At 70.6% G+C, this 95,685-nt stretch carries 55 protein-coding genes; 32 read left to right on the forward strand and 23 right to left on the reverse strand.

Features of this window, described 5'->3' with window-relative positions; translation table 11 throughout:
- Positions 1-54: 54 nt before the first annotated feature.
- The 11 genes from Aple_RS35195 to Aple_RS35245 are packed head-to-tail and all read left to right on the forward strand — an operon-like array spanning position 55 to position 37,863.
- Positions 55-7,422: a type I polyketide synthase gene (locus Aple_RS35195; protein WP_218038659.1), complete on the forward strand. Its 7,368-nt coding sequence runs from the start codon at positions 55-57 to the stop codon at positions 7,420-7,422.
- Positions 7,412-12,763: a type I polyketide synthase gene (locus Aple_RS35200; RefSeq protein WP_155349070.1), complete on the forward strand. Its 5,352-nt coding sequence runs from the start codon at positions 7,412-7,414 to the stop codon at positions 12,761-12,763. The genes Aple_RS35195 and Aple_RS35200 overlap by 11 nt, the downstream gene beginning before the upstream one ends.
- Before the next feature lie 33 nt (positions 12,764-12,796).
- Entirely contained in the window at positions 12,797-18,169 is a 5,373-nt protein-coding gene (locus tag Aple_RS35205) for a type I polyketide synthase (RefSeq protein WP_155349071.1), read from the forward strand.
- Positions 18,170-18,211: 42 nt separating this feature from the next.
- The gene (locus Aple_RS35210; protein ID WP_155349072.1) at positions 18,212-23,491 is read left to right on the forward strand and encodes a type I polyketide synthase; all 5,280 of its coding nucleotides are present in this window, start codon (positions 18,212-18,214) and stop codon (positions 23,489-23,491) included.
- A gap of 56 nt (positions 23,492-23,547) precedes the next feature.
- Entirely contained in the window at positions 23,548-33,111 is a 9,564-nt protein-coding gene (locus Aple_RS35215; RefSeq protein ID WP_155349073.1) for a type I polyketide synthase, read from the forward strand.
- 28 nt (positions 33,112-33,139) lie between these two features.
- Complete coding sequence (locus Aple_RS35220) at positions 33,140-33,985, forward strand: 3-hydroxyacyl-CoA dehydrogenase family protein (protein ID WP_155349074.1); 846 nt, start codon at positions 33,140-33,142, stop codon at positions 33,983-33,985.
- Positions 33,986-34,008: 23 nt separating this feature from the next.
- The gene (locus Aple_RS35225) at positions 34,009-34,257 is read left to right on the forward strand and encodes an acyl carrier protein (RefSeq protein WP_155349075.1); all 249 of its coding nucleotides are present in this window, start codon (positions 34,009-34,011) and stop codon (positions 34,255-34,257) included.
- 1 nt (position 34,258) lies between these two features.
- Complete coding sequence (locus Aple_RS35230) at positions 34,259-35,407, forward strand: acyl-CoA dehydrogenase family protein (protein ID WP_155349076.1); 1,149 nt, start codon at positions 34,259-34,261, stop codon at positions 35,405-35,407.
- A complete protein-coding gene (locus Aple_RS35235; RefSeq protein WP_155349077.1) occupies positions 35,407-36,483 on the forward strand; it encodes an HAD-IIIC family phosphatase in 1,077 nt (358 codons plus the stop codon). The genes Aple_RS35230 and Aple_RS35235 overlap by 1 nt, the downstream gene beginning before the upstream one ends.
- Entirely contained in the window at positions 36,476-37,252 is a 777-nt protein-coding gene (locus Aple_RS35240) for a thioesterase II family protein (RefSeq protein WP_155349078.1), read from the forward strand. Before Aple_RS35235 ends, Aple_RS35240 begins: the two co-directional genes overlap by 8 nt.
- Before the next feature lie 11 nt (positions 37,253-37,263).
- Entirely contained in the window at positions 37,264-37,863 is a 600-nt protein-coding gene (locus tag Aple_RS35245; RefSeq protein ID WP_170321810.1) for a 4'-phosphopantetheinyl transferase family protein, read from the forward strand.
- Here the strand turns inward: Aple_RS35245 and Aple_RS35250 are convergent.
- The 5 genes from Aple_RS35250 to Aple_RS35270 are packed head-to-tail and all read right to left on the reverse strand — an operon-like array spanning position 37,850 to position 49,192.
- A complete protein-coding gene (locus Aple_RS35250) occupies positions 37,850-39,010 on the reverse strand; it encodes an acyl-CoA dehydrogenase family protein (RefSeq protein WP_155349080.1) in 1,161 nt (386 codons plus the stop codon). The genes Aple_RS35245 and Aple_RS35250 overlap by 14 nt on opposite strands.
- Positions 39,007-42,810, reverse strand: a complete 3,804-nt coding sequence (locus Aple_RS35255; RefSeq protein WP_155349081.1) for an SDR family NAD(P)-dependent oxidoreductase — start codon at positions 42,808-42,810, stop codon at positions 39,007-39,009. Before Aple_RS35255 ends, Aple_RS35250 begins: the two co-directional genes overlap by 4 nt.
- Positions 42,807-47,534, reverse strand: a complete 4,728-nt coding sequence (locus Aple_RS35260) for a type I polyketide synthase (RefSeq protein WP_170321811.1) — start codon at positions 47,532-47,534, stop codon at positions 42,807-42,809. The genes Aple_RS35255 and Aple_RS35260 overlap by 4 nt, the downstream gene beginning before the upstream one ends.
- A 37-nt stretch (positions 47,535-47,571) precedes the next feature.
- Positions 47,572-48,366 carry an ABC transporter permease gene (locus tag Aple_RS35265; protein WP_155349083.1) on the reverse strand — a complete coding sequence of 265 codons (795 nt, stop codon included), beginning with the start codon at positions 48,364-48,366 and terminating at the stop codon, positions 47,572-47,574.
- On the reverse strand, positions 48,356-49,192 hold the full coding sequence (locus Aple_RS35270) for an ABC transporter ATP-binding protein (protein ID WP_155349084.1): 837 nt from the start codon (positions 49,190-49,192) through the stop codon (positions 48,356-48,358). The genes Aple_RS35265 and Aple_RS35270 overlap by 11 nt, the downstream gene beginning before the upstream one ends.
- A 370-nt stretch (positions 49,193-49,562) precedes the next feature.
- Between Aple_RS35270 and Aple_RS35275 the strand changes: the two genes are divergently transcribed.
- The 3 genes from Aple_RS35275 to Aple_RS35285 all read left to right on the forward strand — a co-directional run bounded on the left by Aple_RS35275 (position 49,563) and on the right by Aple_RS35285 (position 52,279).
- On the forward strand, positions 49,563-51,074 hold the full coding sequence (locus Aple_RS35275; protein ID WP_218038660.1) for a glycosyltransferase family 39 protein: 1,512 nt from the start codon (positions 49,563-49,565) through the stop codon (positions 51,072-51,074).
- A 75-nt stretch (positions 51,075-51,149) separates the two neighbouring features.
- A complete protein-coding gene (locus Aple_RS35280; RefSeq protein ID WP_155349085.1) occupies positions 51,150-51,821 on the forward strand; it encodes a phosphotransferase in 672 nt (223 codons plus the stop codon).
- Between the two features lie 14 nt (positions 51,822-51,835).
- Entirely contained in the window at positions 51,836-52,279 is a 444-nt protein-coding gene (locus tag Aple_RS35285; protein ID WP_155349086.1) for a DUF1707 SHOCT-like domain-containing protein, read from the forward strand.
- On the opposite strand, the gene Aple_RS35290 is transcribed toward Aple_RS35285, so the two are convergent.
- Positions 52,274-53,503 carry an ROK family transcriptional regulator gene (locus Aple_RS35290; RefSeq protein ID WP_218038661.1) on the reverse strand — a complete coding sequence of 410 codons (1,230 nt, stop codon included), beginning with the start codon at positions 53,501-53,503 and terminating at the stop codon, positions 52,274-52,276. The genes Aple_RS35285 and Aple_RS35290 overlap by 6 nt on opposite strands.
- Before the next feature lie 95 nt (positions 53,504-53,598).
- Here Aple_RS35290 and Aple_RS35295 point away from each other — a divergent pair, with 95 nt between their 5' ends.
- The 6 genes from Aple_RS35295 to Aple_RS52385 all read left to right on the forward strand — a co-directional run bounded on the left by Aple_RS35295 (position 53,599) and on the right by Aple_RS52385 (position 66,852).
- Complete coding sequence (locus Aple_RS35295; RefSeq protein WP_218038662.1) at positions 53,599-54,438, forward strand: LacI family DNA-binding transcriptional regulator; 840 nt, start codon at positions 53,599-53,601, stop codon at positions 54,436-54,438.
- Positions 54,439-54,588: 150 nt separating this feature from the next.
- Positions 54,589-55,911: an ABC transporter substrate-binding protein gene (locus Aple_RS35300; RefSeq protein ID WP_155349087.1), complete on the forward strand. Its 1,323-nt coding sequence runs from the start codon at positions 54,589-54,591 to the stop codon at positions 55,909-55,911.
- A gap of 63 nt (positions 55,912-55,974) precedes the next feature.
- The gene (locus Aple_RS35305; protein WP_155349088.1) at positions 55,975-56,850 is read left to right on the forward strand and encodes a carbohydrate ABC transporter permease; all 876 of its coding nucleotides are present in this window, start codon (positions 55,975-55,977) and stop codon (positions 56,848-56,850) included.
- Positions 56,847-57,659, forward strand: a complete 813-nt coding sequence (locus Aple_RS35310) for a carbohydrate ABC transporter permease (protein WP_155349089.1) — start codon at positions 56,847-56,849, stop codon at positions 57,657-57,659. The genes Aple_RS35305 and Aple_RS35310 overlap by 4 nt, the downstream gene beginning before the upstream one ends.
- Positions 57,656-60,226 (forward strand): glycosyl hydrolase 2 galactose-binding domain-containing protein, encoded by a 2,571-nt coding sequence (locus Aple_RS35315; RefSeq protein WP_155349090.1) that lies wholly within the window; start codon positions 57,656-57,658, stop codon positions 60,224-60,226. Before Aple_RS35310 ends, Aple_RS35315 begins: the two co-directional genes overlap by 4 nt.
- Positions 60,223-66,852, forward strand: a complete 6,630-nt coding sequence (locus Aple_RS52385) for a discoidin domain-containing protein (protein WP_170321812.1) — start codon at positions 60,223-60,225, stop codon at positions 66,850-66,852. The genes Aple_RS35315 and Aple_RS52385 overlap by 4 nt, the downstream gene beginning before the upstream one ends.
- A gap of 80 nt (positions 66,853-66,932) precedes the next feature.
- Here Aple_RS52385 and Aple_RS35330 read toward each other — a convergent pair whose 3' ends face one another.
- From Aple_RS35330 to Aple_RS35370, 9 genes are all read right to left on the reverse strand, one after another.
- A complete protein-coding gene (locus Aple_RS35330) occupies positions 66,933-67,958 on the reverse strand; it encodes an RDD family protein (RefSeq protein WP_155349091.1) in 1,026 nt (341 codons plus the stop codon).
- 98 nt (positions 67,959-68,056) lie between these two features.
- Positions 68,057-68,974 carry an aldo/keto reductase gene (locus Aple_RS35335; RefSeq protein ID WP_308805533.1) on the reverse strand — a complete coding sequence of 306 codons (918 nt, stop codon included), beginning with the start codon at positions 68,972-68,974 and terminating at the stop codon, positions 68,057-68,059.
- A gap of 84 nt (positions 68,975-69,058) precedes the next feature.
- A complete protein-coding gene (locus Aple_RS35340; protein WP_155349093.1) occupies positions 69,059-70,483 on the reverse strand; it encodes an aldehyde dehydrogenase family protein in 1,425 nt (474 codons plus the stop codon).
- A 31-nt stretch (positions 70,484-70,514) separates the two neighbouring features.
- Positions 70,515-71,123 carry a cysteine hydrolase family protein gene (locus tag Aple_RS35345; protein WP_155349094.1) on the reverse strand — a complete coding sequence of 203 codons (609 nt, stop codon included), beginning with the start codon at positions 71,121-71,123 and terminating at the stop codon, positions 70,515-70,517.
- Positions 71,124-71,158: 35 nt separating this feature from the next.
- Positions 71,159-72,760: an ABC transporter substrate-binding protein gene (locus Aple_RS35350; protein ID WP_155349095.1), complete on the reverse strand. Its 1,602-nt coding sequence runs from the start codon at positions 72,758-72,760 to the stop codon at positions 71,159-71,161.
- Positions 72,757-73,527 (reverse strand): ABC transporter ATP-binding protein, encoded by a 771-nt coding sequence (locus Aple_RS35355; RefSeq protein ID WP_155349096.1) that lies wholly within the window; start codon positions 73,525-73,527, stop codon positions 72,757-72,759. The genes Aple_RS35350 and Aple_RS35355 overlap by 4 nt, the downstream gene beginning before the upstream one ends.
- Entirely contained in the window at positions 73,524-74,429 is a 906-nt protein-coding gene (locus Aple_RS35360; protein ID WP_155349097.1) for an ABC transporter ATP-binding protein, read from the reverse strand. The genes Aple_RS35355 and Aple_RS35360 overlap by 4 nt, the downstream gene beginning before the upstream one ends.
- Complete coding sequence (locus tag Aple_RS35365) at positions 74,426-75,274, reverse strand: ABC transporter permease (RefSeq protein WP_155349098.1); 849 nt, start codon at positions 75,272-75,274, stop codon at positions 74,426-74,428. The genes Aple_RS35360 and Aple_RS35365 overlap by 4 nt, the downstream gene beginning before the upstream one ends.
- Complete coding sequence (locus Aple_RS35370; RefSeq protein ID WP_155349099.1) at positions 75,271-76,215, reverse strand: ABC transporter permease; 945 nt, start codon at positions 76,213-76,215, stop codon at positions 75,271-75,273. The genes Aple_RS35365 and Aple_RS35370 overlap by 4 nt, the downstream gene beginning before the upstream one ends.
- A 242-nt stretch (positions 76,216-76,457) precedes the next feature.
- On the opposite strand from Aple_RS35370, the gene Aple_RS35375 reads away from it, so the two are divergent.
- Positions 76,458-76,991 carry a PadR family transcriptional regulator gene (locus Aple_RS35375; protein ID WP_170321814.1) on the forward strand — a complete coding sequence of 178 codons (534 nt, stop codon included), beginning with the start codon at positions 76,458-76,460 and terminating at the stop codon, positions 76,989-76,991.
- 28 nt (positions 76,992-77,019) lie between these two features.
- Here Aple_RS35375 and Aple_RS35380 read toward each other — a convergent pair whose 3' ends face one another.
- From Aple_RS35380 to Aple_RS35390, 3 genes are read right to left on the reverse strand one after another with little or no spacing between them, the layout of a single operon-like run.
- Entirely contained in the window at positions 77,020-77,427 is a 408-nt protein-coding gene (locus Aple_RS35380) for a carboxymuconolactone decarboxylase family protein (RefSeq protein ID WP_218038663.1), read from the reverse strand.
- A gap of 8 nt (positions 77,428-77,435) precedes the next feature.
- Positions 77,436-78,332 carry a ribokinase gene (locus Aple_RS35385; protein ID WP_155349101.1) on the reverse strand — a complete coding sequence of 299 codons (897 nt, stop codon included), beginning with the start codon at positions 78,330-78,332 and terminating at the stop codon, positions 77,436-77,438.
- Positions 78,329-79,351 (reverse strand): LacI family DNA-binding transcriptional regulator, encoded by a 1,023-nt coding sequence (locus tag Aple_RS35390; protein WP_155349102.1) that lies wholly within the window; start codon positions 79,349-79,351, stop codon positions 78,329-78,331. The genes Aple_RS35385 and Aple_RS35390 overlap by 4 nt, the downstream gene beginning before the upstream one ends.
- 218 nt (positions 79,352-79,569) lie before the next feature.
- On the opposite strand from Aple_RS35390, the gene Aple_RS35395 reads away from it, so the two are divergent.
- From Aple_RS35395 to Aple_RS35445, 11 genes are all read left to right on the forward strand, one after another.
- The gene (locus Aple_RS35395) at positions 79,570-81,234 is read left to right on the forward strand and encodes an amidohydrolase (protein ID WP_170321815.1); all 1,665 of its coding nucleotides are present in this window, start codon (positions 79,570-79,572) and stop codon (positions 81,232-81,234) included.
- 17 nt (positions 81,235-81,251) lie between these two features.
- A complete protein-coding gene (locus Aple_RS35400; RefSeq protein ID WP_155349104.1) occupies positions 81,252-81,860 on the forward strand; it encodes an amino acid synthesis family protein in 609 nt (202 codons plus the stop codon).
- A complete protein-coding gene (locus Aple_RS35405) occupies positions 81,857-82,414 on the forward strand; it encodes an amino acid synthesis family protein (RefSeq protein ID WP_155349105.1) in 558 nt (185 codons plus the stop codon). The genes Aple_RS35400 and Aple_RS35405 overlap by 4 nt, the downstream gene beginning before the upstream one ends.
- Positions 82,411-83,547 (forward strand): FAD-dependent oxidoreductase, encoded by a 1,137-nt coding sequence (locus Aple_RS35410; RefSeq protein WP_155349106.1) that lies wholly within the window; start codon positions 82,411-82,413, stop codon positions 83,545-83,547. Before Aple_RS35405 ends, Aple_RS35410 begins: the two co-directional genes overlap by 4 nt.
- Positions 83,548-83,552: 5 nt before the next feature.
- Positions 83,553-84,338, forward strand: coding sequence for an ABC transporter ATP-binding protein (locus tag Aple_RS35415; protein WP_155349107.1), 786 nt, complete (start codon positions 83,553-83,555; stop codon positions 84,336-84,338).
- Entirely contained in the window at positions 84,338-85,102 is a 765-nt protein-coding gene (locus Aple_RS35420) for an ABC transporter permease (RefSeq protein WP_155349108.1), read from the forward strand. The genes Aple_RS35415 and Aple_RS35420 overlap by 1 nt, the downstream gene beginning before the upstream one ends.
- A complete protein-coding gene (locus Aple_RS35425) occupies positions 85,102-85,872 on the forward strand; it encodes an ABC transporter permease (protein WP_155349109.1) in 771 nt (256 codons plus the stop codon). The genes Aple_RS35420 and Aple_RS35425 overlap by 1 nt, the downstream gene beginning before the upstream one ends.
- A gap of 100 nt (positions 85,873-85,972) precedes the next feature.
- Positions 85,973-86,953 (forward strand): ABC transporter substrate-binding protein, encoded by a 981-nt coding sequence (locus Aple_RS35430; protein ID WP_170321816.1) that lies wholly within the window; start codon positions 85,973-85,975, stop codon positions 86,951-86,953.
- Positions 86,954-87,012: 59 nt separating this feature from the next.
- Positions 87,013-87,765, forward strand: a complete 753-nt coding sequence (locus Aple_RS35435) for a glutamine amidotransferase (RefSeq protein ID WP_155349111.1) — start codon at positions 87,013-87,015, stop codon at positions 87,763-87,765.
- A 25-nt stretch (positions 87,766-87,790) separates the two neighbouring features.
- Positions 87,791-88,531 carry an isochorismatase family protein gene (locus Aple_RS35440; RefSeq protein ID WP_170321817.1) on the forward strand — a complete coding sequence of 247 codons (741 nt, stop codon included), beginning with the start codon at positions 87,791-87,793 and terminating at the stop codon, positions 88,529-88,531.
- On the forward strand, positions 88,528-89,556 hold the full coding sequence (locus Aple_RS35445; protein ID WP_155349113.1) for a hypothetical protein: 1,029 nt from the start codon (positions 88,528-88,530) through the stop codon (positions 89,554-89,556). The genes Aple_RS35440 and Aple_RS35445 overlap by 4 nt, the downstream gene beginning before the upstream one ends.
- A gap of 200 nt (positions 89,557-89,756) precedes the next feature.
- Here the strand turns inward: Aple_RS35445 and Aple_RS35450 are convergent, their stop codons facing one another.
- The 5 genes from Aple_RS35450 to Aple_RS35470 form a co-directional block, all read right to left on the reverse strand.
- Positions 89,757-90,086: a helix-turn-helix domain-containing protein gene (locus tag Aple_RS35450; protein ID WP_155349114.1), complete on the reverse strand. Its 330-nt coding sequence runs from the start codon at positions 90,084-90,086 to the stop codon at positions 89,757-89,759.
- Between the two features lie 256 nt (positions 90,087-90,342).
- Positions 90,343-91,833, reverse strand: coding sequence for a group II intron reverse transcriptase/maturase (ltrA, locus tag Aple_RS35455; RefSeq protein WP_155349115.1), 1,491 nt, complete (start codon positions 91,831-91,833; stop codon positions 90,343-90,345).
- Between the two features lie 499 nt (positions 91,834-92,332).
- Positions 92,333-92,662, reverse strand: coding sequence for a type II toxin-antitoxin system RelE/ParE family toxin (locus Aple_RS35460; protein ID WP_246264986.1), 330 nt, complete (start codon positions 92,660-92,662; stop codon positions 92,333-92,335).
- A gap of 670 nt (positions 92,663-93,332) precedes the next feature.
- Positions 93,333-93,923, reverse strand: a complete 591-nt coding sequence (locus Aple_RS35465; RefSeq protein ID WP_170321818.1) for a S1 RNA-binding domain-containing protein — start codon at positions 93,921-93,923, stop codon at positions 93,333-93,335.
- 169 nt (positions 93,924-94,092) lie between these two features.
- Positions 94,093-95,016: a hypothetical protein gene (locus tag Aple_RS35470; protein ID WP_155349117.1), complete on the reverse strand. Its 924-nt coding sequence runs from the start codon at positions 95,014-95,016 to the stop codon at positions 94,093-94,095.
- Between the last annotated feature and the right edge of the window lie 669 nt (positions 95,017-95,685).

Genomic DNA, 95,685 nt, shown 5'->3' on the forward strand with positions numbered 1-95,685 from the left:
CGCCCATGGCCCGCCCCCGCCCGCCGCCTGATCGCCGGCATCAGCTCATTCGGCATGGGCGGCACCAACTGCCACCTGATCCTCGCCGAACCCCCCGCCTCCGCCGAAGTCCTCGCCTCCGCCGGATTCCTCGCGACCGCTGAACCTTCCGCGTCCGCCGGATCTCTCGCGTCCGCCGGAACCCTCGCGACCCCCGAAGCCTCCGCGTCCGCCGGACCTTCCACGTCCGCCGGAACCCTCGCGTCCGCCGAAGCCTCCGCGTCCGCCGAAGCCTCCGCGACCGCCGAAATCTCCGCGTCCGCCGAAGCCCCCGCGACCGCCGAAACTCCTCGAACTGGGCGTTCCGACACGGGACCGCCCTGGGTGCTCTCCGCGCGGTCGGTCGAGGCGCTTCGGGCGCAGGCCGGACGGCTCCGCGACCGGGTCGCCGGCGAGCCGGCGGTCGGTGTCGCCGATGTGGCCCTCTCGCTGGTACGGACCCGGGCGAGCTTCGAGCATCGGGCGGTCGTCCTGGGGGAGCGTCGCCGGGAAGGGCTTGACGCGTTCGCCGGTGGGCGGCCTGATGACCGTTGGCGGGAAGGGCTTGACGCGCTTGCTGGTGGGCGGCCCGACGACCGCCGCTGGGAAGCGCTCGACGCCTTCGCTGGTGGGCGGCCCGACGACTCGGTGGTGAGCGGGTCTGTCATCGCCGGTCGGCGGGCGTTCGTCTTTCCCGGGCAGGGGTCGCAGTGGGCGGGGATGGCCGCCGAGTTGCTCGACGGGTCGCTGGAGTTCGCCGCGCTGATCGGGTCATGCGACGCGGCGCTCGCACCGTTCGTCGATTACTCCGTCCTCGATGTTCTGCGTGGTGCGCCAGGCGCGCCCGGGTTGGACCGGGTCGATGTGGTGCAGCCGGCGCTTTGGGCGGTCATGGTGTCGCTCGCCGGGCTGTGGCGGGCGCGCGGGGTCGAACCCGACCTGGTCCTCGGGCACTCGCAGGGCGAGATCGCCGCGGCCACCGTCGCAGGGGCGCTGAGCCTGGCGGACGGCGCGCGGGTGGTGGCCCTGCGCAGCCGGGCCATCGCGGGGATCGCCGGACGCGGTGGCATGATGTCGATCGCCGCACCGCTCGATGTCGTCGAAGCGGCAGTCCGGCCGCTGGCGCCGCAGGTGGGCGTGGCCGCGTTCAACGGCCCGCGCTCAGCGGTGGTGTCGGGACCCCGCGCGGCGCTCGCCGAGCTGGGGGAGCGGCTCGTCGCCGACGGGCACCGGGTCAAGCTGCTGCCGGTCGACTACGCGTCCCATTCGGCTGAGGTCGAGGGCATTCGCGATGAGGTCATCGCCGCGCTGGAGCCGATCCGGCCGGTTAGCGTTCCGACGCCGTTCGTCTCCACTCTCACCGGCGAGCCGCTGGACACGGCCGGGCTCGACGCCGAGTACTGGTATCGCAGCCTGCGGCAGCCGGTCCGGTTCGCGCAGGCCACCCGGCGGGCGCTGGACCTGGGCACCGGCCTGTTCATCGAATGCAGCCCGCATCCCGTGCTCGGCACCGGCGTCGCCGAGACGGCCGAGGCCGCGGAACTGGACGTCGCGGTCGTCGGGACGCTGCGGCGCGGCGACGGCGGGCCGGAGCGTTTCACGCGGTCGCTGGCGGAGGCGTACACGTTCGGGGCGCCCGTCGACTGGGACATCCCGGCCGCACGGCTGATCGACCTGCCGACCTATCCGTTCCAGCGCCGCCAGTTCGGCCAGGCCGCGCTCGTGTCCCGTTCCCCCTCGACGCCGGTCCCGGCGGGCACCGGTGACGCGCCGACCGGTCTGTCCCGGAGGGAGATCCGCGAGCTGGTCCTCGGCACCGCCGCTAGTGTGCTCGGGCATCAGGACGGTGCGGGCGTCGAGCCGTACCGGACATTCAAGGATCTTGGATTTGAGTCGGCGGCGGCGGAGGATCTGCGGGCCAGGTTGCGAGCCGCGACCGGGCTGCGGCTGCCCACCGGGCTGCTGTTCGATCACCCGACGCCGGATCGGCTCGCCGATCACCTGTACACGCTGACCAGCGGCGGCCCGGCCGAGGCGGCTCCGGTGGAGCGGACCCAGGTCGACGGCGACCCCATCGTGGTCGTCGCGATGGGCTGCCGCTACCCCGGCGGCGTGACGACTCCCGAGGAGCTGTGGCAGCTCGTCCGGACCGGCACCGACGCCATCGGGGAGTTTCCCGAGGATCGCGGCTGGGACCTCGACGCGCTGTCGGGCACCAGCGACACCCGGTACGGCGGGTTCCTCACCGGCGCGGACCGGTTCGATGCCGGATTCTTCGGGATCAGCCCCCGCGAAGCGGCCGCCATGGACCCCCAGCAGCGGCTGCTGATGGAGATCGCCTGGGAGACCGTCGAACGCGCCGGCCTGGACCCGGTCACGCTCAGCGGCACCCCCACTGGCGTGTTCGTCGGCGCGATGGCCTCCGACTACGGCCCGCGCCTGCACCAGCCCACCGGCGTCGCCGACGGCCACCTGCTGACCGGCACCGCGCTCAGCGTCGCGTCCGGCCGGATCGCGTACGCGCTGGGACTGCGCGGCCCGGCGATCACCGTCGACACGGCGTGCTCGTCCTCGCTGGTCGCGATCGTGCTGGCCATGCAGGCGCTGCGGCGCGGCGAGTGCTCGCTGGCGCTGGCCGGGGGAGCCACCGTGATGTCCAGCCCTGGGCTGTTCGTCGAGTTCAGCCGGCAGAGCGGGCTCGCCGCCGACGGCCGCTGCAAGGCGTTCTCGGCTCAGGCGGACGGCACCGGCTGGGGCGAGGGAGCGGGCCTGCTCCTGCTCGAACGGCAGTCCGACGCGGTCCGGCACGGGCACCCGATCCTGGCCGTCCTGCGCGGCGGCGCGGTCAACCAGGACGGCGCGAGCAACGGCCTCACCGCCCCGAGCGGCCAGGCCCAGCAGGACGTGATCCGCCAGGCCCTCGCCGACGCTCAGGTGCCCGCCACCGAGGTCGACGTGGTCGAGGCCCACGGCACCGGGACCCGCCTCGGCGACCCGATCGAAGCCGAATCGATCATCGCCGCGTACGGCGCCGGCCGCGATCCCGAGCGCCCGGTCTGGCTCGGCTCCCTGAAATCCAACGTCGGCCACACCCAGGCCGCCGCCGGAGTCGGCGGCGTGATCAAAATGATCAAGTCGCTGGAGCACCGCACGCTCCCGCCAACCATGCACGCCGACGAGCCCAGCGCTCAGGTCGACTGGTCCGCCGGTCAGGTTCGCCTCCTCACCGAACCTGTCGACCTCCCCCCGGACCGCCCGCTCCGAGCGGCCGTCTCCAGCTTCGGCATCAGCGGCACCAACGCCCACGTCATCCTGGAACGCCCGGTCGCCACAAGCGGGGAGCAGCCGAACGGTTCCGGCTCCGCGCTGGTCTGGGTGCTGTCGGCGAAGACCGAGGCGGCGCTCCGGGATCACGCTGTGCGGCTCGGTGCGTTCGCCGAGGGTGCGGCTGAGGGGGATCTCCCAGCCGCCGGGCGGATGTTGTCGCGGCGGGCGAGCTTCGCGAACCGGGCTGTCGTGGTCGCGCGGGATCGGGCGGAACTGCTCGCCGGGCTGGCCGCAGTCGCCGCCGGAGCGCCGCACGGAGCCGTGGTGACGGGGGCCGCCGGTGCCGAGGTGCGGCCGGTGTTCGTGTTCCCCGGGCAAGGGTCGCAGTGGGCCGGGATGGCCGTCGAGCTGCTTGAATCCAGTGACGTGTTCCGCACACACCTGACCCGATGCGCGGACGCGCTCGCGCCGTACGTCGGCTGGTCGGTGGCGGACGTGCTGCGGGAAGCCGAAGGGGCGCCGAAGCTCGAAGGGTCCGACGTCATCCAGCCGGTGCTGTTCGCGGTCATGGTGTCGCTGGCCGAGTTGTGGCGGTCGGTGGGGGTCGATCCCACGGCCGTGGTCGGGCATTCGCAGGGGGAGATCACCGCGGCGTGCGTCGCGGGGGCGCTGTCGCTGGCGGACGCGGCGAAGATCGTGGCGCTGCGGAGCAAGGCGCTGATGAAGCTGGGCGGCACCGGCGGGATGCTCGCCGTGTCACTGCCGGCCGAGCGGATCGACCTGGCGCGCTGGGAAGGCCGGCTGTGGCCTGCCGTGTACAGCGGCCCGGCCGACACGGTCATCGCCGGTGATCTGGACGCGCTGGCCGAGTACGCGGCGGCCTGCGGAGAGGGCGTGCGGACCCGGCCGGTCGCGATCGACTACGCCGCGCACACCCCGCACATCGAGGCGCTGCGCGATGAGCTGCTCGCCACGCTCGGCGACATCACGCCGCGCCAGACCGGGGTCGCGTTCTGCTCGGCCCGCGACGGCGCGTTCCTCGACCCCGCCGAGCTCACCGCCGACTACTGGTTCACCAGCCTCCGCACCCCGGTCCGCTTCCAGCAGGCCATCGAGGCGTTCGACGGCACCCCGGTCTTCATCGAGGCCAGCCCGCATCCCGTGCTGACCGGGCATGTCCAGGACACCCTGGCGGCCACGGGCAGGCCGGGCGGTGCCACCGGCACGCTCCGGCGCGGTCAGGGCGGCAGCCTGCGGTTCCTGATGGCCGTCGCCCAGGCGTACGTGCTGGGCGCGGGCATCGACTGGGCCGCCGCGCTCGCCGACGGGCCGGGCCACCACGTCGACCTGCCCACGTATCCGTTCGAGCGCAGCCGCTACTGGATCGACGGCGACGCTCCGGCGGGCCTGCTCGGTGCGGTCATCCCGCTGGCCGGAGAGGACGGATTCCTGCTCAGCGGGCGGCTGTCGCGCGGTGGCCAGCCCTGGCTGGGCGATCACGTCGTCGACGGCGAGGCGATCCTGCCGGGCACGGCGTTCGTGGAGTTCGCGCTGGCGGCCGCCACCGCGGCGGGCTGCGACGAGGTCGAGGAGCTGACCCTCGAAGCGCCGCTGCCGCTGCGCGGCGCGTGGTCGGTCGACGTCCAGGTCGCCGTCGCCCGTGCCGATGAGCAGGGTCGTCGCGCGTTCACCGTGCACGCCCGCCCGGCAGGCGACATCTCGTGGACCCGGCACGCGGCGGGCACGCTCGCGATCTCGGCTCCCGTCGCCGAAGACCGGCTGGCCTGGCCGCCCGGCGAGCCCGTCGACATCGCCGACGCCTACCAGCGGCTGGCCGACCACGGCTACCAGTACGGCCCCGCCTTCCAGGGACTGCGCGCCGCCTGGCGCTCCGGCGAGGACACCTACGTAGAGGTGTCGCTGCCCGAGCCGCTGCGCGCGGACCGGTTCACGCTGCACCCGGCGCTGCTGGACGCGGCACTCCACCTCCTCGTCCTGGACGCCGCCGACGCGGCGCGCGACCCCGGCACGCTGCTGCTGCCCTTCTCCTGGAGCGGCGTACGGGCGTCCGCCCAGGGCGCGGACTCCCTCCGGGTGCACCTGTCCGGTGACTCGCTGGCGATCTACGACGGCGCCGGGTTCAAGATCGCCGAAGCCGACGCGCTGCACCTGCGCGGGGTGGCGCGCGGCGCGGCGCGGCCTGCCGCGGAGGCGTACGGGCTCGACTGGATCGACCTGGCGCTGCCGCCCGCCGACCTGACCGGTCAGCGCTGGGCCCTCGTCGGGTATGACGAGTTCACCGATGAGATCGGCGCGGCGCTGGACAGGACCGGGGTGACCGCCCCGCGCTACTACGACCTCGCATCCCTGGTCGAGATGTCCACCGGCGACGTGCCGGCCACCGTGCTGGTGCCGTGCCTGCCGGCTGACGACGACCTCCCGTACGACGCGCACGACGGCATGTACCAGGCGCTCAACCTCATCCAGGCCTGGGTGGGCGACGAGCGGTTCGCCGGGTCGCGGCTGGTGTTCGTCACCCGGGCGGCGCGGAGCTCACCGGCGGGCGGCGCGGTCTGGGGCCTCGTGCGCTCCGCGCAGTCCGAACATCCGGGGCGATTTGTCCTACTTGATGTGGATGAAGGGTCCAACGCGTGGGGCGTGGCCGCAGCGGCGGTGGGGGCGGGCGAAACGCAGCTCGAGATGCGCGACGGCGCGGTCCTGGCAGCGCGCCTGACCCGTCAGACCATCGCGAAGCAGGGTGACCTGGGCGCGGGCACCGTGCTTGTCACCGGCGGCACCGGCGGGCTTGGCATGCTGGTTGCCCGGCGGCTGGTCGAGCGGCACGGCGTACAGGACCTGCTGCTGGTCTCCCGGAGCGGTCCCGGCGCTCCCGGCGCGGCGGAACTACGCGCTGACCTGGAAGCCCAGGGAGCGCGCGTGACCATCGCCGCCTGCGACGTGTCCGACCGCACCCAGTTGGCCGCCCTCCTCGCCGGCCACCCGGTCACCGCCGTCATCCACACCGCCGCCGTCCTGGACGACGCCACCGTCGAAGGCATGTCGGCCGAGCGCCTGGACACCGTGTTCGCGCCGAAGGCCGACGCCGCCTGGCACCTGCACGAACTAACGGACGCGACCACGTTCCTGATGTTCTCCTCGGTCGCGGGCGTGCTCGGCAACCCCGGCCAGGGCAACTACGCCGCCGCGAACGCCTTCCTGGACTCGCTCGCCGCGCACCGCCACGCCATGAACCTCCCGGCGGTCTCCGTCGCCTGGGGCCTCTGGGACAGCGAATCGGGCATGTCCGGCGCGCTGTCGGACGCCGACACGGCCCGCCTGGCCCGCACCGGCATCGCCCCGATGAGCGCCGAGCAAGGTCTGGAGCTCTTCGACGCGGCCCTGACCACCCAGGCCCCCCTCCTGGTGGCGGCGACCTGGGACACCGCCGGGCTCCGCGCCAGGGCGGCGGCCGGCGAGCTGCCCCCGCCCCTGCGCGGCCTGGTCCGCGCCCCGCGCCGGACAGCCGAGAAGGCCGGCGCGAAAGCGACCGCGATGGCCGGCCTGGCCGAGCGCCTCGCCCACCTCGCCCCGGCCGACGCCCAAGCCCACCTGCTCGACGTCGTCCGCTCGCACGTCGGCGCCGTCCTGGCGCACGGCAGCGCGAGCAGCATCGGCGTCGATCGCGCCTTCAACGAACTCGGCTTCGACTCCCTCACGGGGGTCGAGCTGCGCAACCGGCTCAACGCCGACACGGGGCTGCGGCTCCCGGCCACGCTGGTGTTCGACCACCCCACCATCGCGACCCTCACCGACCACCTGTTCCGCGCCCTGGCGCCCGCCGCGCCCTCCGCGGAAGACACCCTGCGCGGCGCGCTGGAGCAGGTCGAATCCATGGTCGCCGCCGCCAACGGCGACGGGGACGCCCTTCGCGGCAAGCTCGTCGCGATTCTGCAGAGCGGTCTGGAAACCTTCGGGGCCGCCACGATCACCAGGTTCCGCGCGAGCCCGAGCGGCACCACGGACGCGGCGGAGAAACTCAGCTCCGCCTCGGACGAGGAGATCTTCGCCTTGCTCGACGACCGAACCAAGGCGTCACCCCTGAGGTCCTCACTGGAAAGGTCCGGTCATGGCGACTGAGGACAAACTGCGCGAATATCTCAAGCGCGCGATCGTCGAGTTGGCGGAGACCCGGCAGCGGCTCAGCGACAGCGACGACCGCCGGCACGAACCTATCGCGATCGTCGGCATGGGCTGCCGCTATCCGGGCGGGGTGACCAGCCCGGAAGAGCTGTGGGACCTGGTCGCCGCGGGCCGTGACGCCATCGGCGACATGCCCGCCGACCGGGGCTGGGACATCGAGGGCATCTACGACCCCGACCCGGAGGCGATGGGCAAGTCGTACGCCAAGCACGGCGGTTTCCTGTACGACGCGGGTGACTTCGACGCGGCGTTCTTCGGGATGAGCCCGCGCAGCGCGCTGGCCACCGACCCGCAGCACCGGCTCGTGCTGGAAGCCTCCTGGGAGGCGTTCGAGCGGGCCGGGATCGACCCGGGCACGCTGCGCGGCAGCGGCACCGGGGTCTACGTCGGGAACATGTACAGCGACTACTCCACCCGGTTCACCGACGGCGCGGTGCCCGAAGGGGTCGAGGGCACGCTGCTGGTGTCGAGCGCGCCGAGCGTGCTGCCGGGGCGGGTGTCGTACACGTTCGGGCTTGAAGGCCCGTCCATCTCGGTGGACACGGCCTGCTCGTCCTCGCTGGTGGCGTTGCATCTGGCGGTGCAGGCGCTGCGGCGCGGCGAGTGCGCGATGGCGCTCGCGGGGGGCGTCACCGTGATGGCCACCCCCGACTCGTTCGTCGAGTTCTCCCGGCAGCGCGCGCTGTCGCCGGACGGGCGGTGCAAGTCGTTCTCGACCACCGCGGACGGCGTGGCCTGGGCCGAGGGCGTCGGCATCCTGCTGCTGGAGCGGCTGTCGGACGCGCGCCGCAACGGCCGCCGCGTGCTGGCCCTCATCCGCGGCTCGGCCGTCAACCAGGACGGCGCCAGCAACGGGCTCACCGCCCCGAACGGCCCCGCCCAGGAGCGGGTCGTGGAGCAGGCGCTCGCCGACTCCCGGCTGGACGCCCGCGACATCGACGCCGTCGAGGCGCACGGCACCGGCACCCGGCTAGGCGACCCGATCGAGGCGGGCGCGCTGCTCGCCACCTACGGGCAGGGCCGTCCCAAGGACCGCCCGCTCTGGCTGGGCTCGGTGAAGTCGAACATCGGCCACTCCCAGGCCGCCGCCGGGGTGGCCGGCGTGATCAAGATGGTGCAGGCGATGCGGCACGGCGTGCTGCCCCGCACGCTGCACGTGGACGACGCCACCGCCCAGGTGGACTGGCCGGCCGGCGGAGTCCGGCTGCTGACCGGCGCGCGCCGCTGGACCCGCGATGGCCACCCGCGCCGGGCCGGCGTCTCCTCCTTCGGCATCGGCGGCACGAACGCGCACGTCATCCTCGAAGAGGCCGCCGAGCAGCCGGAATCGCCGAGTCACGCCCCGGTGGTCGCGGGCGCCCCGCACGCCTGGCTGCTCACCGCCCGCACCGCCGCGTCGCTGCGCGAGCAGGCGGCCCGGCTGCACCGGCTGGTCAGCGCCGACCCGACGCTGGCCCCCGCCGACGTCGCCCGCGCCCTCGCGACCGAGCGGGCCAGGTTCGAGCACCGCGCCGTCGTCCTCGGCCACGACCGGGAAGCCCTGCTGGCGGGCCTGGCCGGGCCCGAGCAGATCACCGGCACCGCGCCGGACCGGCCCCGGCTGGCGTTCCTGTTCACCGGGCAGGGCGGGCAGCGGGCCGGCATGGGCCGCGAGCTGGCCGCCGCCTCGCCGGTGTTCGCCGCCGCGCTCGAGGAGGTCTGCGCCGCTCTGGACCGCTACCTGGACCGGCCGCTCCGCGAGGTCATGTGGGCCGAGCCCGGCACCCCGGACGCGGCCCTGCTGAACAAGACCCGCTACACCCAGCCCGCCCTGTTCGCGTACGAGGTGGCCGCCTACCGGCTGCTGGAGTCGCTCGGCGTCACCCCCGACGTCGTGGCCGGCCACTCGGTCGGCGAGTTCGCCGCCGCGCACGTGTCCGGCATCTGGTCGCTGGCCGACGCGGCCCGGCTGATCGCCGCCAGGGGGCGGCTCATGCAGGCGCTGGACGTGCCCGGCGCGATGGTCGCCATCGAGGCGAGCGTCGAGGAGGTACGGCCCGGGTTGACCGGCCAGGTCGGCTTCGCGGCCGTCAACGGGCCCAACGCCGTCGTCGTGTCCGGCGCCGAGGAGGCGACGCTCGCGGTCGGGGCGCGCTGGCGCGAGCTCGGCCGCCGCACCCGCAGGCTGCCGGTCAGCCACGCCTTCCACTCGCCGCTGATGGAGCCGATGCTCGCCGCGTTCGAGGCCGAACTGCGCACCGTGCTGTTCACCGAGCCGCACATCCCGGCTGCCACCAACTTGGGGGGCGACGCCACCTGGACGGAGCCGTCGTACTGGCTGGACCAGATCCGGCACGCGGTGCTGTTCCAGCCGATGATCGCCCGGCTGGAGGCGGACGGCGTCCGCGCCTTCCTGGAGGTCGGGCCCGACGCGGTGCTGGCCGGGATGGCGCACGACTGCGTCACCGGTCCGGACTCGGTGATCGTCTCGTTGCACCGGCGGCAGCGCTCCGAGCCCGACTCGCTCGCCGACTGCCTCGCGCGGGTGTCCGTGGCCGGCGTCCCGGTCGACTGGGCGGCGCTGTCCGGCGGCGGCGCGCACGTGGAGCTGCCCACCTACGCGTTCGACCGCGAGCGGTTCTGGCTCACCTCGCGGATCGACACCGGCGATGTCGCCGTGGCCGGGCTGCGCGGCGTCGGCCACCCCCTGCTGGGCGCGGCCGTGGACCTCGCCGACGACGGCACCACGATCCTCACCGGGCGGCTCACCGCCGCGTCCGCGCCCTGGCTGGGCGAGCACGTGATGCTCGGCTCGGCCGTGCTGCCCGGCGCGGCGCTGGTCGACCTGGTGCTGGACGCGGGCGCCCGGCTCGGCTGCGACCGGGTCGAGGAGATCACGTTCGAGGCCCCGCTGGTGCTGCGCGGCGCGGTCGACGTGCAGGTCGTCATCCAGCACGCCGAGGGGCCCCGCCCGGTCCGGGTCTACTCCCGGCCCGCAGGCGACGCGGAAGCCGCCTGGACCCGGCACGTCTCCGGCCTCGTCACCGCAGCCGACACCCCCGCCTGGGACTCGGCCGGCGCCTGGCCTCCGGCCGACGCCATCCCGGTCGCCATCGACGGCGGCTACGAGCGGCTGGCCGACCTCGGCTACGAGTACGGCCCCGCCTTCCAGGGCGTCCGCGCCCTCTGGCGGCAGGGCGACGACCTGCTCGCCGAGGTCGCCATCGACGACGACCTGGACGTCACCGGCTACGGCATCCACCCGGCCCTCTTCGACGCGATGTTCCACCCCATGCTGCTGGCCGGCGTCGAGTCCACCGGTGAGCTCCGCCTCCCGTTCGAGTTCCGCGGGGTGCGACTGCTCGCCGCCGGGGCCCGGCTGCTGCGGGTACGGCTCACGTCCATCGGCGCCGACGGGTGCGCCATCCAGGCGGCCGACGGGTCGGGGCGACCGGTGTTCTCGATGGAATCGCTGCGGGTCCGCACGGTCCCGGTGGCCGCGCTGGCCACGTCCACAGGCCCGGTGCCGCACGGGGTGGACTGGGTGGAGGTGTCCGTACCGGGCGGAGACGGTTCCGGGTTCGCGTTCCCGGATGCGGCCCTCCTCCACACGCTGGACCCCGTCCCCGAGTTCGTGGTGGCGACCCTGACCGCCACCACCGGGGACGTGCCCGCCGCCGTCCGCGAACTGTCGGGCCAGGCGCTCGACCTGATCCAGACCTGGGTGTCCCACGAACGTTTCGCCAGCTCCCGCCTGGTGTTCCGCACTCACGACCTGCCCGGCGCGGCCGTGCAGGGTCTGGTGCGGACGGCGCAGTCCGAGCACCCCGGCAGGTTCGTCCTGCTGGACGCCGGGCCCGAGTTCACCGCCTGGGGTTCGGTCGCCGCCGCGGTGGGCGCGGGCGAATCGCAGCTCACCGCCCGCGACGGCGCGCTCCTGGCGCCCAGGCTGGTCCGCCGCCCTATCGACGCCCCGGCCGAGCTGGGATCCGGCACGGTGCTGGTCACCGGCGGCACCGGCGGCCTCGGCAGCCTGGTCGCCCGGCGGCTGGTGGAGCGGCACGGCGTGCGGGATCTGCTGCTCGTCTCCAGGCGCGGCCTGGACGCGCCCGGCGCGGGCCGGCTCGTCTCCCACCTGGGCAGCTACGGCGCCCGGGTGATGGTCGCCGCGTGCGACGTGGCCGACCGGGACGCGCTGGCCGCCGCGCTCGCGCTCATCCCGGCCGACCGGCCGCTCACCGCGGTCATCCACACGGCCGGCGTGCTCGACGACGCCACCGTCGAAGGCCTCACCCCCGCCCGGCTGGACGCGGTCCTCGCGCCCAAGGCCGACGCCGCCTGGCACCTGCACGAGCTCACCCGCGACCTGCCGCTCTCGGCGTTCGTGCTGTTCTCCTCGCTGGCCGGCGTGCTCGGCAACCCGGGGCAGGGCAACTACGCCGCCGCGAACGTGTTCCTGGACACGCTGGCCGCGCATCGCCGTACGGCGGGATTGCCCGGCGTGTCGGTCGCGTGGGGGCTCTGGGACACCGAATCGGGCATGTCCGGCACGCTGACCGAGGCCGACACGGCCCGGCTGGCCCGCTCCGGCATCGCCCCCCTCACCGTCGAGCAGGGCCTGGACCTCCTGGACGCGGCGCTCGGCAGCCCGGACCCCCTCGTCGTCGCGGTCAGGTGGGACACCGCCGGGCTGCGGGCCAGGGCCGAGGCCGGCGACCTGCCGCCGATGGCGCGCGGCCTGATCCGCGTCCCACGCCGGGCCGCCGCCGGACCGGCGGCCGGATCGTCCGGCGGGCTTGGGGACAAGCTGGCCGGCATGGCCCAGCCCGACGCGCTGCGCCTGCTCACCGACACCGTCCGCGCCCACGTGGCCGCCGTCCTCGCGCACGGCAACGCCGCCAGCGTCGGCGTCGACCGGGCGTTCAACGAGCTCGGCTTCGACTCCCTCACCGCCGTCGAGCTCCGCAACCGGCTCAACGCCGAGACCGGCCTGACGCTCCCGGCGACGCTGGTGTTCGACCACCCGACCGTGAACGCGCTGACCGACTACCTGTTCAAGAGCCTGGCGCCGGCCGCCCCCTCACCCGAGGAGATGCTGCGCGGCGCGCTGGAACGGGTGGAATCGATGATCACGGCGGCCGCCGGGGACGCGATCAGGAACAAGGTGGTCGCGATCCTGCAGAGCGGCTTGAACCGCTTCACCGCCGCCGGGATCCCGGACGATCCCGACGGCGTGGCCGACAAGATCGACTCGGCCTCCGATGAGGAGATCTTCGCGCTGATCGACAACGAGCGGTGACCCGTGGCTCTCGAGAGTGGAAAGGCGGGACCGATGAGTACTGAGGACAGACTCCGCGACTACCTCAAGCGCGCGATGGTCGAGCTCGAGGACACCCGCGAGCACCTCGCGGAACTGGAGGAGCGCCGGCACGAACCCATCGCGATCGTCGGCATGGCCTGCCGCTACCCCGGCGGGGTGACCAGCCCCGAGGAGCTGTGGGACCTGGTGGCCGGCGGCGTGGACGCCATCGGCGAGTTCCCCGCCGACCGGGGCTGGGCCACCGACCTGTACGACCCTGACCCGGACGCCGCGGGCAAGTCGTACACCCGCCATGGCGGATTCCTGTACGACGCCGCCGACTTCGACGCCGCGTTCTTCGGGATGAGCCCGCGCAGCGCGCTGGCCACCGACCCGCAGCACCGGCTCGTGCTGGAATCGTCGTGGGAGGCGTTCGAGCGGGCCGGCATCGACCCGGACACGCTGCGCGGCAGCGGCACCGGGGTCTACGTCGGCAACATGTACGAGCACTACGCCAACCGCTTCCTCGGCGTGGTTCCCGGCGCGGTCGAAGGGACGCTGTTCACCTCCAGCGCGTCGAGTGTGCTGTCAGGGCGGGTGTCGTACACGTTCGGGCTTGAAGGCCCGTCCATCTCGGTGGACACGGCCTGCTCGTCCTCGCTGGTGGCGTTGCATCTGGCGGTGCAGGCGCTGCGGCGCGGCGAGTGCGCGATGGCGCTCGCGGGGGGCGTCACCGTGATGGCCTCGGCGGAGCCGTTCATCGAGTTCTCCCGGCAGCGGGCGATCTCCGCCGACGGCCGCTGCAAGTCCTTCAGCTCGACCGCCGACGGCGCGGCCTGGGCCGAGGGCGTCGGCATGCTCGTGCTGGAACGCCTGTCGGACGCGCGGCGGAACGGCCGGAAGATCCTTGCGGTGGTGCGCGGCTCGGCCGTCAATCAGGACGGCGCGAGCAACGGCATGACCGCGCCCAACGGCCCCGCCCAGGAGCGGGTCGTGCTGCAGGCGCTCGCCGACGCGCGGCTCGACACCCGCGATGTGGATGTCGTCGAGGCGCACGGTACCGGCACCCGGCTCGGCGACCCGATCGAGGCCCAGGCCCTGCTCGCCACCTACGGCCGGAGCCGATCCGCCGACCGGCCGCTCTGGCTCGGCTCGGTGAAGTCGAACATCGGGCACACCCAGGCCGCCGCCGGAGTGGCCGGCGTGATCAAGATGATCAAGGCGCTGGAGCACCGGACCCTGCCGGTGACCCTGCACGTGGCGGAGCCGACGCCGCATGTGGACTGGTCGTCGGGCGGGGTGCGGGTGCTCACCGAGACGGTCCCGCTGCCCGCCGGCCGTACGGTGCGGGCGGGCGTGTCAAGTTTCGGGATCAGCGGCACGAACGCGCACGTCATCCTGGAGGAAGCACCCGAGACCGAGACGCCGGCCGAGGAGAGGACAGGCGATCGCCTCATCTGGGTGCTCTCCGCGAAGTCCGCCGCCTCCCTGCGCGGCCAGGCCGCCCGGCTGAGCGCATACGCCGGGAGCGCCCCCGAAGCCGACCTCGCCGCCGCCGGCCGCGTCCTGGCCCGCCGCTCCGGCTTCCCCCACCGCGCCGTCGTCACCGCCGCCGACCGCGCCGAACTGGTCGCCGGTCTGGCCGCCCTCGCCGACGGCGCCCAGCACCCCGCGGTCGTGACCGGGGTCGCTCCCGCCGACGTGCGGACGGTGTTCGTCTTCCCCGGGCAGGGCTCCCAGTGGGCCGGCATGGCGGTCGACCTGCTCGACTCCAACGAGGCGTTCCGGGCGCAGATGCAGCGCTGCGAGAAGGCCCTGCGCCCGTACACCGGCTGGTCGGTCACCGGCGTGCTCCGCGGGGACGAGGGGGCGCCGGAGCTCGACGGGACCGACGTCATCCAGCCGGTCCTGTTCGCGGTGATGGTCTCGCTGGCCGCGGTGTGGCGCTCGCTCGGCGTCGAGCCCGCGGCCGTGGTCGGCCACTCGCAGGGCGAGATCACCGCCGCCTGCGTGGCGGGCGCGCTCTCCCTGGAGGACGCCGCGAAGATCGTCGCGCTGCGCAGCGCGGCCCTGGTCAAGCTCAGCGGCACCGGCGGCATGCTCGCCGTGTCGCTCCCCGCCGACCAGGTCCGCGAGCTGCTGGAGTCGTGGCGGGATCGGATCTGGATCGCGGTGCGCAGCGGCCCCGCCAGCTGCGTCGTGGCCGGTGACGCGGACGCGCTGGACGGGTTCACCGCCGCCCACGCCGATAGCGTCCAGATCCGCAGGATCGCGGTCGACTACGCCTCGCACACCCCGCACATCGAAGCGCTCCGCGCGGAACTGCTGGCCGCCCTGGACGGGGTCGCCCCCCGCCCGACCGACATCGCGTTCAGCTCCGCGCACCGGGGCGAGTTCATCGACACCGCCGAGCTGACCACCGCCTACTGGTACGAGAGCCTCCGCAACCCGGTCCTGATCGAACCGGCCGTCACCGCCTTCGCGAGCCCGGGCACGCCGCTGTTCGTCGAGGTCAGCCCGCATCCGGTGCTCGGCCACGACCTGCGGGAGATCTGCGAGTCCGCCGGGATCACGGCGGGCGTCGCCGCGACCCTGCGCCGGGACGCGGGCGACTGGCAGCGGTTCCAGGCCGCGCTGGCCGGGGCGTACGTGCTCGGCGCCGAGGTCGACTGGACCGCCGCCGTCGGACCCGGGCCCGACCGGCACGTGGACCTGCCGACGTACGCGTTCGAGCGCCGCCGCTACTGGCTGGGCGATGCCGAACGGGCCGGGATCACGCCCGCCGGGATCGACGGCTCCGGCCACCCGCTGCTCACCGCCGTGGTGCCGATGGCCGACGGCGGCTTCCTGCTCGCCGGGGAGCTCGGCGCGGCGACCTGGCTGGCCGACCACGCCGTGGACGGCGGCGTGCTGCTGCCGGGCGCGGCCTTCGTCGAGCTGGCCCTCGAAAGCGGCGCGCTCGCGGGCTGCGACCACCTGGAAGAGCTGGTCATCGAGGCGCCGCTGTTCCTGCCCGAGAGCGGCGCCGTACCCATCCAGGTGATCGTCGGCTCGCCTGACGCCGACGGTCGCCGCCAGGTCGGGGTCTTCGCCCGTGTCGGGGTGACCTGGACGCGGCACGCCTCCGGGGTCGTCGCCGACGCACCGGCCGCGGCGGACCTGTGCGCCTGGGCGACCGCCTGGCCGCCCGCCGACGCCGTGCCCCTCCCTATCGACGGCGGGTACGCGCGGCTGGCTGAGCTCGGCTACGAGTACGGCCCCGCCTTCCAGGGCGTGCGCGCCATGTGGACCCGGGGCGCCGAGCTGCTCGCCGAGATCGCCGTGGATGACACCCTGGACGTGACCGGGTTCGGCATTCATCCGGCCGTACTGGACGCTGCTTTCCAGCCGATGGTGCTGGCCGCCGGACCTGGCGGGCTGCGCCTGCCGTTCGCGTTCCGGGGTGTCAGCCTGCGCGCGTCGGGGGCGACGCTGCTGCGGGTCCTGCTGGTCCCCTCGGGGGACGACGCGACCGTTGAGGCGGCCGACGCGTCCGGGCGCCTGGTGTTCTCCATCGGCAACCTGCGGGTGCGGAGTGCCCCGGCGCGGACGTCCGCCGCGCGGGAGCCCGTCGTGCACGGGGTGGATTGGGTGCAGCCGACCGCAGCGGCCGGAGACGGGTCCGGATTTGTGTTCCTGGGAGCCGATCCGCCTGGCCCTGACGTGCTGAAGGGCTTCGTTGTCACCACTATCAGCGCTGATGTTTCGAGCGATCTGCCGGCCGCGTTGCGCGAGGTGTCCGGCCGGGCGCTCGACCTGGTCCGGATGTGGACAGGCGACGAGCGGTTCGCCGACTCCCGCCTGGTGTTCGTGATCCGGCCGGGCGATCTGGCCGGGGCGGCGGTGCGCGGGCTGGTCCGCGCCGCGATGTCGGAGCATCCCGGCCGGTTCGTGCTGCTGGACGCCGAGGAGGGATTCGCCGACTGGGCGGCCGTGGCCGGGGCGGTCGCGGCGGGGGAGACCCAGCTCGTGGCCTCCGGCGGTGCGCTGCTGGTTCCCCGGTTGGCCCGCCGGGCCGCCGAACTCACTGGACTTGACGGACTCGCCGACGGCACTGTGCTCGTCACCGGTGGCACCGGCGGTCTCGGCAGCCTGGTCGCGCGACGGCTGGTGGAGCGGCACGGCGTACGGGATCTGCTGCTGGTATCCAGGCGCGGCCTGGACGCGCCCGGCGCGGGCGAGCTGGTCTGCCACCTGGGCGCGCTCGGCGCGCGGGTTACGGTCGCCGCGTGCGACGTCGCCGACCGGGACGCGCTGGCCGCCGCGCTCGCGCTGATCGCGGCCGACCGGCCGCTGACCGGCGTCGTGCACACCGCCGGCGTCCTGGACGACGGGACAGTCGAGCAGATGGACGGCGACCGCCTGGACGCCGTGTTCGGGCCCAAGGCCGACGCCGCCTGGCACCTGCACGAACTCACCCTCGACCTGCCCCTGTCCGCCTTCGTACTGTTCTCCTCGCTGGCCGGGACGCTCGGCAACGCCGGGCAGTCCAACTACGCCGCCGCGAACGTGTTCCTGGACGCCCTCGCCGCGCACCGCCGCGCGGTCGGCCTGCCGGGCGTGTCGGTCGCGTGGGGGCTGTGGGACGCCGACTCCGGCATGACCGGCGCGCTCACCCCCGGCGACGTGGCCAGAATGGCCCGCTCCGGCGTCGCCCCGCTCACCCCCGAGGCTGGCCTTGACCTGTTCGACGCCGCGCTCGGCAGCGCGGAACCGCTGGTCGTCGCCACCAGCTGGGACAGCGGCGGGCTCCGCGCCCGCGCCGAACTGGGCGACCTGCCGCCGATGCTGCGCGGCCTGGTAAGGCCCCCGCGCCGACAGGCCGCAGCCGGCGGGCCCGCCCTCGCCACCGCCGGAGGCGACCTGCGGGTAAGGCTGGCCGGGACGACCGAGGCCGAGGCCAGGCGGCTGCTCACCGACGGCGTCCGCGCCCACGTCGCCGCCGTCCTCGCGCACGGCAGCGCCACCGGGGTCGACGTGGACCGGGCCTTCAACGAACTCGGCTTCGACTCCCTGACCGCCGTCGAACTCCGCAACCGGCTCAACGCCGAGACCGGCCTGCGGCTCCCGGCCACGCTCGTCTTCGACCATCCGACCGTCACCGCGCTGAGCGACTACCTGTTCAAGAACCTCGCGCCCGCCGCGCCCTCGCCGGAGGAGACGTTGCGCGGCGCGCTGGAACGGGTCGAGGCCGCGCTCGGCGACCTCAACGGCGAGGCGGACGCGGTCAGGAGCAAGCTCGTCGCCATCCTCCAGGCCGGCCTGACCAGGCTCGCGCCCGGGCCGAGCGGCGGAGGCGGAGTCGTGGAGAAGATCGGCTCCGCGTCCGACGAAGAGATCTTCGCGCTCATCGACAACGAACTCTGACACGCAGAACCCACCACCCTCGCTACTGGAAAGGCTCGACAGATGGGGACCGAGGACAAGCTCCGCGCCTACCTCAAGCGGGTGACCGTCGAACTGACCCAGCTGCGCCGTCGTCTCGCCGAGGCCGAGGACCAGGCCCGCGAGCCGATCGCGATCATCGGCATGGCCTGCCGCTACCCCGGCGGCGGCGAGACGGTCGAAGGGTACTGGGACTTGCTGTCGCAGGGCCGCAGCGCGGTCTCCGAGGTGCCGGCCGCGCGGTGGAACATCGACGACTACTACGACCCCGACCCGCGCACCCCGGGCGCCATGTACACCAGGCACGGCTCGTTCCTGCCGGAGATCACCGGCTGGGACGCCGAGTTCTTCGGCCTGTCCCCGCGCGAGGCGCTCCGCATGGACCCGCACCAGCGGCTCCTGCTCGAGCTGGCCTGGGAGGGCCTGGAGGACGCCGGCGCGTCCCCGACCCGGATGGCGGGCAGCCGCACCGCCGTGATCGTCGGCTTCATGGACACCCTCCAGTACGGCCGGCTCCAGCTCGAACGCCAGGGCCAGGACGCGCTGGCGGACCCGTACCTGGGTCAGGGCGCGTCGGCCAGCGTCGCCGCGGGGCGGATCGCCTACCACTTCAACCTGTCGGGCCCGACGCTCACGGTCGACACCGCCTGCTCATCATCGCTGATCGCGGTGCACCTGGCCGCCGAGAGCCTGCGGCGCGGCGAGTGCGACCTGGCCATCGCGGCGGGCGCGTCGCTGACCATCCACCCCAGCAATTTCATCCAGGCCTGCGCCGGCTCGATGCTCAGCGCGGACGGCACGTGCAAGACGTTCGACACCGCCGCCGATGGCTACGTAATGGGCGAGGGCGGCGGCCTGGTCGTGCTCGAACCGCTGTCCAAGGCGATCGCGAACGGCCGCCGCATCCGCGCCGTGCTGCGCGGCTCCGCCGTCAACCAGGACGGCCGCAGCAACGGGCTCACCGCCCCCAGCCGGAGCGCCCAGGTCGCCGTGATCACCAGCGCGCTGGCCGCCGCCGGGGTGTCGCCCGACGACATCGACCACGTCGAGGCGCACGGCTCCGGCACCCACCTCGGCGACGCGATCGAGCTCGCCGCGCTGCACGACGTGTTCGGCGGCCGGTCCGCCGAGCGCCCGCTGCGGGTCGGCGCGGTCAAGACCAACATCGGCCACACCCAGGCCGCCGCCGGAGTGGCCGGGCTGATCAAATCGGTGCTGATCCTGGAGAACCGGCTCATCCCGAAGACCCTCAACCTGACCCAGCCGTCCGCGGCCGTGCCGGCGGACGGCTCGATCCAGCCGGCCGTCAGCGCGGTGCCGCTGCGGAGCACGCCGGGCCTGGTCGGGGTCAGCTCGTTCGGCCTGTCCGGCAGCAACGCCCACCTGGTGCTCGAATCCGCGCCGCCGCCCGAGGCTACGGCGGCCGCCTCAGGGCCGCAGGCGCTGCAGATTTCGGCTGAGCCGCAGGCTCTGGTGTCGGCTGAGCCGCAGGCTCTGGTGTCGGCCGTGCCGGAGGCTCTGGCGTCGGCCGTGCCGGAGGCGCTGATCTCGGCAGTGCCGCAGGTGCTGCCGATCTCGGCCGCCACCGACGCGGCCTTCCGCGAGCATGCGGCCCGTCTCGCGTCCTGGCTCGAGGACCGCCCCGGCACCGACCTGGCCGATGTCGCGCACACGCTGCGGGTCGGCCGTGCCGAGCACGACCACCGCCGGGCCCTGGTCTGCGCCGACGTGGCCGAGGCCGTCCGCAGGCTCCGGGGCGCCGCCTCGTCCGGGGCCGCCAACCGGGTCAAGGGACGGCCGCGCGTCGCGTTCCTGCTGCCCGGCGTCGGTGACCAGTACGCGGGCCTCGGCCGGGAGCTCTACCAGGCCGAACCCGTCTACGCCGAAGCGGTCGACCGCTGCGTCGAACTCGTCAAGGGCGTCGACCTGCGCCCGCTGTTCTTCCCCGCCGAGCGGGCCGCCCCGGCGTCCGGCGACCTGGCCGCGCTGCTCGGCCGTACCGAGGCCCCGGCTGAGATCGACCCCCTGGCGCACGCCGAGGTCGCCCACCCTTTCCTGTTCACCGTCGAGTACGCGCTGGCCCAGCTGCTCGCCCACCGCGGCGTCCGCCCCGACGCGCTGCTCGGCTACAGCCTCGGCGAGTACGTCGCCGCCACCCTGGCGGGGGTCTTCACCCTCGAGGACGCGCTGCGCATCGTCACCGAACGCGCCCGCCTGATCAGCGCCATCCCGGCCGGCAAGATGGTCGCGGTCGCGGCCGGCGAGGACCAGGTCCTGGCCTTCGTCGGGGCGGATGCCGTCGGGGCCGATGCCGCCGGGGTCGGTGTCAGCGGGGTCGGTGTCGCCGGGGTCGGTGTCAGCGGGGTCGGTGTCGCCAGGGCCGGTGTCAGCGGGGTCGGCGTTAGCGGGGTCGATGTCGCCGCGCTGAACGGCCCGTCCATGACTGTCCTCAGCGGCCGGCCCGAGGAGATCGACGCCGTCACCGCCAGGCTGGTCGCCGCGGGCATCGCCTGCCGGCCGCTGCGCTCCGCGCACGCCTTCCACTCCGCGCTGCTCGAACCCGCGCGGGAGAAGCTGGCGGCGCTGATCGACTCGGTGCCCCGGCAGGCTCCGGCCACCACGATCGTGTGCAATCTCACCGGGCTGCCGATGACCGCGGCCCAGGCCACCAGCAGCGCGTACTGGGCAGATCAGCTTGTCAGCACGGTCAGGTTCGCGGACGCGGTGCGGCACTGCGTCGAGCAGGACATCGACGTGTTCGTCGAGCTCGGCGCGGGGCAGACGCTCGGCGGCCTGGTCCGGCAGAACCTCACCGGCGGGTCCGGCACCGCCGTCCTCGGCACCCTGTCGCCCTCCTGGGCCGGCGGGGCACCGCGCGACGCCCAGGCCGACCTGCTGGACACCTGCTCCCGGCTGTGGGAGCTCGGCGCGACCGTGACCTGGGAACGTGTCCAGCCAGGCCCCGGCCGCATCCTCAGCTTGCCGGCATATCCGTTCCAGCGGACCCGCTACTGGCCCGAGATCAGCGCGGGCAGCCAGCCGGTGCCGTCCGTCCGGCTGGCCGAGCCGGCGGACCTCTGCTTCGCGCCCGCCTGGCAGCGGGACCCGGCGCGCGGCACCACGCCCGCCGACCTGCGGCTGGACGGAACGCTGATCGTGTTCACCGACGCGGACGGCATCGGCACAGCGCTCGCCGACCGCGCCGCCGCCGGGGGAACGCGGGTGCTGGAAGTGGTCGCCGGTACCGCGCTGCGCCGTGACGGCCGCCGCCTGGTCATCGACCCCCGCGACCCCGAGCACTACGCCGAGGTGTTCGCCGCCGCCGGTGCCGGGGACGGGCCAGTGCGGGTGGCCCACCTCTGGAGCCTGCTCGCCCCCGCCGATGCCCCCGGCTACGTCCCCGCCGACCCTCCCGGCTACGTCCCCGGCTACGTCCCCGGCTACGTCCCCGGCTACGTCCCCGGCTACGTCCCCGGCTACGTCTCCGAGGACGAGCTCCGCGCCGCCATCGGGCACGGCTTCGACAGCCTGCTGCTCGCCGTCCAGGCGCTCGGCGACCTGCCCGCCCAGCGGGGGGTACGGCTGCTGACCGTCACCCGGGGGGCCACCGAGATCCTCGGCGGCGACGCGACGGCTCCGCAGCGGGCCGTGACGCACGGTCTGGGGCGCGCGGTCCGGCACGAGTACGCGGGCCTGGACTGGACGGGCGTCGACCTCGATCCCGATGCGGAGGCCGACCGCCCATCGAGCACGCCGATTCCGCCAGGGATGGTTCTCCCTCGGCCGGGGACGCCTGGCGATGCTGCCGGTTGGGTCGGCTACGAACTGCTGTCGGGGACGCCTGGTGACGCTGCCGGTTGGGTCGGCTACGAACTGCTGTCGGGGACGCCTGGCGATGCTGCCGGTCGGGTCGGCTACGAGCTGCTGCCGGGGACGCCTGGCGACGCGGCCGGTCAGATCGGCTATGAACTGCTGCTGGACGCCGACCGCGACGACGCCGCCTCCCCCTACGACCGGGTGTCCGGCTGGCGGCGCGGCCGGCGCTGGCTGCGCGGCTGGGGCGAGGTGCCCGCGGTCGCGGAGCCGCCGGTGCCGTGGCGGGCGGACGGCGCGTACCTGATCACCGGTGGCGCCCGCGGGCTCGGCATGGCGCTGGCCAAGCACCTGGTCCGCGCCGGGGTGCGGAAGCTCGCGCTGGTCGGCAGGACCGCGCTGTCCCGCGCCGCCGCGGCAGACCAGGACACCGCCGACCCCGACAGCAAGGTCGGGCGCAGCCGGCGGGACATCGCCGAGCTGGAGGCCGCCGGGGCCGAAGTGCTGCTGCTCACCGCCGACGTGGGCGTGCCCGCCGAGCTGCGGGCCGCGCTGGACGGCTGCCGCGAGCACTTCGGCACGCTCACCGGCGTCATCCACGCCGCCGGTCTCCCCGCTGGCGGAATGGCGCAGCGCAGGTCGCTGGCGGACGCGGGAGCCGTGCTGGCGCCGAAGATCCTCGCCATGGGCCCGCTGGCCGAGCTGGTCGGCCCGGCCACCCCCGCCGACCGGCGGCCCGAACTGCTCGTCCTGTACTCCTCCGCCGTCACCGCGTTCGGTGGCATCGGCGAAGGCGACTACTGCGCCGCCAACACCGTCCTGGACGCATACGGAGAGGCCCTCGCCGCCTCCGCCCCCACCACACGGGTCGTGTCGATCGCCTGGGGACCCTGGCAGCACGACGACTGGCAGACCGAAAGCCTCAAATCCGCCACCGGTCTGGCCGAACGCGTCCGCGCCTACCGCGAACGGTACGGCTTCGCCGACGACGCCGGCTGTGCCCTCCTGGACCGGATCGTGGCCGGCGGGCACGGCAGCGTCCTTGCGGTCCGGCAGCCGCTCAGCGACGTGCTCCGGGACTGGTCCGCGATGATCGACATCGACGCGCTGGTCGGCGCGACCACGGTCGTCTCGCTCGGCGAGCGCTTCCCGCGCCCCGAACTTCGTACCGACTACGCCGCCCCCAGGACCGAGTCGGAGCTCACCATCGCCGACGTGTGGGGCGCCTATCTCGGCATCGACCGGGTCGGCATCCACGACCCGTTCTTCGACCTCGGCGGCAATTCCCTGGTCGGGATGGCCATGGTGCTCGCCATCGAGAAGGAGCTCGGCGTGCCGATCGCGCCCGCCGTGCTGTTCGAACACCCGACCGTGGCGGAGTTCGCCGCGGCGGTGGCCGGTGACGCCGCAGAAGGCGCCCGCCAGGCCCTGGACACCAGCTCGGCACGGGGGTCGCGGCGCCGCCGCGCCCGCTCGGGGACGCGGAAGTGAGGACGCCCGAGATGAGGACGCCCGAAGAGAGGACGCCCGACGTGAGGACGCCCGACATGAGGAGTGATGACGTGGTCGATGACGAGGGTTCCGGCACCGACATCGCGATCGTCGGGATGTCCGGACGGTTTCCCGGCGCGTCCGGCGTGGCCGAACTGTGGGCCAACATCCGGGCCGGCCGCTCCGGCATGACCCGGTTCACCGACGACGAACTGCGCGCCGCCGGGGTGACCGAGGACCTGCTCGCCGACCCCGGATACGTGAAGGCCGGTGCCGTGATCGACGGCGTGGAGCTGTTCGACGCGGGGTTCTTCGGGTTCAGCCCGAAGGAGGCGCAGATCCTGGACCCGCAGCACCGGCTGTTCCTCGAGCACAGCTGGGAGGCGCTGGAGGACGCGGGCTGCGACCCCACCCGATTCGACGGCGCGATCGGCGTCTTCGGCGGCTCGGCGTGGAGCTCCTACCTGCGGAACAACCTGGTGCCCAGCGACATCAGCGCCGTCATGGGCGAGCTCGCGGTCGGCCTGGCCAACGACAAGGACTCGCTCACCACCCGGGTCTCGCACACCCTCGGCCTGTCCGGTCCCAGCTACTCCGTGCAGAGCTACTGCTCCACCTCGCTGGTTGCGATCTGCGCCGCCGCCAGCAGCCTGGCCGGTTTCGAGAGCGATCTCGCGCTGGCCGGCGGCGTCGCGATCGGCGTGCCGCACCGGGTCGGCTACCTCTACCAGCAGGGCGGCATCGCCCCGCCGGACGGCGAATGCCGCGCCTTCGACGCGGGCGGCCTCGGCGCTCCGCTCGGCAGCGGCGTCGGCGTGGTCGCGCTGCGCCGCCTGGAGGACGCGCTCGCCGACGGCGACCAGATCTACGCGGTCATCCGGGGCTGGGCGGTCAACAACGACGCCGGCCGCAAGGTCGGCTTCACCGCGCCAGGCGTGCAGGGCCAGGCGGCCGTGATGGCCGAGGCGCTCGCCGCCGCCGGTCTGGTTCCCGCCGACATCGACTACGTGGAGGCACACGGCACCGGCACCGCTCTCGGCGACGCCGCCGAACTGGCCGCGCTACAGCAGGTGTTCCGGAACGAAAACCTGCTGATCGGCTCGGTCAAGCCCAACGTCGGCCACCTCGACCGCGCCGCCGGCGTGACCAACCTGATCAAGGCCGCACTCGCACTCCGGCACGCCGAGATCCCGCCAACCCGCAACCTCTCCGCCCCGAACGCCCAGCTCAGCGCGGGCGGCGCCCGCCTGGACGTGGTCACGGAACTGCGCGACTGGCCGCGCACCGCCGGGCACATCCGGCGGGCCGGGGTCAGCGCCTTCGGCATCGGCGGCACCAACGCCCACGTCGTGCTGGAGGAGGCCCCACCGGTCTCCCACCCGGAGCCCGCACCCCGCCCGCAGCTACTCATCTGGTCCGCCCGCTCAGCGAAAGCCGCCGACGACCTGACCACAGGCCTCTCCGACCACCTCTCCGACCACGTGGTCGCCGCGACCGCCGCGACCGGCACCCTGGTTCGCCTCGGTGAGGGCTCCGTTGCTACCGAGGACGGCCTCACGGTCCGCCCCGGCAGCGTGGTCGATGAGCGTGCCGCCGACCTTGCTGACCGCCTCGCGGGCACGTCCGGACTTCGGCTCGGCGATGTCGCCCATACCTTGCAGATCGGCCGCCGTGTCTTCGAGCACCGGCGGTTCCTGGTGGCCTCCACGGCGGCCGAGGCCGTCGCCGCCATGCGGGACGTCGGCGTGCAGGGGCGCGCGGAGAGCCGGAGCGACCGCCCGGTCGGGTTCTTGATCGCGGGCACCGGCGAGCAGTACCCGGGCCTGGCCGAGGACCTCTACGCCACCGAACCCGCGTTCAAGGCCGTCCTGGACGAGTGCCGCGCGATCCTGCGCACCCGGATGGGCGGGATCGACCCGATGGAGGAGATGCTCCGCACCCGCGACACCGCCGCCGGGGGCGGCCTGGCCGCCCTGCTCGGCCGCGGCTCCGCCGCTGGGGCCGCCCTGCTCGGCCGCGATGCCGTCACTTCCGGCGCGATGCCGACCGCCCTGCTGCACCCCGCGCTCTTCTCCGTCGAGTATGCGCTGGCCAGGACCCTCATCGGCTGGGGCGTCGAACCGGCCGTGCTGGCCGGGTACAGCCTCGGCGAGTATGTCGCCGCCTGTCTGGCGGGCGTGCTGTCGCTGGAGTCCGCGCTCGCGCTGGTCGCGCACAGGGCCAGCCTGATCGACACGCTGCCCGCGGGCGCGATGAGCGCCGTCCCGCTCGGCTCGGCCGATCTGGCCGGACGGATCGCGCGGGGTGGCATCACCGGGATCGACGTGGCCGCCGAGAACGGGCCCGACCTGACCGTGCTCGCGGGCGAGCCCGCCGCCATGGACGCGGTGGCGGCGCTGCTGGCGGCCGACGGGGTGCCGTGCCGCCCGCTGGCCACCGGGCACGCGTTCCACTCCCGGATGATGGAGCCGGTCCGCGCCGAGCTGACGGCCTGGATTCGCGCCAATATCGGGCTCTCCGCGCCGCAGATCCCGTATGTGTCGAACGTCACCGGCGACCTGATCACCGCCGAGCAGGCCACCGACCCCGGCTACTGGGCCGATCACATGTGCTCGACGGTCAAGTTCGACGCCGTCCTCGGCACGCTGCTGGCGCAGGGCGACCTGGCCCTGCTGGAGCTCGGCCCCGGCCAGTCGCTCGGCGCGATGGTCCGGGCTCACCGCGACTGCCCGCGCGACCGCTGGCCACTGATCATCCCCACCCTCCCGGCCGCCGCCGACCCGCGCCCCGCCGCGACCGTGCTCACCGAGGCCATCGGGCGGCTCTGGCTGGCCGGCGCCCCGATCGACTGGCCCGGCTACCAGCAGGACCGACCGGCCACCAAGGTCGGGCTGCCCACCTACCCGTTCCAGCGCGAGCGCTACTGGATCGACCCCCCGGCCGGGCGCCCCGCCGAGGCTCCGCGCCTCGCGGCCGACCCCGACCACGTCCAACTGCTGGAACCCCGCTGGACCGCCGAAGTACTGCCCGCCGAGACCGACGCCATCGGCCGGTATGTCCTGTTCGCCGACAGCACCGGGGTCGCCGACGCGCTGGCCCAGTCGCTCCGCGCCGACGGCGGCGAGGTGGTGACTGTGCGGGCGGGAACCGCGTTCGCCGAGATCCCCGGCGGTTTCACCATCGACCCCGCCTCGGCCGCCGACCACATCACGCTCGCCCGGCGACTGGCCGCCGACGGACCTTCCGTCGTCGCCGACCTCCGCCTCCTCGACCGCCCCCTTGGCCCGATCGGCGGCCTAAACGGCGGTGCGATCGATGGCCTGAACGACGGCCTGAACGACGGCCTGAAGGACGGCCCGGTTGGCGGTGCGATCGACGGCCTGAACGACGGCCTGAACGACGGCCCGATCGGCGGTCTGATCGATGGCCTGAACCACGGCCTGAACCACGGCCTGAAGGACGGCCCGATCGGCGGTCCGATCGACGGCCTGAACGACTGTCCGGACGGGCGGGCCGTTGTTCCGCTGGCTCGGCTGCTGGATGCCTTCGGTGACGAAGGGGGCGACAGCACCCGCGTGGTGGTCATCACCCTGGGCGGCCAGGCCGTCTCACCGGGGGAGCACGCCGACCCGGCTCAGGCGGCGGCGGCGACGCTGCCGATTGTCGGCAACCAGGAGTACCTCACCCTCGACTGCCGCGGTGTGGACCTCGATCCACGCGCGAGCGCCGCCGGTCACGCGGACGCCCTCGCCGCCGAGTTGCGGCGGACGTCGGCGGACATCCTCGCCGCGTACCGGAACGGCCGCCGCCACGTGCGGGAGTTCGTCCCGGCCAAGGGTGCCGCAGACAAGATGGTCACGGACAAGATCGCCGAAGACAAGATCGCCACGGGGAAGATCGCTGCGGAGAAGATCGGGGTGCGCTCTGGCGGCACCTACCTGATCACCGGTGGGCTCGGCGATGTCGGCCTGCTTGTCGGCGAGCACCTGATCCGGGCCGGTGCGGGCCGGCTGATCCTGACCAGCCGGGGCGGCCCGCGCGGGGACGGTGCCGAGCGGTTGCGTGCGCTCGGTGCGGAGGTGCTCACCCCGCGCGTGGACGTCACCGACGCCGACGCGATGCGCGCGATGCTCGCCGACGTGGGCCGGGTCGACGGGGTGGTGCACGCCGCCGCCGAGACCGGGCCTGACACGTTTCTCCCGCTCCGCGATGTCACCGACGCCGCCGTCGCCCGCCACTTCGGCGCCAAGGTCACCGGCGCCCGCGTGCTGGCGGAGGTGCTGGCCGACCGAGAGCCCGACTTCTGCGTGCTGTTCTCCTCCACCTCGTCGATCCTCGGCGGCATCGCGTTCGGCAGCTACGCGGCCGCCAACGCCGCGCTCACCGCCCTCGCCCGGCGGCCCGGGTGGGTGGCGGCGAGCTGGGACACCTGGTCGGTCACGCTGGAGCGCCTCGAAGGCGGGATGGGTGCCGCGATGGTCGCCCACTCGATGACCGCCGCCGAGTCCCTGGCCGCGCTCGACAATCTGATCGCGATCGGGCGGCCCGCCGTCGTGGTGGCGGCCGGTGGCCTGGCCGACCGGCTGCCGAAGATCGCCGCCGCGGCCGAGCCGGCGCGCGGTGGCGAGCGTTTCCCCCGGCCCGAGCTGCCGCAGCCGTACAGCCCGCCGCTGACCGGCACTGAGCGCTCGCTGGCCGAACTCTGGTCGGAGGTGCTGGGCGTCGAGCCCGTCGGCACCCGCGACAACTTCTTCGACCTCGGCGGGAACTCGCTGGTCGCGCTCCAGATGCTGGCGCTGATCAAGAAGCGGTTCGGGGTCGCCGTGCCGACGGTGCTGCTCTTCGAGGCCCCGACCGTACACCGGCTGGCCGCGATCCTGGACGAACGCGGCGCGGCCCCCCAAACCAAGGCCATCGCCCCCAAAACCCCCGCCGCGCCCCGGGCCACCGCGACCCAGCTCGACGATGACCGGCGGATCGCGATCGTCGGCATGGCGGGCAGGTTCCCCGGCGCGGCCGACGTGGACGCGTTCTGGCGCAACCTCCGCGACGGCGTCGAGTCGATCAGCTTCTTCACCCCGGAGGAGCTCAAGGCCGCCGGCGTCGACGAGGCCCTCATCCACGACCCCGCGTATGTCCCCGCCCGCCCGATCCTGGACGACATCGCCGGCTTCGACGCCCAGTTCTTCGGCATCAGCCCCCGGATGGCCGCCCTCACCGACCCGCAGCAGCGCGCCTTCCTCGAAGTCTGCTGGGAGGCCCTGGAGCAGGCCGGCTACGCCGCCCCCGAGCACCGCGGCCGGGTCGGCGTGTACGGCGGCACCAACATCAGCACCTACCTCCTCCAGATGGGCGACCGCCTGCTCAGCGAGGACGAGGACGTCAGCCACTACGAGATCATCATGGGCAACGACAAGGACGCCCTCACCACCACGGTCTCCTACCTCTTCGACCTGTACGGCCCGAGCGTCGCCGTCCAGACCTTCTGCTCCACCTCCCTGGTCGCCGCCCACCTCGCGGTGCAGAGCCTGCGCGCCGGGGAATGCGAGCTGGCCCTGGCCGGTGGAGTCTCGATCCGGGTCCCGGACAAGGTCGGTCACATCTTCGGCCCCGGCGGCATGGAGTCGCCCGACGGCCACGTCCGCACCTTCGACGCGCAGGCCAAGGGCAGCATGTTCGGCGACGGCGCCGCGGTGGTCCTGCTCAAGCGCCTGTCCGACGCGATCAGGGACGGCGACCACATCTGGGCCGTGATCCGCGGCTCCGCGATGAACAACGACGGCGCGCTCAAGGTCGGCTACACCGCGCCCAGCGTGGTCGGCCAGGCCCGGGTGATCGCCGACGCGATGGCCGACGCCAGGGTCACCGGCGAGGACATCAGCTACATCGAGGCGCACGGCACCGCCACCGAACTCGGCGACCCGATCGAGGTGGCCGCGCTGACCCGCGCGTTCGGCCCGACCAGCGACACCCGGTACTGCCCGATCGGCTCGGTCAAGACCAACGTCGGCCACCTGGACCGCGCGGCCGGCGCGAGCGGCCTGATCAAGACCTCATACGCGCTGACGAACCAGGTGATCCCGGCGAGCCTGCACTACACGGCCCCCAACCCCGAAATCGACTTCGACAACAGCCCCTTCTACGTGAACACCGAGCTTTCCCCCTGGCGGACCCGCGACGGCCGCCCGAGGATCGCCGGGCTCAACTCTCTCGGGATGGGCGGCACCAACGTGCACATGGTCATCGAGGAAGCTCCGGCACGGCCCGTCGCCGTCGCGGACGAGCAGGGCCGCCGCTACCAGATCCTGCCGGTCTCGGCCCGCAACGCCACCGCCGCCGACCAGGCCGCCCAGCGGCTCGGCGAGCACCTCAAGAACGCCCCCGGCACCCGGCTGGCGGACGCCGCGTACACCCTCCAGGTGGGCCGCAAGACGTTCGAGCACCGCAAGGTCGTCGTCACCACCGCCACCGCCGACGCCGCGCTGACCTTCACCGGCGAAGCGGGCCAGGAGGGCGTGCTGTCCCGGGTCGACACCGTGCAGGGCCGCCAGGCGGCGTTCCTGTTCGCGGGCGTCGGCGAGCAGTACCCGGGCCTGGTCACCGAGATCTACCAGCGCGAACCCGCGTTCCGCGCGGCCCTGGACGAATGCCTGGACCTGCTCCGCGAGCAGCTGGGCGACGTCGACCTGCCCGGCCTGCTCGCCGGTGGGCGCGGCGCGGGCGCCGACCTGGCCGCCCTGCTCGGCCGGGCCACGGCCGACACAAAGGACGACCGGGCCGACGCGCTGAAGCGCACCGAAGTCGCCCAGCCCGCCCTGTTCGCCATCGAGTACGCCCTGGCCCGCACCCTGATGGCCTGGGGGATCCAGCCCCGGCTGATGCTCGGCTACAGCCTCGGCGAGTACGTCGCGGCCTGCCTGGCCGGCGTCCTCTCCCTGCCGGACGCGATCGCCCTGGTCGCCCACCGGGCCAAGCTGATCTCCACGATGCCGGCCGGGTCCATGGTCGCCGTCTCGATGCCCGCCGAGGACGTGCGCCGCAAGTTCCGGCTGGAGCGGCGCGGCCTCGACCTCGCCGCCGTCAACGGCCCGCAGGTCGCGGTGGTCGCCGGGCCGCAGGACGAGATGGAGCGGCTCGTCGCCGAGCTGCGCCGGGCCGAGATCCCGTGCCGGGCGCTGGAGACCACGCACGCGTTCCACTCCAGGATGCTCCAGCCGATCAGCGGCGAGCTGACCGACTGGGTGAAGGCCAACATCCGGCTGAACCCGCCGGAGCTGCCGTACATCTCCAACTTGACCGGCGAGCTCGCCGACGCCGACCTGGTCTGCGACCCGGGCTACTGGGCCGAGCACATGTGCCGGACGGTGCGGTTCGGGGCCGGGGTCGAGACGCTGCTGGCCGATCCCGAGCTGGCCGTCGTGGAGATCGGGCCCGGCCAGTCGCTGGGCGCGCTGGTGCGCGGGGCCGGCTGCCCGCCGCAGCGGTGGCCGCTGATCCTGAACGTGCTGCCCGGCGGGAGCGACCGGCGTCCGGACGACGAGGTGCTGGCCGGGTGCCTGGCCCGGCTCTGGCTGGTCGGCGCGGAGCTGGACTGGAACGCCTACCACGGGCGGCTGCCGGGGGCCGAGACCGCGAACCTGCCGGGCCGGATCCCGCTGCCGACTTACCCGTTCCAGCGGCACCCCTACTGGATCGACGGGTCGCCGGCTGTGCCCGTACCGAAGGTGAAGGCCCTGGACAGCGGCAACCTGTTCGATGCGATCACCAGCTTGCCCAAGCTGCCCGAGGAGCGGTGGCTCTACTTGCCAGTCTGGCGGCAGACCGCCGCTCCCGCGCCCAGCGCTGAGCAGCCCGGCTCGTGGCTCGTTTACACCCGCGAGGGGGCAGCTGACGACGTGGCCGCCGAGCTCGGCGCGACCGTCACGCTGGTCCGCCCCGGCGAGGGCTACGCCGCCACCGCGGACGGCTACACGATCCGCCCCGGCAGCGTGGCCGACACCCTCGCCCTCCTGCGCGACCTCCGGGCAGGGGGCCGCCCGCTCGACCGGGTCCTGCACCTGTGGACCCTGGAGCCGGGCGAACACACCATCGAGTACGGCCTGCACACCCTGGTCGCGCTGGCCAGAGCGGCGGGCGAGTCCGGCATCGACGCCTGGTCGCTGGACGTCGCGGTCTCCGGCACCCAGGAGGTCTTCCCCGGCGAGGTCGCCAACCCCGACGGCTCCACGCTGATCGGCCCGTCGCTGGTGATCCCGCTGGAGTACCCGAGGGTCGCCACCCGCTTCATCGACGTCGACACCCCGGCCGGCCTGGTCGCCGAACTGGGCCGCCCGCAGACGGACCGGATCGTCGCGCTCCGCCGAGGCCGCCGCTACCTGCCCGGCTACGAGACCATGGCCACCCCCGAGACCACCCCGCTGCGCGAAGGCGGCGTCTACCTGATCACCGGCGGCCTCGGCGGCATCGCGCTCGGCCTGGCCGAACGTCTCGCCCGCGACGCCAAGGCCAGGCTCGTCCTGCTCGGCCGTACCGGCCTGGCGGGCGAGGGCGAGGCGGCCAGCCGCCGGAGCGCCCAGGTCCAGGCCATCCGCGACCTCGGCGGCGAGGTCGAGATCGTGGTCGGCGACGTGGCCGACCCCGCCGCGGTGCAGCGGGCCGTGGACACGGCGATCGAGCGGTTCGGCGCGCTGCACGGCGTCCTGCACGCGGCCGGCCTCCCGGCCATGGGCCTGATGCAGTTCAAGCGACCGCCGGAGCTCGACGCCGTGCTCGCCCCCAAGATCGCCGGAACCCTGGCGCTCGCCGAAGCCCTCCGGATCGGCGAACCCGACGAGATCGGTCTTGACTTCCTCGCGCTGTTCTCCTCGATCACCTCCGCCACCGGCGGCGGCCCCGGCCAGGTCGACTACTGCGCCGCCAACGCCTACCTGGACGGCTACGCCCAGCGGCTGGCCGCCACCGGCCGCAACGTCGTCTCGATCGACTGGGGCGAGTGGACCTGGAACGCCTGGGAGGCCGGCCTGGCCGGCTACGACGAGGGCCTGCAGAACTTCTTCAAGGAGAACCGGGTCAGGGTCGGCATCGACTTCGAGGCGGGCTACCGCTCGCTGCTGCGCGTCCTGGCCAGCGGCGAACCCCGGGTCGTCGTCTCCACCCAGGAGTTCGAGACCGTCGTCACCGGCAGCGCGCGCTTCAACCTGGAGGCGGTGACCTCGCCCGCCGTGACCGGCGCCGGCGGTGATCGGCATCCCAGGCCGGAGCTGGTCACGCCGTACCAGGAGCCGTCCGGGCCCAGGGAGGAGGCCATCGCGGCCATCTGGTGCGACGCGCTCCGGCTCGACCGGGTCGGCGCGGGAGACAACTTCTTCGAGCTCGGCGGGAACTCGCTGCTCGGCGTCAGCATCGTGGCCGCGCTGCGCCGCGAGTTCGAACTCGCCGAACTGCCCCCGCACATCTTGTACGAGGCGCCGACCGTGGCCTCGCTCGGCACGACCATCGAGGCCCTCACTTCGGGCGCCGCACCGGCGTCCGGGACAGCCGACGGAGAAGGGGGCAGCCACGTCCGCGCCCAGCTCCGCCGGTCGGGCCTGGAACTGTCGGCAGCCCGCCGACGTCGGTGAGCACCATCAACCAGAGAACGGAGAGGTCATGACAGTTATCGGTGTAGTGGGCGCCGGCGTGATGGGAGTCGGCGTCGCCCAGAACCTGGCGCAGACCGGCCACGACGTGGTGCTGGTGGACACGAACGAGGAGATCCTCGCGGCGGCCCGCAGCACCATCTGGCGCAACGCCAGGATGAGCAGCCTGATGGGCGGCCCGGTCCTGGACCCCGACGACGTGCTGTCCCGGATCACCACCGCGGTGGGCGCCGAGGCGGTCGCCAAGGCCGACGTCGTCATCGAGAACGTGACGGAGAACTGGGACATCAAGCGATCGGTGTACGAGACGATGGACGCGGTCTGCGGGCCCGACACCATCTTCATCGTCAACACCTCCGCGATTCCGATCACCAAGGTCGCCGCCGTCACCGGCCGCCCGGACAAGGTGGTCGGGGTGCACTTCATGAACCCGGTCCCGGCCAAGCCGGCCTGCGAGCTGATCCCCGGCGTGCACACCACCGCCGAGACCGTCGAACGCACCCGCGACCTGCTGGCCGCCATGGGCAAGAAGGCGATCGACGTCAAGGACGCCTGCGGTTTCGTGTCCAACCGGGTCCTGATGCTCACCGTCAACGAGGCCGCGTTCCTCGTGCACGAGGGCGTCGCCACCGCCGAGTCGGTCGACGAGGTGTTCCGGAGCTGCTTCGGCCACCCGATGGGCCCGCTGGAGACGGCCGACCTGATCGGCGTCGACACCATCCTCTACAGCGTCGAGGTGCTCTACGAGCACTACGCCGACAGCAAGTACCGCCCCTGCCCGCTGCTCAAGCAGATGACCGACGCGGGCCTGCACGGCCGCAAGTCGGGCCGCGGGTTCTACACCTACGCCAACTAAGCGCAAACCTTAAGGAGCCGGTTATGTCCGACAACACCAAGGACCAGATCCTCGACTTCGTCCGCGCCCGATACCCGCAGGCGGACATCGACGAGTCCCAGGACATCTTCGCCCTGGGCTTCGTGAACTCGCTGTTCGCGATGGAGCTGGTGATGTTCATCGAGAAGACGTTCGGCATCACCATCCCCAACGACGAGCTGAAGATCGACAACTTCAGGACCGCCAACACCATGGCGGAGTTGGTGGGCCGGCTCACCCCCGCGCGGGTCTGACATGACGACCCTGGCTGAGATCGCGCCGGACACGCTCCAGGTCACCGACCGGACGTCCGCCCGCGCGTTCGTCGACACCCACATCGCCCCGTACGCCGACGCGTACGACCGGCAGGGCCGCGTGCCCGAGGAGCTGCTGGAGCGGATGACCGCCGCCGGGCTCTGGGCCCCCTTCCTCCCCCCGGAGGCCGGCGGCGCCGGGATGGACCTGGTCACCCTCGGCGAGGTCCACGAGGAGGTGGGCCGGGGCTGCTCCTCGGTCCGCAGCCTGCTCACCGTGCACACGATGGTGTCGTGGGCGGTGCAGCGGTGGGGCAGCCCGGACCAGCGCGAGCGGTGGGCGCCGGCGCTCAGCCGGGGGGACGTGCTCGCCGCGTTCTGCCTGTCCGAGCCCGGCGCCGGCAGCGACGCGTCCGGGATCTCCACCAACGTCGTGGCGCGGAACGGCGGGTGGACGCTCAACGGCGTCAAAAAGTGGATCACCAACGGCCAGCGGGCCGACCTGTTCCTGGTCTTCGCCCGCACGGCCACCAGCATCGGCGCGTTCCTGGTCCCCAGGAACAGCCCCGGCGTCGAGGTGACCCCGATCGAGGACATGCTCGGCACCCGGGCGTCGATGATCGCGGAGGTCTCCTTCCGCGACGTCGCCCTCGGCCCGGACGCGCTGCTCGGCCCGAGCGGCTTCACCGCCGGCATGGTGCTGACCGGCACCCTGGACCTCGGCCGCTACAGCGTCGCGACCGGTTCCGTCGGCATCATCCAGGCCGCCCTGGAGGCGTGCGCCGCGTACGCCTCCCGCCGCACCGTCGGCGGGTCGCTGCTCAAGGACCTGCCGCTGATCCAGGCGAAGCTCTCCGACATGGTCACCGACGCGCGGGCGGCCCGCCTGCTCGTCGCGGAAGCCGGTCGGCTCAAGGACGCCGGCGAGGCGTCCACGATCATGGCGACCTGGGTGGCGAAGTACTTCGCCTCCACCGCCGCCGCCAGGCACGCGACCGAGGCGGTCCAGATCCACGGCGCGAACGGCTGCAGCCCCGACTACCCGGTGGCGCGGCTGTACCGGGACGCCAAGGTCATGGAGATCATCGAAGGCAGCAACGAGATCCAGCGCATCACCATCGCTGGCCAGGCAGAACGGGAGATCATCTGATGACCGTGGTCGACGAAACCCCCCTTGTCGTCCCGGCGAAGCCGGTCCGGGGGCGGATCAAGTGCGTGGTCTGGGACCTGGACAACACGCTCTGGGACGGCGTGCTGCTGGAGGACGGCCACGTCACCCTGCGGCCCGCGGTGGTGGCGCACATCCACCGGCTCGACCAGATGGGCGTGCTGCACTCGATCGCCAGCAAGAACGACCGCGACGCCGCGCTGGAGAAACTGCGCGAGTTCGGCATCGAGGACATGTTCCTGCACCCGCAGATCAACTGGAACCCCAAGTCCGACTCGATCGCGCACATCGCGAAGGCGCTCAACCTCGGCCTGGACGCGTTCGCGTTCGTCGACGACCAGGAGTTCGAGCGCGGCGAGGTCGGCCACAGCCTGGCCGACGTCACCCTGGTCGACATCCTGGACCTGGAGGAAGCCCTGGCCCGGCCGGAGTTCATCCCCCGGTTCGTCACCGACGAGTCCGCCCAGCGCCGCATCATGTACCAGGGCCAGGCCGCGCGGGACGAGCTGGAGGCCGACTTCGTCGGCACCAACGAGGAGTTCCTGGCCGGGCTCGAGATGCAGTTCACCATCGCCCCCGCCGTACGGGACGACCTGCAGCGGGCCGAGGAGCTGACGGTCCGCACCAACCAGCTCAACTCGACCGGCCGCACCTACTCCTACGAGGAGCTGGACGAGCTCCGCGAGTCGCCCGGCCACCTGCTGCTGGTCGCCTCCCTGACCGACCGGTTCGGCAGCTACGGCAAGATCGGCCTCGCCCTGGTGGAGAAGGGCGAGCGGGTGTGGCGGCTCAACATGATGCTGATGTCCTGCCGGGTGATGTCCCGCGGCGTCGGCATGGTGCTGCTCAACCACATCATGCGGCTGGCCCAGGCGGCCGGCGTGTCCGTGCGTGCCGACTTCGTGGAGACGGGCCGCAACCGGATGATGCAGGTCACCTACGCCTTCGCCGGGTTCCGCGAGGTCGCCAGGGACGGCGTGCACGTGGTCCTCGAGGCCGACCTGTCCACCGTCCAGCCGCCCCCGCCGTACGTCCACCTGGAGATCATCGATGAATGACGACGTGATCGGCCGGTGGATGCCGTTCGCCAGCCAGACCGGCGCAGGACCCGGCGCGCTCGCGCTGTACTGCCTGCCGCACGCCGGCGGCGCCGCCTCCACCTACCGGAGCTGGCAGCGCGTCCTGCCCGGGGTGGCCGTCCAGCCGATCCAGCTCCCTGGCCGGGACAGTAGGCTCAGGGAGCCCGCCTACGACCGGATGGGCCCGCTGATCGCCGACCTCGCCGAGGTCATCCAGGCAGACGTCTCGCTCGGCTCGGTCAACCGCAGATACGCCCTGTACGGCCACAGCCTCGGCGCGCTCGTCGTGTTCGAGCTGGCCCGCGAGATCCGCCGCCGCGGCGGGCCGCCGCCGGTGCACCTGTTCGTGTCCGGCTCGGTCGCCCCGCAGCTCGCCTACGAGGACGGCAAGCCGGTCGGGCAGATGACCCGGCCCGAGGTCGTGTCGATGCTCCGCGAGCTGGGCGGCACGCCGGAGTGGCTGCTGGCCGACCCCGGCGTGCTGGACATGATCCTCCCGGCCGTGGTGGCCGACTTCACCATCAAGGAGACCTACGAGTACCGCGACGAGAAGCCGCTGGACCTGCCCATCACGGCCATGCCCAGCACCGACGACTCCCGGATCAAGGCCGACACCGTGACGCCGTGGGGGGAGCAGACCACCGCGGACTACGAGCTCCAGCCGTTCGTCGGCGGCCACTTCGCGGTGTTCGAGCAGGCCGCGCTGACCCACAAGCTCATCTCCAAGGCCCTGCTCAAGTGGATGTGAAGCACCCCTGCGTGTGGCGGGTTCACCTCGATCAGCCGGAGGGCGCGAGGTGGGCCTCGCCGCTTTCCGGGCCGGAACGGGATCGCGCGGCGGCGCTGGCCGGCCCGGTCGAGCGCCGCCGCTTCACGGTCGCGCACACCGCCCTGCGCGCGGTCCTCGGGCGCCTGGCCGGCGTGCCGCCGGCCGGGCTCGTCTTCGGCACCGAGCACAACGGCCGGCCGTACCTGGTCGGCCACCCGATCGACTTCAACCTGTCGCGCTCGGAGGAGTGGGCGCTGATCGCGGTGGCTCCGCCGGGCCTGCGGGTGGGCGTGGACGTCGAGCGTGTCCGTCACGATCTGGATCACCTGGCCATGGCCCGGCACCTGTACCAGCCCGCCGAGGTGGACCACCTGACCCGGGCCGCGTCCCCCGTAGAGGGATATTTCCGGTTTTGGTGCGCCAAGGAGGCGTATGTCAAGGCGGTCGGGGTCGGCCTGTCCGGCCTGCGGGACACGCTGGTAACGCCGGAAGGGAACGCGACGGTGGGTTCGTCGCGTTCCCTTCGCTGGCTGGACGTGGCGCCCGGCTATGCGGGCGCCGTTGTTACAACCGCTGTCACGACCGCTTAGAAACCGGCACCACGTACCGGCTGAACACCAGGTCTCGCAGCACGTCGTCGCCGCCCTCCACGATCGACACGTACCGCACGTCGCGCAGCAGCTTGCCGATCACCGCGTCGTGGGTGTACCCGACGCCGCCGAACATCTCCGACGCGGCCGAGGCGATCTGCCAGCCGGTCTGGCCGCAGAACATCTTCGTGGTCAGCGCCGCCTTCAGCGTGCCCACCCGGAGGAACTCCTCGCCCGCGTCCGGCCGGGCCGCGATCTCGTCGTACTGGCGGGCCGCGGCCAGGCACTGGTTGGCCATCACGTCGATCTGCATCTCGAACTGGCCCAGCTTGGCCGCGAACACCGCGTTGTTGGCCAGCGCGATGCCCTTGACCTGCTTGGCCTTGCCGTACTCCATGCACACGTCGCGGATCCGGCGGGCGATGCCGAGCGCGGTCGTGGCGATCAGGATGCGGCTGGCGTTCAGCCCCACCTCCAGCAGCCGCAGCCCGTTGCCGCGCAGCACGTTGGCGGCCGGCACGCGGCAGCCTTCCAGCGTCACCTGGTAGGTGGCCGAGGAGCGCAGCCCCAGCACGTCCCAGCGTTTGTCGATCCGGACGCCCGGGATGTCCCGGGGGACCAGCACGGCCAGGTAGCCGGCCGGGTCGTCCTCGGCGCGGGCGATCACCACCAGGAAGTCGGCGAAGTCGGCGTTCGTGGAGAACGCCTTCTCCCCGTTCAGCACGATGTGGTCCCCGTCGGCGCGGGCGGTCGTGGTGATCCTGGCCAGCTCGCTGCCGGCCGCGTGCTCGCTGCCGAGCGTCGCGCAGAAGCCGTTCCCGGCGACCAGCTTGCCCAGGTAGTGGTCCCGCAGCTCGGGGGACCCGTACCAAGAGAGCATGCTGGTCGTCAGGACCGGGATGAACAGGGTGAACGCGGCGCCGGCGTCGGCGTAGGCGAGCTCGGCGACGATCCGGACGCTCTCCTCCAGGCCGAGGCCGGGGCCGCCGTGCTCTTTCGGCACCCACCAGTTCGCCAGGCCGGTGTCGGCGAACCGCTCGTACAGCGGGAGCGGGGCCTCGGCCAGGGAGTCGAGGTAGGCGTCCTTGCCGGTCAGCTCCCTGCGGGCGAACGCCTGGATCGCCCGCAGGTACTCCGGTTGCTTCATTCCGCCTCCCGGTCGTCGAGCAGCTCGGCCAGCAGGCGCACCGTCGGGCACTCCAGCAGGCCGGTCACCGGGACCGACGCGTTCAGCGCCTTGCGGATCCTGGTGGTCAGCTCGATCGCGAGCAGCGAGTGGCCGCCCAGCTCGAAGAAGTTGTCGGTGGCGCCGATCGGCTCGATGCCCAGCACGCGCGACCAGATCTCGGCCAGCGCCGCCTCGGTGCCCTCCTTCGGCTCCACGTACGGGTTGTTCAGGTCCGGCCGGGGGTGGCGCTCCTGGTCGTCGAACGCGTCGTCGGCGCTGTGGATGTCGCCGGTGACCCACTGCGCCAGCCGTCCGTCCAGCGGGCCCGTCGAGATGACCAGGTGGCCGACCCGGTCGGTGGCCGACAGGGCCCGCTCGAAGATGTCGACGCCCTCCGCGGGGGCCATCGCGAAGCCGACGACGGCCTCGCTGTGGCCTTCCAGGCGGCCGGCGTCGATGCTCCAGGTGTCCCAGTCGACGGTCACCCAGCGGCCCCGGTCGGATACCCGAGCCTGCCGGATGTAGGCGTCCAGCGCCGCGTTGGCCGCCGCGTACGGCGCGAGCGTCATGCCGCCCAGCACCGCCGCGATGGACGACAGCGTGACCCGCCGGTCGCGAGCCTGCTCGCCGAGCACCTTCTGCAGCACGTGGAAGCCCTTGACCTTGGCCGCCAGGTGGGCGTCGCACTGGTCGCGGTCCATCAGGTGGGCGAAGTTGAAGTACGCCCCGTCCTGCACGCCCGCGCCGTGCACCACCACGTCGATCCCGCCGAACCGCTCGACCGCCGCCTCGACGACGGCCGCCATCTGCCCCTCGTCCGCCACGTCGGCGGACAGGCACAGCACGCTCGCGCCCCGGCTCTCCAGGTCCAGGATGTTGCGGAGGTGCCGGGCGGTGCGCTCGCCGCCGGGGGGAGTCTCGGCCAGGAACGTGTCCCACTCTTCGGGGGGCGGCAGCGGCGACCGGGCGGTGAGGACCAGGTTGCAGCCGTACTTGCCGGCCAGGTGCCGGGACAGCACCAGGCCGACGTCGCCGAGGCCGCCGGTGATCAGCACGGTCTCGCCGTCCTTGATCGGGCGCGTCTCGTCGGTCAGCTCGTCGATCGGGAACGGCTCGTAGGTCCGCAGCCAGGTCTCGCCGGCGCGGACCGCGACCGGGCCCTCGTGCGGGGTGAGGATCGCGGCCAGGATCTGGGTGGTGAGCTGCCCGAGCGCGGCCTCGTCGCCGGGCGCGACGGTGTCGGCGTCGATCGTGCGGGCCCGGACCCGGGGGTTCTCCTGGGCCAGGCTCGGGGCCAGCGCCGCCAGCGTGGACTGCTCCGGGTGGCGCAAGTCAGAGCCGAGCACGCCGGCCGCCCGCGAGGTGAGCAGGGCGAGCTCGGCGCGCGGCGCGGAACCGCTGTTGTCGACCAGCTCCCTGGCCAGCGCCAGCACGGAGTAGAAGCCGCGGCGCTGCTCGGCGTCGAAGTGCTCGACCGGGTCCTGGCCCGGTTCCGGCTCGGCCCCGGCCAGGCTGAACCCGTGGATGATCGCGCGCGGCGCGACCAGCAGCGAGTACAGCAGCTCGGCCATGTCATCGGGTTTGTCCGGCCGGATCGTGAAATTTCCGGCGTCGTCCTGGTCGAAGGTCGCGCCGCGGCGGACCGCGGTGACCTCGGCGCCCGCCGCGTTCAGGCGGTCGATCAGGGCCTCGCCCCGGGCGTCGTCGGCGAAGACCAGCCAGGGGCCGGCCGCCCGCAGCCGCTCGTCCAGGTCGGCGACCGCGAACGGGCGCTGCTTCCAGGTCGGCAGGTACGTCCACTTCGACCGGTCGAACGTCTTGTCGTTGCTGACCGGGGCGGCCTGGATGTTCGGGTTGGCCTTGACCCAGTAGTGGCGCTTCTGCCACGGGTAGGTGGGCAGCTCGACCCTGCGGCCCGCGCCGCGGTGCAGCGCGGTCCAGTCGATCGTGCTGCCGGCCTGCCACAGCCGGGCCAGCGTGGCCAGCAGCCACTCGGCCGCGGGCTCACTGTCGGCGGGGGAGACGATGATCTCCTCGGCCGCGTCCTCGCGCGTCACCTGCACGCCGAGGCGGCGCAGCCCGTCCGCCAGCGCGCCGAGCGCGTCGCCGCGGTCGGTGCCGTCCTCGATACCGAGCACGGCGTCGATCGCCGCGAGCAGCTCCGGCCACCAGGCCTCCGGCGCGCTCTCCGGCGTGACCAGTCGGACCTTCGGGTTGCGGCGCTGGGTCTTGGCGCCGATCCAGCGGGCGGAGTCGGCCAGCGCCAGGATCGCGTCGTCGCGGTCGGCGACCACGACCGCGCGCCGCAGCGCGAAGCCGCCGCGCGACACCTGCAGCGTGAACGCCACGTCCGCCAGATCCTCGGCGGAGTCGCCGGCCAGATAGCCGGCTAGCCGCTCGCCGAGCTGGTTCAGCGCGGTCTCGTCGGCCGCCGAGAACGTCAGCAGGTGCGGGCCCGGCCGGTCAGGACGTGCCGCGCGCGGCGGCGCCTGCTCCAGGACCACGTGCGCGTTGGTGCCGCCGAGGCCGAACGAGCTGACCCCGGCCCGGCGCGGGTGCGGCCCCTCGGGCCAGGGCTGGTGCTCGGTCAGCACGGTGAACCGGTCCCGCGCCGTCGCCAGCGCCGGGTTCGGCTGGACGTAGTCCGGCACGCCCTGCAGCAGCTCGTGCTTGAGGCTCAGCGCGGCCCGCATCAGCCCGGTCACCCCGGACGCCCGGTCCAGGTGGCCCAGGCTCGGCTTCAGCGAGCCGAGCACGGCCGGGATCTCGCGCGGCTGGGTGAACACCCGGTTCATGGCGGCCAGCTCGATCGAGTCGCCCAGCATGGTGCCGGTGGCGTGGCACTCGACATACCCGATGGTGTCGGGCTTGACGCCGGCCACGCCGAGCGCCGATTCGATCACCTCGGCCTGGCCGTCCACGCCCGGCGCGGTGTATCCGGCCCGCATCCGGCCGTCGTTGTTGGCGGCCGAGCCGAGGATGACGGCGTGGATCACGTCGCCGTCGGCGATCGCGTCCGACATCCGCTTGAGCGCGACCGTGCCGGCGCCGCTGCCCATCACGGTGCCGCTCGCCTCGGCGTCGAAGCTGCGGACCTTCCCGTCCGGCGACATGATGCCGCCCTGCTCGTACAGGTAGCCGGCCGGCTGGGGGAGCGGCGTGAACGCGCCGCCGGCCAGCGCGATGTCGCACTCGTAGGTGAGCAGGCTCTGGCAGGCCAGGTGCACCGCCACCAGCGAGGTGGAGCAGAACGTCTGCACCGACACGGCCGGGCCGCGCAGGCCCAGCTTGTACGACACCAGCGAGGCCAGCGAGTCGCGCTCGTTGCCGATCGCCATCAGCAGCGCCCCGCCGGGCTGGTGGGACAGATGGAAGATGTTCTTCACGATGTAGTCGGGGAACCCGCACCCGCCGAACACCGCGACCTGTCCCGGCACGTCGGTGGGGCAGTAGCCGGCGCTCTCCAGCGCCTCCCACGAGCACTCCAGGAACAGCCGGTGCTGCGGGTCCATCATCTCGGCCTCGCGGGGGTTGATCCCGAAGACCGTCGCGTCGAACTTGTCCAGGTCGGCCAGCGGGCCGCCGATCCGCACGTAGCGCGGGTCGGCGAGCTGCCCCGGCTCGACGCCGGTCTCGCGCAGCTCCGCATCGGTGATCTCGCGCAGGCCCTTGATCCCGGACAGTACGTTGCGCCACAGTTCCGCGACGCTGTCCGCGCCGGGGAAACGACCGGACATGCCGATCAGCGCCACCGCCGAGTCGTAATCGGTTTCCGTCATGATGTCCTTCCACTCCGGAGCATGTTGCGCCGCTGTTCGATGCGCGAGGTGCGCTGCTGCTCGCGCACGTCGGCCGTCTGCTCTTCCTTGGCCTCGCCCGCGGTGGCAGCTTCGGCGAGCGATGAGATCGTGGGCGACTGGTAGAGGATGTGCGGCGGCAGGTAGGACAGCCCCAGCGCCTTGCGGACCTCCGTGATGATCTCCATGCCCAGCAGCGAGTTGCCGCCCAGCTCGAAGAAGTTGTCGTGCACGCCGACCGACTCCAGGCCGAGCGCCTCGGTCCACACCTCGGCGATCTTCTCCTCGGTCTCGGACTGCGGCTCGACGAACGCGGTCGACAGGTCCGGTCGGGGGTGCCGGCCGAACGCGTCCCTGAGCTTCTTGACCGTCGCCTGGTGGCTCTCGATCGAGGACTTGCGGCTCATCGCGACCAGCGGCGCGAAGTCCTGCGTGGAGGCGACGACATGCCGCTCGCCGCTGGCCAGCACGCGCATCAGGGTCTCGAAGCCATCCTCGTAGCTGAGCCCGAACAGGCCCCGGTACCAGGTGAAGTACTGCTTGGAGCCCTCGTCGTAGTTCTCCAGGCCCTCGGTCCAGCCGTTCCAGGTCCACTCGCACCAGTCGACCGAGGTGACCAGCGTGCCGGGCAGCGGGTCGCTGAGCGCGAACGAGTCCAGGAACGCGTTGGCCGCGCAGTAGTCGACCTGGCCCGCGCCGCCGCCGGTGGCGGAGGTGGTGGAGGAGTACAGGGCGACGAAGTCGGCCGGCACGTCCTTCAGCACCTCGGCCAAGGCCAGCGAACCGGCCACTTTCGGGGCCAGCGTGCGGTCGATGTCGGCCACCGTCTTGAACTGCATCAGGCCGACGGCCGGCACGCCGGCGCAGTGCAGCACGCCGTTGAGCTCGCCGAACGTCTCGATCGCCGCGCCGACCGCGCGCCGCACGTCCGCGACCTGGGACACGTCGCCGGCCACCGTGATGACCTCGGTGCCGCCGCTTTCCAGCCGGCGCAGGCCTTCGACGCGCCGCCGTACCTCGTCTGCGGTGGTGGGAGCGGCCAGGATCTGGCTCCACTGGTCCTTCGGCGGGACCGGGGTGCGGCCCATCAGGACCAGGTTGGCCTGGTATTTCTCAGCCAGCAGCTCGGCCATGCCCAGGCCGATGCCGCCCAGACCGCCGGTCACCAGGTACGTCCCGCCGCGCCGCACCGCCACGGCCGGGTCGGTCCTGTCGATGGTGGCGGCGTCCAGCACCTCGTAGCCGGGCGTCCACCTGCGGCCCTCGCGCAGCGCGACGACCTGGTCGGCGGGGTCGGCCCGCAGTTCGGCCAGCAGCCCCCGCAGGGAGGCCGGTCCGGTGGTGGCGTCGATGTCGATCAGGCGGGTCTTGACCCTCGGGTACTCGACCGGGATGAGCCGGGTCGGGCCGAGCAGCGTGTTGCGCTCGGGGAGGATCTCGTCGCCGGTCAGCACCTTCTGGCTGCCGACGGTGACGATGTCCAGCGCCCAGGCCGGCAGGCCGAGGTCGACCGCCGCGCGGGCGAACGAGACCAGCGTGTGCAGGCCGCGCTTGAGGCACTCCTGGGTGGCGTCGCCCCCGCCGGGGGCCGGATCGGCGGTCCAGAGGTGCACGACCCGCTCCGGCTGGAAGTCCCGGCTGCCGAGCGCGCGCAGCGCGGCGACGATGTCCTCCTGGGAACCCGGCCGGACGACGATGCCGTCAGGGCCGTCCTGGTACGCGTCGCCGGGCCGTACCAGCACGACCTCGTGGCCGAGCGCGTCCAGACCGGCGCGTACGGACGCGGTCAGCGTGTCGGCCAGGCCGGTGTCGGTGTAGATCAGCCACTTGGTGAGCTCTTCCTCGCGAACCAGCTGCGGCGCGGTCTGCCGCCACACCGGGACGTTGATCCACCGCTCGTCCGGCAGGCGCGGCAGCGCGGTCGCGATGCTGGTGGGGTCGCTCTCGTCCAGCATCGGCACGCCGGTGCCCAGCGCGGACTGGTCGATCTCCAGCCAGTAGTCCTGCCGCTCGAACGGGTAGGTCGGCAGCGGCACCCGGCCGGGCGTCCAGTCGGCGTCCGGGCCGGCGTGCAGCGCGTCCCAGTCGACCGGCACGCCGGCCAGCCAGAGCTTGCCGACCGCGGTCGCGGTGGCGGCGAGCGTCTCGACCTGGTCGCCCTGGCCGGGCAGGGTGGTGACGATCAGCGGCCACTGGTTCCGGTCGCAGTCGGGGTGGCCGCGGGTCAGCGCGCCGAGCGACTGCCCGGGGCCGATCTCGGCCAGGGCCAGGTCGCCGCCGCGCAGCACGTGCGCGAGCCCGGCGCCGAACTCCACCGTCTCGCACATGTGGCGGGCCCAGTAGCCGGGGTCGGTGACCAGGTCGGCGGTGGCGATCGCGCCGGTGACGTTGCTGACGTAGGGGATGGCCGGCGGGTTCAGCGTCACGTTGGCGCTGATCCAGGAGGTCAGCTCGGCCGCGATCGGGGCGAGCATCCGGGAGTGGAATGCGTGCGTGGTCTGGAGCCGGCGGCAGCCGATCTCGGCCGACCTGAGCAGCGCGGCGGCGGCCGTGACGGTCTCCTCCGGCCCGGCCAGCACCAGCTGCGAGCCGGTGCGGACCGCGATGTCGAGATCGAGGTCGCCCAGCAGGGACTTGAGCCGCTTCTCGTCGGCGGCCACGGCCAGCATCGCGCCCTCGGGCTGGGAGGTGATCAGCTTGGCCCGGTAGGCGACCAGCCGCAGCGCGTCGGCCAGCGACAGCACCCCGGACAGGCAGGCCGCGACGTACTCGCCGAGGCTGTAACCGACCATGATCTCCGGCTTGATGCCCCAGCTCATCAGCAGCCGGGCCAGCGCGTACTCGGCGACGAACACGGCGGGCTGGATCAGATGCGCGTTCGGGGTGGACTGCGGGGACGCGTTCCCGGTCCGGCCGAGCAGCGCGGCCAGATCGGCGGCCTGCCCGGGTGCGGCCGCGACGAAGATGTCGGACAGCTGGGAGGCTTCGGTGAGCCCCAGCACGCTGACGCATTCGTCCACGTCCGCCCGGAAGCCGGGCTCGGACTCGTACAGGGCGGCGACCATGCCCGGGTACTGCTCGCCGACCCCGGCGATCAGGAACCCGGCCTTGCGGCCGACCGTCGTGTCGGTACGGCCCAGCGCCCCGGCCGGGTCCGCGAGCAGCGCGGCGGCCTTGGCGTTGCTGTCGGCGATGACGACCTTGCGGTGGTTGAAGACCTTGCGGCCCACCTGGAGGGTGTAGGCGACATCGCCCAGGTCCATGTCGGCGGTGATGCCCTCGCTCAGGCGGGCCAGCGCCCGCTCGGCGGCGGCGGCCGACCGGGCCGACACCGGGAGGATCTGCCAGCGGCGCGGGCGCTCCTGGCGCGGGGCCGGGAGAGGGGCTTCGAAGATGATGGCGTGCGCGTTGGTGCCGCCCATGCCGAGCGAGCTGATCCCGGCGATGCGCGGCCGGCCGGCGCTGCGCGGCCAGGGGGTGGGCTGGGCCGTCACGTAGAACGGGCTGGTGTCGAAGTCGATTTCGGGGTTCGGCGCGTTGTAGTGCAAGGTCCCCGGGATCAGCTCGTGCCGCAGCGACTGGACGACCTTGATCAGACCGGTCACGCCCGAGGCGCGGTCCAGGTGGCCGACGTTCGGCTTGATCGAGCCCAGGACGCAATACTGCTTCTTCTCGGTCTGCCCGAACGCCCTGGTCAGCGCCGCGACCTCCATCGGGTCGCCGACCTCGGTGGCGGTGCCGTGCGCCTCCACGTACGAGATCCGCGACGGGTCCACGCCCGCCTTCTCGATCGCCTTGGACACGCAGCGGCGCTGGCCGTCGATGCTGGGGGCCAGGTAGCTGAACTTCATCGCGCCGTCGTTGTTGATCGCCGACGCGCGGATCACCGCGAGCACGGTGTCCCGGTCGGCGATCGCCTTGCCCAGGCGCTTCAGCGCGACCACGGCCGCGCCGTCGCCGAACATGCTGCCCCGGCCCTCGGCGTCGAAGGTCCGCACATGGCCGTCGGGCGACTCCTGGCCGCCCTCCTCCCAGAGGTAACCGGTCCGGTCCGGGATCCGGATGGAGACGCCGCCCGCGAGCGCCATGTCGCACTCGTCCCGGCGCAGCGCCTCGCTGGCCAGGTGCACCGCCACCAGCGAGGTCGAGCAGAACGTCTGCACGGTCACGCTCGGGCCGGACAGGTCCAGCCGGAACGACACGTTGGTGGCCAGCGAGTCCTTGTCGTTGCCGATCATCAGCGCGGACGGGTCGATGCCCATCGCGAACGCCTGCAGCCGGGTCAGCAGGTAACCGCTGATGTTCATGCCGGCGAACACGCCGACCGAGCCACGGTTGTCGGTCGAACCGTACCCGGCCGACTCCAGGACCTCCCACACGCATTCGAGGAAGAGCCGCTGCTGCGGATCGGCCAGCATGGCCTCGCGCGGGTTGTAGCCGAAGAACGCCGCGTCGAAGCCGCGGATCTCCTCGAGAATCGGCCGGCTCCGGACATAGTTCGGTTTCGAGAACGTCGTCGCGGGGACGCCCGCCTCGATCAGCTCCGCGTCGGAGAATTGCGTGAAGGATTCGACGCCGGTGCTGATGTTCCGCCAGAACGTTTCGACGTCATTGGCTCCCGGAAATCGACCGGCCATGCCGATGATCGCAATATCGGACTCGTCCGCGGCGTATCGCGAGTCACCAGGTGGATGTTGCTGATTCATCAACATGCCCCTTTATTGTGGGAAATCGATTTGGATTTCAGAGCAGCCCGCCGCGGCCCCAGCCGCGGGTGAGCCGGCGAATGGCGAACACGCCGGCGATCAGCGCGATCCCCAGCAGGATCGCCGCGGGCAGCATGGTGCCGGCCGTGTCGCCGGCGACCGCGGCCTGCAGCATTTCCAGGGCCCAGTAACCGGGAGACACGTGCGCGGCGACCTGCGCCCAGTCCGGCATCAGGCTCAGCGGCACCAGCGCGCCGCCGAGCGAGCTGAGCGTCAGCGCGCCCACGTCCGAGATCACGCTGAGCTCGCCGTGGCTGCGCACGATCGCGGCCAGCAGCGCGCCGATCGCCAGCAGCGTGAACGCCCAGACCAGGATGGACATGAGGACCAGCGGGATGTTGCTCGGGATGGGCAGGCCGATGACCAGGCAGCCGTACCCGAGCAGGATGGCCTGCTGCACGATCATCACCAGGTAGATGGGCAGGGTCTTGCCGAGCAGCAGTTCGGCGGCCGGCGCCCGGCTCACGCGGAGCCGGTCCCAGGTCTTCCAGGTCCGCTCGGCCAGGATCGCGTTGCCCGCGATGGAGATCGCGAACACCGAGAACATGACCAGCAGCCCGGTCACCACCTTGGTGGTGCCGCCCTCGACCGCCCGCACGTAGAGCGGCTTCAGGACCAGCATCAACACCATCGGCATGACCAGGTAGCTGATCATCTGGCCGGGGTCGCGGAGCCGGATGATCGTGTTGTGGTTGGCCAGCGCGCCGATCCGGTACACGGATTCGCGCAGCGTGGCGATCGGCCCGGCCCGGTAGCCGGTGTCAAGAAGCATCGCTGACCGCCAGGGATCGGTAGAGGTCGTCCAGGGAGGGGTTGTGGACCTCGATCGTGCTGATCGGCCGCTCGGCGCGGCTGAGCAGGTCGATCAGGGTGGCCGCCGGCTGCGTGGTGGAGACGCGGACCTCCTCCTCGTTGTCGTGGATCAGGCACACCTCGCCGGGCAGTCCTTCCACCAGCTCGTCGTAGGTGCCCCGCGCGATGATCCTGCCGTTCCTGGCGACCGCGATGGTGGCCTGCAGCTCGACCAGTTCGGGCAGGTAGTGGGTGGTGTAGACGATGGCGGCGCCGTCGCCGGCGCGCTGCTTGACGACGTCGAGCATCGCCTCGCGGGTCTCCAGGTCGGCGCCCGCGGTCGGCTCGTCCAGCAGCAGCAGGCCGGGCCGGTGGATCAGCGCGGTGGCCGCCTGGACGCGGCGCTGCTGGCCGCCGGACAGCCCCGCCGTCTTCCGGTCGAGGAACGCGCCGAGCCGCAGCGCGACGGTCAGGTCCTCGATGGCGCTGTCCAGCGCGGTGCGGCGCAGCCCGGCGAGCTTCCCGAACAGGATGAGGTGCTCGCGCACGGTGATCGACGGGTAGAGCGCGATATGTTGCGGCGCGACGCCGACCTGGCCCTTGCTGGCCGACGGCGGCCGGCCGTCGATGGTCACGTGACCGCTGTCCTGACGGATCAGGTACGAAACGATCTCCACGAAGGTCGTCTTGCCCGCGCCGTTGTGCCCGACCAGGCCGACGATCTCACCGGCCGCCACACTCAGGCTGAATCCGTCCAGAGCGAGGACCGAACCATATCGTTTGACAAGATCGATGGCTTGCAGCAACGTGTCACCTCCTTGAGTATTCACACCGAAAAGACGTCCGCTTTTCGCGTGCCCCGCGAATTGGAAATTCGGGCGGCGTTACGAATACGCCACCGGTTGAATACTGAAATCGAGTTACCGCTACAATAGCGGCGGGCGGCCCGGCCGCTATTGGCAAGAAGTGGCCGGAGACAACAGGCCAACGGCGCGGCGGTTCTTCCGGAGTCGCCGCGATAGGGGTCACCCCCCTACCCGCCCGGCCGCGAAGACAGGGGTTGCGCCCGGTCGCCCTTTGGGCCGCTTCCAAGCCGCCTGACCTGCGGATACAGTCCTATTACGGCTTGACCGCAACGATCTGTTCAGGGTGACGGGCAGCTGTCATGCTCTCCGGGTGACTATCGAACGCTCTGACACAACGTTGCCGGAGGAAGGCGAAAGTCGCCTCGGGGAACTGCCACCCTTCGCGGTGGGTCCGGTCGCCGCGGTCGCGGCGCTGCTCGCGGCCGTGCTGACCGCCTTATCCGGCCGGTACGGATTTCATCGCGACGAGCTCTACTTCATGGTCGCCGGCGACCACCCCGACTGGGGTTATGTGGACCAGCCGCCGCTGACCCCGCTGCTCGCCCGCGCGAGCACTGCTTTGCTCGGCGACAGCCCGTTCGCGCTCCGCGTCGTCGCGACGCTGCTCTGCGTGGCCGCGGTCGTGACCGTCGCGCTGATCGCCCGCGAGCTCGGCGGCGATCGCCGGGTGCAACTCGTCGCCGCCTGCTGCGCGGCCACGTCCGCGATCGTCCTGGGCCTCGGCCACCTGCTCGCCACCGCCACCCTGGACATGTTCGCCTGGCTGCTGGTCAGCCTGCTGGTGCTGCGCCTGCTCCGCACCGGCGACGGCCGCTGGTTCCTGGCGATCGGCGTCGCGATCGGCGTCGGCATGGAGAACAAGCAGCTCATCGCGCTGCTGGTGGTGAGCCTCTTCCTGGCGCTCCTGCTGGTCGGGCCGAGGCACGTGCTGCGCACCCGCTGGCTGCCCATCGGCGCGCTGGTCGCCCTGGTCATCGCCGCCCCCAATCTGATCTGGAGCGCCGCGCACGGCTGGCCGCAGTTCGCGGTCGCGGCCGGGATCAGCGAGGAGGACGGCGGCGAGAACCGCGCGATGCTCGTCCCGCTGCTGATCGTGCAGCTTTCCCCGATCTTCGTCCCGCTCTGGGTGGCGGGTCTGATCCGCCTGTGGCGGGACCCGGCGATCCGCTGGGCCCGGCTGTTCCCCGTGGCCACCGCGCTGCTCGTCGTGATCGTCCTGATTACGGGCGGCAAGTCGTACTATGTGCTGCCTTTGTTGCTGGTGTCGATGGCCGCCGGTGTGGAGCCCATCATGCGCTGGGCTCGGCCGGTCGTGCTCGTCGCGGGCGTCGCGGTCGCGGCGGCCGTCAACATCGTCGTCGGCCTGCCAGTCCTGCCGCCCTCCGCCGCGCAGCTGCCCAACGCGTTGAACGCCGAGGTGGGGGAGCAGATCGGGTGGCCGGAGTTCGTCCGGTCGGTGGGGGACGCCTGGAACCAGATCCCCGAAGCGGACCGCGCCCGAGCCGTCATCTTCGCCCAGAATTACGGTGAAGCCGCCGCGATCGCGCAGTACGGCCCTGACTACGGCCTCCCTGGCGCCTATTCGGGACATATGAGCTACGCCGACTGGGGCCCGCCCCCGGACACCGCCAGCGGCCCCGTCCTCCTGGTCCACGCCGGAGAGAACCGCCGCATTCCCGCCCGATTCACCGATTGCCGCCTCATCGGCCCGGTCGACACCGGCTACGACCTCGACAACAAGGTCACGGAGAACGTCATCCAGCTCTGCGGCGCCGCCCCCGTCTCCTGGTCCGCCCTCTGGCCGATCCTGCGGCGTACCTGATGGCACCAATCGTCGGGGAGAAGCTGCCACCGGCAGCCCGGTCAATCGCGGCGCTTGTCGGCCTAGCCTGGCGGCATGCGCGTAGGTTGTCTGATCGGGTCGGGACGGGACTGCGACGTCTTCGAGGCCGGAGCCGGCAAGGTCATCCGGCGGGCCAAGGACGGCCGGAGCCTGGAACGCGAGGCGTCCGTCATGCGGCATGCCCGGCGTGGCGGCTTTCCCGCGCCGGAGGTGTTCGACGCCGACGGCTCCGACATCCTGATGGAGCGCATCGACGGCCCGAGCCTGCCCGAGGACGCCGTCGCCCATCCGTGGCGGATGTCCGAGCACGGCGCGCTCCTCGGGGAGCTGCTCATCAAGCTGTCGGCCGTACGCGCCCCGGGCTGGCTGCCGGCGGCCTGTGGGGGTGGCAAGTTGCTCCATCTGGACCTGCACCCTTACAACGTGCTGCTCACTCACGACGGCCCCAGGGTCATCGACTGGGCCAATGCCGGCCGTGGCGCTTCCGCCGCCGATGTCGCCTCCACCTGGCTGGCTGTCGCGTCATTCCCGTTGCGCGACCCCGAACTGCGGCGGGGGCGCCCGCTCATGCTGGCGGCCTTTCTCGACCATGTCGACCGCGAGGCGGCCCGGCCGTACCTTTACATGATGGCGGAGCGCCGCCGTACCGATCGAAACGCCGACACTGCGGAGACGGCCGCCATCGACCGCCTCCTCGCCCGCGAACAGCCCGTGAACGTTCCTTGAGGAGGCACTGAAAAATGGTAGATCGACGTGAAGTCCGGGTGTCCGACGGTGATCGCGAGGCCGCCGTCGCCCGGCTCCTGTCCGCCGTGGACGAGGGCCGCCTCAGCCTCGACGAGTACAACGACCGCATGGGCCGCGCCTACGAGTCGGTCACCTACGCCGACCTGGACAACCTCTTCTTAGACCTCCCCGGCACCGCCCCCACCGCGGCTCCCGCCACCACCGCCACGCAGACGAAGGCGCCGGCCGTGGCGACGGGCGCGCTGCCGCGCTGGCTCAAGGTGCTCTGGGTGGCCTGGGCCGCCAAGGTCGCCCTCAACCTGGTCATCTGGGTCATGCTCAGCATCACCGAGGGCGAGCTCCTGTACTTCTGGCCGATGTGGATCATCGTCCCGCCGGGCGCGATCCTCTTCGCGCTCAGCTACGCCACCTCCATGTCCCGGCAGAACCGCTCATAAGCCCGGCGCGGCGACCTGTGGCCCGTGGCCGGGGGCGACGGATCCCTGCAGCACCAGGGCCGCCCCGCCGATGGCCGCGGAGTCGCGGGGATTGCTCGACAGGTCGACCTGCACCACGTGGATCCGGCGCGAGAACGCCCGCTCCGCGAGGCGGCGGCGGATCTCGCTGACGTAGAGCGAACCGGCGACGGCGAAGCCAGGACCCGCGAGCACGAGCGTGTCGAGGTCCCAGAGGTTGGCGAGCGTCATGGCGCCGTCGGCGAGGAGCAGGGCCGACTCGTCGACCAGCGCGCGGGCCTGCCCGTCGCCGTAGATCGCCGCGCGGGCGAGGACGTCGAACGCCCGCGCGTCCGGGTCGTCGGGGCGGATGCGCAGGCGGTCCGCCAGGTTGGGGATGGCCCTGGCCCGGTCGACCAGTGCGGCGGGTGCCGCGTACAGCTCCAGGCAGCCGCGACTACCGCAGCGGCACCGGGCACCGTCGCGGACCACCGAGACGTGCCCGATCTCCCCCGCGTTGGAGCTGGCGCCGCGATGGAGCGCTCCGTCCAGGACGACCCCTGAGCCGATGCCCGAGTTCATGTAGAGGCACCCGAAGGTACGCTCCCGCGAGACCTGCCGCCCCCAGAACTCGCCCACGGCGGCCGCGGCGGCGTCGCTGTCCACCAGCACCGGCACGCCCAGCCGGGCGGTCAAGGCAGGGCCGAGGTCGAGGTCGGCCCACCGCTCCAGGCCAGGGAGCGCGAGGAACCTGCCCCGGGCGACGTCGACCGGACCCGGGCCGACGACGGCAAGACCTGCCACGCTCTGCGGCGACAGACCAAGTCCTTGCGTGACGTCGCGGTAGAGCCCGGCCAGCTGGGCGACGACGTCCTCCGGCTTCTCGGCGGGCGGCGCGGAGACGAGTTCGCGCCCGATCGTGCCGCCCCGCGTGTCCGTCACGACGCACGTGAGGGTGTCGGCTCCGATGCGGATCCCGACGCCGTAGGCTGATCGGGAGTTGATCACGAGCAGGGTCCGGGGCTTGCCACCGGTCGCGACCGTGGCGCCGGTCTCGCGCACGACGCCGTCGTCGATCAGGCGGCGGACGATGTTGGAGATCGTCGGCTGGGTCAGCCCGGTCGCCTCGACGAGCTCCACCCGGCTGATCGGCCCCGCGGACCGGATGAGGTCGACGATGAGCGCGCGGCTCCCTGGCCCCGCCACCGCGGACTCCCGTCGGGCCACGCTCAACCACCTCTAGTCCAGGCCGAGACTACGTTACGGTCACGAGGTTAGTTCACGAGGGAAGGGCACCGATGGCCGCGTTATCGACGGGTACGTTGACACGCCCCCGGGCGGGCACGCCGGTGGGCCTCGCCCTCGTGCGCGACGCCGAGGTTCTCGGCGCCGAGCCGTTCTTCCACGAGTTCATCGCGGGCATGGAGCGGGTCCTCGTCCCGCTGGGGGTGTCCGTGCTGCTCCAGGTGGTCGCCACCGTACGGCAGGCGAGCGACCGGATGCGCGCGTGGGCGGCCGAGGGCCAGGTGCAGGGGATGATCCTGATCGACCTGCTGCCCGGCGACGAGCGGGTCGCGCTCGTCGCCGAGCTGGGCATGCCGACCGTGGTCATCGGCGACCCAGTCACCGCCGGAGGGCTGCCGACGGTGTGGACGCAGGACGAGGTGGCCATGCGCGACGTCGTCGCCGCGCTGGTCGCGGGCGGGCACACGCATCTCGGCCATGTCGCCGGGCCGGCCGAGATGGCGCACACGATCATCCGCCGCCGCACGTTCGACGCCGTCGCGGCGGAACACGGCGTGCGCACGACGACGTTCGACGGCGACTACTCCGAGGCGGCCGGCGTGCGCGCGGTCACCACCCTCCTGGGCATCGACGACCGGCCGACGGCGCTGATCTTCGACAACGACGTCATGGCGCTCGGCGCGCTGCACGAGGCGAGCCGTCTCGGCCTGGCGGTCCCGGCCGACCTCTCGCTCGTGGCGTGGGACGACTCGGCGCTGTGCCAGCTCGCGGACCCCCCGCTCAGCGCCGTCAGCCATGACGTCCAGGCGTTGGGCGAGCTGGTCGGCGAGACCCTGGCCGAAGCCCTGTCGGGAGCCGCGCCCCGCGTGATCACGGCCGCGCCGGCGACGCTGGTGGTGCGCGGCTCAAGCATTTAATAGATTACTAATCTTTCTTATTGACTCCGGGGCTTCCTGTCCTGCACGCTGTGGTTCGAGCAACCCCAGCAATGTGCACGCAACCCATGAGTAACCCCCGGGACACACGTGTTCCCGACACCCCCCGGAACATGAAGCAAAGGAAGCCCCATGCACCGCACCACGCCACGGGCCGTACGCGGGGTGGCCGCGTTCGCCGCCGGAGCCCTCGTCCTCTCCCTCGCCGCCTGCGGCTCCGATGACCCCGCGCCCGGTCCGGCGGCCGCTTCGGCCACCGGCGGCGGCTCCATCGACGTCGTCACCCGCTGGACGGCGGGCAACTCGGCGGCCCAGGCCCAGAAGCGGGTCTTCGACGCGTTCACCGCGGAGACGGGCATCAAGATCAACCTCACCGAAGGCCTCGAAGCCATCGACGACCAGGTGGAGACCGCCGTGGCCGCGGGCAAGTCCCCCGACCTGGTGATCGTCAACCTCTTCGACAAGACGGTGGGCTGGCTGGACGCGGGCGTCACCGTCCCCGTCGACCAGTACGTCAAGGACTGGGGCCTGGCCGGCAAGATGAAGCCGGAGGCCCTCGACGAGTGGCGGGTCGGCGGCGTCGCCGGCGGCCAGCTGCAGGGCCTGCCGTTCTCCGGATTCAGCTGGCCGCTCTGGTACAACACCGACCTGCTGACCAAGGCCGGCGTCACGGAAGTCCCGAAGACCACCGACGAGCTCATCGCCGCCGCCAAGAAGCTGCGCGACGCGGACATCGGGCCCGTCACCGTCGGCGGCAACGACTGGACCGGGCAGAAGCTCTTCTACCAGATCGCGCAGTCGTTCACCGACGCCGCGACCATGCAGAAGGTCATGCGGGAGGGCGGCTACTGCGCGACGGCGTCGGTCCTCAACGGCATCAAGCTCTTCACCGAGCTGCGCGACGCCAAGGTGTTCGTCGACAACGCCGCCGGCCTGTCCGCCGACGACATGTACGCGTCCTTCTACTCCGGCAAGGCCGCGATCATGTCCGCCGGCTCGTGGGCGTACACGGAGTCCAAGGCCTCGGGCACCGGGATCGAGACGCACACGGCCCTCGGCGGCTTCCCCGTCCCGAGCGGCGCGGCCTACGCCAAGCCGACGGCCTACCAGGGCTTCACGGGCGTCGGATTCATGATTACGAAGCAGGGCGCCGAGCCCGACAAGATCGACAAGATCCGGCAGCTCGTGACGAAGTTCTACGACCAGCCGACCGTCGGCGACTTCGTCAAGGACGCCGGCATCCTGCCCCCGATCACCGGCGACTTCGCCTCGTCCGCGACCGACCCGCTGCTCGCCGCGTCGCTCGGCCTCGACGCCGCCGTCGACTACGCGGTCCTGCCCGACGTCTGGATCGGCTCCGCGTCCGACCCGATCACCCAGGTCCTGACCGGGGCCTACGGCGAGGCCACCCCGCAGGAGATCTGCGAAGGACTCGACACCGCCACCAAGGGCTGAGACCCGCTCGCCGGGTGGGGCCGCCATGCCTGGGCCCCACCCGCTTCCAAAGAAAGCGCACGAATGCCAAAGTCGCCCCGGGTCCTGTGGCTGACCATCCCGTCTCTGGTGTGGTTCGCCGTCTTCTCGGTCGGCCCTCTCGCCGCCATGTTCGTGATCGCCACGCTCCGGTGGAAGGGGCTGCTGTACGAGCCCACGTACATCGGCCTGGACAACATCGCACGCGTCTTCGCCGACCCGACCTTCCACGCCGCGGTGCGCAACAGCGCGATCCAGGTCGCCGTCGCGATCCCGGTGATGATCCCGCTGGCCTTCATGCTCGGCTACCACCTCAACACCAAGCCGCGCGGCTACCGCGTCCTGTCGGTGCTTTACTTCTCGCCGGGCCTCATCTCGATCTCCATGACCGGGATGATCTTCTACGGGGTGCTGTCCCCGAACGGCGGGGTCAATGGGCTGCTGCGCGGCATCGGCCTGGACTCCTGGGCCACCGCGTGGCTGGCCGACCCGAGCACCGCGCTGGCGACCCTCATCGCCATCGACCTCTGGCGCGGCGTCGGCTGGACCGCGGTGCTGTTCGCCGCCCGCCTGGCGAGCCTGCCGGGCGAGGTGATCGAGGCGGCCCAGATCGACGGCGCCGGACGGCTGCGCACCATGTGGCAGGTCGCCTTCCCGATGGTCAAGGACTACGTCCGCACGCTGGCGATGCTGCAGTTCCTGTGGACGCTGTTCACCTCGGCCGCGCTGATCCTCCTGCTCACCAAGGGCGGGCCTGGCACCTCGTCGACCACGCTGTCCTACCTGGTCTACGCGAAGGCCTTCTCGCAGCGGGATCTCGGCTACAGCCAGGTGGTCGGCGTCGTGCTGCTGCTCCTCGGCATCGCCGGGATGCTCCTCATCCGCGCGCTGCTGCGCAGCCCTGAGGAGGACTCCCGTTGAGAAAGCTCCTGGCGACGGTCCTCTCTTGGTCGTACGCGTTGCTGCTGGCGGCTCCGCTCTACTACCTCGTGGTCAGCGCGCTGAAGTCCAACATCGAGATCTTCACGCGGCCGTTCGCGCTGCCGGCGCAGTGGTTGTGGGAGAACTTCGGCACCGCCTGGCGGACCGCCGACCTGGGGCGGGCCCTGCTCAACTCCGTGCTCGTCTCGGTCGTGGCCATCGTGGTGACGCTGGTCCTGGCCGTGCCGGCGGCGTACGCGCTGGCCCGGCAGAACAATCGGCTTGCCCGCGTGATCACGGGCACGTTCTCCGCGGGCTTCCTCATCCCGCCGTTCGCCGCGCTGATCCCCACGGTCGTGCTGGCGATCGAGATGGGGCTGTTCGGCACGCGCGAGTTCCAGATGCTCTTCCTGCCCGCGAGCGCGCTGCCGCTGTCCGTGCTCCTCCTCACGCAGTTCATGCGCACCGTGCCGCCGGCCCTGGTGGAGTCGGCCGCGCTGGACGGCGCCGGGCACTGGCGGCTGCTGACCAGCGTCTTCGTGCCCATCGCGAGGCCGGGCGTGGTCAGCGTGACGATCCTCCAGCTGCTCACGTTCTGGAACGAGTACCTGTTCTCGCTGACCATCACCGGCACCGCGCCGGACGTGCGGACGGTCCAGGTCGCGCTGCCGACGCTCGTCTCCGACGCGACCAACCTCGGCGTTCTCGCCGCCGGCACCGTGCTCGCGGTCCTGCCGGTGTACGTCGCTTATTCGATCATGAACCGTCGTATGCAGGAAGCACTCACCGCAGGAGCAGTCAAGGGATGACGCAGACCACGCAGGTAAACACCGCCGCCGCCACCCGGCTCGACCTCGGTGGCGAGTGGGAGCTGATCTGGTCGGCGGGCCCGGACGACGTCCCCGCGGCCGTCCGCACGGCGGCCATCCCGGCACAGGTGCCCGGCGAGGTGCACACGGCCTTACTCGCGGCCGGGCTCATCGCCGATCCCGATGTCGGGTGGGGCGAGCTTGCGCAGCGGTGGGTCGGTCACTCCCACTGGGTCTACCGGCGCCACGTGCAGTGGTCGCCGACGCCCGGGGCCCGCACCGATCTCGTGGCCGAAGGGCTCGACACGATCGCGGACGTCTACGTCAACGGCCATCGGGTCGGGGTCGCGCGGGACCAGCACCTGGCGTACCGGTGGCGGGTGGACGACGTCCTGCTGCCGGGCGACAACCTCGTCGAGGTGCGTTTCGCCTCGGCCTGGGACGCCGCCCGCGAGCATGAGCGCGCGCACGGCCCGCTGCCGAGCCCGTATGACGAGCCCTACCCGCACGTGCGCAAGGCCGCGGCCAACTTCGGCTGGGACTGGGGACCGCACTACGTCACCGCCGGCATCTGGCGTGGCATCCGGCTGGAGACCTACGCCGGGCGGATCGACCACGTGCGGCCGCTCGTCCGGCTCGACCACGCCGTCGCCCACGTGACGGCGCACGTGCGCGTGGACGCGCCCGCAGGCTCGGACGTGCGCGTCGAGCTGACCGACCCGGCCGGTCGGCGGGCCGGGTCGGCCGTCGGCACGGTGGTCGGGGACGAGGTGGCCATCGTCCTGCGCGTGGACGATCCGGACCTCTGGTGGCCGGTCGGCCTTGGTGCGCAGCCGCTGTACCGCCTCCAGGTGGAGCTCGAGCACGTCGGCGTGGTGCTCGACTCCACCGCCGTCCGGGTTGGCCTGCGCAGTGTCGCGGTCGACGAGACCCCGGACCGGCTCGGGACGCGCTGGACGCTCGTCGTGAACGGCCGGCCCGTACGGGTGCGTGGCTACAACTGGATCCCCGACGACACCCTCGCCAGCCGTGCCACGCCCGAACGGGTGGCGCACCGGATCGACCAGGCCGTCGCCGGGAACGCCAACCTCCTGCGGGTCTGGGGCGGCGGTCACTTTGCGACAGAAGAGTTCCTAGACGCCTGCGATGAGCGCGGTGTCCTGGTATGGCACGATTTCCTCTTCGCATGTGCCGCGTACAGCGAGGACGACGAGATGGTCGAGCTGGTGACCGCCGAGGCGGAGCAGGCCGTCGCGCGGATGTCGGCCCACCCGAGCCTGGTGCTCTGGTGCGGCGGCAACGAGACCGTCCTCGGCTGGCACCACTGGGGGTGGGCCGACCAGGTGGGGGTACGCGGGTGGGGCGCCCGCTACTACCTCGACGTGCTGCCCGGTGTCCTGGCCCGCCTGGATCCGACGCGGCCCTACGTGCCCAACTCGCCCTGGTCTGGCTCTCTCGACCGGGATCCGGCCATCGACACGCACGGCCTGAGCCACCTGTGGGACGCCTGGAACGAGCGCGACTACGCCCACTACCGCTACCACGACCCGGCGTTCGTCGCGGAGATGGGCTGGTGCGGCCCTCCCGCGTGGACCACGCTCGGGCGCGTCATCGAGGGCGAGAGACCAGGGCCCGACTCGCCCCAGACGCGCCACCACCTGCGCGCGATCGACGGCATGCACAAGCTGACCCGCGGTCTCCAGCCGCACGTGCCCACCCCCCGCGGCGACGCCGACTGGCACTTCGCGACCCAGGTGGTCCAGGCCCGCGCCGTCTCGACCGGCGTCGAGTGGCTGCGCTCCCGCGAGCGCTGCGGCGGGGTCGTCGTCTGGCAGCTCAACGACTGCTGGCCGGTGATCAGCTGGTCGGCCGTCGACAGCACGGGCATCGAGAAGCCCCTCTGGCACGCCCTCCGCCACTCGTTCGCCCCCCGGCTGATCACGGTTCAGCCGGTCCACCCCGGGCCGACCCACGACCCCACCGGTGACGCGGGTCTGGAACTCGTGCTCGTGAACGACACCGACGCCCCCTGGCATCCCGACGTCCTCATCCGGCGGGTCGGGCTGGACGGCCAGGAGCACGCGCGAACCCGCGTGCGGCCCGGCTGCCCGGCCGGTGGCCTCGTCCGGCTGCCCGTCGATCCCGCGGTCGGGCAACCGGCCGACCCGCGGGCGGAGATGCTCGTCGTCGACGCAGGGGGAGCGCGGACCACCTGGATTTACCGGCCGGAACGGGAGCTGACCGCTCCCGAACCCGAACGCGCCGTCGATGTCACCGTCGCCGACGGCGAACTGCACGTCACGGTCACCGCCGTGACCCTGCTGCGCGATGTGTGCGTGGCCGCCGACCGGCTGGCCGCGCCGCTCGACCTGGAGCCGTCCCGGCTCGCCGTGGACGACGCTCTCGTCACGCTCCTGCCGGGCGAGAGCCGCGTTTTCCGAATCACCCGTCGAGACGGCCGCGCGATCCGCGCCGCCGCTCTCCCCAGCACGCTGCTTGACATGTCGGTCCGGTCCTTCGGCGAGGTCACGGGCTCCACAGGGAATCGCAACGAAGGAACCCCATGAAACACCGAAGGACCCTCAGGATCGCGCTCGGCGCGATATTAAGCGCCCTCATGGTCACAACGACGGCAGCGCCGTCGATCGCCCAGGATGGGCGCCAAATTCACGTGGCCAAGACCGGAAAAGACACCAATGCCGGCACGGCGGCCGAGCCGTATCTGACAATCAACCACGCGGCGCAGGAAGCCCAGCCCGGCGACACGGTGGTCGTCCACGCCGGGCTCTACCGCGAATGGGTCAAACCGGCGCGCGGCGGCGCCGACGAGACGCAGCGCATCACCTACACGAACGCCGGCGACGGCGAGGTGGTCATCAAGGGCTCGGAGGAGATCGACAACTGGGTTCAGCACAGCGGTGACGTGTGGAAGGTCACGCTGCCCGCCGCCTACTTCGGCGACTACAACCCGTACGCAACCGGCCAGCCGCAAGGCGGCGGAGACGGCGTCTTCCCCGGCTACACCGCAGGTGACGTCTACCTGAACGAGCAGGCCTACTACGAGAAGGCGACGCTGGGCAACGTGGAGGCCGCGCCCGGCACCTGGTACACGGAGGTGTCCGGCGGCACCACCACCATCTACGCCAACTTCGACGGCGCCGACCCCAACGCCAAGCTGGCCGAGATCAACGTGCGCCGCCAGGTGTTCGCACCGGACGCGTGGGGCCTGGGCTACATCACCGTCCACGGATTCACCGTCAAGCACGCGGCCAACACCTACTCCGACTTCCCGAGCAGCCCATCCCGGCGGCAGGCGGGCGCGATCAGCGTCAACGGCGGCCTGAAGTGGATCATCGAGAACAACACCGTCATCAACGCGCGTACGATCGCCATCGACATCGGCCTGGGTTGTGACGAATGGGCCGGCAACCGCCCCGGCCAGACCCGGACGAACTTCCGCGACACCGCCAAGTACGGCTCCCACATCGTCCGCAACAACTACATCGGCAAGTCCGGCCAATCCGGCATCGCCGGCGTCTTCTCCTGGAACTCCGACATTCTGTACAACCTCATCGAGGACACCAACTACCGCGGCGAGTTCAGCGGCGCCGAGACAGCTCCGATCAAGGTTCACTACATGAACGAGGGGCTCATTAAGGGCAACTACCTCAAGAACTCCAAGGGCGGCAACTCCGCTGGCATCTGGACGGACTGGGGCAACCAGAACGTCCGCGTCACCGGCAACATCGTCATGAACAGCCCGTGGGGCTACTACGCAGAGGCCGTCCACGGCCCCATCCTCGTGGACAACAACGTCTTCATCGGCAACAGCGACATCCGCATGCTGGACGCCACCGGCGTCGTGTACGCCAACAACATGTTCATCGACAACGGTCGCATCGCCGTGGACGGCGGCGGCCGGGACGCCTACTACTTCCAGCCGGGCACGATGAACGAGACCACCGCGCCCACCTCTGTCCAGAAGTTCTTCTGGTACAACAACCTGGTCCAGGGCTCGACCCTGCCGACCGACGCGACCGGCAAGACGCACGTCAAGGAGGGCAACTCCACCGGCGTGCTGTCCGGCGTCCAGGTCGCCGCGACCAACCGCGAGGTGAAGCTCGACTTCACCCTCGACGCCACCGGCATCAGCGGCCTGACGCCGGTGACGAAGGCCAGGGTCGGGGTCATCCCCCTCGCCAACGAGAGCATCGCCGCCGACGTCACCACCGACTTCTTCGGCAAGCCGTTCAGCGGGATGGCCGGACCCTTCGCCGAGGCGAAGAACGGCGGCAACTCGTTCACACTGTGGCCCCCGGCGGGCCAGACCGTGCCGGAGCCCCCGGCCCCGCCGACCGACGTGCCGGTCAACCTGTCGCTGAACCCCGACGCGAAGGCCCTGGCCTCCTACGAGGACACCAACCTGCTCGCGAAGTACGCGATCGACGGCAACGGCTCCTCCCGCTGGTCCAGCGACCACAGCAACGACCCGAACGCCTGGATCCAGGTTGACCTCGGGGACGAGTACGACGTGTCCAAGGCCGTCCTGTCGTGGGAAGCGGCCTACGCGAAGTCGTACAAGATCCAGATCTCGGGCGACGGCCAGCAGTGGGAAGACGTCTTCTCCACCACGACCGGCGGTGGCGGCGTCGAGACGGTGCAGATCCGCAAGAAAGCACGCTACGTTCGCATGCAGGGTGTCCTGCCGCAGACGCCGTACGGCTACTCGCTGTACGAGTTCGAGATCTACGGCACCCCGGTCCAGCCGGAGGTTCCGGTCAATGTCGCGCTGAACCTGCCGCCGTCCGCGTACACGGCGTCGTCGCAGTCCAACGACGGCAGCGGCGAGACCAACAGCCAGCCGCAGAACGACCGCTCGGCGTTCCGCGCGTTCGACGGCAACACCTCGACGCGCTGGGGCTCCAACGGCGGCGACACCCAGTGGATCCAGGTCGACCTGGGCAAGACCTACGTCCTGGACAAGGTCGTGCTCAACTGGGAGGCCGCCTACTCCTCGACGTACAAGATCCAGACGTCGGCGGACGGCAGCACCTGGACCGACGTCCACTCCCACAATGACTCCACGCCGACCGGCGACCACATCGACGAAATCGTGCTCGACCCGCTGGCGGAGGGACGCTATGTCCGCATGCAGGGCACCAAGGCGGCCACCCAGTGGGGCCTGTCGCTCTGGGAGTTCGAGGTGTACGGCAAGGTCAAGCCGGCCGACACCGCCCCCACCTGGCCGGCCACGGCGCAGCTCCAGATCAGCGCCCTGACGGACACCTCGGCGACCGCCACCTGGCCCGCCGCGACCGACAACCAGGCGGTGACCGGCTACAAGCTCTATCTCGGCCAGACGCTGAAGGCCACGCTGGGCGCGGACGCGCGCAGCTCCGGCGTGACGGGCCTGGCCGCCGGCCGGACCTACACCGTGAAGGTGACCGCGCTCGACGCGAACGGCAACGAGGGCCAGGGCCTGGCGAAGACGTTCACGACGCCGGGCAACCCGGCGACGCGGGCGCTGTCCACCTCCTACCCGCGCACCTACGCGGACTGGGAGGAGGGCCTGCTCGCGGGCGACGGCAAGCAGGGCGTCATCATCTTCGGCAACCCGCGCGAGGAGACGGTCGTCTTCAACGACCGCGACTTCTTCATGGCGCGGTCGGAGAACCGCCCGCACCGGACGTTCAACACCGTCAGCCAGGAGAACATCAAGAAGATCAGGGACCTGCTGATCGCCGGCAAGTACCAGGAGGCCAACCAGCTCGCGGCCGACGTGCAGGGCTATCAGGGCGGCGGCGAGGGCAGCAAGCACCCCGGCTTCAAGATGACCCTCCAGCTGCCGGCCACCGGTGAGGTCACCAACTACGTCCGGTCCACCGACTACTCCGCGGGCGTCGTCTCGGTGAACTGGACCGACGACAAGGGCGACTGGAAGCGCGACTCCTTCGTCTCGCAGACCGACGGCGTCACCGTCCAGTACCTGCCCGCCCCCGCCGGGCAGAAGCTCGACGTCAAGCTCGGCCTGTCCATCGACCCGGGCATGAACCTGCTCAACAAGGGCGTCACGTACGTCAACAACTCCAACACCGACTTCCTCAACCTGCGGGCGAAATACCCGAACGGCAGCTACAACGCCGGGTACGAGGGCGTCACCCGCATCGTGACGGACGGCGTCAAGACGATGGCCGGCACCGACGTCTCGGTCACCAACGCGACCTACGTCATGCTGCTGTCGCTGACCCAGCGCTACGACGGCACCTACGCGGGCGGCGTCCCCGCCGAGCAGGACTGGAACAAGCAGCTCCTGCAAGCGCGGTTGGCGGCGATCCCCGGCGACTACCAGGCGCTGCTCAATCGGCACGTGGCCAAGCACAGCGAGATGTTCAACCGCGTCTCGATCGACTTCGGGGCCGGCCCCGAGGACCGCTCGAAGTCCAACGAGGAGCTGCTCGCCGCGCAGAAGACCGCGACCACGCCGAACCTGGCCCTGTTCGAGCGGCTGTACTACTCCGGCCGCTACCACCTGATCGGGTCGAGCAGCGCGACGGCCCCGCCCGACCTGCTCGGCAACTGGACCGGCGACAGCAACGTCGGCTGGGACGGCTACTACCACCTGGACGCCAACCTCAACCTGCAGATCTCCGGCGGCAACATCGGCAACCTGCCGGAGGTGATGGCGGGCTACTGGTGGATCAACAAGCAGTGGCAGGCCGACTTCCGGACCAACGCCCAGAAGCTGCTCGGCACGCGCGGCATGCTGACAGGCGGCAACACGCCCAACGGCGAAGGCCTGATCTCCAACATCAACTTCGACTATCCGTACCAGTACGTCACGGGTGGCGAGTCGTGGCTGCTCTACCCGTTCTGGGAGCACTACCAGATCACGGGCGACAAGACGTTCCTGGAGCAGCAGTACTACCCGCTGATCCGGGACATGGGAGATTTCTACGAGGACTTCCTCGTCGAGAAGGACGCCAACGGCAAATACGTCTTCGCGGGGTCCATCTCGCCGGAGAACCGGCCGGCGGGCGGTGTGCCGCTGTCGGTCAACTCGGTGTACGACATTTCCGGCGCCCGGTTCGCGCTGTCGACGCTGATCGAGACGAGCAAGGCGCTCGGCAGGGACCAGGACAAGATCGCGGTCTGGCAGGAGAAGCTCGACAACCTGCCGCCGTACCTGGTCAACAATGACGGCGCGCTGGCCGAGTGGGCGTGGCCGGACCTGGCGAACAAGAACGCCTACCAGCACCGGCACTCCAGTGGCCTGATGCCCGTCTGGCCGTACCGCGAGATCACACCGGAGAAGAACAAGCAGCTGTACGACGCGGCCAAGGTGTTCCTGCAGAAGAAGGACGGCGGCAGCTACGAGAACGCCGGCCACGGCCTGCTGCACGGTGCGCTGATCGCCGCCGGCCTGAACAACGCCGAATCCGTCAACGCGAAGCTGATGCGGTTCGCCAAGGACGACTACTACTACAGCGGCCTGTCGACGTCGCACTACAACAACAAGGGGGTGTTCGCGACCGACGTCGTCAACTCCGTACCGACGATCATGATGGAGATGCTGGCCACGACCGACCCCGGCACGCTGGAGCTGCTTCCCGCGCTGCCCAAGGGCCTGAAGAAGGGCTCCATCTCCGGCATGCTGGGCAAGAGCCGGTTCACCATCGACGACCTCGACTGGGACATGGACAGCCACAAGGTGAAGGTGACGTTGACCTCCGACGTCGACCAGAACCTCACCCTGATCCAGCGCGACGGCATCGAACAGATCACCGGCATGCAGGTTCAGAACTCGCCGCTCGGAAATATCGCCCGCGTCCTTCCCCTGAAGAAGGACCAGACGGTCACGCTCGAGCTGACGCTGAAGGACACCTCGCGGGTCAACCTGGCCCTGAACAAGCCCGCGACCGCCTCCTCGCAGTCCAACGCCGACCAGGCCGCCGCCAAGGCATTCGACGGCGACCCGGTTTCCCGCTGGGCCGCCGGCGAGAGCGCCGACAACTGGCTCCAGGTCGACCTGGGCGGCATCTACGCCCTCACCGAGGTCGACCTGCGGTGGGAGGCCTCCTACGCCAAGCGCTACAAGCTCCAGGTGTCGATGGACGGCACCAGCTGGAAGGACATCCACACCCAGGCCAACTCACCCGGCGGAACCGAGAAGATCCCAGTGAACGCTCTGGGCAGGTACGTCCGGATGCAGGGCGTGGAGAAGTCCGGCCAGTGGGGCTACTCCCTCTACGAGATGGAGGTCTACGGCCAGGCAGCCCCCAACATCGCGCTCGGCAAGACGGCCACCGCGTCGTCGGCGTCCAACGCCCAGCAGACGGCCGCCGCCGCCTTCGACGGCGACAACACCACCCGCTGGAGCGCGAGCGAGTCGGCCGGCAACTGGCTCCAGGTGGATCTGGGCGACACCTACACCGTCTACCAGGTCGCCATCGACTGGGAGGCCTCCTACGCCAAGGGATACAAGGTGCAGACCTCTCCCGACGGCGAGACGTGGACCGACAAGTTCACCGAAACCGCAAGCAACGGCGGCACGGACCTCATCGACCTGAACGCCGACACCCGCTACATCCGGATGCAGGGCGTGGAGAAGTCCGGCCAGTGGGGCTATTCCATCTACGAGATGAAGGTCTACGGCGCCCTCCCCGACACCGGGACCACCATCCTCATCTCCGGCGTCACCGACGGCACCGAGTACGGCGACAGCCAGGAACTCACCATCGCCTGGGAAGTCGCCGGCACCGGCGTCAAGACCGTAACCGGCACATTGGACGGCCAGCCGTTCACCTCCGGAACCGCCCAGCAACTCCACCAACTACCCCTGGGCGACCACACGCTCACCGTCACCGTCGCCACCCAGTCCGGCGGCACATACGAACAGTCCGTGAAGTTCACCACGCTCACCTCCACCGACGAGATCTCCGCCTTGATCGAGCGCTTCCAGGCCACCAGCCAGCTGTCACCCACCGGCGCCGCCAAGCTCGAGGACAAGATCTCCAAGGTCATGGTCTCCGAGGACAAGGAACGCGAACGAGACAAAAAGAAGATTGTCAAGAAGCTGACCCGCTTCATCGAAGCGGTCAACGACCCGAAGACCGTCTCTGACCTCGCAGTGAAGGCCACGTTCCTACGCGACGCCAACGCCCTGATCGTGGCAAACGGCGGCACCCCCGTCTAAGCCCACCAAGGTGTGCCGGGGTCCCGCCCCGGCACCCCTTCCGGTCGGCAGGGGAGATCACCCCTGCGAAGGGCGCCCTCCTACGCACCCGGGGAGGGCGCCCCTTCCGTGATTGCTGGGGAATCGGAGCGCCCTACATCTGGTGGTATCCGGCGTGTGACGTCGGTGTTCGCCAAGCGGTCGTGAAGTGTCCGGCCGTCGGGGTCGAGAAGCGCCCACAGCCCGTCCACGATGAGAGCGAGCTGCCCGTATGTCGGTTCGAAGAGCAGGAGCGGGAAGAGCAGCGTGCGAAGGGCTGTCTTTCCCGCCGTCGGCCGTGCTGTCGGCTGTACGGAGACGAGGTGGATGCGCAGCAGCCGCTTGCCCGGTGTCCGCCCCCACAGACTGTGGTTCACCCAGAAGTACAGAAACACTCCGGCCAGGGTGAGTAACCGTTCGGGCTCCGCCTTGTCCAGCGAGAGAGCCGACCAGCTCAAGATTCCGAAGTCCAGGTGGATGGAGGTGTCGAAGCTGATCACGGACAGGATGGGTTGGATGACGAAAGTGAGGGTCACGACAATGATCATGTAGTCGACCAGGAGCGCCACCGGTCGACGCCAGGTCACACCGGCCGATGGAACGACCGAGGTGGTGGCGCTCATCATCCGAGTGGTGAGTAGAACAAGCGTGGCGGCGGCCAGAAGGCAGAGTTGGGTGCTTCCCCAGCTGCTCATCACTGTGGCGAACCACTCGGCGCTGAGGATGGGCATCAAGCCGCAGCCTTCCTCAGCCGCGTAGACAGGGACGACCGGCACGAGGACCGCGATCGCAACGAGAACGCCCGCCGTTCGCCGCCCCACGACCCGCGGATCCCTACCGCCCAAGCAGGCGAGAAATCCCACCAGGACCACGACCGCGGGGAGGCCCCATGCCTCCACGTTCTCCATGATCCTGTCTAGATCGCCTCGCAGCGGATCTAGTAGGGGTGTCTCCCACCCTCCCCAGCCGCCAACGCAGCCGAAGGTCTCGTACGCACCAGGCTGGAGCCGGAAGCGCCATTCCTCCCACGTCGGGAAGGCGGCGACGGCTGCAGCCACCAGCCAGGTCAGCAGTGCCGGTCTCGACAATCGGGGGGAGTCCGACAAGGCGGTCCTTTCGGCTACGAGAACGTGGGATGTCGAACAGTATGATCTCCTCAGCGGCCGGTGCTTTCAAACTCGGTGGTCTAGAAGCCCGTCGGGTAGCGCGGGGTGTAGGGGGCTTCGAGTGCCTTGATCTCGTCGTTGGTGAGGGCGAGGTCCAGGGCGCCCAGTGCGTCTGTCAGGTGGTCGACCGTGGTCGGGCCGATGATCGGGCTGGCGATGGCCGGCTTGTGCAGGGTCCACGCGAGAGCGACCTGCGCCCGGGTGACGCCGCGATCCGCCGCGATCCGGCCGACGGTCTCGACGATGTCCCGGTTGGAGCGCTCGTCGTAGGTGTAGAGGCCGCCGCCGTAAAGATCGGTTTCCATGCGCTTCGTTCGCTCGCCCCAGGCGCCGGCCAGGCGGCCCCGGGCGAGCGGGCTCCACGCCAGCACACCGACGCCCTGGTCGACGCAGAACGGATGCATCTCCCGTTCCTCCTCGCGCATCAGGAGGTTGTACTGATCCTGCATGGAGATGAAGCGCGTCCAGCCGTGCAGCGCGGCGGCGAACTGGGCGGTGGCGAACTGCCAGGCGAACATCGACGACGCGCCGAGATAGCGGACCTTCCCCGAGCGTACGACGTCGTTCAGCGCCTCCATCGTCTCCTCCACCGGTACGGCGGAATCGAATCGGTGGACCTGGTAGAGATCGATGTAGTCGGTGCCCAGGCGTCTCAGGCTCGCGTCGACCTGGGCGAAGATCGCCCCGCGGGAGAGCCCGCCGCCCTTCGCGCCAGGGCCCATCGGCACGAAGACCTTGGTGGCGACGATCACCTCGTCACGCACCCCCGCCTCCTTCAGGAGCGTTCCGAGCATCTCCTCGCTCGTCCCGTGCGAGTACATGTTCGCGGTGTCGAAGACGGTGATCCCGGCATCGAGTGCCGCGCGGACGATCGGCCGCGCCTCGTCGATGCCGATCGTCCAGGGATGAGTGCCCGCCTCCGCCTTACCGAATCCCATGCAGCCCAGGGTGATTCGCGAGACCTGGAGACCGGAACGGCCCAGACGCCTGTACTCCACTTCTTTCCTCCGTTTCCTGAGTGTTCAGCTGCCGATGATGGCTTTGACTTCCAGGTATTCCTCCAACCCGAATTCGCCCCCCTCGCGGCCGTTGCCGGACTGCTTGTAGCCGCCGAACGGCGCCTGCGAGTTCTGGCCCATCGTGTTGATGTAGACGCGGCCGGAGCGCAGCCGGGCGGCGAGCCGCCGCGCTCGCGCGCCGTCGCCCGACTGGATGTAGTTGGCCAGGCCGTAGGGGGTGTCGTTGGCGATGTCCACCGCCTCGTCCTCCGTGTCGTACGGGATGACCGGCAGCACCGGCCCGAAGATCTCCTCCCGCGCGATCGTCATGTGGTTGCCGACATCGCCGAAGATGGTCGGCCGGACGAAGAAGCCGCGTTCCAGGCCGTCGGGCCGGCCGAGCCCCCCGCAGACCAGGCGGGCGCCCTGGGCCAGGCCGCTACGGATCATGGACTGCACCCGCTCGTACTGGATCTCGGAGACCACCGGGCCCATCACGGTCTCCTCCGCCGCCGGATCTCCGTACGCGATGGATTCCGCCGCCGCCTTCGCGTGGCCGAGCGCCTCCTCGTGGCGGCTCCGGTGCACCAGCATCCGGGTCGGGGCCTGGCAGGACTGCCCGGAGTTCAGGAAGGAGCGCCGGACGTTCGCGTGCACGGCCGCCTGGAGGTCGACGTCGGGAAGAATGATGTTGGCCGACTTGCCGCCGAGTTCCTGGTGAACCCGTTTGACCGAGTCGGCCGCGGCCTTGGCGATCAGAACTCCCGCGCGGGTGGAGCCGGTGAAGGAGATCATGTCGATATCGGGATGGGCGGAGATGCTCTGGCCGACCGTCGCGCCATCCCCGTTCACCAGGTTGAAGACGCCCGCCGGGACCCCGGCGTCGTGCATGACGTCGGCCAGCAGCATGGCGGAGAGCGGCGCCACCTCGCTCGGTTTGAGGACGACGGTGCAGCCGGCGGCGAGGGCGTAGGCCAGCTTGGACGCGATCAGGTTGAGCGGCCAGTTCCACGCGGTGATGAGGCCGCAAACACCGATCGGCTCGCGCCGCACCATGGTCGAGCCGTCCATCGGGCGCTCGAACTCGTAGTGCCGCAGGGTGTCGATGGCCTGCTCGAACTGCCCGATCAGGCTGGCCGTCTGGGCCTCCCGGGCGAACGTGATGGGCGCCCCCATCTCCATGGAGATCGTCCGGGCGATCTCCTCCGTGCGTGCGGAGTAGACGTCGATGATCCGCCGCATCAGGGCGATGCGGTCCTGCTTGTCGCTGAGGCCGTACGTGCGGAAGGCCTGTCGCGCGGCGGCCACCGCCCGGTCGACGTCGTCCGGGGTGCCCTGGCTGACCACCCCGACGACCTCCTCGACGGCGGGATCGCAGACCGGTATCCGCTCCTGTCCCGACGGCGCCACCCAGGCGCCGTCGATGTAGAAGTCGGTGCGTCGCAGCATGTCCTGTCTCTCTTTCGTGTCTCGGCGGCGGTCAGATCAGCACGCGGCCGGCGATCGCGTCGCGCCAGTCGGTGACGTTCGCGCCGAGGCTGGTCATGCTCATGAGCGCGTTCTCGTGCAGCTGCGCCGACTCGCTCGTCACGCAGTCCCGCGCGACCCAGACCCGGTAGTTGCGCTGGAGCGCCGAGCGCGCGGTGGTCTCGACACAGGCGTTGGTCAGCACGCCGCACATGATCAGGTTCACCGTGCCGAGACCCTGGAGCAGCGGTTCCAGATCGGTGTACAGGAAGGCGTCCCAGCGTGTCTTGCTGACCATGTAGTCGCCCGGCAGCGGGGCGAGCCGCTCGACGATGTCGCCCTCGGCCCCTTCCATGGACAGGACCGTGCCCGGCGGCAGGACGCTGGCCGCCTCCCGGTGGATCCGCATCGCGTTGAGCATGTCCGGAAGGGTCCGGTAACGGACGTAGATCACGGGGATGCCGCGCTGGCGGGCCGCCGCGATCAGGGCGGCGCTGGCGTCGATCACGGCGGGCACGTTGACGAGCGGGGGCCAGCCCATCTTCTGCTGGAGTCCACCGGCGGGGTGCAGGCAGAACCCGTTCTGCATGTCGATGACGATCAGGGCGGTCTTGTCGGTCATTTATGTCCTCGGACGCAGGGGCGAATGGGCGGAGGTCACGACATCGATGTGGAAATGGGGGTGAAGTCGATCCACCAGGACATCGGCTGATTGAAGCCGGTGACCGCCTTGGTCATGGCCCGGGGCGCCTTGTCGTTGACGACGTACAGCCAGGGGGCCTCCGCCGTGACGATCCGGGCGGCCTGCGTGAGCAGCGCAAGCCGCGCCTTCTCGTCGGCGGTCACCTGCGCCTCGTCCATCAGCTTCTGCGCGTCGGGGTTGCAGTAGTGCGAGACCGACTGCCCGTCGCAGCCGAACATGAAGCTGCCCCACTCGGAGAAGTTGCCCATGCTGAACGGCGCGTTGTAGCCGCCCCAGTCCGCCGGGATCTTCTTGTTCACCCAGATGGACGTGATCATCACGGAGAAGTCCGTCGGGACGAGATTGACCTTCACGCCGACCTTCGCGAGCTGCGACTGCAGCTGCTCGTTCATCGTCTTCGGTTTCATCGTCCCCGAGCCGGAGGTGATGTAGCCGAGGCTGAAGGAGAACCCGTCGGGGTATCCGGCGTCGGCGAGCAGCTGCTTGGCCTTCGCCGGGTCGTAGCTGTAGTGGTCGTCGTTCGCGTCGTACGCGGGGTTCGCCGCCGGCACGGTCTGGGTCTCGGGTACGGCGGTGCCGAGCAGCAGGTCGGAGGCGATCGCCTTCCGGTCGATGGCGTAGTTGAGCGCCTGCCGTACGCGGGGGTCGTCGAAGGGCTTCTTGGACAGATCGAAGACCCAGCCCCAGATCCAGTCGAACTCCCGCTCCGTGGTGACGAAACCGGCCGCCTTGAGACCCGCCAGGTCATCGGGGTCGGCGCCTTCGATCCAGTCGACCCGCTGCGAGCGCAGCGCCGCGACCCGGGCGGAGTTGTCGGGGATCAGCAGAATGTCGATCTCGTCGAGCTTGGGAGCGCCACCCCACCAGTTCGGGTTCTTCTTCAGGGTCAGTTCCTGCGAGTTGATCGAGCCGAAGGAGAACGGCCCCGTCCCGACCGGATGCGCGGACTGCCCGTCCGAGCCGCTCTTCCGCAGCGAGTCGGGGCTGGCCATGTAGACGTTGTAGATGTCGTCCAGCAGGTAGGCGTACGGCTCTTTCATGGTGATTCGGATCGACTGGTCGCCGGTCTTCTCCACCGACTTGATCCGCGTCAGGACGGGGTAGTTGCCGATCACCGCCGCCGAGTACTGGGGCGCCTGGGGGTTCAGGTAGCGGTCGAAGTTGTACGCCGCCGCGTCGGCGTTCCACGGCGTGCCGTCCTGGAACGTGACCCCTGGGCGCAGCTGGAAGTCGTAGACCGTGCTGTCGTCGCTGACCGTCCAGGACGTGGCGAGTCCGGGCGCGATGACGCGCGGCTTCGAGGTGTCGGAGACATCCCACCGCGTCAGCCCGTCGTAGATGTTGTTGCCGATCAGCCGCTGCCCTTCGTAGCCGCCGTTGGTGATCCCCCCGGTGTCGAGGTTCGGGAACGACGGCATGCTGGAGCCGATGCGGAGGACGCGTTGCGTCGCCGGCGAGTCGCCGGCGCCGCCGGCACAGGCGGCCATCGGCAGCGTCGCGGTCAGTGCGGTTGCTATGGCGATGACCCGGCGGGCGGTTCTTCGGTGGAGGTTCATCCTTCTTCATCTCCTTGAAGCGGGGGGTGCGCAGTACGGGCGGCGAGAAGTTCGGTGGTGTAGGGATCCTTGGGAGCGCGCAGGATGTCCTGGGTCGCGCCGGTCTCGACGACGCGACCGCGCCGCAGGACGGTGATCTCGTCGGAGATGTGCTCGACCACGGCGAGATCGTGACTGACGAAGACGAGGGAGAGCCGGCGGTCGCGCTGCAGCTCCGACAGCACGTTGAGCACCTGCGCCTGAACGCCCTTGTCGAGCGCGGAGACCGCCTCATCGCACACCAGGACAGCAGGATCGCCGACGAGCGCGCGGGCGATCGCGACCCGCTGCGCCAGCCCTCCGGACAGCTCGCCGGGATAGGCGTGGAGGTAGTCCGGCGTGAGCGCCACCATGGCGAGGGCGTCGTGCGCGCGGGCTTTCCGCTCGGCCCGCCGGATGCCCTGTGCCGCCATGTGGAACCAGAGCGAGCGCTGGACGGTGCGGGCGGGATTGAGGGTGTGGCGCGGGTCCTGGGGAACGAGCTGGACCGAGCGGCGCAGCTCGCGCGGCATCCGGCCGCCGAGGACGATCTCGTGGCCGAGGATCCTCAGCGACCCCGAGTCCGGTCGCTGCAGCCCGAGCACGGCACGCGCCAGCGTGGACTTCCCGCTGCCGGACTCCCCGACGATGCCGACCGTCATGCCTTGCCGGGCGACGAGGGACACGTCGTCGAGCGCCGCGATCTTCCCGAACCGCTTGCACAGGTGGGCGACTTCGATGACGTTCATGCGGTGACTTCCGATGCGACCCAGTGATCCGTGCCGACCTGCTGGAGCGGACCCCATTCGGCGGTCCGGAGCTCGCGCGGCACCGTGGCCAGCTCGCCGCGCGGCACCGACGCCGACGGCTCGCTGGCCAGCAGGGCGCGCGTGTACGGATGCCGGGGGCGCGCGAGCACCGCTGTCGCCGGCCCGTACTCGACGAAGCGCCCGCCGAGCATCACGCCCACGCGATCGACCTCCTCGTGGGCGATCCGGGCCGCGACCCCGATGTCGTGCGTGACGAAGACGACCGAGGTGCCGGTGGTGCGGCGCAACTCGTCGATCAGATCCACAACGCGCGCGCCCACGATGGCGTCCAGCGCGCTCGACGGCTCGTCGGCGACGAGGAGACGCGGCCGGCCGCAGAGCGCGAGCGCGATCGACACCCGCTGGCGCATGCCGCCCGACAGCTCGAAGGGATACTTCCGCACCACCTCCTCCGGCCGGTGCAGGTGCACCTGCTCCAGCCGCCGGATCGCCTCCTGGCGGCGGGTGCGGGCATCCAGCCCCTCGTGCCGGCGGAGCACCTCGCGCAGCTGCGCGCCGACCGTGCGCATCGCGTCCAGGGATGACGTGGGATCCTGCGAGACGAGGCCGATCTGGCTGCCGAGCAGGCGGCGACGGACCGCGGCCCTGGCGGGACGGATCTCGGCGCCCGCGAACGTGACCCGTCCGGTCACCGCCGACTCCGGCGGTTCCAGGCCGATCAGCGTGCGCGCGAGCATGGTCTTCCCGCTGCCGCTCTCCCCGAGGACGGCGAACACGGCCTTCTCCGGCAGGTCGAGCGAGACGCCCCGGACGACCGCCGTCCGCTGTCGCCCGTTTCCGAACGTCACCGAGAGATCCCTGGCGCTGAGCAGGCCGGTCATGATGACCTCCGTCCGGCGAGGGCCTGGCCCAGCGCGGCACCGAAGATCGGAAAGAGCATCGCCAGGACCAGGGTGACGATGGCCGGCAGCAGGGCGAGCATGTGGTCGGTGTAGAGCGCCGCCTGCAGGTCGTGGATCATCGATCCCAGTTCCGCCTGCGGTGAGGGGGCGCCCAGGCCCACGAAGCCGAGACCGCCGACGATGGCGATCGATCCGCCCACCAGCGAGGTGGAGTACGCGAGGATGCCCGGCAGGATCGCCGGGGTCAGCTGCCGCACCGCGATGCTCGGCACCCGCGCTCCGCTCACCCGGGCCACGGTGACGAAGTCCGCGTCGCGGATGCGCGCGACCTCGGTCTCCGCGATGCGCGCCGTGGGCGGAACCCAGACGGCGGTCAGCGCGATGATCGTCGTCCCGATCCCCGGGCCGAGCGCCGTCGCCAGGAACAGGGCGAGCAGCACGGCGGGGAAGGCGAACGTGATGTCGAGCAGGCGCATCACGATCGCGTTGACGACACGTCCGCCCAGGCCGGCCAGCAGGCCGATGGTGGTTCCGATCATCAGCGAGAGGAGCACCGGGGCGATGGCGGCGACGAGCGAGGTGCGCATGCCGTACATCAAGCGGATGAGCATGTCGCGCCCCTCGGTGTCGGTGCCGAGGAGATGGCCGGGCGTGCCGATCGGCAGGAGCCGCTGGGCGGGGGAGGTGGCGTAAGGGTCGGCCCCGGACAGCAGCGGCCCGGCTATCGCGATCGCGGCGAGCACGAGGATCGCCACCAGAGCGACCTTGCCGTGCGGGGGAAGGCGCCGGAATGTGCTCCGCCGGTGGAAACGGTCGGTGGTCATCGTGCCGTCCCCCTCCGGATGCGGGGGTCGATGACCGCCGCGAGCACGTCCGCGACGAGCATGATCCCGATGAACATCATCGCGACCAGGAGAAGCACGCCCTGGAGAAGCGGGTAGTCACGCGGCCCGATAGCCTGCAACGCCAGGTTGCCCAGGCCGGGAAGGGAGAAGATGGTCTCGACGAAGACCGCGCCGCCGAGCATGGTTCCCACCTGGATGCCGGTGACCGTGATGACGGAGGGCAGGGCGTTGCGATGGACGTGGGCGAGCACGGCCGGCGTCGAGATGCCCCGCGCCCGCAGTGACGGGACCAGCTCCTCGATCGCCGGGTTGGCGAGGGCGGTTTTCAGGGACCGGCCGATCATCGCCCCGGGTGGCAGCGCGAGGGCCAGCGCCGGCAGGGTCAGGTGGCTGAGCAGATCACCGAGGCCGTCCGTGCCCAGCCCCCCGGAGGGGAACAGCGGCACCACCACGCACAGCACGGTCAGCAGGACCAGCGCCACCGTGTATTCCGGGGCGGACAGTAGCGCGGCTTCCGCCAGGTCGGCCCCCCGGCGGGAGGGCGCAGGGCCGCGCGAGCTCAGATTGCCCAGGACCAGGCCGATGACGATGGCGATCAGAGCGGAGAGGGCGGAGAGCATGACGGTGGTCCGCCACGCCTCGCCGAGGACGGTGACGACAGCTCGGTTCTGCGAGATCGACGTGCCGAAGTCACCGTGGAGTACGCCGGTCACCCAGATCCCGAACTGCGCGGGAAGGGACTTGTCCAGCCCGAGACTCGCGCGCAGGTCGGCCATCTGGGCGGGGGTCGCGAGAGGGCCGAGCAGGTTGCCCGCGGGGTCGCCCGGCGCCGCGCGGACGACGAGGAAGACCAGGAGGCAGGCTCCGGCGAGGCTCACCAGCGATTCGACCGCGCGCCGGACGATGAAGCGGAACAGCATGTGTCACCCCCTTCCGAGGTCGGATAGTCAATTTCCGTAGTATCATTCCGTACTATAATTTGGGAGTGTTGTTTCGAAGACGTTACCGTCGTGTGAGTTCGGGACACAAGGGCCGTTCGGTGGGGAGGGTCCCTTATGATCACGTCCGTGTGGTTCCGGGGTGACGCGTCGGCTGATCAGCACCGACTCTCAATCCCCCAACAGGAAGCAGGTGCCGACGGATGGCCTTGAAGCATGCGATCATGACGCATCTCATGCGAGGACTTCCCCGCAACGGCTACGAGCTCGTCCAGTACTTCGCGATGGACTACGAGCGCCTGTGGAAGGCCTCCGCCACGCAGGTGTACGCGGAGCTCTCCCGGATGGCGGAGTCCGGGCTGCTGGAGCTCGTCGAGAATCGGGCGTCGTCACGCTCGCACGGCGACTACATCCTCACCGACGCGGGTCGGCAGGAGCTGGAGCGGTGGCTGCTGCACACCGAGGCAGACCATGGGGTCAGGGATGACAGCCTGCTGAAACTCATCGCGATCGGGGCCCTGGACGACGAGCAGGCGCAGATTCTGATCGGCAACGAGCAGGCCTACTACCGGCGGCGGGCCCTGGCCCTCGAGAAACGGCTGGCCGAATGGCCCGAGGAGCACGAGGGACGGATATGGCGCGGCCGGCGGGCGATTTTCCACCTCTGGCTGGTCCAGGCGCGGCAGACGCTCGAGTGGCTCGAAAAGCTCGAAACGTGCTTAAAGAACCCTGACATGCCGATGGACGAGATCTTCTGAGGCAGGGGCAGGCGCCCGCCGGGTCAGGTCACTGTGACTGGCCGTCGTGCACTTCGACGCCGGGTTCCATGAGCTCGATGCCGACAACCTCCTGCCAGGCCTCGACACCCCACTGGAAGGCGACGACACCGGCTTCGGGAAGGGCGATCTCGATGGCTTCGAGGATCTCCTGTGGCGACACTCCCAGGTCCAGCGCGACCTGGATGTGGCTGCGGATCTGCGGCTTGGGGGCGCGCAGCACCGTCAGGCTGAGCACGAACAGCAGTTCCTTGGTGCGCCGGTCGAGCGTGCGCTGCTTGAGGTAGGCCGCCTCGACCACATGGTTGGCGGCCAGCAGGACCGGGAAATCGGCCGTGGCCATGATCTTGTGGTAATCGAGCACGTACCCACGGCTCCTGGCCATGGCGTCGATGTACTCCTGCGCGTCGGCTGTCACGGGGCTCCTCACTTGCTTTCGAGTTCTTGCGGGAACATGCGCCGCGCCCCCACGCCGGAGACCGACAGGCTGGCGGCGCGGACGGCGGTCTCGGTGGCCTCGCGGAACCCGGCGCCCCGCGCGAGCGAGGCGGCCAGGGCGCCGCAGAAACAGTCGCCGGCGCCGGTGGTGTCGACCACCGGCACCTCCGGGGCGGGTATGTGGAAGGCGCCCTCGTCGGGGTCGACGACCATCGCGCCGTCGGAGCCGAGCGTCACGACCGCGCGTGACACCGTCCCCAGGGACCGGACCTGCCGGACGACCTCGTCGAGATCGGCCGCGGGATCGCTGTTCGCGAGCACCGCGAGCTCGGTCCGGTTGGGCACGATGAGATCGACGTACGGCAGCAGCGGACCGATCCCACGGGCGGGCGCCGGGTTGAGGATCACGACTCCCCGGGCGATCCGGGCCGCCGCCGCGACGGTCTCCAGGGGGATCTCGAGCTGCATGAGGACGACCCGGGCGTCGCGTACCTCGTCGCCGGTGACGTCCGCGGCCGCGACCTCGTCGTTGGCGCCGGGCTCGACGATGATGAGGTTCTGTCCCCGCTGGTCGACGGCGACGATGGCCTGCCCGCTCGGTCCGCTGACGACGCGCAGGCGGGTGACGTCCACGCCGCGTGCGGCGAGGTCCGCGCCCATCATGCGGCCGACGGCGTCGTCTCCGACACACCCGATCATCGCGACGGAGCCCGGCAGGCCGAGCGCGGCGGCCGCGGCGGCCGCCTGGTTGGCGCCCTTGCCGCCCAGCGTGACCTCGCGTCGTCGCCGGCCGATGACCGTCTCCCCAGGGGCCGGCAGGGTCGCCACGTTCAGGACGAGATCCGCGTTCAGGCTGCCGACGACCACGATGTCGGGCCGGCTCATCGCAGGCTCCGGGCCACGAGCTGGGGATTCACCTGGCTGCGCTGGGGTGGGCCGCTGTCGCCGCCGATCCTGGCCTGGAGGCGGTGCGCCGCCACCTTGGCGATCTCGGCCAGCGGCTGGCGCACGGTCGTCATCGCCGGGTTGATCAGCTCGGACAGCTGGGTGCCGTCGAACCCGGTGACGACGATGTCGTCGGGCTCGTGGACACCGTGCTGGGCCAGCGCGCGCATGAGGCCGGTCGCGATGAGGTCTGAGCCGCACACGACGCCCTGGGGCAGCCGCGGGCGCCGCAGGAGTGTCCCGGCGGCCTGGAAGCCGAAGTCGAGGGTGAACTCGCCGAGGACGGGCTCGTCGACGACGAGATCGGGGAAGCGCGGGGCCTGCGTCCTGAACGCCTCCAGCCGCGCGGCCCCGGTCGACGTGCTGGCGTCGCCGGACACGAAGACGATGTGCCGGACCGACCGCGACTCCAGGTGGCTGAGCACGGACCGGATGCCCGCGGAGTTGTCGACGCCCACGAAGTCGGCCTCGAAGAAGTCCACGTCGCGGTCGATCTGGACGATGGGGGTCGTCCGCAGGGCGCTCTCCAGCGCCGCCCTCGACGCCGTCGCGCTGACGGGAGCGATGAGAACCCCGTCCACCTGGCGTGCGACCAGCGACCGGAGCCTGGCGGCCTCGGTGGCCACGTCGTTGCGCGCGTCCGCGATGATCAGTTCGACGTCGTGGGCCTGCAAGGCGAGTTCGACCGCCTGGATCAGTTCGGCGAAGAACGGGTTGCCGATCTCGGGGACGATCATCCCGACGCAGCTGGACCCGGCTCCGCGCATGGCGCGGGCGTTGGGGTTGGGGCGATATCCCAGTTGTTTGCTCGCGGTGAGCACGGCTCGCCGGGCCGACTCCGAGACGTTGTTCGCGCCTGAGAGCACTCGGGAGGCCGTCGACGTCGAGACGTTCGCCCGAGCCGCGACATCTCTGATCGTCGGGCCGGATGAGCTCGACCTTGATGGGAACGTTGCCACGGGCCGCAGCGTACAAGACGCATCGGAGTCAGGGAAGTCCCCGGTGGCCGACCTCGTATCCCGCGATCATCAGCGTGTTTTCCGTCATGTTACGAACAGAAATCTTTCTTGACCTCGCTCCCTTGGCGTGGGAACGTAACCAATCCAAGGCCGGATACTCCGGTTTTTGAGTATCAGACAGGATAGTCCGGTTTTGAAGTGATAGTCCGGACTTTCCGGTGATCGGAGAGAGAGTGCGCATGTGGGGATCGAGGCAAGGGCCGGCGGACGTCGTCTTCACGAATGCCCGCGTCACCACGGGCGTGGCCGGTCGGCCGACGCAGGAGGCGGTCGCGATCCGCGCGGGCCGCATCAGCGGCGTCGGGTCCCACGCCGACCTGTCCGGCCTGATCGACGCCCGCACCGACGTCGTCGACCTCGGTGGCCGGCGAGTCGTGCCGGGACTGATCGACTCCCACATCCACTTCGTCCGTGCCGGTCGGAACTGGGTGGACGAGGCCCGGTGGGACGACGCGAACACGCTCGCGGAGGCGCTCGACGTGATCTCCCGGGCGGCGGCCGCGCGACCGGCCGGCGCCTGGATCGTGGTGCTCGGCGGCTGGCACGCCGGGCAGTTCGCCGAGAGGCGCCCGCCGACCAGGGCCGAACTCGACGCGGTGGCCCCCGGCCATCCGGTCTACGCGCAGGAGTCCTACACGCGCGCCTTCCTTAACACCCGCGCGATGGCGGCCTGCGGTGTCACCGGGGCCGGTGCGGCACCGGACGGTGGCGCGTATGAGGTCGACACCACGGGCGAGCCCACGGGGGTCGTCACCGGCGTGCCCGCGTTCAACCACTGCCTGAGCCGCGCCCTCGACTTCGACGTCGACCGGTCGGCCGAATCCACGAAGGCGCTGGTCGCCGAACTGGCGGCGTTCGGCCTGACGGGCGTGGTGGACATGGGTGGGCGCTCCCGGATGAACATCGACGCGTACCGGCCGCTCTTCCAGCTGCACCGGCGGGGCGAGCTCGACCTGCGGGTCAGGCTCTTCATGCACGTGTTCGGCAGCGCCGATGAAGAGGAGGGCGAGCTCGACGCGTACATGACCTACATAAGGCCAGGCTTCGGCGACGACCTGCTCCGGGTCGTGGGGATCGGCGAGATAGCGAGCGCGCGGTGGTACGACGCCGACGGCCTGGAGCAGGTCGTGCTCTCGCCGGAGGAGCGGGAGCAGTTCGCGCGCATGAGCGAGCGGGCCATCCGGCTCGGGTGGGCGATGAACATCCACGGTGTCGCGGACCCGACGGTCAGCCAGCTCCTCAGCGTCTGGGAAGAGCTCGATCCGGAACTGCGGGCGCGGGCCCGGCTCGCGATCTCGCACGCCGACTTCACCACGCCGGAGACCCTCGAACGCATGCGGGCGCTCGGCGTCGGCGTGACGGTGCAGCACTGGATGACGGTGGGCGCCGGGGACCTCGCCCAGGTGCTCGGCGAGCAGCCCGTACGGCAGGCGCCGCCGCTGCGCACCATGCTCGACCTCGGCATGAAGGTCGGCGCCGGCACCGACGCGATGGTCGCCGCCTCGGCCAACCCCTGGCACGCGCTGCACTGGCTGGTCACGGGCGTCAACCGGGGACGCGGCCCCAGCAGGGACGCCACCCAGCTGCTGACGCGCGAAGAGGCACTGATCGCCTACACGGCCGGGAGCTCGTGGTTCGGCGGCGACGAGACGTCGGCCGGGACTCTGGAGCCCGGAAAGCTCGCGGATCTGGCGGTCCTGAGCGCCGACTACTTCGAGGTCGCCGACGACGACATCCCGGCCATCCGCTCGGAGCTCACCCTGGTCGGCGGACGGCCGACCCACGTCGGGGCCGCCTTCGCCGGCCTCACCGCGCAGGACTAGCCCATCAGGAGAGGATCATGAATCCAGCAATCCGGAAGATCTCGATCTTCATCGAGGACCTCGTCCACGACGAGTCGCGGGACATCGACGACGGCGGATGGCGCACGGTCGTCGCCGCCGCGGTGATCGAGAACCCCTGGTTCGGCCGGGGCTTCGTCGAGAACCTCTCGCCCGAGGCCCTCCCCCTGGCGGCAGAACTCGGCCGGCTCCTCGCCGAGCACGTCGTCGAGGCGATCGGCGGCGCCGACCGGCTCCAGGCCTACGGCCGGGCCGCGATGGTCGGTCTCGGCGGCGAGATCGAGCACACCTCGGCCATCATCCACACGCCTTCCTTCGGCGCGGCCGTGCGATCGGTGACCAAGTCCCAAAGCCTGCTGTACTCCACGAACGCGCGCGTCCCCGCCGGCACCTGCATCACCCTCCCGGGCACGCACCGGGACGACGACTCGCTGCGCGACTACTACATGTCCTTCGACGCCGTCCTGGTCGACGCCCCGCGCGAGGACGAGATCGTCGTGGCGCTCGGCGGCGCCTCCGGGGCGAGGCCGTTCGCGCGACTCGGCAGCCGTGCGACGGACCGGGCGGCGATGGCGGCGGACACACACGTGACGGGAAGTGAAGCATGAAACTGTCGGTCCGTAAGGTCCACGTGGTCAACGACGTCATCTACCGCGAGGGTGGACGGGCCATCGGAGAAGTCCCGTGGCGCACGTCCGTGGTCGCGGCGGTGGTCAAGAACCCGTGGTACGGCCGCGGCTACGTCGAGGACCTCGACCCCGAGATCCGCGCGTGCGCCCCCGCGGTCGCCAAGATCATCGTGCCGCGCCTGCTCGACCAGCTGGGCGGTCCGGCGTCCATCGAGGCGTACGGCAAGGCGAGCCTCGGCGGAGAGGGAGCCGCGATCGAGCACGCCGCGGCGCTGATCCAGACCCTGCGGTTCGGCGACGTGCTGCGCGACCTCGCCGGGGGCGAGACCTACATGAGCTCCACCTGCAAGCGGGGGGCGATCGGCGGCCTGGTCATGGTGCCGATGATCCACAAGAACGACCCCTCGCACCGGGGGCACAACCTCACGGCGTCCTTCGCGATCCCGGACGCCCCGCGTGCCGACGAGATCGTCGTCGCGGTGGGCGGTTCCAGCGGCGGGCGTCCCTTCTTCCGGCAAACGGGGGAGTCATGACGGCACCGCACGCTGAGATCGTCGGCGGCGGGATCGCCGGATTGGGGCTCGGCGCCCTGCTCGCCCAACGCGGCTGGTCCGTGCGGCTGCACGAACGCGGCACCGAGGTCCGCGAGGTTGGCGCCGGCATCTACCTGCGCAACAACCCGCTGTCGGTCCTGGAGCACCTGGGTCTGTTCGACGCCGTGGTCGAAGCCGGTATCGAGATCGAGTTCGAGCGCCGATGCGACCGGCGGGGGCGTACCCGGCACGAGGAACGCACGGTGGAGTCCAAGCGGATGTGGGCGCTCAAGCGGGAGTCCCTGATCCGCATCCTCGAAACCGGCGCCAGGGACGCGGGTGTCGAAATCCGTACCGGCTCGAAGGTCGTGAGCGCGACTCCGGACGGTCAGGTCGTCACCGAGGACGGCGCCACCTTCTCGGGGGACCTGGTGGTCGGCGCCGACGGCTACCACTCCGCGGTACGCGAGAGCCTCGGCCTGACCAGGACCTACCGCAAGCTGCCGAGCGTCGCCACCCGGTACGTCTTCGACGGCCGCGAGTTCGAGCCGGTGGCCAGGACCACCATGCACTGGTCCGGGAACCGGCGAGTCGGAGTGACCCCGGCGACCCCCGACTCCACCTACGTCTTCATGATCTGTCCGGAGGACGACGCCGCCGGAGTGGCACACCCCATCGACGCGCAGAGCTGGAGCGCCAGTTTCCCTGCGCTGGCTGCCATGTTCGAGCGGATCGCGAGCCTCCCGGGCGAGCCCCTCCAGCACAACTACATGGTCGTCCAGGCCAAACGATGGCACTCCGGGGTGGCGGCGATCCTGGGCGACGCGGCGCACGGGCTGCCACCGCTGCTCGGGCAGGGCGCCGGGCTGGCCCTCTCGAACGCCTTCGCGCTGGCCCGCACGCTCGAGGAGTCCGACGGGGACGTGCCCGCCGCCCTGGCGCGCTGGGAGCGCGAGTACCGGCACTACGCGGACGTGACGCAGAAGTGGTCGTGCCGCCTCGACACGCTGACCTGGCGCTGGCCGAAGCCGCTCCTGTTCGCCCGGGAGCCCGCGCTGCACGCGATCTCGAACGCCCCCTGGTGGCAGCGCGAGATCCACCTCGCCGACAGCTTCCCAATCGCCACGGGGTGACCACGATGCACCAGAGTTCATCGGCGTTCCGCTGCCGCAATGTCAGCGCGAGCTACCAGCAGGGTAGTGCGGCGATCTTCGAAGGGATCGACTTCGACGTCGAGCCGGGGGAGTTCGTCTCGCTCCTCGGGGGATCGGGCGTCGGCAAGACGACCCTGCTGCGCGTGCTCGGCGGCCTGCACCCGGCTGGGAAGGGCTCGGACGTGCGTTTCTCCGGCGAGAGCTTCACCCGGCCGCCGGACCGCGTCGTGATGGTCTTCCAGAACTACGCCGCGTCGCTCCTCCCGTGGCGCACAGTCGAGAAGAACGTCCGCCTCGGGCTCGAAGGCACGATGCCCAGCGGCGAGCAGCGCGAGCGAGCGCTGGCCGCGCTCGACATGGTGGGCCTGGCGAGCAACACCCACTACTACCCGCGGCAGCTGTCCGGCGGCATGCAGCAGCGGGTGCAGATCGCCCGCGCGCTGGTGATGGACCCGCTCGCCCTCCTGATGGACGAACCCTTCGGCGCGCTCGACGCGATGACCAAGGCCACGCTCCAGGACGCCCTGCTCGGCATCCAGCGGCAGACCGGCATGACCGTCGTGTTCGTCACCCACGACCTCGACGAGGCGATCTATCTCAGCGACCGGATCCTCGTGCTCGCCGGCTCCCCGGCCGGTGTCGCGAAGGAGCTGACCGTCGACCTGCCCCGCGACCGGGACCAGGTGACGACGAAGGCCGACCCGCGCTACCTGCGACTGCGCCAGGAAATCTACGCGATCATGCACGGCTCCCGGGTCGGTGGCACGTGATGGCCTTCCCCCGGCCGAACATTCCCGGGCTGGTGACCGGGATCGGCCTGCTCGCGCTCTGGCAGCTCCTGGTCAGCACCGGAGTGCTGGACTTCATGTTCCTCCCAGGGCCTGCGGCCATCCTCGGCGAGCTGCCCGATCTGCTGGCGTCCGACGGCTTCGCGGCGGATTTCCGGCATACCCTGTCGCTCAGCCTGGCCGGGTGGGTCATCGGCTCCGCGGCCGGGATCGCCATCGGCAGCGTGTTCGGGCTGTCCAGGATTGTCCGCGACTGGGCGATGACGACCGTCACCACCGTCCGCCTGATCCCCGCCATCGCGCTCCTGCCGCTCGCGGCGCTGATCTTCGGGCTCTCCTCGGACATGGAGCTGGCGGTCGTAATCTACGTGTCGATCTGGCCCGTGCTCGTCAGCGTCGCCGGGGGGATCGAGTCGGTGGAGCCGCTGCTGCGTGACGTGGCGCGCACGCTGCACCTGGGCTGGTACCGGGAGCTCGTCCAGGTCGTGCTCCCCTCCGCGGTGGGTCCGGTGCTGGTGGGTCTACGGCTCTCGTTGAGCTCGGCGTTCGTCCTCGCGGTCGTCACGGAGATGATCGGCAACCCGGCGGGACTCGGCAACAGTCTCAACAACGCCAAGAACGCCATGCAGGCCGAGCTGATGTTCTGCTACATCATCGTCATCGGCCTGACGGCCGTCATCCTGAACGGGCTCTTCACCTGGCTGAGCCGCCTGGCCGCCGGCCGGCACCGGCAGGGGGTCGTGTGATGCGGCGCCTGCGCGGATTGGCCCCCTTGGTCGTGCTGCTCGCCGGCTGGCAGCTGTTCGGAGTAGACCAGTCCGTCTACTTCTCGCGGCCGTCCACCTGGTGGGCCGCGCTCGTGGCAGAGTGGGGGAGCGGCGACCTACCGGCGGCCGTCTGGGCGACCACCCAGACGTTCGTCCTCTCCCTGGCCATCTCGACCGTGCTGGGAGCCTTGATCGGGTTCGCCATGGCCGAGGTGCCCGGCCTCGACAGGTCGCTCAACCCCACCTTCGAGTTCCTGCGCGTCATGCCCGCGGCCGTCACGGTCCCGATCTTCGTGCTCCTGCTGGGCTACACGGACCGGATGGCGATCGTTGCCGTGGTGTTCGCCTCCGTGTGGCCGATGATCCTCTCGACCCGCTCGGCCGCGGCCGACATTCCCCCGCTCCTGCGCGACGTGGGCGCGACCCTGCACCTGTCGGGGTACGCGACCATGCGCAAGATCCTTTTCCCCGCGATCTTCCCTGCGGTGTTCCTGGCATTGCGAGTCGCCGGACCCATCACGTTCATCGTCACATTGCTGGTCGAGATGCTGACCGGCATCCCCGGCGCCGGAACCGCGATCTTCTACGCGCAGCAGAGCTACCGGTCGGCGACGGTGTACGGGCTCATCTGCGTCGTCGCGGTCGTGGCCCTCATCGTCGACCATCTCGCCCAACGGTTGGAAGGCGTGGCCACGGCTCTCGGCGGCTCACAGGCCCGACCCCGCAGACCTGAGAGGGCGCCGATATGAGCCCCCGGGACGCATCACCACACCCCCCAAGAGGAGTCGAACCCTGATGAATGCTCAACCCAACATCGCAGGAACAGGATCACCAGGAAGAAAGACGAGGATGCGGCTGAGGCTGGTCGTCGCAGTGGCGGCCCTGGCGCTCGTCGCCGCCGGGTGCGGCGGCGGGGAAAGCGCCACCCCGGCGGAAAAGCCGGGACTGACCACCATTCGGCTCGCCACGACCAACCCGACGGTCACCCTCCTGGCGATCTACGCCGCCGAGGAGCAGGGCTACTTCAAGCAGCACGGCCTCAACGTCGAGGTGACGCCGATCGGCGACGCGACCAAGATCCCCTCCGCCCTCGGCCGGCAGTTCGACGTCGGCTGGACCGTGCAGCCGATCGGCATCAACGCGGCCGCCAGCGGCATCCCGATCAGGATCGTCGCCGGCGGCGAGCGCAATCAGCCCAACAACCAGCAGCTCTTCCTGCTGTCCGCGCCCGGCTCCGGCATCAAGTCCGTCAAGGACCTCGCCGGGAAGACCATCGGCACGGCCACGCTCGCGGGCGCCAACACGATGCTCACCAAGGCGACCCTCGACAAGGCGGGCGTCGACCCCAAGAGCGTGCAGTTCGTCCAGGTCGCCTTCGCTGACATGCCGGACCAGCTGACGTCGGGCCGGGTCGACGTCGTCGCCGTCTCGCCGCCGCACGCGCAGATCGCGCTGGAGCGAGGCGCTCAGGACCTCGGGGTCTGGCCGTACCAGATCCTGGGCGACACGGCGCTGACCACGTTCATGATGGCGACCGGCGAGTGGGCCGATGGGCACAAGGAAGCGATCGCCGGGCTGCGCAAGGCGCTCGACGAGGGCGGGACGTGGGTTGCCGCGCACACCGACGAGGCCGCGGACCTGCTGCAGAAGAAGACCGGCCTGGACCGCGCCCTCATCGACCGGCTCAAGCTGCAACTGCCGAAGTTCACCTACCAGGACTACGGGCCCAAGGACTTCACGCCGTGGATCGAGCTGATGAAGACCTACGGGACGCTCGACGCGAGCGTCGACCCGGACAAGCTCGTCAGCCAGATGCTCAGCGACCAGTGAGAACGCGGGGAGGGGGACTCGCCTCCCCCTCCCGCCAGGGACGAGTGGAGATCAACATCATGAAGCGCACCCTGTTCGTCGGCGAGTCCTGGACCGTGCACAGCATCCACCAGAAGGGCTTCGACAGCTTCACCACGACGGAATATCAGGAAGGCGGCGGCTGGTTGCACGCCGCCCTGGAATCGGGCGGCTGGGAGGTGACCTACCAGCCCGCGCACGTCGCGGCGACGCACTTCCCCTCCTCCGTCGAGGAGCTGCGACAGTACGACTGCGTGATCCTGAGCGACATCGGCGCCAACACCCTCCTGCTCCACCCGGACACCTTCGTCCGCGGGAAGGCGCTCCCGGACCGGCTCCAGGTTCTCCATGACTGGGTCGTGGCCGGCGGCGGCCTGGTCATGGTCGGCGGCTACCTGAGCTTCCAGGGAATCGACGGCAAGGCCCGTTTCGCCGGCACGCCCGTCGAGCGGGCGCTGCCGGTGACGCTGCTCGACCACGACGACCGCGCCGAGCGACCGGCCGGCGTGGCGCCCCTCGTACGGCTCCCCGACCACCCGCTCGTGGCCGATGTCCCCGCCGAGTGGCCGTCGCTGCTCGGGTACAACGTCGTCGCGGCCCGCCCGGAGGCCGAGGTGATCGCCACGGTCGACGACGCCCCGTTGCTGGCGGCATGGAGCCATGGCCAGGGCCGCGCCGTCGCCTTCACCTCCGACTGCGGTCCGCACTGGGCCCCGCAGTCGTTCGTGGGGTGGGACGGATATGCGCCGATGTGGCAGAACATCGCGTCCTGGGCGGCCAGCCGACTCGGCTGACCTCTACTTATCGAAGGAGTCACCCATGGCAGTGTGGGACAAGTTCCTGACCGAGACCGACAAGTCGGTTCTCGCAGTGAGCGGGCACGGCATGAATCTTGAGCTGGGGTCGCGGCCCGCCCTCCTGGTCATCGACGTCAGCTACGCGTTCACGGGCCACGTGGACGAGCCGATCACCGAGTCGGTCCGTACCTGGTACAACTCGTGCGGCAGCTACGGTTGGGCCGCGATTCCGTACATCCGGCAGTTGCTGGAGGCCGCTCGGTCCCGCAACCTCCCGATTTTCTACTCAACCGGCTACGACCCGCGCCCGGACGGGTTCGGCGAAGGCCTGTGGCGTACGGTCCGCCAAGGTGAGCCGCCCTCGGTGCCCGGCTACGGCCCGCAGGAGATCGTGCGCGAGGTCGCTCCGCAGGAGCGCGACATCGTGCTCCACAAGCGCGCACCCAGCGTCTTCTTCGACACCGCGCTCAAGACCTACCTGCGGGACCTGGACGCGGACTGCCTCATCGTCTGCGGCACGACCACCTGCGGATGCGTCCGCGCGACGGTGGTCGACGCGTTCTCCTACGGCATCAACACGGTGGTGGCCGAGGAGGCGTGCTTCGACCGCTTCGAGTCCTCCCACGCGATGGCGCTGTTCGACATGAACGCCAAGTACGCCGACGTGCTGCCCACGTCGACGATCGTGAAGCACCTGTCCGGGCTGCCATCCGACCAGTTCACCGGCAAGATCGCGCCGGCCATGGCCGAGGAACCCGCATGACGACCGCGTGGGAGCGCGTCGTCGCCCGACTCGACGAGAACGCCGTCCCCTGGCGAAAGGTGCCCCTCGGCGAGGCCGCGCTCATCGTCTCCGAGCGGGGCGGCCGGGTGTACGGACCGTTCTGGCCCGATGGCTCATGCTCGAACTGGCTGCCCGAAACCTTCGACTCCGCCGAACGGTTCCACGAACTCCTCAACTCTGGGGCCTGGAATCTGGGCGGTCACCGAATGTGGATCGGCGCGGAGGCCGACTACATCATCGAGGACGGCACCGACTACTGGGGCACTTTCGTCGTCCCACCCAGCATGGATCCCGGAGAACACCGACTCGAAGCCGACCCCGGCCCGGTGGTTCTCCATAACACGGTACGGCTGCGCAACCACCGCACGAACGGGAATCCGTTCGCCCTCCGAACCCAAACCACAATCAGCCCGCTACCTCCCCCGATTCCTCACGAACAACTCAGAGACGTCCGAGTGGCTGGCTACTGCCAGGAAGTGAGGACCTCACACGAGAATGCCGGGGAACGCCCAGAAATCTGGCTACTGGACCAAGTCCCGGGTGGAGGCAAGGCCCTCATACCGGCGACACCCGGCCTACGAATCACCGACTACTACGAGCCAGCCGGCTCATTCGTCGAACGCTTCCCCCGGGGCGGCGCCCGGATCACCCTAACCGGACAGAACCGCTTCAAGCTCGGCTTCGACGCCCTGCATCATTTCGCCCGCATCGGCTGGTGGCGCGACCTACCAGGCGGCGAAGCCATCTTGCTGATCCGCCACCACCCCAGCGACCCCTCTGCCGAGTATCGCGAGTCCCCCGATTTCGCCCCGGACCATCGCGGCGACTCATTGCACGTCTACAACGACGACGGCGACCTCGGCGGCTTCGCCGAAATCGAAACACGAGGCGTGCCACGCGAAGCGGCTACGGCCAACGATCGATTCCACAGCTGGTGGTTCCGCGGCCCCACCGACCAGGTGCGCAACATAGCCAACGATCTGCTGGGCCTCGCGGCCTCCTGACCCATCGCGAAGCATCTCGCGTTGCGATTGGCATTACCAGCGAGGGCGGGACGGGGCGATTGGATCAGCCAGTGCGCCGATCGTCGACCTCGATTGACAGGTATGGCCACGCCATGGCGAGCTGTACCAGCTGAACCCATGCGCCGTTCTGGCGATAGTTGGTATGAACCAGCCACTCGCTAAGCGCAGCATTGACGAGGCTATGCCACCTTGACCGAGTGGGGGCCGACACTGATGGTGATGTCCAGATGCCCGCCCAGCGCGGCGGCGTAGGCGCGTAGGGTCTCCAGTTCCATGGCCTCAATGTTGCCGTTTTCGATTTGAGAGATTCGAGATTGAGACACGCCCAGGATCTGGGCGACCTCGGCTTGGGTCTTTCCCGTGGACTTGCGGAGTTCACTGAGGTGGTGGCCGGCGATGTAGGCGTCGAGTTCGGCACGGGCCTTGGCCTGACGTTCCGGGTCTGCCAGTTCAGGGTGACGGCGGTGTGCCTCGGCTTTAACGTCCTGCCACCGGCGAGCGGTACTCATCGATCTGTCTCCCTGTCTTGCTCCGCTCGGTAATCGGAGTAGCGGGCTTCGGCTAGCGGTATGGCTTCGTCATACCATCGGGACCATTGTCCGGCTTTATCACCTGCGACCAAGAAGATTGCTGCCCGGTCGGGGGTGAGGTAGGCCCTCGGGCGCGGTGCGCTGTCACCAGCCACCCGTTTCCCGAGGACCCCCTCCCGAACCCGGCGTGCCGATCTCTCGGCACCGGGCTCTCCACGCGTCTTGCCCATGTGGTTCAACCGCCCGTCGGGGCGGCTGTCGGAGTCGATGTCCATGGAGTCGGGATTGAATAGCCGCGGTAGCGGTACCTGTCCACCCTGACACGGGCTGCGCCGGTGAACACGACTCCCTTCCAGGCGAAACGCCACCCCTTGTCGCAGAAGCGACGGCGCATCTCCGGCATTCCGAGCCGGTGCTTGCCCTCGTACTTGCGGCGAAGCCACCGCATGATCCGGTGCCACGTGAAGTAGTCGATCCGGGAGAACAAACGCTTGGCGATCGCATGCCGGAAGTAGTTCGCCCAGCCCACCAGCATGCGGTTGAGCTTCAACAGAAGCTCGTCGAACTCCATACCCTGGCGGGATGTTCTGTACGTCGCCTGCCTCACCTTGTCCTTGATGGCCTGTGCAGCCTTCCGCGACACGGTGACGTAGACGTAGTGCTTCAGCGCTCCCCGCTTTCTGCGCCTGCGCACAGTGAAAGAAAGAAAGTCGAAGCCCTCATCAATATGGACCACGCGGGTCTTCTCCGGTGCCAGCCGCAGCCCCAGCGGGGCCAGGACCGTTTGCACCTGTTCGCGCACCGCCTCGGCGTGCTCGCGTTGCCCGGACACCATGACGACGAAGTCGTCGGCGTAACGGATCAGCCGCCAGTTCGCCCTGCCGGTCTTCTTGCGCCAGCGCCGCTTCCCTTCGGTCCCCATATCCTCACGCCACTGTCGATCAAAATGGTCGTCCAGCGCGGACAAGGCGATGTTGGCCAGGAGCGGTGAGAGGATCCCGCCTTGCGGAGTACCAGTCAGGGTGTCTTCCCGCCCGCCGAGTTCGGTGAGAACTCCGGCCTTGAGAAACGCCTTGACCAGCGTGCACACCCGTTTGTCCTTGATCCTGGCCCGCAGCCGATCCATCAAAGCGTTGTGTTCGATCTCGTCGAAACACGCCTTGATGTCCGCTTCCAGAACCCACTCGTACCTTCTCGGGTTCGAGCCAAAATAGTGGATCTCGGCAATCGCGTCGTGCGCCCGCCGGTTGGGACGGAACCCGTATGAGCACGGTTTGAAGTCCGCCTCGAAGATGGGTTCGAGCACCAGTTTCATGCTGGCCTGCACGATCCGGTCGGCAATGGGGGGGATGCCCAGCTTGCGCAGCTTCCCGCTTGCTTTGGGGATCAGCACCCGCCGCACCTCTACCGGCTGGAACTCCTGGGATTCCAGCTGTTCCCGGATCCGGTCAAGGTACCGTTCCGGTCCAACCCAGACCTCGACCATCGGCACAGTGACCTTGTCGATGCCCGGGGTTGCCGCTCCCTTGTTCCCGGCCACGCGTTCCCACGCGTGCACCAGGAACGCCGGGTCGTAGACGAGGTTGTACAGATCATCGAATCGGCGGGATGAATCCTCCCGCGCCCAATGGTGCAGCTTGGTTTGCATCCTCCGTACCGTGATCGCCGCCGACTCGGGGTCCGGCCACCTCACAGCGCCGATATTCACCGGCGCATCTTCGGACATTGCATTCCTTCCCTGTCTGACGCGCTGCCGTCCTTCCCCATGTGCCGGGCTCTCCCCGGCTCGGAGTACTACGACGGCTCCGCCCCGCTCCCGACCTTCGGCCGACATCGGGCCTATCTCCCGACACACCCCTGGCGGGGGCGATTGTCTTGAAGAACGGTCACGAGCGGTTCCCACGTTCACTGCCATCCGATCAGCGGATGAGGCACCCGGCTTTACCCCTGCGGCATCGCCACGGCTACGCCGTAGACCTTCACCGTGACCTCCCAGCCCAGGCTTCGAAGACCCGACCAGAAGTTCCCCGCAGCCAAGGCGGCGGGTGCGCACCGCGCCCCAGCCCATATCCACCAGGTTTGAGCGGGTATCCGTTAAGAGGCGTAACGCGACCGGTTCCTTGCGTGTACCTATCCACCTTGCTCACCGTGCCCGGCCCATCCGGCGGTACTGAACCGACACGACTTTGTCGAGGCTGCTCCCACCCTTCCCGGCGATCCCCGGTTCAGGCTGCCTCCAGCTTCATCCAACCGCTACGACGGCCAGAAGATGGGCGGTCTTGCACCCCCATCCGGAACTGACAGCGCCTCGTGGCGCACTCGAAGACGAAGAGCATCCGAATCTCTGATCGCTTGCGTGAGCCCGGCCGAAGCTCCTTCAGGTTCTTGAGGTTGCTATGTTCCAAGGTGTCGACGAGTGGCCGCCCCAGCGTGGGTCCAGTCTCGGCGAGGCGGTCGATGGCTTGCTCAATTAGCGCCGCGGTGTCCGGATCGGACTCGCAGAGCTTCAGGAACCACGTCTCCACAGGTTCCAGGAGGATGATATCCCACGCCATGCAGCAAATATAACCTAGGACTCATGTCGTCTCCCCCGAATCGCGGGCTATGACCTGGGAAACAGGGGTGCAGGTCAATGCTGGTCGGAGAGACCGCGAGTCCCGCTGATCACCGTCCGTTCTGGGCACGCATCTGGCACGACGATCACGGCCGCGAGTTCTGCCTGGGGCGAGGTGGGTGGGAGATCAGGCTCCACCTCAGCCAGCTACGAACCGACCGGCTCTGCACTGCGATCATCCCGGAGCTGAGTGTCCCCGCCGGAGGCCTGCTTGTAAGCGTCGTCTGCTGTAGCGTTCACAGAGACACATAGCAGTACAAGCCCTGGCTGTTTAGCACGCTGTCTAGGCACCTGGCATCGGACCCACTGACCTGCGCGAACGCTCCTCATGGCCCAGCGCGGCCCGCGCCTTTCGGGTGCAAAGTGAGATGGGCGTTTTCGCAGGCCGGGATGGGTGAAGTGTCAAGATCGTGAACCATTGGGGCAAGTGATGTTCGTGCTGAACGGCTCGGACGGCGAGGTCGCGTAGGTCATTGAGCGCCTGACGAGGTCATCCCGGGGCAGTGAGCGGCCAAGCTGCTGGCGGCCGAGGCCGACCCCCAGGCCAGCGGCGTCCCCGGTTGTGTCCACATCCGCAATTACACCTGGTACCAACGTCTGGGAGCGATTGCCTAGACGAGTGCGAGTCTGATGCGGTGGTGACGGAGGTTGATATCGGTGATGCGAACCGTCAGGTTCTGGCCCTCCGAAGGTAATTCCTCGCCGCGGAAATCAGAGATATGGATGAAGCCCTCAATGCCCTCCGCTACTGCGACGAAGGTGCCGATTGGGATGATCTTGGTAACGGGGGCTGTCAGTACTTCACCGAGGCGCGTTCGTGCGATCTCTATCCATGGATCATCCTGCAGTGCCTTCAGTGATAGCGACAGCCGCTCACGCTCAAGATCGATATCTAGGATCACTACGGCTACATTCTGGCCGACCTGGACAATCTCGGAAGCGTCTTCGAACCGGCGCCATGACAGATTGATCATGGATATCAGTCCATCAGCGTCGCCGAGGTCCACGAATACGCCGAACCGTTCGATGGAGCTGACAACCCCGGGGCAGACCTGTCCATGCTCCAATGTGCGCAGAAACTTCGGGACCGCTTCGTACTTGCGGGATTCGACCATCGTGTAGTCGACACTATGGTAGATCGCTGTGGACGGCAAGATCGCAAGTGTGGCCGTCTTGGTCAATGTGCCGGTCTCCGCAAACATCTCGTATACCCGATAAGCGTCGACCAAGTTAGTGGTCATCCTTGCCAAGGAGCCGATAGACAAGTAACTTTCCGGCCTCGGCTTCCTCGCCCGATGACATCTGAAAGTACGCGGCATCGCAGGATTCAAGCTGGGCATCGACGGCCGGGAAATCGGTAAATAGCCAGATTTACTGTCGGTAAGTATTGCGCGTGTAGTCGAGGCTGAAGGTGCCCAGGTTGCCGAAGTACACCGCAGTCAGATAGGCGGGATCTGTGGCGATGACGCCTTGCTGTAGGTCGCTGCCGTCGTTGAAGTCGTCCCAGGCCCACGGGGCGTGGGCGGCGTTGTCCGTGCCGTTGTCTCCGGCGAAGGTTCCCCAGGAGGCGTACGGCTGGGGGTCGTTGCGGCGCTCCCATAGGCCGCCGGGGCCGAAGATGTCCACCAATTGGTAGGCGACTGAGCGGTCGTTGCCGCCGGAGGGGACCTCGCCGGCGCCGCGGCTGGGGAAGTAGATGATGCCGTCGCCTCCGGGGAAGCCGGCGCCGTTCCATGCCTTGCAGCCGTGTCCCTTGGTCTCCTGGAAACTCGTCGGATGCTGCTCGCCGTCCCAGAGTTGCGTGATCAGCGTGCCGTCGATGTTCTCGCGTCCGTTGGTGAACGGGCTGCCCGTCGGTGTGTAGGAGTAGAAGTTGTCGTGGGACAGGGTGATCATTGCCTGGAGTGTGCCGAATGTGCTGCCGTCCTTGTTCACAGTTAGCAGTAGGCCTTCCATGTCGTTCTCGTGTGAACCGAGCAGTTTCCAGTCGCGGGCGTGGAAGTAGCCGTAGGTGATGAACCAGTGGGTGCCGGTCTCCACCACCGAGTAGTAGACCGTGCCTGCCAGGCGTGAGGCGTTCGCGTCAAGGTTGTCCCAGTTGTTGCGGGTGTTCCAGTCGCCGTCGTAATCGACGGATGCCAGATAATCGGCGATGTACTTGGAAGATGCGCTGTCCTGATAGTGGATCGGCGCCCACCGATAGGCGAGGTCCGCATCGCTCACCGCAGCATGTGCGGGCGTCGCCGATAACAATAATGCCGTTGTGGCCAGTCCTGCGATCCAGCGTCGTGCCATGTCTTCCTCCTGTGGCTGGGGGTTCCGGCGGAACGCTAATCGCGACTCCCGACGTCGGGAAGGTGCCGCCATCAGGCTTCACCTGGTAATAACCGGGTTGTCATCTGGATGTGGTGAAGATTGTCAAGACCGGTGTGAAATTCCGAGAATGAACTGGGCGAGTATGTCCTGAGTTTGCTTTGAAGCGGACTTCGTGATGACGGACCGTCCTGTCCCTCGTGCTCGGCAACATCTCCGCGGCATCTGGACGGTGCCGGTGTCGATAATTCATCCGTGCAGGTCGTGTGCCACGAACGCTGAAGGAGGCGTCGATGTGGAAGCCTCTGGAAGCGGTGCTGTGCAGGAGATGGAGGTAGGTCCTCCGGGATCGCCCTGCAGGGGGAGGTCCCAAACCACCGCAGGCTGCGTCGGTTAAGTGCCGTTCGTGGTGAGCGCTGCGGGAAAAGGCGCGGTGTGATCGCGTCAGGTGTGGGTCAGGAAGGCGAGCGGAAGCGAACCGCTGATGAAGTGTCGTAACGGATTTCAGTGGCGTCGAAACCGGGGCAAGACCTGGGCTCCGGGACAAGTCTGGGGGGAGCCTGCCGACTGCCCAGACGGCGTCCGGCATGTAGGCGGCGCGAGCCTGGCCTGGGCTCTTGCATGGAACGTGGGAACCTGTCGCCCCGACAC

The sequence above is a fragment of the Acrocarpospora pleiomorpha genome (genome assembly GCF_009687885.1).
Lineage (GTDB): Bacteria > Actinomycetota > Actinomycetes > Streptosporangiales > Streptosporangiaceae > Acrocarpospora > Acrocarpospora pleiomorpha.

Excerpts from the sequence above, each read along its gene's own strand:
- Aple_RS35430 (WP_170321816.1), top strand. The coding sequence starts at position 85,973 with ATGCGGCTGAGGCTGGTCGTCGCAGTGGCGGCCCTGGCGCTCGTCGCC.
- Aple_RS35355 (WP_155349096.1), bottom strand. The coding sequence starts at position 73,527 with ATGAACGTCATCGAAGTCGCCCACCTGTGCAAGCGGTTCGGGAAGATC.
- Aple_RS35405 (WP_155349105.1), top strand. The coding sequence starts at position 81,857 with ATGAAACTGTCGGTCCGTAAGGTCCACGTGGTCAACGACGTCATCTAC.
- Aple_RS35315 (WP_155349090.1), top strand. The coding sequence starts at position 57,656 with ATGACGCAGACCACGCAGGTAAACACCGCCGCCGCCACCCGGCTCGAC.
- Aple_RS35415 (WP_155349107.1), top strand. The coding sequence starts at position 83,553 with ATGCACCAGAGTTCATCGGCGTTCCGCTGCCGCAATGTCAGCGCGAGC.
- Aple_RS35305 (WP_155349088.1), top strand. The coding sequence starts at position 55,975 with ATGCCAAAGTCGCCCCGGGTCCTGTGGCTGACCATCCCGTCTCTGGTG.
- Aple_RS35470 (WP_155349117.1), bottom strand. The coding sequence starts at position 95,016 with ATGGCACGACGCTGGATCGCAGGACTGGCCACAACGGCATTATTGTTA.
- Aple_RS35230 (WP_155349076.1), top strand. The coding sequence starts at position 34,259 with ATGACGACCCTGGCTGAGATCGCGCCGGACACGCTCCAGGTCACCGAC.
- Aple_RS35370 (WP_155349099.1), bottom strand. The coding sequence starts at position 76,215 with ATGCTGTTCCGCTTCATCGTCCGGCGCGCGGTCGAATCGCTGGTGAGC.
- Aple_RS35350 (WP_155349095.1), bottom strand. The coding sequence starts at position 72,760 with ATGAACCTCCACCGAAGAACCGCCCGCCGGGTCATCGCCATAGCAACC.
- Aple_RS35400 (WP_155349104.1), top strand. The coding sequence starts at position 81,252 with ATGAATCCAGCAATCCGGAAGATCTCGATCTTCATCGAGGACCTCGTC.
- Aple_RS35440 (WP_170321817.1), top strand. The coding sequence starts at position 87,791 with ATGGCAGTGTGGGACAAGTTCCTGACCGAGACCGACAAGTCGGTTCTC.
- Aple_RS35445 (WP_155349113.1), top strand. The coding sequence starts at position 88,528 with ATGACGACCGCGTGGGAGCGCGTCGTCGCCCGACTCGACGAGAACGCC.
- Aple_RS35235 (WP_155349077.1), top strand. The coding sequence starts at position 35,407 with ATGACCGTGGTCGACGAAACCCCCCTTGTCGTCCCGGCGAAGCCGGTC.
- Aple_RS35250 (WP_155349080.1), bottom strand. The coding sequence starts at position 39,010 with ATGAAGCAACCGGAGTACCTGCGGGCGATCCAGGCGTTCGCCCGCAGG.
- Aple_RS35435 (WP_155349111.1), top strand. The coding sequence starts at position 87,013 with ATGAAGCGCACCCTGTTCGTCGGCGAGTCCTGGACCGTGCACAGCATC.
- Aple_RS35300 (WP_155349087.1), top strand. The coding sequence starts at position 54,589 with ATGCACCGCACCACGCCACGGGCCGTACGCGGGGTGGCCGCGTTCGCC.
- Aple_RS35460 (WP_246264986.1), bottom strand. The coding sequence starts at position 92,662 with ATGGCGTGGGATATCATCCTCCTGGAACCTGTGGAGACGTGGTTCCTG.
- Aple_RS35360 (WP_155349097.1), bottom strand. The coding sequence starts at position 74,429 with ATGACCGGCCTGCTCAGCGCCAGGGATCTCTCGGTGACGTTCGGAAAC.
- Aple_RS35240 (WP_155349078.1), top strand. The coding sequence starts at position 36,476 with ATGAATGACGACGTGATCGGCCGGTGGATGCCGTTCGCCAGCCAGACC.
- Aple_RS35345 (WP_155349094.1), bottom strand. The coding sequence starts at position 71,123 with ATGACCGACAAGACCGCCCTGATCGTCATCGACATGCAGAACGGGTTC.
- Aple_RS35285 (WP_155349086.1), top strand. The coding sequence starts at position 51,836 with ATGGTAGATCGACGTGAAGTCCGGGTGTCCGACGGTGATCGCGAGGCC.
- Aple_RS35280 (WP_155349085.1), top strand. The coding sequence starts at position 51,150 with ATGCGCGTAGGTTGTCTGATCGGGTCGGGACGGGACTGCGACGTCTTC.
- Aple_RS35255 (WP_155349081.1), bottom strand. The coding sequence starts at position 42,810 with ATGACGGAAACCGATTACGACTCGGCGGTGGCGCTGATCGGCATGTCC.
- Aple_RS35410 (WP_155349106.1), top strand. The coding sequence starts at position 82,411 with ATGACGGCACCGCACGCTGAGATCGTCGGCGGCGGGATCGCCGGATTG.
- Aple_RS35225 (WP_155349075.1), top strand. The coding sequence starts at position 34,009 with ATGTCCGACAACACCAAGGACCAGATCCTCGACTTCGTCCGCGCCCGA.
- ltrA (WP_155349115.1), bottom strand. The coding sequence starts at position 91,833 with ATGTCCGAAGATGCGCCGGTGAATATCGGCGCTGTGAGGTGGCCGGAC.
- Aple_RS35465 (WP_170321818.1), bottom strand. The coding sequence starts at position 93,923 with ATGTTTGCGGAGACCGGCACATTGACCAAGACGGCCACACTTGCGATC.
- Aple_RS35200 (WP_155349070.1), top strand. The coding sequence starts at position 7,412 with ATGGCGACTGAGGACAAACTGCGCGAATATCTCAAGCGCGCGATCGTC.
- Aple_RS35340 (WP_155349093.1), bottom strand. The coding sequence starts at position 70,483 with ATGCTGCGACGCACCGACTTCTACATCGACGGCGCCTGGGTGGCGCCG.
- Aple_RS35195 (WP_218038659.1), top strand. The coding sequence starts at position 55 with ATGGGCGGCACCAACTGCCACCTGATCCTCGCCGAACCCCCCGCCTCC.
- Aple_RS35265 (WP_155349083.1), bottom strand. The coding sequence starts at position 48,366 with ATGCTTCTTGACACCGGCTACCGGGCCGGGCCGATCGCCACGCTGCGC.
- Aple_RS35385 (WP_155349101.1), bottom strand. The coding sequence starts at position 78,332 with ATGAGCCGGCCCGACATCGTGGTCGTCGGCAGCCTGAACGCGGATCTC.
- Aple_RS35210 (WP_155349072.1), top strand. The coding sequence starts at position 18,212 with ATGGGGACCGAGGACAAGCTCCGCGCCTACCTCAAGCGGGTGACCGTC.
- Aple_RS35220 (WP_155349074.1), top strand. The coding sequence starts at position 33,140 with ATGACAGTTATCGGTGTAGTGGGCGCCGGCGTGATGGGAGTCGGCGTC.
- Aple_RS35215 (WP_155349073.1), top strand. The coding sequence starts at position 23,548 with ATGAGGAGTGATGACGTGGTCGATGACGAGGGTTCCGGCACCGACATC.
- Aple_RS52385 (WP_170321812.1), top strand. The coding sequence starts at position 60,223 with ATGAAACACCGAAGGACCCTCAGGATCGCGCTCGGCGCGATATTAAGC.
- Aple_RS35425 (WP_155349109.1), top strand. The coding sequence starts at position 85,102 with ATGCGGCGCCTGCGCGGATTGGCCCCCTTGGTCGTGCTGCTCGCCGGC.
- Aple_RS35365 (WP_155349098.1), bottom strand. The coding sequence starts at position 75,274 with ATGACCACCGACCGTTTCCACCGGCGGAGCACATTCCGGCGCCTTCCC.
- Aple_RS35205 (WP_155349071.1), top strand. The coding sequence starts at position 12,797 with ATGAGTACTGAGGACAGACTCCGCGACTACCTCAAGCGCGCGATGGTC.
- Aple_RS35450 (WP_155349114.1), bottom strand. The coding sequence starts at position 90,086 with ATGAGTACCGCTCGCCGGTGGCAGGACGTTAAAGCCGAGGCACACCGC.
- Aple_RS35260 (WP_170321811.1), bottom strand. The coding sequence starts at position 47,534 with ATGAATCAGCAACATCCACCTGGTGACTCGCGATACGCCGCGGACGAG.
- Aple_RS35375 (WP_170321814.1), top strand. The coding sequence starts at position 76,458 with ATGACGCATCTCATGCGAGGACTTCCCCGCAACGGCTACGAGCTCGTC.
- Aple_RS35420 (WP_155349108.1), top strand. The coding sequence starts at position 84,338 with ATGGCCTTCCCCCGGCCGAACATTCCCGGGCTGGTGACCGGGATCGGC.
- Aple_RS35335 (WP_308805533.1), bottom strand. The coding sequence starts at position 68,974 with ATGGGATTCGGTAAGGCGGAGGCGGGCACTCATCCCTGGACGATCGGC.